This window comes from Pseudomonas sp. LAM2023 (genome assembly GCF_016620375.1).
Lineage (GTDB): Bacteria > Pseudomonadota > Gammaproteobacteria > Pseudomonadales > Pseudomonadaceae > Aquipseudomonas > Aquipseudomonas anuradhapurensis.
This window is the reverse complement of record NZ_JAENHV010000015.1, coordinates 113,528-225,979: the sequence shown is the minus strand read 5'-3', so window position 1 is coordinate 225,979 and position 112,452 is coordinate 113,528. Positions and strand designations below refer to the sequence as shown.

Sequence of the window (112,452 nt, the reverse complement as noted above, 5' to 3'; positions counted from 1 at the left end):
CGGCGGCCGGCAAGACCGACTTGGCCATCGAACTGACCAAGGTCCTGCCCTGTGAACTGATCAGCGTCGATTCGGCCCTGGTCTACCGCGGCATGGACATCGGTTCGGCCAAGCCTTCGAAGGAAATCCTCGCCGTCTACCCGCACCGGCTGATCGACATTCGCGATCCGGCCGAGAGCTACTCGGCTGCGCAGTTCCGTGCCGATGCCCTGGAGGCCATGGCTGAAATCACTGCACGCGGCAAGATCCCCTTGCTGGTGGGCGGCACCATGCTCTATTACAAGGCGTTGATCGAAGGGCTGGCCGACATGCCGGCCGCCGATGCTGCGGTACGTGCCGAGCTGGAAGCCCAGGCCGAGGCCCTGGGGCTGGCCGAGCTGCACCGCCAGCTGGCCGAAGTCGACCCGGAGTCGGCGGCGCGCATCCACCCCAACGACCCGCAACGGTTGATCCGGGCGCTGGAGGTATACCGGGTGAGTGGCGAAAGCATGACAGTCCATCGTCAGCGTCAATTCGCGGAAAGTCGCGGCGCAGACGCAGGCGCTGGCGGACATTTGCCCTATACTGTCGCGAGTTTGGCGATTGCTCCTACAGATCGTCACATTTTGCATCAGCGAATTGCGTTACGATTTTCGCAAATGTTGGAACAGGGCTTTGTCGAGGAGGTCCGATCGCTGCGAGCCAGAAGTGACTTGCACGCCGGGCTGCCGTCTATACGGGCAGTGGGGTATAGGCAGGTCTGGGACTACCTTGACGGCAAGCTGACTGAGAATGAGATGCGTGAACGCGGTATCATTGCTACCCGGCAGCTGGCCAAGCGGCAGTTCACCTGGTTGCGTGGCTGGCCGGAAGTGCATTGGCTTGACAGCCTGGCCTGCGACAATCTGTCCCGCACCTTGAAATACCTTGGGGCCATCTCCATATTGAGCTGAGTCCCTGCTGATTGCCGTCTATTCTTGCGAAGGGGCGGCCTAATTTATCGATTTTCTTGATTTTCTATTATTGATCCTTACAGGAGTGCGGCATATGTCAAAAGGGCATTCGCTACAAGACCCTTACTTGAACACCTTGAGAAAAGAAAAGGTCCCGGTATCCATCTACCTGGTCAACGGCATCAAACTGCAGGGCTCGATCGAATCCTTCGACCAGTTCGTGGTACTGCTGAAGAACACCGTCAGCCAGATGGTCTACAAGCACGCCATCTCGACCGTGGTTCCTGCACGTCCGGTTCGCCTGCCAAGCCCGTCCGATTCCGATCACGGCGACAGCGAGCCAGGCAACGCCTGATAGGAGCCTGCATTGTTCTTTGAGCGCCACGGTGGTGGTGAACGGGCGTTGCTCGTTCACTTGGAAGGTCAGAACCCTGAGGCGCGCGAAGACCCGCAGGAGTTTCAGGAGCTGGCATTGTCGGCAGGTGCCGACATCGTCTCGCTGGTCACGGTGTCAAGGCATCAGCCTTCCGCCAAATACCTGATTGGCACTGGCAAGGTCGAGGAGTTGCACGACCTGGTCCATGCCGAACAGGTAGACCTGGTGATTTTCAATCACACCCTCACGCCCAGTCAGGAGCGCAACCTCGAACGCGTTTTCGAGTGCCGTGTGCTCGATCGTACCGGGCTGATCCTCGATATCTTCGCCCAGCGGGCGCGTACCCATGAAGGCAAGCTGCAGGTCGAACTGGCCCAGCTCGAACACATGAGCACGCGGCTGGTCCGCGGTTGGACCCACCTTGAACGGCAGAAGGGTGGTATCGGCCTGCGCGGCCCGGGTGAAACCCAGCTGGAAACCGACCGCCGCCTGTTGCGGGTACGGATTCGGCAGATCAAGTCACGCCTGGAAAAGGTGCGCAGCCAGCGTGAGCAGGCGCGTCGCGGGCGCAAGCGCGCGGATATCCCGTCGGTGTCGCTGGTGGGTTATACCAACGCCGGCAAATCCACGCTGTTCAATGCCCTGACCGCATCCGAGGTGTATGCCGCGGACCAGCTGTTCGCCACCCTCGACCCGACCCTGCGCCGGCTCGAACTGAACGACCTGGGGCCGATCGTGCTGGCTGACACCGTGGGTTTCATTCGCCACCTCCCGCACAAGCTGGTCGAGGCATTTCGGGCTACGCTCGAAGAGTCGAGCAACTCCGACCTGTTGCTGCATGTGATCGACGCCCATGAGCCAGAGCGCATGGAGCAGATCGAGCAGGTGCTGGCGGTGTTGGGCGAGATTGGTGCCGAAGGGTTGCCGATCCTCGAGGTGTATAACAAACTCGACTTGCTCGAAGATGTCGAGCCGCAGATCCAGCGCAATGCCGATGGCAAGCCTGAGCGGGTCTGGGTATCGGCACGCGATGGGCGTGGCCTGGAGCTGGTCGGCCAGGCGATTGCCGAGTTGCTGGGGGATGATCTGTTTGTCGGTACCCTGTGTCTGGAGCAGCGTTTTGCCCGCTTGCGCGCGCAATTCTTTGCCCTGGGTGCCGTGCAGAGTGAAGCGCATGATGAAGAAGGGCGCAGCCTGCTGAGCGTGCGACTGCCCAGGGTGGAACTGAATCGCCTGGTCAGCCGCGAAGGCATGGAGCCGCAAGTGTTTGTCGAGCAACACACTTTGCAATAAATGCTCGTCGAGGTCGCCGGGCAGCAGTGACAGGCATTCTGTAGCATTGGACGGCGCGCCGTGGGCGCGTCTTTGCTTTATCAGATGGAGAGCGCTATGGCTTGGAACGAGCCGGGTGGCAACTCGAACAATCAGGATCCCTGGGGCGGCCGCCGTGGTGGCGGTGGCGGCGGTGGTGACAAGAAAGGTCCGCCGGATCTGGACGAGGCCTTCCGCAAATTGCAGGACAGCCTGAACGGCATGTTCGGCAGTGGCAAGAAACGTGGCGGCGGCGACCGCAATGTCGGCAAGGGCGGTGGCCTGGGCCTGCTGGGCATCGGCCTGGCGGTACTGGCGGCCATCTGGCTGTACAGCGCCGTGTATGTCGTCGACGAGCAGGAGCAGGCCGTGGTGCTGCGCTTCGGCAAGTACTATGAAACGGTCGGTCCCGGCCTGAACATTTACTTCCCGCCGATCGATCGCAAGTACATGGAAAACGTCACGCGTGAGCGTGCCTACACCAAGCAGGGCCAGATGCTGACCGAAGACGAGAACATCGTCGAGGTGCCGCTGACGGTGCAGTACAAGATCAGCAACCTGCAGGACTTCGTGCTCAACGTCGACCAGCCGGAGGTCAGCCTGCAGCACGCGACCGAAAGCGCCCTGCGCCACGTGGTGGGTTCCACCTCGATGGACCAGGTGCTGACCGAGGGCCGCGAGCAGATGGCCGTGGATATCCGCGAACGCCTGCAGCGCTTCCTCGACAACTACCGCACCGGTATCACCGTTACCCAGGTCAACGTGCAGAGCGCGGCAGCCCCGCGTGAAGTGCAGGAGGCCTTCGACGACGTGATCCGTGCCCGTGAAGACGAGCAGCGTGCGCGCAACCAGGCCGAGTCCTACGCCAACGGCGTGGTGCCGGAAGCGCGTGGCCAGGCCCAGCGCATCATCGAGGATGCCAACGGTTACCGTGACGAAGTCATTGCCCGTGCCAAGGGCGAGGCCGACCGCTTCACCAAGCTGGTTGCCGAGTACCGCAAGGCACCTGACGTGACCCGTCAGCGCCTGTACCTGGAGACCATGCAGGAGGTCTACAGCAATTCGAGCAAGGTCATGGTGGCAACCAAGGACGGGCAGAACAACCTGCTCTACCTGCCGCTGGACAAGATGGTCGAAGGCAGCCGCAACCCGTCCGCGCCAACCACCAGCGTGTCGCCATCGGTCAACGATGCGGCCGCCCGTGCGGCGCAGGACCTGCAACAGCAACAGCAGCCGCTGCGCACTAGGGAGAGCCGCTGATGAGCAACCGATCGCTGATCGCCCTGATCGCCGCCGTGGTCCTGGCCATCGTTGCCTGGAACAGCTTCTATATCGTGTCGCAGACCGAGCGTGCGGTAATGCTGCGCTTCGGTAAGGTAGTCCAGGCGGATGTCCAGCCGGGCCTGCACGTGAAGATTCCGTACGTGAACCAGGTACGCAAGTTCGACGCCCGCCTGATGACCCTCGACGCCCCGACCCAGCGGTTCCTGACCCTGGAGAAGAAAGCGGTGATGGTCGACGCCTACGCCAAGTGGCGCGTCAAGGATGCCGAGCGCTTCTATACCGCTACCTCCGGCATGAAGCAGATTGCCGACGAGCGTCTGTCGCGTCGTCTGGAAAGCGGCCTGCGTGACCAGTTCGGTAAACGTACCCTGCACGAGGTGGTTTCCGGTGAACGTGACGCGCTGATGGCTGACATCACTGCATCGCTCAACCGCATGGCCGCCAAGGAGCTGGGTATCGAGGTGGTGGACGTACGCGTCAAGGCCATCGACCTGCCGAAGGAAGTCAACCGCAGCGTGTTCGATCGCATGAGCACCGAGCGTGAGCGTGAAGCCCGCGAGCACCGCGCCAAGGGTAACGAGCTGGCTGAGGGTATCCGTGCCGATGCTGACCGTCAGCGTCGTGTACTGCTGGCCGAGGCCTATCGCGAGGCAGAGGAAACCCGCGGTGACGGCGACGCCCAGGCGGCCGCCATCTACGCCAAGGCCTACACCCAGGACGCCGATTTCTATGCGTTCTACCGTAGCCTGCAGGCGTACCGCGAGAGCTTCTCGAGCAAGAGCGACGTGCTGGTCCTGGACCCGAAGAACGAGTTCTTCCGCTTCCTGGACAAGAGCAAGCCGTGATGCTCAGGCCCTGATTCCAATGCAGCGGCCCCCGCCTGGCAGCTAAAACGCCTGGCGGGGTGCATCCTGATGGAAAAGGGGTGTATGATGAGGCAGCCGGGAAATTTCCCGGCTTTTTTGCGTCTGCAAGGTTGATTGGCAAACCGCCAGTTGACGGTTTGGTCAGGTCGCATGGCAATTCGAGGGTATCGGGTACGGTGGCTGCGCTGGGATCAGTGCTGCCCGCTGCTGTGCGCGATACCGGCTTTACTGACGGCTCGCCTGCTGGCAAGCCACCCGGACCAGAGGGGAAATGGCGTAATGGCAACGGTAGACCGCTGGCTGCTGCCAGATGGCATCGAGGAAGTACTGCCACCTGAGGCTGCGCGCATCGAAATCGCGCGCCGCCAGGTGTTGGACCTGTTCCAGAGTTGGGGCTACGAACTGGTCGTCACCCCGCATATCGAGTACCTGGAGTCGCTGCTCACCGGCGCCGGCCAGGACCTGGATCAGCGCACCTTCAAGGTGGTGGACCCGCAGTCCGGCCGCCTGATGGGCTTCCGCGCCGACTTCACCCCGCAGGTGGCACGCATCGATGCCCACACCCTGCGTCGTGAAGGCCCGAGCCGCCTGTGCTATGCCGGTAGCGTGCTGCACGCCCAGCCGCGCGCCCTGTCCACCTCGCGCAGCCCGATCCAGCTGGGTGCCGAGCTGTACGGCGATGCCAGCCCTACCAGTGATGTCGAAGTCATCAGCCTGATGCTCGCCACGCTGCAACTGGCCGACGTGCCGGATGTGCACATGGACCTCGGCCACGTCGGTATCTACCGCGGCCTGGCCCGTGCTGCCGGCCTGTCTGGTGCGGTCGAGCAGCAGCTGTTCGACGCCCTGCAGCGCAAGGCCGTCGATGAGGTCCAGGCGTTGACCGCCGACCTGCCAAATGACTTGGGCAACATGCTGCGCGCGCTGGTCGAGCTGTGCGGTGGTCGTGAGGTGCTGGCCGAGGCCCGCGTGCGCCTGGGCCGTGCCCCGGCCAGCGTGCTGGCGGCGCTGGATGACCTGCTGGCGATCGCCGATCGCCTGGCATCGCGCTTCCCCGAGCTGCCGTTGTACTTCGACCTCGGCGAACTGCGTGGTTACCACTACCACACCGGCGTGGTGTTCGCCGTGTTCGTGCCTGGCGAAGGCCAATCGATCGCCCAGGGCGGGCGCTACGATGACATCGGCGCCGACTTTGGCCGGGCGCGCCCGGCCACCGGCTTCTCCACGGATTTGAAGACCCTGGTCACACTGGGGCGAGCGGAGGTCGTATTGCCAGCTGGCGGCATCTGGATGCCGGACAGTGGCGACGCGGCCCTCTGGCAGCAAGTCTGCCAGTTGCGCAACGAGGGCCAGCGTGTGGTTCAGGCCCTGCCTGGCCAGCCGTTGAGTGCTGCCCTCGAGGCGGATTGTGATCGGCAATTGATTCAGCAAGACGGGCGCTGGCAGGTTCTGCCGCTGACCCAGTGAGTTTCTGCGTCGGCAACAGGCCGACAACCAAGTTTGCGTGAATGAGGACCAATGTAATGGGTAAGAATGTCGTCGTCCTGGGTACCCAGTGGGGTGATGAGGGCAAAGGCAAGATCGTCGATCTGCTGACCGAACATGCTGCCGCCGTAGTGCGCTACCAGGGTGGCCACAACGCGGGTCACACCCTGGTGATCAATGGTGAAAAGACCGTTCTGCACCTGATTCCCTCGGGCATCCTGCGTGAAGGCGTACAGTGCCTGATCGGCAACGGCGTGGTCGTTGCACCGGACGCGCTGATGCGTGAAATCACCAAGCTGGAAGAGAAGGGCGTACCGGTGCGTGAGCGCCTGCGCATTTCCCCGGCTGCGCCGCTGATCCTGTCGTACCACGTGGCCCTGGACCAAGCCCGCGAGAAAGCCCGTGGCGAAGCCAAGATCGGCACCACCGGCCGCGGTATCGGCCCAGCCTATGAAGACAAGGTTGCACGTCGCGGCCTGCGCGTCGGCGATCTGTTCCACCGCGAGCGTTTCGCTGCCAAACTCGGTGAGCTGCTGGATTACCACAACTTCCAGCTGGTGAACTACTACAAAGAGCCGGCCATCGACTTCCAGCAGACCCTGGACGAATGCATGGCCTACGCCGAACAGCTCAAGCCGATGATGCTCGACGTCACTGCCGAGCTGCACAACCTGCGCCGCGCCGGCAAGGACATCATGTTCGAAGGCGCCCAGGGTTCGCTGCTGGACATCGACCACGGTACCTACCCGTACGTCACCAGCTCCAACACCACCGCTGGCGGTATTTCCACTGGTTCCGGCGTTGGCCCGATGTACCTCGACTACATTCTGGGTATCACCAAGGCCTACACCACTCGCGTGGGTTCCGGTCCGTTCCCGACCGAACTGTTCGACGAGACCGGCGCTACCCTGGCCAAGCGTGGCCACGAGTTCGGTTCCACCACTGGCCGTGCGCGCCGTTGCGGCTGGTTCGATGCCGTCATCCTGCGTCGTGCCATCGACGTCAACAGCATCTCGGGCATCTGCCTGACCAAGCTGGACGTACTGGACGGCCTGGAAACCATCAACATCTGCGTGGGCTACAAGAACGAGAACGGTGCCGTCATCGACGCGCCTTCCGATGCCGACAGCTACATCGGCCTGGAGCCGGTGTACGAAGAGATGCCAGGCTGGAGCGAGTCGACCCTGGGCGTTAAAACCCTGGAAGAACTGCCAGCCAACGCTCGCGCCTACATCAAGCGCATCGAAGCGCTGATCGGTGCGCCGATCGACATCATCTCCACTGGCCCGGACCGCAACGAGACCATCGTGCTGCGTCATCCGTTCGCCTGATCTGCCTTCCAGGCTGATCTGACGCCGTGGCCCTGAAAGGGGCTGCGGCGTTTTCATTTGTGCTTTCCTGAACCGGCCTCTTCGCGGGCTTGCGCGCTCCCACAGAGCCTCCACAAATTTCAGAATGTGCGGGGTCCCTGTGGGAGCGGGCAAGCCCGCGAAGAGGCCGGTTCAGGAAAACCCATTGCTAAACCTTGGCACTTATCCCTGCTGCCCCCGGCACAACCCTTGCTGTAAGAAGCTTCTGAAGATGCCATCAAAGTAGTGGCGCCAGAATACACGAGGGTTTCACCGTGTCTGCCATTCTCTCACTGTTACGAAGCCGCCTTTTGCGGCCTGTGTTTGTTGCCCTTGGTATCGCTCTTTTGGTGCAGGTGCTGGTGGCCGTTGCGCTTACCCGCAGCACGGTCACGGCCCTGGAGGCCGAACTGGGCGAGCGCCTGGGTAACGACAGTCGCGAACTCGCCGGCGACCTCGAGCAAGCCGGGCAAGATGTCCGCTCGGGCCTCGACAGCCTGTCCAGCAGCACCCGCCAGCGCCTGAGCGCCGGCTTGTCGGCGCGCCTGCAAAGCGAACAGCAGCAACTGCGCAGTACCCTGGAAAAGAACCTCAAGGACTCCGCCAACGACATGGCCGAACTGCTGGCCTCGGTCGCCCCGCGTGCGATCTGGGATAACGATGTGCCAGTGCTCTCGGACTTTGCCCGCCGTGCCCAGCGCAACCCCAACGTGTTGTTCGTGGTCTATGACGATGCCCAAGGCCAGCACCTGACCCGCTACCTGAACCGGCAAAACCCGATCAACCAGGCGCTGATGGACAAGGGTCAGGGCGAGCGTGCGCTGGACAAGGTGATCGATGCCGCCCGGCATGACCCGGCGGTGTACTTCGTCGAAGCCTCGATCAGCCCCAATGGCGCGGAAATCGGCAAGGTGGTGATGGGGGTGTCCACCGCTGGCATCGACCAGGAACTGAAAGCCCTCGACCAGCGCTTCGCAGCCCTGATCGCCAGCGGCGAGCAGCTGGTTGGCGATAGCCTGGTCGGTGCGGCTGCCGACAGTGGCAAGACCCTGCGTGAGCGCCTGGAAAAGGCGCAGGGCAGTGCTGCTGCCATGCAGGCCAACACCGCCCAGACCGTGCGCGATGCCGCCGCCGAGCTGCGCTGGCGGATCGGCCTGGGCCTGGTGCTGGTGGGGCTGGGCGTTCTGTTGGTGGTGGCCGTGGTGCTTGGCCGTCGGGTGCTGAGCAAGTTGCGCCTGTTGATTGCTGCGCTCGATGACCTGGCGGCCGGCGAAGGCGACCTGACCAAGCGAGTGCCGCTGGACAGCCGTGACGAAATCGGCGACATGGCCTCGGCGGTAAACCGCTTCGTCGACAAGCTGCAACCCATCGTGCGCGAGGCCGGCGAGGTGGCCCAGCGTACCGGGGTCGAGATCGGCGCGATGGCCCAGCGCAATGCGGGCGCCGATGCCGCCGCTGCGTTGCAGCGCGATGAAGTGGCGGCCAGCCTGCGCGACCTGTCGAGCATGGCTGATGAGGCCCAGGCCGAAAGCCATGCGATGCAGGCGGCGCTGCAACAAGTCGTGGATATCCGCCAGGCCACCAATGAAAACAGCCGCACTTCGACCCAGCTGGCCGGCTTGATCGAGAACCTGGCCGAGCAGGTGGAGACCGGCTCGCAGGTGATCGAGCGGCTGGCCAAGCAGAGTGAACAGATTGAAGTGGTGCTGACGGTGATCCACGGTATTGCCGAACAGACCAACCTGTTGGCCCTCAACGCTGCCATCGAGGCTGCCCGGGCGGGCGAGACCGGGCGCGGGTTTGCCGTCGTGGCTGATGAAGTGCGGGCGTTGGCGAGCAAGACGCAAAGCTCCACCGGTGACATACAGGCGCATATCGCCGCCTTGCAGAAAGGTGCGAAGGAAGCCGTGGCGACCATCAGCCAGGCCGGGCTCAAGGCCAGCGAAGGGCTGCTGGTGCTGCGCGACAACGAGCGCCGCCAGCAGTCGGTGCAGGTGGCGGTCGAGCAGGTGCATGCGGCGATCGGCCTGGCGACCCGGGCCGCCGAACAGCAGGCCCATGGCGCACAGGCGGTACGCGGGCGGGTGGAGAACATCCATGCACAGGCCGAGCGCTCGGCCGAGGTGGTGATGCAGACCACGGCCAGCAGCAAGGTACTGGATGACCTGGCCGCGCAACTGCGGGCAAGCCTGGGCCAGTTCAGGGCCTGATGCGATCGCTGTAGGAGCGGCCTTGCGTCGCGATGGGCTGCTCCTACAAGGGGCTGCGTTGCTATGATGGCGGCGACAGATGGCAAAGGGAGTTGTTCATGTCTGCGCAACTGGTCGCCGCCCCGGCGGAACTGGATTTTCTTCATTGCGATGGCACCGTCGTCACTGCGCCAATGACCGCCTTCCAGGCCTACTGCGCCATGACCTCGCACGTCCCGGGCTGGCTGGCCGTGGCCTTCCGCCTGCGCGATGGCATCTCGCGGCGGTTCCATGTTGCCGCCATCCACGGTTTCTCGTCACGCAGGCCGCAGCAGGTGCCGGCAGTGGGCGAGCTTCTGGATTTCTTCACTGTCGAGGCGATCAGTGACCGGCAACTGGTGCTGACTTCGCGCGACACGCACCTGGCGGTAATGGTGAGCCTGGACCTGGCTGAAGCAGGGCTGGGGCGGCAACACTTGCGCGTTACCACCTCGGTGCAGTGCTTCAACAGGTTCGGCCGCCTCTACATGCTGCCGGTCGGCAAGGCTCACGGGCCTATCGTGCGGCGCATGCTGCGCAACATCGCCTGAAGGCTGTTTCGCGGGCAAGCCCGCGAAGCAGGTTACGCCTTGTTCAGATACATCCGCGTAGTCAGCAGGTAAACCGGCAACCCTGACACCACGATCAGCAATGCCGCGTAAGGCGCTGCTGCCGCGAACTCGACGTTGGCGGTATGGGCCCACACCTCGGTTGCCAAGGTGGTCATGCCGGTAGGGCTGAGCAGCAATGTCGCGGTCAATTCCTTCATGGCATCCAGAAACACCAGCGCAAAGGCCGCTGCCATGGCCGGGAAGATGATCGGCAAGGTCACCCGGCAGAACGCGGCAAAGCTGTTCGCGCCCAAGGTACGTGCGGCTTCCTCCAGCGTCGGCGAAGCCTTGTTCAGCGCAGTACGCACTGGCGACTGGGCCAGTGGCAGGAACAGCAGCGCGTAGGCGAGCAACAACAAGGCCGTGGTCTGGTACAGCGCCGGTACATAGTGCAGGGCGAAAAACACCAGGGTCAGGGCAATCACCAGGCCGGGCAGGGCGTGCAGCAGGTACGGCAGGCGTTCGGCCCAGATTGCCAGGCGGCCTTTGTAGCGCACCACCAGGAAGCTGATCGGCAGGGCCAGGAGCACGCAGAAGCCGGCACCACCAAGCGACACCGACAGTGAGGTGAACAGCGCCTTGGAGATGGCCGCTACCGGGAAGGCCGCTGATGAGCCCACGCTCAGCCAGTAGCCGAGCATGGCCAGCGGAATGCCGCTGCCCAGCACTGCCAGGGCGACACAGAACAGCTGCGCCAGTACGGCCCAGCCGCGTAGCCGCACCGGCTGCGCGCGGCGTGCCACGCCCTGGCCGATGCGCACGTGGCGGGCCTTGCCGCGCACGCGCAATTCCAGCCACAGCATCACCAGGCACAGCGCCAGCAGTACTGCCGAGAGCATGGCCGCATTGGCATTGCTGAACTCCAGTTCGAACTGCTGGTAGATCGCCGTGGTGAAGGTCTGCAGGCCGAGGATCGACAGCGCGCCGAACTCCACCAGCATGTGCAAGGCAATCAGCAGTGCGCCGCCGAGCATCGATGGCCACAGCAGCGGTAGCGTGACCTTGACGAATACGCCCCAGCGGCTGCAACCGAGGGTGCGTGCCGACTCCTCCAGCGAGGTATCGAGGTTGCGCAGGGTCGCCGCCACCGGCAGGAACACCAGCGGGTACTTGGACAGGGCCATGACCAGGATCGCCCCGCCCAGGCCTTCGAAGTCCGAGCTCAGCGATACCCAGGTGAAGCTGCTGACGAACGACGGTACGGCGAACGGCAGGCACAGCACCACGCCCCACAGCCTGCGCCCGACCAGGTTGCTGCGCTCCAGCAACCAGGCCAGGGCCAGGCCGACCACCATGCAGGCCAGCGTCACCCCGACCATCAGCATCAGGGTGTTGCGCATCAGCCCCCAGACAAACGGCCGCCACAGCAGGTGCAAGGCTTCGCGCCAGCCGGCTTCCCAGGCTTTGATGGCGACATAGGCCAACGGCAGCAAGCTCATGGCCACCAAGAACAGCACAGGCAGCACCACCCAGACGGAAGGGCGCTTGCGGCGCGGTACGAAGCGTACCGGTACCGGCTCGGACAGGGCGGCAGTCATCAGAGCAGGCCGACCTCGCGTTCAAGCTCGATGGCTTCCTCGGCATTGCCCAGGTCCGCCGGCGAGATCTTTGGCGGGCGCAGCTCTTCGAACGGCTTCAGGCCACGGTCGGAAACCATGCCCTTGTGCAGCGGGTACTCGGCGGTGGTCTGGGTGATCACGCGCTGGCCTTCTTCGCTGGCCATCCAGTTGAGCAGGGCCTGGGCTTCCTTCGGGTGCTTGCTGGCCTTGACCGCTGCAGCGCCGGAGATGGTTACCAGGTTGCCGGCATCGCCGTCGGCCAGGTAGTACAGCCTGGAGTCGAGCTTGCCGCGCTCGCGTTCCAGTGCATACCAGTAGTAGTTGTTCACCAGTACGGCAGCGACTTCGCCTTTTTCCACGGCCTTCAGGGCGACCATGTTGTTGGTGTAGGTCTTGCCGAAGGCTTTCAGGCCGGTGAGCCATTCTTCGGTGGCTTCGCGCCCATGCATCTTCAGGATGGCCACGGCCTGTTCCTGGAATGCGCCGCTGGTGGGTACATAGCCGACGCGGCCATCCCATTCAGGGCCGGCAAAATCCATGACGGTGGTTGGCAGGTCTTTCTCGTCGATCTTCTTCGGGTTGTACACGACGACCCGGGTACGTGCAGTGACGCCCATCCAGGTGCCGTTGGCGCCAACGTACTCCTTGGGCAGCATGTTCAGCGTGGCATCGTCGATCTTCGCCAGCAGGCCCAGCTCGCCCAGGTTGTTCAGCGGCGGCGACTCTTCGGTGTAGATGATATCGGCCGGCGAGCGGTCGCCTTCCTCGATGATCTGGCTGGCCAGCTGGTTGCTGCTGCCCTTGCGAATATTGATGTGGATACCGGTCTTGGCCTCGTAGGCCTTGGCGATGGCTTCGCCGATTTCCTTGTGCTGGCCGTTGTACATGGTCAGGGTGACCGGTGCATCTGCCATGGCGGCCGGAGCGCCGATGACCAGGCTCAGCACGGCGGCGGCCAAGGTACGCATCAGCGGTTGCGGGCGGATCGTCATGCGGGTACTTCCTCGCTTACGGCTACATATTTGGAAACAATGGTAAACGAAATCGTTTCTCAAGTGGCCGGATGAGGAGAAATTCATGGTCAGACCATGGTGCAAGAGTCTGAAGGTGTGTTGGCTGTGCTGGCCTCTTCGCGGGTAAACCCGCTCCCACAGCTGCATCACGGGTCTTGAGGGGGTGAAATACCTGTGGGAGCGGCTTTAGCCGCGAAGAGGCCAGCACAGGTTTGCACCTATGACCGAAAAGAGAAGGGATACAAAAATCGCAGGCAAGAAAAAACCCACTAGCAAGCTAGTGGGTTTTTGTATGGTGCCCAGGAGAAGACTCGAACTTCCACGACCGTTAAGTCACTGATACCTGAAACCAGCGCGTCTACCAATTCCGCCACCTGGGCAAAGCTTTGCATCATCTGGAGAAGGCGACTATCGTTCGCTTTCACACAGTAGTAACAGATCCTTGGTCATCTATTACTTGAAAATATTTGGTGCCCAGGAGAAGACTCGAACTTCCACGGCCGTTAAGCCACTGATACCTGAAACCAGCGCGTCTACCAATTCCGCCACCTGGGCACACATTCGAGATTAAAAGATGCTTTACAGCGTCGTTCATCTCTACTACAACTTCGGGGTTGTCCGTCGTTGTGGTGCGCACTATACGGACGGTCCGGGGGGCTGTAAACCCCCTGAGCGAAAAAAATTTCAAAAAATTCAACTTGTTGATTCCGCAGGCCTATTCCTGCCCGCCGGAGATGCCGGTGGGGCTGTCCAAGGCTGACATTTCCGGTTTCAATACGCCTATGCCAGAATTCCTATCTATATACCCCAAGGTGAACCCCTTCTGATGGCCGATTGGCAATCCCTCGATCCCGAGGCCGCTCGCGAAGCGGAAAAATACGACAACCCCATTCCCAGCCGTGAGCTGATCCTGCAGCGCCTTGCCGACCGTGGCGAACCGGCCGCGCGCGAGGAGCTGGCGGCCGAGTTCGGTCTTCACGACGAAGACCAGATCGAAGCCCTGCGCCGTCGCCTGCGCGCCATGGAACGTGACGGCCAGCTTATCTATACCCGGCGCGGCACTTATGCCCCGGTGGACAAGCTGGACCTGATCTGCGGCCGCGTCTCCGGCCATCGTGACGGCTTCGGTTTCCTGATCCCCGATGACGGCAGCGAAGACCTGTTCCTCAGCCCGGCGCAGATGCGCCTGGTGTTCGATGGCGACCGCGGCCTGGCCCGCGTGTCTGGCGTCGATCGCCGTGGCCGCCGCGAAGGCGTGCTGGTCGAGATCATTTCCCGTGCCCACGAAAGCGTGGTCGGCCGTTACTTCGAAGAAGGCGGCATCGGCTACGTGACCCCGGACAACCCGAAGATCCAGCAGGAAGTGCTGGTGACTGCCGGGCGCAATGGTGGCGCGAAGATCGGCCAGTTCGTCGAGATCAAGATCACCCACTGGCCAACCCCGCGCTTCCAGCCGCAAGGCGATGTGGTCGAAGTCATCGGCAACTATATGGCGCCGGGCATGGAAATCGACGTTGCCCTGCGCAGCTACGACATCCCGCACGTCTGGCCCAAGGAAGTGATCAAGGAAGCGCGCAAGTTCCGCTCCGAAGTCGAAGAGAAGGACAAGGAGAAGCGGGTCGACCTGCGCCACCTGCCGTTCGTTACCATCGACGGCGAGGACGCCCGCGACTTCGACGATGCCGTGTATTGCGAGCCGCTGGGCAAGCTGCGCCTGTTCTCCGGCGGCTGGCGCCTGTATGTGGCGATCGCCGATGTGTCCAGCTACGTGCGCCTGGGCTCGGCCCTGGACGTCGAGGCGCAGCAGCGCGGCAACTCGGTGTACTTCCCCGAGCGTGTGGTGCCGATGCTCCCCGAGGAACTGTCCAACGGCCTGTGCTCGCTGAACCCGCATGTCGATCGCCTGGCCATGGTCTGCGAAATGACCATGAACAAGGCCGGCCAGATGGTCGGCTACCAGTTCTATGAAGGTGTCATCCACTCCCACGCCCGCCTGACCTACAACAAGGTCAGCAGCATGCTCGAGCACTCCCGCACCCGTGAGGGCAAGGCGCTGCGCGAGGAGTACAAGGCAGTCGTGCCGGACCTGAAGAACCTGTACAACCTGTACAAGGTGCTGGTAGCTGCCCGCCACACCCGTGGCGCGATCGACTTCGAGACCCAGGAAACCCGCATCATCTTCGGCGACGAGCGCAAGATCGCGGAAATCCGCCCGACCGTGCGCAACGATGCCCACAAGCTGATCGAGGAATGCATGCTGGCGGCCAACGTGGCCACCGCCGAGTTCCTGCAGAAGCATGGCGTGCCTGCGTTGTACCGCGTGCACGACGGCCCGCCGCCAGAGCGCCTGGAAAAGCTGCGCGCCTTCCTCGGCGAGCTGGGCCTGACCCTGCACAAGGGCAAGGATCCGTCGCCGAAGGATTACCAGGCCTTGCTGGCGAGCATCGCCGGGCGCCCGGACTTCCACCTGATCCAGACCGTGATGCTGCGTTCGCTGAGCCAGGCGGTGTACAGCACCGAAAACAACGGCCACTTCGGCCTGAACTACGAGGCGTACACCCACTTCACCTCGCCGATTCGTCGCTATCCGGACCTGCTGGTGCACCGCGCCATCCGCAGCATCATCCGCTCCAGGGTCGATACCCCGCACGTCAAGCGTGCCGGCGCCATGAGCATTCCCAAGGCGCGTATCTACCCGTATGACGAGAACACCCTCGAGCAACTCGGCGAGCAGTGCTCGATGACCGAGCGCCGGGCCGATGAAGCCACCCGTGACGTGGTCAACTGGCTCAAGTGCGAGTTCATGAAGGACCGCGTGGGCGAGACCTTCCCGGGCGTGATCACCGCAGTGACCGGGTTCGGCCTGTTCGTCGAGCTGACCGATATCTATGTAGAAGGCCTGGTGCACGTCAGTGCGCTGCCGGGTGACTACTACCACTTCGACCCGGTGCACCACCGCCTGTCTGGCGAACGCACCGGGCGCAGCTTCCGCCTGGGCGACACGATCGAGGTCAAGGTCATGCGCGTCGATCTGGACGAGCGCAAGATCGATTTCGAAGTGTCGGAAAGCACCCTTGCCGCGCCGATCGGCCGCAAGCAGCGTGGCGCCGCACCGGCTGCCGGCCAGGCCGAGCAGGCCCCGGTCGAGGCCAAGGCCACGCCGAAGCCGCGCAGCCGCAAGAGCGAGACCGCCGAGGCGTACTTCCCGAAGGACGCCGTGCAGCGTAACGCCGAAGTGCGCAAGAGCCGCGAAATGAAGAAGGCGCTGATGAGCGAGGCGCGCAGCAGCGGCCATGCCGGCAGCAAGTCGGACAAAGGTGGCAAGGCCTCTGGCAAGCCGACCAAGCACCGTAAAGGGCCGTCGAAGTCCGGCGCGCCACGCAAGAGCAAGAACAAGTCATGAGTCAGCTGGAAAAGATCTACGGCGTGCACGCCGTGCAGGCATTGCTGCAGCACCATCCGAAGCGGGTCAAGCAGATCTGGCTGTCGGAAGGGCGCAGCGAGCCGCGCATCCAGGCGTTGCTGGCGCTGGCCGCAGAAAACCGCGTGGCGGTTGGCCAGGCCGAGCGTCGCGAGCTGGATGCCTGGGTCGAAGGCGTGCACCAGGGCGTGGTTGCCGAGGTGAGCCCAAGCCAGGTGTGGGGCGAGTTGATGCTCGAGGAGCTGCTTGAGCGTAGCGAAACGCCACCGCTGATCCTGGTGCTGGACGGCGTCACCGACCCGCATAACCTCGGTGCCTGCCTGCGTACCGCCGATGCGGCCGGTGCCACGGCGGTGATCGTGCCCAAGGACAAGTCTGCAACCCTGACCCCGGTGGTGCGCAAGGTGGCCTGCGGAGCGGCGGAAGTGATCCCGCTGGTGGCCGTGACCAACTTGGCGCGCACCCTGGAGAAGTTGCAGCAGCGTGGCCTGTGGGTGGTCGGTACCGCTGGCGAAGCCGAGCAGGAGATCTACCAGCAGGACCTGACCGGGCCGCTGGTGATGATCATGGGCGCGGAAGGCAAGGGCATGCGCCGGCTGACCCGCGAGCATTGCGATTTCCTGGTGAAGCTGCCGATGGCCGGTAGCGTCAGCAGCCTGAACGTCTCGGTGGCGACCGGGGTCTGCCTGTTCGAGGCCGTGCGCCAGCGGCAGGCCAAGCGCTGATCGATAGCCTGTACCGGCCTCTTCGCGGGCACGCCCGCTCCCACAGGTAATCTGCAATGCCAAAGGCTGCGCTGAGCCTGTAGGAGCGGGCGTGCCCGCGAATGGGGCCTTGCACATTGTGAATATGTTTCTGGCTGTTCAAATAATCGCCAATTTCCTTGCTTGTGTGTCCCGCCTTCTCTACAATTGCGCCCCTTGCCGAGCTGGCAGGTGCGCATGTGCCTCTACTCCCTGGCAAGACACACCAGTGTCATTCACTCCTTGTCTGACCAGATCCACTGGCAGACTACTAACCCGTAAGGAGCATTCATGCGTCATTACGAAATCATCTTCCTGGTTCACCCGGACCAGAGCGAGCAAGTCGGCGGCATGGTTGAGCGTTACACCAAGCTGATCGAAGAAGATGGTGGCAAGATCCACCGCCTGGAAGACTGGGGCCGTCGTCAACTGGCCTACGCAATCAACAATGTTCACAAGGCTCACTACGTGATGCTGAACGTTGAGTGCACCGGCAAGGCCCTGGCCGAGCTGGAAGACAACTTCCGCTACAACGATGCCGTTATCCGTAACCTGGTCATCCGTCGCGACGAAGCCGTTACCGGCCAGTCCGAGATGCTGAAGGCTGAAGAAAACCGCAGCGAGCGCCGTGAGCGTCGTGAGCGTCCTGAGCATGCTGAATCCGCCGACGGCGACGACAGCAATGACAGCGACTCCAGCGATAACGCTGACGAGTAATCCACGGACCTTTAGAGGAGCCTATTAAATGGCACGTTTCTTCCGTCGTCGTAAATTCTGCCGCTTCACTGCTGAAGACGTGAAAGAGATCGACTTCAAAGATCTCAACACCCTGAAAGCTTACGTATCCGAAACCGGCAAGATCGTTCCAAGCCGTATCACCGGTACCAAAGCTCGTTATCAGCGTCAGCTGGCTACCGCTATCAAGCGCGCCCGCTTCCTGGCCCTGCTGCCCTACACCGACAGCCACGGCCGCTGAGACCGGGTCGTCGACAAGCAGTAAGGGATTAGCATGCGAGCGTTAGCAAGTTTCATCATGCGCGGTCGTGTGCAGGCCACCCTGGTGGTGGTCATCAGCGCGGTATTGCCGCTGCTGTTCTGGTTGAGTGCCGCTGCCAGCAGCCTTGTGCTGCTGCGGCGTGGGTTCAAGGATGCTACTACGGTCATCGCCGGCGGCCTGCTGGCCGGGCTGGCCGTGTGGGTCATGGGCGATCCGATCACCTTCCTGGTGATCGCGGGTGCCCTGGGCCTGGCTGCGCTGCTGCGCGCCGAGCATCCCTGGAGCCGGGTGTTGGTGGTCAGTGCCGTGTTCGCCGTGGCTTTCAGCCTCGTGCTCGATCTGGCGCTGGCGCAAACCTTCGACGGGCTGGCCAAGGCGTTTGCCGAAGCCATGCCGAAAATCGAAGGGCAACCGGTGCTTTCCGGTGAGCTGATCCGCCCTGTGCTGGTCGCTTCCACAGCAGTGACGGTGCAATTGTTCAGCGTGTTGGCCCTGGTGCTGGCGCGCTACTGGCAGGCAGCGTTGTACAACCCTGGAGGCTTCGGTCGCGAGTTTCGCGCCCTGAAGTTGCCGAAACAGACCATGGCGGTCTTGGTGGCAGTGATGGTGGTGGCCCCGTTTATCGGGCCGCAGTTCATCGTCCTGGCATCGGCCTCGAGCCTGGTACTGGTGCTGGCCGGCATCGCCTTGATGCACGGGCTGGTGGCACAGGGCCGACTGGCCGGTTTCTGGCTGGTGGGGATGTACGTGACGTTGCCGCTGATCATGCAGCTGATTTATCCGTTGCTGGTGGTTTTGGCCATTGTCGACAGCCTGATTGATTTTCGCGGTCGCAAGTCCCCCAAGGGGAATGACTCCGCGAACGGTGAAGGTTAAAAGTTAAGAGGTTTTACCAAATGGAACTGATCCTGCTGGAAAAAGTCGCTAACCTGGGCAACCTGGGCGACAAAGTAAAGGTTAAGGCTGGTTACGGCCGTAACTTCCTGCTGCCATTCGGCAAGGCCACCGTTGCCAACGCCGCCAACCTGGCTGCGTTCGAAGAGCGTCGTGCCGAGCTGGAAAAAGCAGCCGCTGACAAGAAAGCTTCGGCTGAAAGCCGCGCTGCCCAACTGGCCGAGCTGGAAGTGACCATCACTGCCACCGCTGGCGACGAAGGCAAGCTGTTCGGTTCGATCGGCACCCACGACATCGCTGACGCCCTGACCGCCTCCGGCGTTGAAGTGGCCAAGGCTGAAGTTCGTCTGCCGAACGGCACCATCCGTCAGGTTGGCGAATACGACGTAGCCGTGCACCTGCACAGCGACGTTGAAGCCACCGTACGCGTGGTCGTCGTAGCTGCCTAAGCTGCGCTGACTGGCTGGCTCCTCGTGAGCCGGGCGGTTAACATCGGGCACGGTCCTGTTTTTGACAGGCCGTGCCCTTTGTCTTTTTCATCCTCAAGAATTCTTTCGTGGCCATGAACGAGATCACCACCCCCGAACAGCTTGACCTGCAAACCGCAGCCCTGAAGGTGCCGCCGCATTCCATCGAGGCCGAACAGGCCGTGCTCGGTGGCCTGATGCTGGATAACAACGCCTGGGAGCGGGTACTGGACCAGGTGTCGGACGGCGATTTCTACCGGCATGACCACCGCCTGATCTTCCGCGCCGTGCACAAGTTGGCTGATGCCAACCAGCCATTCGACGTGGTCACGCTGCATGAGCAACTGGACAAGGAAGGCCTGTCATCGCAGGTCGGTGGCCTGGCGTACCTGGCCGAACTGGCCAAGAACACCCCATCGGTCGCCAACATCAAGGCCTACGCCGCGATCATTCGCGAGCGTGCCACCCTGCGCCAGCTGATCAGCATCAGTACCGACATCGCCGATAATGCATTCAACCCGCAAGGGCGCAATGCCGAAGAAATCCTCGACGATGCCGAGCGGCAGATCTTCCAGATCGCCGAGGCGCGGCCGAAAACCGGCGGCCCGGTAGGGGTCAACGAACTGTTGACCATGGCGATCGACCGTATCGACACGCTGTTCAACTCTGACAGCGACATCACCGGTGTTTCCACCGGCTTCACCGACCTGGACGAGAAGACCAGTGGCCTGCAGCCGGCCGACCTGATCATCGTTGCCGGCCGTCCGTCGATGGGCAAGACCACCTTCGCCATGAACCTGGTGGAGAACGCCGTACTGCGTACCGACAAGGCGGTGCTGGTGTTCTCCCTCGAGATGCCAGGTGAGTCGCTGATCATGCGTATGCTGTCGTCGCTGGGCCGTATCGACCAGACCAAGGTGCGTTCCGGTCAACTGGACGACGATGACTGGCCGCGTCTGACTTCGGCTGTGAACCTGCTCAACGACCGCAAGCTGTTCATCGACGATACCGCCGGCATCAGCCCCTCGGAAATGCGCGCGCGCACCCGTCGCCTGGCCCGTGAGCACGGCGAAATCGCCATGATCATGGTCGACTACCTGCAGCTGATGCAGATCCCCGGTTCGGCCGGTGACAACCGTACCAACGAGATCTCCGAGATCTCCCGCTCGCTCAAGGCCCTGGCCAAGGAGTTCAACTGCCCGGTCATCGCCCTGTCGCAGCTGAACCGTTCCCTGGAACAGCGGCCGAACAAACGCCCGGTGAACTCCGACTTGCGTGAGTCCGGTGCGATCGAGCAGGACGCCGACGTGATCATGTTCGTCTACCGCGACGAGGTGTATCACCCCGAGACCGAGCACAAGGGCGTGGCGGAAATCATCATCGGTAAACAGCGTAACGGCCCCATCGGCTTCGTACGCCTGGCATTCATCGGCAAGTACACCCGCTTTGAAAACCTTGCGCCGGGCATGTACAACTTCGACGACGACGAATAACCGGGCCCGTGCAGGAGCGGCCTTGTGTCGCGATCGGGCGCGAAGCGGCCGTAAAACCTGCGAACCAAGTTATCGCTGGCAATTGCGGTCCCCTGGCTTGCGGCCTTGTGTCGCGCCCGATCGCGACACAGGCCGTTCCAACAGAGCGGCCTTGCTCATCGGTATCCATGAATCCGACAACCATCGTCGGATTTGGTCAAAATTTGTGCTATATTCCGCGCCCGCGATTTTCCTGCACACCAGAACCGGTCACTGACATGCAAGCAGCCAAACCACTCTACGACTATCCCAAGTACTGGGCCGAATGCTTCGGGCCAGCACCTTTCCTGCCGATGAGCAGGGAGGAGATGGATCTGCTCGGCTGGGATTCCTGCGACATCATCATCGTGACCGGCGATGCCTACGTCGACCACCCATCGTTCGGCATGGCCATCATCGGCCGCCTGTTGGAGGCCCAGGGCTTCCGTGTGGGCATCATTGCCCAGCCGAACTGGCAGTCGAAGGACGACTTCATGAAGCTCGGCGAGCCGAACCTGTTCTTCGGCGTGGCTGCGGGCAACATGGACTCGATGATCAACCGCTACACTGCGGACAAGAAGATTCGTTCCGACGACGCCTACACCCCTGGCGGCCTGGCCGGCAAGCGCCCGGACCGCGCCAGCCTGGTCTACAGCCAGCGCTGCAAGGAAGCCTACAAGCACGTGCCGATCGTGCTGGGCGGCATCGAAGCGTCGCTGCGCCGGATCGCCCACTACGACTATTGGCAGGACAAGGTGCGCCATTCGATCCTGATCGACGCCAGCGCCGACATCCTGTTGTTCGGCAACGCCGAGCGTGCAGTGGTTGAGGTAGCTCAGCGCCTGGCCAGCGGCGAGAAGATCGAAAGCATCACCGACGTGCGCGGTACGGCCTTCGTGCGCCGCGACACGCCCGAGGGCTGGTACGAGATCGATTCCACGCGCATCGACCGCCCGGGCCGCGTGGACAAGATCATCAACCCGTACGTGAACACCCAGGACACCCAGGCCTGCGCCATCGAGCAGGCCAAGGGCGAGGTGGAAGACCCGAACGAAGCCAAGGTGGTGCAGATTCTCGACAGCCCGCGCATGACCCGGGACAAATCGGTCATCCGCCTGCCGTCGTTCGAGAAGGTGCGTAACGACCCGGTGCTGTATGCCCACGCCAACCGTGTGCTGCATCTGGAAACCAACCCCGGCAACGCCCGCGCCCTGGTGCAGAAGCATGGTGAAGTGGATGTGTGGTTCAACCCACCACCTATCCCCATGACCACCGAGGAAATGGACTACGTGTTCGGCATGCCTTACGCCCGCGTGCCGCACCCGGCCTATGGCAAGGAGCGCATCCCGGCCTATGAGATGATCCGTTTCTCGGTAAACATCATGCGCGGCTGCTTCGGTGGCTGCACCTTCTGCTCGATCACCGAGCACGAAGGCCGCATCATCCAGAACCGTTCGCACGAATCGATCCTGCATGAGATCGAGGAGATGCGCGACAAGGTGCCGGGCTTTACCGGCGTGGTCTCCGACCTGGGCGGCCCGACCGCCAACATGTACCGTATCGCCTGCAAGAGCCCTGACATCGAGAAACACTGCCGCAAGCCGTCGTGCGTGTTCCCGGGCATCTGTGAAAACCTCAACACCGACCACAGCTCGCTGATCGAGCTGTACCGCAAGGCGCGTGCCCTGCCGGGGGTGAAGAAGATCCTGATTGCCTCGGGCCTGCGCTACGACCTGGCCGTGGAGTCGCCGGAGTACGTCAAGGAGCTGGTCACCCACCATGTCGGCGGTTACCTGAAGATTGCCCCGGAGCACACCGAGCGTGGCCCGCTGGACAAGATGATGAAGCCGGGCATCGGTACCTACGACCGCTTCAAGCGCATGTTCGAGAAGTTCTCGAAAGAGGCGGGCAAGGAGCAGTACCTGATCCCGTACTTCATCGCCGCGCACCCGGGCACCACCGACGAAGACATGATGAACCTGGCCCTGTGGCTGAAGGGCAACGGCTTCCGCGCCGACCAGGTGCAGGCCTTCTATCCGTCGCCGATGGCCTCGGCCACGGCCATGTACCACTCGGGCAAGAACCCGCTGCGCAAGGTGACCTACAAGAGCGAAGGCGTGGAGATCGTCAAGAGCGAGGAGCAGCGCCGCCTGCACAAGGCGTTCCTGCGCTACCACGACCCGAAGGGCTGGCCGATGCTGCGTGAAGCGCTGCAGCGCATGGGCCGCGCCGACCTGATCGGGCCGGGCAAGCACCAGCTGATTCCGCTGCACCAGCCACAGACCGACAGTTACCAGAGCGCGCGCCGCAAGAACTCGACCCCGGCGGGTAGCCACAAGGTCGGCAAGGAGCAGAAGATCCTTACCCAGCACACCGGCCTGCCGCCACGTGGCAGTGATGGCAGCAAGCCGTGGGACAAGCGCGAGAAGGCCAAGGCCGAAGCGTTTGCGCGTAACCAGCAGGCGGCCAAGGAGCGCAAGGAAGCGGGCAAGGGCGGCAAGGGCAAGAAGAAGCCGCGTCAGCCAGTTCTCCCGCGTTAACTGGCGATTTTGGGGCTGCTTTGCAGCCCATCGCGACACAAGGCCGCTCCTACACCGACCGCGAGCACCCGGAACTGTAGGGTTTGCACGCTCATTGTAGGAGCGGCCTTGTGTCGCGATGGACCGCAAAGCGGTCCCAAAATCACAGGTTCAGTCAGGTTTCCTGTCGACCCACTTCGGCGCCACCGGCGCGACGAAGTTGTCCATTCCGTCCAGCAGTTCATCAGGCTGCTGCGCCAGCAGCAGCATCGCCCGATGCTGTGGGCGCACGAAGCCTTCTGCGACGATATGGTCGAGGAACCCGCCCAGCTTCTCGTAGAAGCCATCCACATCGAGCAGGCCCAGCGGCTTGGCGTGATATCCCAGCTGCCCCCAGGTCCATGTTTCAAACAACTCTTCCAGCGTACCCAGCCCACCCGGCAGGGCAATGAACGCATCGCTCAGCTCGGCCATGCGTGCCTTGCGCGCGTGCATGCCGTCGACCACTTCCAGGCGGCTGAGGCCCTTGTGGCCGATTTCGGCATTCATCAGGCTCTCAGGGATGATCCCGACCACTTCGCCACCGGCCGCCATGGCTGCGTCGGCGACGGCGCCCATCAGGCCAACCGCGCCACCGCCATAGACCAGGGTCAGGCCGCGATGGGCAATCGCCTGGCCCAGCGCGACGGCCGCTTCACGGTAGGCAGGGTTGGCGCCGATGCTGGCGCCGCAGAACACACAAACGGAACATACGGGCATTGCTCATCTCCAGTCACTGAGGGAGACAGGGTAAGGCCCGTGCGCTACCGTTCCAAGGCAGGTTTCACTCCGGACGGGAGAATTCACAGATCGCACCCGTCGCGCCATGGGCGTAGGCCGCGAGCAGGCTGTTCATCAGGCTACCTAGGGTCATTTCGTATTGCTCCTAAATGAGAGGTTGTCCCATCGTCCAATAAAAGTGCATGATGTGCTCTTGAATTGGTTGTATACAATCGATTGAACAATTCTACTGGCTGACCGCTTGACAGCCCCTTGACCCATATCAGCAAGGGGCTGAACGGTTTCAGGCAGTCTCGCAATTGATAAAACCCTGCCAAGGAGATTCATGATGTTTGCGAAAGCTGTAGCGGTATCCCTGCTGACCCTCGCCAGCGCCTCTGTCTTCGCAGCCGAGTGCTCGGTAACTGTCGACTCGACCGACCAGATGTCCTTCAACACCAAGGAAATCGTCATCGACAAGAGCTGCAAGCAATTCACTGTGAACCTGGAGCATTCGGGCAACCTGCCGAAGAACGTCATGGGCCACAACATTGTCATCAGCAAGGCAGCTGATATGCAGCCGATCGCTACCGAAGGCCTGAGTGCTGGTATCGATAAGGCCTATCTGAAAGAGGGTGACGAGCGTGTCATCGCTCATACCAAGATCATTGGCGCGGGCGAAAAAGATTCTGTGACCTTTGATGTGTCCAAGTTGGCAGCTGGCACAGACTACGGCTTCTTCTGCTCGTTCCCAGGCCACATCTCGATGATGAAAGGCACGGTCGTCGTCAAGTAATCAAAGCTGTGTAGGCAGTTCGGGCCTATTCGCGGGCTTGCCCGCTCCCACAGGTACACCACAATGCTCAGCAACTGGTGTACCTGTGGGAGCGGGCGAGCCAGCGAAGCTTTTAAGGGGCGAACGGCAGTTCGCGCTTGTGCTGGGTCTTGCGGTAGGTGGCGACGATGATGTCGAACGCTTCCTGGTCAACCGGTAGCCCATGCAGGAAGGCATCGATCTGCTGGTAGGTCACGCCATGGGACGCTTCATCCGGCTTGCCCGGCTCGAGGTCTTCCAGGTCTGCGGTCGGCACCTTCTCCACCAGTGATTCTGGCGCACCAAAGCTGCGCGCAATCGCCCGCACCTGGTTTTTCACCAACCCGCTCAGCGGTGCCAGGTCACATGCCCCATCGCCGAACTTGGTAAAGAAGCCCATTACCGCTTCGGCAGCGTGGTCGGTGCCGATCACCAGCCCCCCGCGCGCACCGGCCAGGGTGTACTGGGCAATCATGCGGGTGCGAGCCTTGACGTTACCGACGACAAAATCCACCAAGGTCGGCGAACCGTTCTTCAGTTCCTCTACTTCGCCAGCCAGGGCTTTTACCGCCGGGGCGATATCAATGGTGTGTACTTCATCGGCCTTGATCACCTCCAGGCAGGCCTGGGCGTCGTGTTCATCATGCTGGACATGGTAAGGCAGGCGCACCGCGATGAAGGTATAGGCCTTGTCACCGGTCTCGGCACGCAGCTCGTTGATGGCACGTTGGGCGAGCAGGGCCGCGGTCAGCGAGTCGACGCCGCCGCTGATGCCCAGCACCAGGGTCTTGAGCCGGGCGTTGGCCAGGCAATCCTTGATGAACGCTACGCGCCGGGCGACTTCGGCCTCGAGCGCGGCAGCGTCGGCGAACGGCGGCTGTACCTTCAGCGCCTGGGCAATCTCTTGCTGAACCGCTTGCATGGGTTACTCCTTGCTGGGGATTTTGAATACGTGGCGCATATAGGCGACGAAGTTCTCGTCGCGGCATTGGGTCTTGGCGGCTTCGTCGGAAATCTTCGCCACCGGCGCGCCATTGCAGTCGGTCATTTTAAGCACGATGTTCATCGGTGCCACGCCTGGGATGTCACAGGTGAGGTTGGTGCCGATGCCAAAGCTCACGTTGATGCGACCACGCAGGGCGCGGAAGATTTCCAGTGAGCGGGTCAGGTTGAGACCATCGGAAAACACCAGGGTCTTGGTCATCGGGTCGATACCCAGTTTCTGGTAGTGGGCGATGGCCTTTTCTGCCCAGGCCACCGGTTCGCCGGAGTCATGCCGCAAGCCGTCGAACAGCTTGGCGAAGTACAGGTCGAAATCGCCGAGGAAGGCATCCATGGTGATGCAGTCGGTCAGGGCGATGCCGAGCAGGCCGCGGTACTCGCGCACCCAGCAGTCCAGCGCGGCGATCTGGCTGTCGATCAGCCGCGGGCCGAGTTGCTGGTGGGCCATGATCCATTCGTGGGCCATGGTGCCCAACGGCTTGATATCCAGTTTCCATGCCAGGTCGACGTTGCTGGTGCCGACGAAACGGGCCGGGAAGTCGTCGCGCAGCACGCGGACCACTTCTTCCTGCACGCGGCTGGAAAAGCGTCGACGGGTGCCGAAGTCGGCCACCTGCAGTTCGGCCAGTTCATCGGCGCTGGCATGTGCGCGTAGCCAGTCGAACTTGCGGTACAGCTGGTCGCGCGCTTCGGCCAGGCGCATGCGGGGGTGCAGGTGGCGGTTGCGCACTTCGCTGATGATCGCCAGCAGCGGCACTTCGAACAGGATCACATGCAGCCACGGGCCTTTCAGGCGCAGGAACAGCTGGTTGTCTTCTATCCCCAGGCGCACGTAACGCAGGTTGAAGCGGAACAGGCGCAGAAAGCGCAGGAAGTCGGGCTTGAGGAAGCTGATGCGTTCGAGGAAGGCCAGCTGGCCGTCGTCGAGGGTAAGGTCGCTGAGCTTTTCCAGCTGGTTGCGGATCTCGCCGAGATAGGGGCGCAGGTCCTCGCCGTTGCGGCAGCGGAATTCCCATTCGACGTCGGCGTCCGGGTAGTTGTGCAGCACGCCCTGCATCATCGTCAGTTTGTAGAAGTCGGTGTCGAGCAGGTTGTGCACGATGCGCTCGGCGAATGCGCTCTCGCTCATCAAAGGGGCTCCGGAAGCGGCGAATGGCGGACATTGTGCCAGCCTTTTGCGCCTCGTGTGGCTGTTCCGGCCTCTTCGCGGGCTTGCCCGCTCCCACAGGAACACCTCCGAGCTCAGGAACGGTGCAGTACCTGTGGGAGCGGGCGAGCCCGCGAAGAGGCCGGAACAGCCAAAACAGCGTGTTTTTCGGTGCGCGCGCAGGCCTTGTAACGGTGCCGCCTGTAGCAGTCGCGCACCAGCAGTGTGCAGTTCGGTGACGTCCGCTGTTACAGGCCGGTTGCACGTAAACACTTGCCGGGGTTGCAATGATGGCACTCGACGGTTGCTCCTTGTCTGTACGTGTGGTGGCGCCCGCCGCGCGGCAGACGGTTGCACGCTCAATAAAGAAAAGGCCGTCGGTCGCCTGCAGACGCCCTCTACGGTGTGTTTTTCCGGAAGACAAAACCGATGGCACGGCCCTTGCTCGGAGCACAGTGCTGAGAAGTTGTAGTGCCAACCAAAAAAACTCTAGGAGCACCACCTCATGTCGCAGACGTTTTACAAGAAAGGTTTCCTGGCTCTGGCCGTAGCTACGGCACTGGGTGTTTCTTCGTATGTTCAGGCCGACGTCAAGATCGGTGTAGCGGGCCCGATGACCGGGGCAAACGCAGCGTTTGGCGAGCAGTACATGAAAGGTGCGCAGGCAGCGGCCGACAAGATCAACGCCGCCGGCGGCGTGAATGGCGAGAAAATCGTCCTGGTCAAGGGCGATGACGCCTGCGAACCGAAGCAGGCCGTGGCCGTGGCCAACCGCCTGGTCGACCAGGACAAGGTGATCGGCGTGGTCGGCCACTTCTGTTCCTCCAATACCATCCCGGCTTCCGAGGTATATGACGAGGCTGGCGTGATCGCCATCACCCCGGGCTCGACCAACCCGCAGGTGACCGAGCGCGGCCTTTCCGCCATGTTCCGCATGTGCGGGCGTGACGACCAGCAGGGCATCGTCGCTGGCGACTACATCGTCGACGTGCTCAAGGGCAAGAAGGTCGCGGTGCTGCACGACAAGGACACCTACGGCCAAGGCCTGGCCGACGCGACCAAGGCGCAGCTGGAGAAACGCGGCGTCAAGCCGGTGCTGTACGAAGGCCTGACCCGTGGCGAGAAAGACTTCAGTGCCGTGGTCACCAAGATCCGCTCCACCGGTGCCGACGTGGTGTACTTCGGTGGCCTGCACCCGGAAGCCGGCCCGCTGGTGCGCCAGCTGCGCGAGCAGGGCCTGAAGGACGTCAAGTTCATGTCCGATGATGGCATCGTCACCGACGAACTGGTGTCCACCGCAGGCGGCGCGCAGTACGTCGACGGCGTGTACATGACCTTCGGTGCCGACCCGCGCCTGCTGCCGGACAGCAAGGCGGTGGTGGAGGAGTTCCGCAAGAATGGCACCGAGCCGGAAGGCTACACCCTGTACGCCTACGCTTCGCTGCAGGCCCTGGCCGCTGCCTTCAACGGCGCCAAGTCGAACAAGGGCGAAGACGCTGCCAAGTGGCTCAAGGCCAACCCGGTGCAGACCGTCATGGGCGAGAAGAAGTGGGACAGCAAGGGTGACCTGACCGTGTCCGACTACGTGGTCTACCAGTGGGATGCCCAAGGCAAGTACCACCAGCTGGAAAAACAAAAATAACAACGGCCCACGGCCCGGGTTCACGCCCGGGCCCAAGCCCCGCGGTACCTGTCTTTATCCGTAGATCTGCACAGTACTGCGCTGCGAGGGCCGCCTAGTCCCAAGGCCCGCCGTGGTCGGCGCTCGTGCAATCTCAATCAGGTGAGATTGCGTTATGGATGGTATTTTCCTGCAGCAACTGGTCAACGGCCTGACTCTCGGGTCGGTCTATGGCCTGATCGCCATCGGCTACACAATGGTCTATGGCATCATCGGCATGATCAACTTCGCGCACGGCGAGGTGTACATGATTTCCGCGTACCTCGCGGCAATCAGCCTGGCATTGCTGGCTTACTTCGGTATCGAGTCGTTCCCCCTGCTGATGCTGGGCACCCTGTTGTTCACCATCGTCGTCACCGGTGTGTACGGCTTCACCATCGAACGCATCGCCTACAAACCCCTGCGCAACTCCACCCGGCTGGCACCGCTGATCAGTGCCATCGGCATTTCGCTGATCCTGCAGAACTACGCGCAGATCAGCCAGGGCGCCCGCCAGCAAGGCGTGCCAACCCTGCTCGAAGGCGCCTGGCGCGTCGAAGTGGGCACCGGCTTCGTGCAACTGACCTACACCAAGATCTTCATCCTGGTGGCCGCATTCGTGGGCATGGGCCTGCTCACCTACGTGATCAAGTACACCAAGCTTGGCCGCATGTGCCGGGCTACCCAGCAAGACCGCAAGATGGCCTCGATCCTCGGCATCAACACCGACCGGGTGATCTCCTACGTGTTCGTCATCGGTGCGGTGATGGCCGCCCTGGCTGGCGTGCTGATCACCATGAACTACGGCACCTTCGACTTCTACGCCGGCTTCATCATCGGCATCAAGGCGTTCACCGCCGCGGTGCTCGGCGGTATCGGCTCGCTGCCTGGCGCCATGCTCGGCGGGATCATCCTGGGTATTTCCGAGTCGCTGTTCTCTGGCCTGATCAACTCCGACTACAAGGACGTGTTCAGCTTCTCGCTGCTGGTGATGATCCTTATCTTCCGCCCGCAAGGCCTGCTGGGTCGCCCGCTCGTGGCTAAGGTGTGAACATGTCCATTGCCAAAACTGCCGCTGTTCCCGAAACCAAGGGTTTCGACCTTAAACGCAGCCTGCTGGAGACCATCGTCGCCGGCTTGCTGGCACTCATCGTGTTTGGCCCGGTCGTCGGCGTGGTCCTCGATGGCTACAGCTTCAATGCCGAGCCGCGTCGCGTGGCCTGGCTGGTCGGTGGGGTGATGCTGGGGCGCTTCCTGCTCAGCCTGTACCTGCAGACCGCCGCCGGCACCCGCATGCTGCAGGGCTTCGAAAGCGGTGGCTCGGGCGTGCATGTGCGCGCGCCGGACTACGTGTCGCGGCTGCGCTACATCATCCCGGCGCTGGTGGTGATTGCCATCGTCTTCCCGATCTTCGCCAACAAGTACCTGTTGACCGTGGTCATCCTTGGCCTGATCTACGTACTGCTCGGCCTCGGCCTGAACATCGTGGTCGGCCTGGCCGGCCTGCTCGACCTCGGCTACGTGGCGTTCTATGCCATCGGCGCCTACGGCCTGGCGCTGGGCTACCAGTACCTCGGCCTGGGCTTCTGGAGCGTGCTGCCACTGGCGGCCATCGCAGCGGCGCTGGCGGGCTGTGTCCTCGGCTTCCCGGTGCTGCGGATGCACGGTGACTACCTGGCGATCGTGACCCTGGGCTTCGGTGAGATCATCCGCCTGGTACTGAACAACTGGCTGTCGTTCACCGGTGGCCCGAACGGCATGCCGGCGCCGTCGCCAACCTTCTTCGGCCTGGAATTCGGCCGCCGGGCCAAGGACGGTGGGGTACCGATCCACGAGTTCTTCGGCTTCGAATACAACGCCAACCTCAAGTTCGTGTTCATCTACGCGGTGCTGTTCATGGTCGTGCTGGCGGTGCTGTACATCAAGCACCGCCTGACCCGCATGCCGGTCGGCCGGGCCTGGGAAGCGCTGCGCGAGGACGAGATCGCCTGCCGCTCGATGGGCCTGAACCATGTGTTGGTGAAACTCTCGGCGTTTACCCTGGGCGCCTCCACTGCTGGCCTTGCGGGGGTGTTCTTCGCAACCTACCAGGGCTTCGTCAACCCGTCCTCGTTCACCTTCTTCGAGTCGGCACTGATTCTTGCCATCGTCGTGCTCGGCGGCATGGGCTCGACCGTGGGCGTGGTGATCGCGGCCTTCGTCCTGACCGTGGCGCCAGAGCTGCTGCGCAGCTTCTCGGAATACCGGGTGCTGCTGTTCGGTGTGCTCATGGTGCTGATGATGATCTGGCGACCGCGTGGGCTGATCCGCATCAGCCGTACCGGTGTGACCCCGCGTAAAGGAGTGGCGCCATGAGCGACGATATCATTCTCTCGGTCGACAACCTGATGATGCAGTTCGGTGGCATCAAGGCGCTCAGCGATGTCAGCCTGAAGGTCAAGCGCAACCAGATCTTCGCCCTGATCGGCCCCAACGGCGCCGGCAAGACCACGGTGTTCAACTGCCTCACCGGCTTCTACAAGGCCAGTGGTGGGCGCATCGAGCTGAACGTGCGCGGTAGCCACACCAATGTCATCCAGCTGCTCGGCGAGCGCTTCCAGGCTGCGGACTTCGTCTCGCCGGCGCGCTTTGCCAACCGCCTGTACTACAAGATGTTCGGCGGTACCCACTTGGTCAACCGCGCCGGCCTGGCACGGACCTTCCAGAACATTCGCCTGTTCAAGGAAATGTCGGTGGTGGAAAACCTGCTGGTGGCCCAGCACATGTGGGTAAACCGCAACCTGCTGGCCGGGGTGCTCAACACCAAGGCCTACCGCAAGGCTGAAAGCGATGCCCTGGACCATGCGTTCTACTGGCTGGAAGTGGTCGACCTGGTCGATTGCGCCAACCGCCTGGCCGGTGAATTGTCGTACGGCCAGCAGCGCCGCCTGGAAATCGCCCGGGCCATGTGCACGCGGCCGAAGATCATCTGCCTGGACGAACCGGCGGCTGGCCTGAACCCGCAGGAAACCGAGGCCCTCAGCCGCATGATCCGCGTGCTGCGCGACGAGCACGACATCACCGTGGTGCTGATCGAGCACGACATGGGCATGGTCATGAGCATCTCCGACCATATCGTGGTGCTCGACCACGGCAACGTGATTGCCGAAGGCGCGCCGCAGGATATCCGCCACAACCCGACGGTGATCGCCGCCTACCTGGGTGCCGATGAAGAGGAACTGGTATGACTGCACCCATTCTCGAACTGAAGGACCTGGACGTGTTCTACGGGCCGATCCAGGCGCTGAAAAAGGTGTCGATGCACATCAACGAGGGCGAGACGGTCAGCCTGATCGGCGCCAACGGTGCCGGCAAGTCGACCTTGCTGATGTCGATTTTCGGCCAGCCGCGGGCAGCGTCGGGGCATATCGTCTATCGCGGCACCGACATTACCCGCAAATCGTCGCACTACATCGCTTCCAACGGCATCGCCCAGTCGCCGGAAGGGCGCCGGGTGTTCCCCGACATGACCGTCGAGGAAAACCTGATGATGGGCACCATCCCCATCGGCGACAAGCATGCCGACGAAGACATGCAGCGCATGTACGAGCTGTTCCCGCGGCTGAAGGAGCGGCGCAACCAGCGGGCCATGACCATGTCCGGTGGCGAGCAGCAGATGCTGGCGATTGCCCGGGCGCTGATGAGCCGTCCGAAGTTGTTGCTGCTGGACGAGCCATCGCTGGGGCTGGCGCCGATCGTGGTCAAGCAGATCTTCTCGACCCTGCGCGAACTGGCCAAGACCGGGATGACCATCTTCCTGGTCGAGCAGAACGCCAACCATGCACTGAAGCTGTCGGACCGGGCCTATGTGATGGTCAACGGGCAGATTCGCATGACCGGCACCGGGCAGGAGCTGCTGGTCAACGAGGAAGTGCGCAACGCTTATCTGGGCGGTCATTGAGTGGTATCCGGGGCTGCAAACGCAGCCCCGTCCGCTATGTGGACAACCTGTTTCACATCCTTCCGGAATTACTCCACAAGCGCGTCGCAAGCCATTGTTTGCACAGGCTGATGTTTTCCACGGTTAATGTGGAGCCGCCTGTGGAAAACATGGTGGCACCTGGCGCGAGCCCTTGAACAGCAAGGGTTGCAGCTGCATGGTTATTTTTTGATCAGAAGCCTTCTGTGGGTGATTTTCACTGCTCTGGCGAGCCCTGCAGCCTCGGCCAACGCAGCGAACACCCTGTGGATAACTCTGTGAAAAACCCTTGGACAGACCGCTACACGCGGCATGCTTGAAAGCCTTGCGCCATCACCTTGAAGATATCCACCAACCCCGCCACGCTGAAAGGGTTCCGCCCAGCAGACAAGTTGCCCCCAATCCATGGGGAAAGTCTTGTGGATAACATGCGCATAGCTGGCGCCGCGCCCTCTGCAGCAAGGGTTTGCCGGTTATGAACAAAAAATGACCAGCGGCCTCGACGGCTTGCTGCCAGCGTCCGGCGCGGGCATGCTGCAAAGCTGCCGATGACAACCTACCGTGAGGAACAGAGCATGACGTCCACCGTATTCATCACTGGCGCGACTTCCGGTTTCGGCGAGGCGACTGCTCGCCGCTTTGCCGAGGCCGGCTGGAAACTGGTCCTCACGGGTCGTCGCAAGGAGCGCCTGGACGCCCTGTGCGCCGAGCTGTCAGCCAAGACCGAAGTGCATGGGCTGGTGCTCGACGTGCGCGATCGCAAGGCCATGGAGCAAGCCATCGCCAACCTGCCGGCAGGCTTCGACAAGTTGCGAGGGCTGGTCAACAATGCCGGCCTCGCGCTGGGCGTGGATGCGGCGCAGAACTGCAGCCTGGACGACTGGGAAACCATGGTCGATACCAACATCAAGGGGCTGATCTACACCACCCGCCTGCTGCTGCCACGCCTGATCGCCCATGGCCGCGGCGCCTCGATCCTCAACGTGGGCTCGGTGGCAGGCAACTACCCGTACCCGGGCAGCAACGTGTATGGCGGTACCAAGGCGTTCGTCGGCCAGTTCTCGCTGAGCCTGCGCTGCGACCTGCGCGGCACCGGGGTGCGCGTGAGCAACATCGAGCCGGGCCTGTGCGAGAGTGAATTCTCGCTGGTGCGCTTCGGCGGCGACCAGGCCAAGTACGATGCGACCTACGCCGGTGCCGAGCCAATCCAGCCGCAGGACATCGCCGAGACCATTTTCTGGATCCTCAACCAGCCGGCGCACATCAACATCAACAGCCTGGAGCTGATGCCGGTTAGCCAGGACTGGGCAGGGTTCTCGATCGACCGGTCAGCCAACGGTTGAGTATCCACCTGGTCGGCTAGTGCGCCCTTTGTAGGAGCGGCCTTGTGTCGCGAAAGGGCTGCGAAGCAGCCCCGGCAATTTGTGCATATACGCTGAAACCCCGGGGCTGCTCTGCAGCCCTTTCGCGACACAAGGCCGCTCCTACACGGGCAATGCGCATCTACGGGCCGCTGCAGCGTCAGCCCAGGCGTTGCAAGCCTTCCAGGCACGTCGCCAGGTGGTAGGGGGTGGTCGAAGGCATATCATGCCGGCTGACCGCTCCCTCGCCGTCCCGGCACTCATACCAGCCCGCTTGCCGCAGGAACCGCGCTTCCAGCGCCTGCAACTGCCCCGCCAGCTTCGCCTCGCCACCGACGCGCAACACCAACGCCCGCAGGTATTCGGCCTGCGCCCAGATCCGCTGGGTGGCATCCAGTACCTGGCCATCCACAGCCAGCATCGCCAACACTGCCCCATCCTTCACCCCGTACTGCTCGGCAAAGCCGAACGCCCGGTCGATGGAGGCATGCAGCGGCGTGTCACGCAGCAGCGGCGAGGTGTGCAGCAGGTAGAACCACTCGAACTGATGTCCTGGTTCGAACCAGTTATCCACAGCGTCGCGGGGTTTTTCCAGCATCAGGCCATGGGCCGGTTCGATGAAGTGCGCCTGCAGGGCATCGCACAGCTGCAGCAGCGACTGCCGGGTATGTTCGTCTTCACGTACTACCAGCACTTGCAGGAAAGCTTCGGCCAGATGCATCTGTGGGTTCTGCAGCGGGCCGCTGCCCAGGTCGGCCCAGTCTTCACCCAGGCTGGCTTCGTACAGGCCGTCGTCACGGGCGAACTGCTGGTCGATGATGCCCAGCGCGGCATTCAAGGTGGACTCCACCAGGCTTTCGCGCACCTTGCCCCAGTAGTGCGCGCAGGCGAACACGATGAAGGCATGGGTATACAGGTCCTTGCGCCGGTCCAGCGGCTTGCCTTGGGCGTCGATACTGTAGAACCAGCCACCATGTTCGGCGTCGTGGAAGTGCTTTTGCAACGAGCGGAACAGGGCGGCCGCGCGTTCGGCGGCGCCGGGCTGCCCGATGCGGCTGCTGAACAGGTACAGCTGGCGCGCGCAGGCCATGGCCCGGTAGCGCTGCACCGGCAAGGGCCGCTGCTCGGCGTCCAGGGCTTCGTAGGGCAGGGCCATGTCGGCGTTCCAGCCCGGGCCTTGCCACAACGGCACGATGCGTTCGGCGAAATGCTGGTTGAAGCGGGCCAGTTCGGGCAGGGTGTGGCGGGGGTTGGACATTTAGGCGCTCGTCGCTGTCGGGCAGGGCGCCATGGTAGCAGAACTGGGGTTTTCGGTAGCCTGTGCCGGCAAAGAGGCCAGTACCGGCAACCATCAGCCCGGGTTGCCCAACCCCTGCCAATGTCGCGCGCCGACGAAGATGAAGCGCAACTGCTGGGTGATCTTTTCCTGCGGCGTCAGCGCCTGTGGATAACCCGGCTCCGGGCTGTCGATCAGTTCCGGCAGGGTGGCGAACACGGTCTTCACCACCAGGTCGGCCATTACCGCCAGCGCCGCGCTGTCCAGGTGCTGCCAGCGTTTCATGCGTGCGAGGTCGGTGGCCAGGTCGTCGCTGATGTTCTGGCGCAGGCGGGCAATGGCCTGGCGGACTGCCTGTGAACCGCCGTACTGCTCGCGGGCCAGGAACAGGAACTGTGCGCGGTGGGCGGCGACCACGTCGAGGAAGATGCGCACCGAGGCATCGGTAATGCCGCCCAGTTCGAATTCGTTGTGGCGTACCAGGCGGATGGTTTGGCGGAACGTGGCATCGACCTCGGCCACCAGGGCCAGGCCCAGGGCGTCCATGTCGGAGAAATGCCGGTAGAAGCCGGTGGGTACGATGCCGGCGGTCTTCGCCACTTCGCGCAGGCTGATACTGCCGAAACCACGGCCACTCTCCATGAGCTGGCAGGCGGCATCAAGCAGGGCCTGGCGGGTCTGTAGCTTCTGTTCGGCGCGCGGCAGCATGGTGCGAGCTTCTGTGACGGTGAGGCTGGGCACTCTAGTGAAAAAAACAAAGCCCGGTCAATGGACCGGGCCTGGAGGGGAGGCGGTGTTGCGACAGAGATTGTTCTTTTCGGTCATGGGGTCAGCTCACACGGCTGATTTCGACCAGGCGATCAGAACCACCTTCGGCGACACGGCCAGCGCGTTCGATCAGGCGATCGGAGCCACCTTCGGCAACGCGGCCAGTGCGTTCGATCAGGCGATCGGAGCCACCTTCGGCAACACGGCCAGTGCGTTCGATCAGGCGATCGGAGCCACCTTCGGCAACACGGCCAGTGCGTTCGATCAGGCGATCGGAACCACCTTCGGCAACACGGCCAGTGCGTTCGATCAGGCGATCGGAGCCACCTTCGGCAATGCGGCCAGTACGTTCGATCAGGCGATCGGAGCCACCTTCGGCAACGCGGCCAGTACGTTCGATCAGGCGATCGGAGCCACCTTCGGCAACGCGGCCAGTACGTTCGATCAGGCGATCAGAACCACCTTCGGCAACAGTCTTCAGCGGCTGGGCGATTTCGGCAGCGCTGGAGCGCGATTCGGCGGTCAGGTGTTGCTCGTCGGCTGGCAAGGCAAAAGCGTTGGCAGCCAGAATGGACAGGGTCAGGGTCAGCAGGTGGCGTTTCATGACTTCGGTGCTCCTCTCGGGGGCTGGAAAGTGGGTACGGAGTCAATGCTACGCCGGGTAACGCCAGAGAGAAGTTCATACGGGTAATGGTAACAATCGACCATATTGATAGAGACCTCGAACGGCTCTAGCACAGCCTTTATGGCTTGAGTAATGGCTTTTTGATATTGCTGTGGGCCGGTTACACATCCAGCCTGACGCGATGAATTGCTGAACAAATGGCCAGGAAAAACTTCGCTATCATGGGCCAACCATAAAACCCCGCGGGTTTTCGTCAGTCCCAGATAGTGAATGCCCCGCTACGCCTGTTTCTGTGCCATACCGCAAGGAGAATCACGCAATGACGCGTCCCGCCAGAATCCTCGTCTGGACCTTCACCAGCCTGCTGACCTTGTTGGCGATCCTGGTGGTGATCATCGCCACCTTCGACTGGAACCGCGTCAAACCCCTGCTCAACGACAAAGTCTCAGAAGCCCTGCAGCGGCCCTTCGCGATCAATGGCAACCTTGCCGTCGAGTGGCGCACCGAAGCGCAAGAGGGCGGCTGGCGTGCCTGGGTACCCTGGCCGCATTTCATTGCCGAGGACCTGAGCCTGGGCAACCCGGCGTGGCTCAACGAGCAGAAGATGGTCGGCCTGGAACGTGTGGCGTTCCGCCTGGCGCCGTTACCGTTGCTGTTCCGGCAGATCAGCATCCCGCGCATCGACCTGACCAAACCCACTGCCAGCCTGACCCGTCTGGCCGATGGCCGCGCCAACTGGACCTTCGATTTCGGCCCCAAGGATGACAACGCCGAACCTTCGAAATGGCAGTTGGACATCGGCGCCATCGGCTTTGACCAGGGCAATGTCAGTTTCGATGACCAAACCCTGAAAACCAGCATGAAGGTGCAGATCGACCCGCTGGGCAAGCCAATACCGTTCAGTGACATCGTCGGCAAGGCCAGGGCCGAGAAGGCCGGTGCAGCGCAGGATTACGCCTTCGGCCTGAAGGTGCAGGGCCGCTACAAAGGCCAGCCGGTGGCCGGCTCCGGCAAGATAGGCGGCCTGCTGGCCCTGCAGGACGCCAGCCAACCGTTCCCGCTGCAGGCCGATGTGCGTATCGCCGACACCCATGTGGTGCTCGCCGGTACCCTGACCGACCCGCGCAACCTGGGCGCCCTCGACCTGCGCCTGCGCCTGTCCGGGGCCAGCCTGGGCAACCTCTACCCGCTGACCGGTGTGACCCTGCCGGACACCCCGGCCTATTCCACCGATGGCCACCTCAGCGCCAACCTGCACGCGGCGCAAGGGGCGACCTTCGATTACCAGGGCTTCAACGGCCAGATCGGTGACAGCGACATCCATGGTGACCTGGTCTTCGTTGCCAGCCAGCCACGGCCCAGGCTGTCGGGCAACCTGGTATCCAATCAATTGCTGTTCAAGGACCTGGCGCCACTGATCGGTGCCGACTCCAATGCCGAACAGAAAACCCGTGGTGGCGCCAGCAAGCAGCCGCAAGGCAAGGTTCTGCCAGTGGAGGAGTTCCGCACCGAGCGCTGGCGTGCCATGGATGCCGACGTCACCTTTGCCGGCAAGCGCATCGTGCACAGCGCGCAATTGCCCTTCAATGACCTGTCGGCCCACGTGATCCTGGAAGATGGCCTGCTGCGCCTGGAACCCCTGCGTTTTGGCGTGGCCGGTGGCAACCTGGCCTCGCAGATCCGCCTGGATGGCCGCAACGTGCCGCTGCAGGGGCGTGCCCGGTTGACCGCGCGGGGCTTCAAGCTCAAGCAACTGTTCCCTGGTTTTGCGCCAATGCAGACCAGCTTTGGCGAGTTGAATGGCGATGCCGACATCACAGGCCGGGGTAACTCGGTAGCTGCGCTGCTGGGTACGGCCAATGGCGACCTGCGCATGCTGGTCAACGATGGCGCTGTCAGCCGGAGCCTGATGGAGATTGCCGGGTTGAACGTGGGCAACTACGTGGTCGGCAAGCTGTTCGGCGATGAAGACGTGAAGATCAATTGCGCAGCAGCCGATGTCGGCATCAAGGATGGGTTGGCGACCACGCGCCTGTTCATCTTCGATACCGAGAACGCGATCATCTACATCAACGGCACGGCCAATTTCGCCAGCGAGCAGCTGGACCTGAAAATCACCCCGGAATCGAAAGGGCTGCGGCTGTTCTCGCTGCGCTCGCCGCTATACGTGCGCGGGCCGTTCGCCAAGCCCAGTGCCGGGGTGCAGGCGGTGCCGCTGGCATTGCGCGGGGCGGGGATGGTGGCGCTGGGCGTGGTGGCCGGGCCGGCGGCGGGCTTGCTGGCGTTGGTTGCCCCCAGCAGCGGGGATGACCCGAACCAATGCACGCCGCTGTTGCAGCAGATGAAGGCGGGCAAGGCGCCAGCTGCGGTGAAAGGCAAGCAATGAGGGGGCCGCGTTGCGGCCCATCGCCGGCGAGCCAGTTCCCACAGGTACCGCGCCGGCTTCGACTTGACGCGACACCTGTAGCAGCGGCTTCAGCCGCGAGCACCGGCACAGCCGGTGCCATCCACCGCGCCGCCTGCTTCGCGGATAAATCTGCTCCTACAGTTGACGCGGTACCGGTAGGAGGGCGCTGGGCTGCCGAGCAGCCCCTGGCAATTACAGCCCTTGCAGCAGATCGGACATATCGTCCGCGTGTTCTTCTTCCTGGGCCAGGATGTCCTCGAAGATCCGCCGCGTGGTCGGGTCCTTGTCACCGATGTACTGGATGATCTCGCGGTAGCTGTCGATGGCGATGCGCTCTGCCACCAGGTCCTCCAACACCATCTCCTTCAGCGTGGTACCCGCCACGTACTGGGCGTGCGAGTTCTTGCTGAGGTTGTCCGGGTTGAAGTCCGGTTCGCCGCCCAGCTGCACGATACGCTCGGCGAGCCTGTCGGCGTGTTCGGCTTCTTGGTTGGCATGCTCCAGGAATTCTTCGGCCGCTATGCTGGCTTTCACCCCCGAAGCCATGAAGTAGTGGCGCTTGTAGCGCAGCGTGCACACCAGTTCGGTCGCCAGGGCTTCGTTGAGCAGGCGGATGATGCGCTCACGGTCGGCGTGGTAGCCCTCGGTCACGGCGCCGTTCTCGACGTGCTGGCGGGCACGCTGGCGTAGGGTTTGCACATCGGTCAGTTCAATCGCAGTCATGTTCATCTCCGAAAGCATCAAGGTGGTCATGGCGTGTCCTGTGGGTGTCATGCGCCGTGGGCGGCGTCGCTGTCTTCCTGGCGTTGCTTGCAGGTCTTGAAGCCTTTGGCATCGACATGGCCAGTGGCGTCGAAGCGCACGTAGTAGGGCTGCTGGTGGCCGTCGCGGTTGAGGATGTAGTCATTGCAGGTACCGCCGTGAGGCAGGTCGGTCACGTTGGATGGGCTACCGCCGATAGCGATGACCTTCTGCATGGTCATGCCATTTTCCACCTGCTTGACCAGCGGTTCGTCGCGGTAGGTGACGTAATCCACGGGGTTTTCCGGGCGGCTGCCACAGGCGGCGAGGGTGGCGCTAGCCAGGAGGATTGCCAGGGTCTGCTTGTACATGGTCCCGCTCCTTGCAAAGGGTCTGTTGGCTTTGGAACCGCAGCGGGTGGCCAGAGTTCGATTGCGCTGTTCATCAGGGCCGCTGTAGTGTGGGTCGGTCGTCCACGGAAAGGGGCTGGCCATGCCACAGGAATTGACCACGCGATACCCGTTGGTGCTGGTGCCGGGCATGCTGGGGTTCGTGCGGGTGGTGCTCTACCCCTACTGGTTCGGCATTGTGCCGGCACTGCGCAAGGGCGGGGCGCAGGTGTTCCCGGTGCAGGTTTCGCCACTGCATTGCAGCGAGGTGCGCGGCGAGCAGCTGCTGGCGATCATCGAAGACATCTGCCAGCGCAGCAATGCCGAAAAGGTCAACCTCATTGGCCACAGCCAAGGTGCGCTGGACGCACGCTACGCTGCAGCCAGGCGCCCCGACCGTGTGGCGTCGGTCACGTCGGTGGCGGGGCCCAACCATGGCTCGGAGCTGGCTGACTGGCTGGAGCGCATGGCACCGGGTGATTCGCCCCAGGGGCGTTTGCTCAAGGCCTTGCTGCACGGTATTGCCGTGCTGCTGGTGTGGCTGGAAACCAGCTGGCGCCGCGACCCGCTGCCGGTGGATGTGCACGCCTCGCACCAGGCGCTGACCAGCAGCGGGGTGGCGCGCTTCAACCAGGCTTATCCACAGGGGCTGCCAGATACCTGGGGCGGGGAAGGGGCCTATCAGGTCGATGGCGTACGCTATTACTCCTGGTCCGGCACCTTGCAACCTGGCCTGACCGACCGGGGACGCAACCGTTTCGATGGCAGCAGCTACTTCTGCCGCCTGTTCGCGCGCAGTTTCAGCAAGGAAAAGGGCCAGTGCGATGGCATGGTCGGGCGCTTCAGCTCGCACCTTGGGCAAGTGATTGGCGACGATTACCCGCTCGATCACCTGGACATCGTCAACCAGTCCCTGGGGGCCATCGGCAAGGCTGCCGAGCCGGTGCGGCTATTCACCGAGCATGCCGCCCGGCTGAAGGCGGCCGGGCTCTAGCGGCGAATCGGCGTGGTCCAGCGCTCGGCCAGCAGCACGCCGGCCAGGGTCAGCACACCGCCGACCAGGTGATAGCGGGCCAGTTGCTCTCCGAGAGCCACGGCGGCGATGACTGCGGTGACCAGGGGCAGCAGATTGAAGAACAAGGTGGTGCGGCTTGGCCCCAGGCGGTGCACCGCCTGCATCCACAGCAACGGCGCAAGCATCGAGGCCAGCACGCAGGCGTACAGCACCAGCCCGATGTTGCGGCTGTTCAGGCCGGTTTTTTCCGACAGCAGGAACAACGGCAGCAGCACGACGATGGCCACCAGCACCTGCAGGTACAGCAACTGCATCGGTGGCAGGCGCAGTTGCCACTTCTTCAGCAGGAAGCTATACAGCGCGTAGGCCAGGGTGGCCACCAGCATCAGCAGGTCGCCGCTGTTCAGGCCCTGCTCCAGCAGGCTGGCGGGGTCACCGGCGCTGACCACCTCAAGCACACCGAAGAACGACACCACGGCCCCCAGCAAGGCCCCGTAGCTCAGCCGCTGGCCCAGCCCGGCGATGGACAGCGCCAGCGCCATCAACGGCATCAGCGAAAGGATGATGCCCATGTTGGTGGCACTGGTGATGCCGGCGGCGAAGTACGCCAGGCTCTGGTACAGCGCCATGCCGAGCACGCCCAGCACGGCCACCTTGGCCAGGTGCGGGCGGATGGCTGTGCGGTTGCGCCATACGGCGGGCAGCAGGAACGGGGTGAACAACAGGGCGGCCAGTAGCCAGCGGTAGAAGCCGATCTCGGCGGGGTGGATGGCGCCGGCGGACATCTTGGTGACCACCGTGTTACCGGCCCAGATGAGGATGGCGGTGAGCGGAAAGAGGTAGTTCATGGAGCGAGATACTCGTTGCGGGCAGATTGGGCTGCTTTGCCGGCCATCGCCAGACAAGGCCGCTACGATACGAGATCGCCTGTGCTGTGTAGGAGCGGCCTTGTGTCGCGATGGCCTGCGCAGCAGGCCCCGATGCCACTCATTATCAACTGTCTGTCTACAAGCCTATACTTCCAGCCAGACAACCCACCCCGCGAAACAGTCAGCATGCCGCGCAAATACCTCGACCTCCCCCAATTCACCCAACTGCCGGCGCCGGTGTATTTCCGCCACGACGAATTCGGTGCCGACACCCACAGTGCCTTGCACCGCCACACCTGGGGCCAGCTCAACTACACCGCCCACGGCGTGATGCAGCTGGAGGTTGCCGGCCAACGCTTCCTGTCGCCGCCGCAGTATGCGGTGTGGGTACCACCCGATACCGAGCATGGCTGCTACAACCCGCACGCCATCGTGTACCGTTCGATCTACCTGGACCGCAGCCTGTGTACCGCCTTGCCGCAGCAACCGTGCAGCCTGATCATCAGCGATATCCTCAAGGCCATCCTCGCCGACTTCGCCCGGCGCGACCTGCGGGTAGCCGAGGGCGAGCGCGACCAGCGCCTGGTACAGGTGCTGCTCGACCAACTGCTGCTGGCACCGACCCAGGCCTGCTACCTGCCGTTGGCCCACAGCGAAGGTCTGCGCCAGGTGCTCGATGCCCTTGCCGCCGAGCCCGGCGACAACCGCCCGCTGGCTGACTGGGCTGCGCGGGTGCATGTCAGCGAACGTACCCTGGCCCGTCAGTTCCTGCGTGAACTGGGCATCAGTTTCGGCGAATGGCGCCTGCGCCTGCGTTTCCTGCGCGCCATCGATGCGTTGGAAGCCGGCTTGCCGATCCAGGCCATCGCCTTCGACCTTGGCTACAGCAGCGCGTCAGCGTTCATCGCCATGTTCCAGCGCCAGGCCGGATGCACACCCGAGCAATACCGTCGCCAGGCGCGGGCAAAGCGCTGAGGATTCTTGGCTACACTCAGCTCGACCCCCGCGCATCGGGCGCGGAGCCAAGGAGACCACTCCATGAAAGTGCTGCAGATCCCTTTACTGGTATTGGCGGTGTTGTTCAGCGCCCAAGGCTTCGCTGCCACGACCGCGCAGCAGGAAAAGATGACAACCTGCAACGCCGACGCCACCGCCAAGGCCCTGAAGGGCGATGAGCGCAAAGCCTTCATGAGCACCTGCCTGAAGAAGGAGGTGCCACAAACCCAGCAGGAGAAGATGAAAACCTGCAACGCTGACGCCACCAGCAAAGCCCTCAAGGGGGATGAGCGCAAGGCGTTCATGAGTGACTGTCTGAAGAAGAAATGACCTGCGCCTATGCCTGCAAGCGTAACGCTGGCAGACTGCGGGTCTTTCCCGTTGTCTGCCGTTGAGGCTGTATGACCTTCACCCCCCGCCAGGTCACCCTGGCCAGCTGGATCATCGTATTTGCCGGCCTGTTGCTGGCGTTGCCCCTGAAATTGCTGCCAAGCCTGCTGGCCGGTCTGCTGGTGTTCGAGCTGGTCAACATGCTCACCCCGCGGCTGCAGCCGCTGATTGCCGGGCAACGCGCGCGCTGGCTGGCCGTTGCATTGCTTGGCACACTGGTGGTCATCACCCTGGCCTTGCTCATCGCCGGCGCCTTCAGTTTCCTGCTGCACGAGGCAGAAAACCCCGGTGCCTCGCTGGACAAGTTCATGGCCCTGGTGGAGCGTGCCCGCGGGCAGCTGCCGCCGTTCATCGAAGGCTACCTGCCGGCCAGTGCGGCGGAGTTCAAGGTGGCCATCGGTGACTGGATCAAGAGCCACCTGAGCGACCTGCAACTGGTCGGCAAGGGCATGGCGCACATGTTCGTCACCTTGCTGATCGGCATGATCCTCGGTGCCATCGTCGCCTTGCAGCGCATCCCTGACATTTCCCGGCGCAAACCCCTGGCGGCGGCGCTGTTCGAACGCCTGAGCCTGCTGGTGCAGGCGTTTCGCAACATCGTCTTCGCGCAAATCAGGATCTCGCTGCTCAACACCACCTTCACCGGCATCTTCCTGGCGGTGGTGCTGCCGATGTTCGACGTGCACCTGCCGCTGACAAAGACGCTGATCGTGCTGACCTTCCTGCTCGGCCTGCTGCCGGTGATCGGCAACTTGATGTCGAACACCCTGATCACCATCGTCGGCCTGTCGCTGTCGATCTGGGTGGCGGCGGCGGCGCTGGGTTACCTGATCGTCATCCACAAGGTCGAGTATTTCCTCAACGCGCGGATCGTGGGCGGGCAGATCAGCGCCAAGTCATGGGAATTGCTGCTGGCGATGCTGGTGTTCGAGGCGGCGTTCGGCTTGCCGGGGGTGGTGGCGGGGCCGGTCTACTATGCCTACCTGAAGAGCGAGCTGAAGCGGGCGGAGTTGGTCTGAGGTGGCTGGGGCCGCTTTGCGGCCCGTCGCGACACAAGGCCGCTCCTACAGGGACCGCGTAGCCAGGTGGAGGCATGGTCCTGTAGGAGCGGCCTTGTGTCGCGATGGGCTGCAAAGCAGCCCCCAAAGCAATCAGGCCACGCCGTAGCGCTTGCGTGCCTCGATGGCCAGCCCGCTGCCAATGCTGCCAAAGATGTTGCCTTCCACATGCCGCGCATTCGGCAGCATCGCCGCCACGCTGTTGCGCAGCGCCGGGATCCCGCTGGAACCGCCGGTGAAGAACACCGTGTCGACCTGGGTCTCGCTGACACCCGCCTTGGCCAGCAATTCGCTCACGCTGCCACGCACGCGCTCCAGCAACCCTTCGATAGCCGCCTCGAACAACGTACGGGACAGGTCCACGCCCAGCTCGCGCTCGATGCGGCCGAGGTCGACGCGCCGGCTCTGCTGCTCCGTCAGCTCGATCTTGCTGGCCTCCACTTCCATCGCCAACCAGTGCCCGGCACGCTCTTCGATCAGCTTGAACAGGCGGTCGATGCCCAGTGTGTCCTCGATGTCGTAGCGCATGCTGCCCAGGGCCAGTTGCGACTTCTGCGAGTACAGGGCGTTGATGGTGTGCCAGGTGGCCAGGTTGAGGTGGTAGCTGGTGGGCATCAGCGCGCCGCTCTTCATGCGGCTGCCGTAGCCGAACAGCGGCATCACGCCCTGCAGGCTCAGTTGCTTGTCGAAGTCGGTACCACCGATGTGCACGCCGCCGGTGGCGAGGATGTCGCTCTGCCGTTCGGCAACCAGGTGGCGCTCGGGCGACAGGCGGATCAGGGTGAAGTCCGAGGTACCACCGCCGATATCGACGATCAGCACCAGCTCTTCGCGGCTGATGCCCGACTCGTAGTCGAAGGCCGCGGCAATCGGCTCGTACTGGAACGACACGTCCTTGAAGCCGATCTTGCGCGCCACTTCGGCCAGGGTATCCTCGGCCTCCTGGTCGGCGGCCGGGTCTTCGTCGACGAAGAACACCGGGCGGCCCAGCACTACCTGTTCGAACTCACGGCCGGCAGTGGCCTCGGCGCGCTTCTTCAGCTCGCCGATGAACATGCCCAGCAGGTCCTTGAACGGCAGGGCGCTGCCCAGCACGCTGGTATCGTGCTTGATCAGCTTGGAACCCAGCAGGCTTTTCAGCGAGCGCATCAGACGCCCTTCATAGCCTTCCAGGTACTCGTGCAGCGCCAGGCGGCCATACACCGGCCGACGTTCCTCGATGTTGAAGAACACCACCGAGGGCAAGGTGATCTTGCCGTCTTCCAGGGCAATCAGCGACTCGACACCCGGGCGGTGCCAGCCAACCGTGGAGTTGGAGGTGCCAAAATCGATGCCCAGGGCGCGGGCCGGGGATACGTCAGACATGGGGAATGAGCTTCCGGAGGCAAAACGGCCGCGCAGTGTATGCCAGTTGGCCACAGAATCAAGACCGGTCATCTGCCCTGGAGCAAACCCAAAGCGGTCTTGAAAGGCTATGCTTGAGCCCTATCTTCAGTGGCAACACGCACATTCACATTGGTGATCCATAGATGGACTTCAAAGACTACTACAAGATACTTGGCGTAGAGCCCACGGCGGACGAGAAGGCGATCAAGGCCGCGTACCGCAAGCTGGCGCGCAAGTATCACCCCGATGTCAGCAAGGAGCGCGACGCCGAGGAAAAATTCAAGGAGGCCAACGAGGCCTACGAAGTGCTGGGCGACGCGCAGAAACGTGCCGAGTTCGACGAAATCCGCAAGTACGGCGGCCAGCATGGCCGGCCGTTCCAGGCGCCACCGGGCTGGGAAAGCCGTGGCGGTGGCGGCGGCTTCGAGGGCGGTGATTTTTCCGACTTCTTCAGTTCGATATTCGGTGCCCGGGGTGGCAACCCCTTTGGTGGCGCCCGGCAACAGCAACGCAGTGCCGGCAGGCGAGGGCAGGACGTGGAGCTTGAACTGGCGGTATTCCTTGAAGAGACCCTGAACAAGGAGTCCAAGCAGATCAGCTTCCAGGTGCCGCAGACCAATGCGATGGGCCAGCGCACCGGCTTCACCACCAAGACCCTGAACGTGAAGATCCCGGCCGGGGTGACCGATGGCGAGCGTATCCGCCTCAAGGGCCAGGGCGCGCCGGGCAGCGCAGGCGGGGCCAACGGCGACCTGTTCCTGACCATCCGCATGGCACCGCACCCGTTGTTCGATGTCGAAGGTCATGACTTGATCATTACCGTACCACTGGCACCGTGGGAGGCAGCACTGGGCGCCAAGGTGGCCGTACCGACCCTGGACGGCAAGATCAACCTCACCATCCGCCCCGACAGCCAGAGCGGCCAGCGTCTGCGCGTACCGGGCAAGGGCCTGGCCAACAAGAGTGGCGAGCGTGGCAACCTTTACGCGCAACTGAAAGTGGTCATGCCGCCAGCATCCGACGAGTCTGCCCGCGAACTGTGGACCAAGCTTTCCGAGAAGGCTGCGTTCAACCCGAGGACACAATGGAGTAAGTGATCATGAGCAGCACCCTGATCGTTCAACTGGACATGCGTACCTTGTGTCAGGAGGCCGACCTCACGGCTGACTGCGTGATCGAAATCGTCGAGCACGGCATTGTCGAACCCTCCGGGCGAACGCCGGAGGACTGGTTGTTCGACGATCAGGCACCGTTGCTGGCCAAACGCGCGGCCAAGCTGCACGAGGAGCTGGAGCTGGAGTGGGAAGGGGTGGCCCTGGCGCTGGAGCTGTTGCAGGAGGTGCGGCAGTTGCGTAGCGAGAACAGCATGCTGAGGCAGCGCTTGGGCAGGTTCATCCAGATGTGAGCTGGTGCAGGGACGGCTGATGATGGTCCCTGTAGGAGCGGCCTTGTGTCGCGATGGGCTGCAAAGCAGCCCCTGATCGTCGCTCTGGATCAAGATTGTCGGGGCTGCGTTGCAGCCCATCGCGACACAAGGCCGCTCCTACAGGGGGCGCACCCGTGGCGTATCAGTTGAGTTCAGCCCCCGGGTTCAGCACCCGTGGCGTATCAGTTGGGTTCAGCCCCTGGGTTCAGCACCAGTTGCATGAAGGTCAAGTCCAGCCAGCGGCCAAACTTCACCCCCACCTGCGGCATCTGCCCGGTCACCACGAAGCCCAGCCGCTCGTGCAGGCGCACCGACGCGGCATTGCCGCTCTCGATGGCCGCGACCATCACATGCTTGCCGCAATCCCGCGCGCGTTCGATCAGTGCCGCCATCAGCTGCGGCCCCAGGCCCTTGCCACGTTGGTCGCCACGGACATACACCGAATGTTCCACGGTATGGCGAAAGCCCTCGAACGGCCGCCAGTCGCCAAACGAGGCATAGCCGAGCACGCCGCTGTCATCCACCGCCACCAGGATCGGGTAGCCCTGCTGCGCCCGTGATTCGAACCAGGCCTGGCGGTTGCCCTGGTCAACCGGGGTTTCGTTCCAGATCGCCGTGGTGTTGCGCACCGCGTCGTTGTAGATGTCGAGGATGCCCGCCACGTCGGTGGGTAGGGCGTCGCGGATGTGGTGCGTCATGACAGCGTCTCGCAGGTTCGTTGTGTGCAGGTTAAATGGTTACCAGCCCGCGCACACCTTCCGCCTGCATGTTTTCGCCACGGCCACGCTGGATGATCTCGCCACGGGCCATCACCAGGTACTGGTCGGCCAGCGCCTCGGCGAAATCATAGAACTGCTCCACCAGCAGGATGGCCATGTCGCCACGTTCGGCCAGGCGGCGGATGACCGCGCCGATTTCCTTGATCACCGAGGGCTGGATGCCTTCGGTCGGCTCGTCGAGGATCAGCAGGCGCGGGCGGCTGGCCAGGGCTCGGCCGATGGCCAGCTGTTGCTGCTGGCCGCCGGACAGGTCGCCGCCACGGCGTTGCTTCATCTGCTCGAGTACCGGGAACAGCTCGTAGATGAACGCTGGCACTTCACGGGCTTCGCGGGCGGGGAAGCGCGACAGGCCCATCAGCAGGTTTTCCTCGACGCTCAGGCGCGGAAAGATCTCGCGGCCCTGGGGTACGTAGGCGATGCCGGCATGGACCCGTTGCTGGGGTTTGAGTGCGGTGATCGGCTTGCCTTCCCATTCGATGCTGCCGTCGCGCACGGGTACCAGGCCCATCAGGCAACGCAGCAAGGTGGTCTTGCCCACCCCGTTGCGCCCCAGCAGGCAGGTGATTTCACCGACCCTGGCTTCGAAGGACAGGCCGCGCAGGATGTGGCTGCCGCCGTAATACTGGTGCAGGGTGTCGATCTTGAGCATGTGTGTATTCCTGAAATTGTTGCTGTGCCTGTGCCGGCCCTTTCGCGGGCTCGCCCACAGCTACTGCACAGCTCTGGAAGCTGGTGCAAAACCTGTGGGAGCGGGCAAGCCCGCGAAGAGGCCGGCACAGGTTTCCATGGCTAGCGGCCCAGATACACCTCGACCACCCGCTCATCCGCCTGCACCTGCGCCAGCGACCCTTCCGCCAGCACACTGCCCTGGTGCAGCACGGTCACATGGTCGGCAATGCTGCCGACAAAGCCCATGTCATGCTCCACCACCATCAGCGAGTGCTTGCCGGCCAAGCCCTTGAACAGCTCGGCGGTGAACTCGGTCTCGGCATCGGTCATGCCGGCTACCGGCTCGTCCAGCAACAGCAGTTGCGGCTCCTGCACCAGCAGCATGCCGATCTCCAGGAACTGCTTCTGCCCGTGCGACAGCAGGCCCGCCTGGCGTTGGGCCAGCGGCAGCAGGCGCAAGGTGGTCAGCACCTCGTCGATGCGCTGGCGCTGTTCGCCGTTCAGGCGCGCGGCCAGGCTGGCCCACACCGACTTGTCGGTCTTCAACGCCAGCTCCAGGTTCTCGAACACGCTCAGTGCTTCGAACACCGTGGGCTTCTGGAACTTGCGCCCGATCCCGGCCTGGGCGATCTGGTATTCGCTCATGCGGGTCAGGTCGAGGGTGTCGCCGAAGAAGGCGCTGCCGGTGTCGGGCCGGGTCTTGCCGGTGATCACGTCCATCATCGTGGTCTTGCCGGCGCCGTTGGGGCCGATGATGCAGCGCAGTTCGCCGACACCGATGTACAGGTTCAGCGCGTTGAGGGCCTTGAAGCCGTCGAAGCTGACGCTGATGTCTTCAAGGCTGAGCACCGTGCCATGGCGGGTGTCCAGGCCAGCCTTGCGGCTTTGGCCCAGGCCGATCGCATCGCGGCCGCTGCCAAGGGTGTCGAACACAGGTTCGAGCATGAATTCCGGGTGGACCGGGGGCACGCCTCTCATGGCTGGCTCCTTTTCTTCAGCAGGCCCACCACACCTTTGGGCAGGTACAGGGTGACCAGGATGAACAGCGCGCCGAGGAAGAACAGCCAGAACTCCGGGAAGGCCACGGTGAACCAGCTTTTCATGCCATTGACCAGGCCGGCGCCGAGCAGCGGGCCGAGCAGCGTGCCGCGCCCGCCCAACGCCACCCACACGGCGGCTTCGATGGAATTGGTCGGCGACATTTCGCCAGGGTTGATGATGCCCACCTGCGGCACGTACAGCGCGCCGGCCAGGCCGCACAACACGGCACTGAGCACCCACACCAGCAGCTTGAAACCGCGCGGGTCGTAGCCGCAGAACATCAGGCGGTTTTCCGCGTCGCGTACGGCGGTGAGCAGGCGGCCGAACTTGCTGCGGGTCAGGCCCCAGCACAGGTACAGGCTGGCCAGCAGCAGGCCGACCGTGCACAGGAACAGCACGGCACGGGTACCCTGGGCGGCGATATCGAAACCGAGGATGGTGCGAAAGCTGGTGAAGCCGTTGTTGCCGCCAAAGCCGGTCTCGTTGCGGAAGAACAGCAGCATGCCAGCGAAGGTCAGGGCCTGGGTCATGATCGAGAAATACACGCCCTTGATGCGTGAGCGGAAGGCGAACCAGCCGAATACCAGCGCCAGCAGCCCGGGTGCCAGCACCACCAGGCACAAGGCCCAGGCGAAGTGCTGGGTGCCGGCCCAGTACCAGGGCAGTTCGCTCCACGACAGAAAGGTCATGAACCCCGGCAGGCCGTCACCGGCGGCCTGGCGCATCAGGTACATGCCCATGGCGTAGCCACCGAGGGCGAAGAACAGGCCGTGGCCCAGCGACAGCAACCCGGCATAGCCCCAGACCAGGTCCAGCGCCAGGGCCACGATGGCGTAGCAGAGGATCTTGCCGACCAGGGTGAGGGTGTAGGCCGACACCTGCAGGGCATGCTCCGCCGGTAGCAGCGACAGCAGCGGCAGGGCCACCAGCAGCAGGACGACGACGGCGCCGATGGCCAGCGACAGGCGCGGCCCGGCCTTTTGCGCAGCAGTGACAAGCAGTGGCTGGTTCATCAGTCGATTACCCGTCCCTTGAGGGCGAACAGGCCTTGCGGGCGCTTCTGGATGAACAGAATGATCAACGCAAGGATGAGGATCTTGCCCAGTACCGCACCGATCTGCGGTTCCAGCAGCTTGTTGGCTATCCCTAGGCCGAAGGCTGCCCACAGGCTGCCGGCCAGCTGGCCGACACCGCCGAGCACCACCACCAGGAACGAGTCGATGATGTAGCTCTGGCCGAGGTCGGGGCCGACGTTGCCGACTTGGCTCAGGGCCACGCCGCCCAGCCCGGCGATGCCCGAGCCGAGGCCGAAGGCGAGCATGTCGACGCGCCCGGTGGAAACGCCGCAGCAGGCTGCCATGTTGCGGTTCTGGGTAACCGCACGCACGTTCAGGCCCAACCGCGTGCGGTTGAGCAGCAGCCAGGTGAGCAGCACCACGGCCAGGGCGAAGCCGATGATCACCAGGCGGTTGTACGGCAGCACCAGGTTGGGCAGCAGCTGGATGCCACCGGACAGCCAGGCCGGGTTGCTGACTTCGACGTTCTGCGCGCCGAACAGCAGGCGGATGGCCTGGATCAGGATCAGGCTGATGCCCCAGGTCGCCAGCAGGGTTTCCAGGGGGCGGCCATAGAGATGGCGGATCACCGTGCGCTCCAGGGCCATGCCGACCCCGGCGCTGACGGCGAAGGCCACCGGCAGGGCGAGCAGCGGGTAGAACTCGATGGCGCCGGGGGCGTAGCGCTGCAGCAGCACCTGGACCATGTAGGTGCTGTAGGCACCGAGCATGAGCATTTCGCCGTGGGCCATGTTGATCACGCCGAGCAGGCCGAAGGTGATCGCCAGGCCCAGGGCCGCCAGCAGCAGGATCGAACCCAGCGACAGGCCGCTGAATGCCTGGCCGAGCAGTTCGCCGACCAACAGCTTGCGCTGCACCTGGGCCAGGCTGGTTTCGGCTGCGGTGCGTACGCCCGGGTCGGCTTCCGCGCCCGGTTGCAGCAGTGCTTCGAGGCGGGTGCGCGCCAATGGGTCACCGGTTTCGCCGAGCAGGCGCACGGCAGCCAGGCGTACGGCCGGTTCGCTGGCGCCCAGTTGCAGGTTGGCCAGGGCCAGGCCGAGGGCGGCGTGCACGGCGGGGTCCACCTCGAGGGAGAAGCGCCGGTCGAGGAAGGCCATCTGCGCGGGCTGGGCGCTCTTTTGCAGTTGCTGGGCGGCGGCCAGGCGCGTGGCGCTGTCGTTGTCGAGCAATTGGTGGCTGGCCAAGGCATTGTCGATCAGGCCGCGCAGGCGATTGTTCAGGCGCACCTTGCGGGTGTCATCGGCGGCGATGTGGCCTTGGCGCAGGTTGTCCAGCAGCGGCAGGCGTGCGGCATCGGGTTGTGCCGCCCAGCTTTCGAGCAGTTGGGCTTGCTCGGCGGGCTTGGCGGTGAGGAAGAATTCGCCCTCGCTGGCCTGGGTTGCCAGGGGCAAGAGCAGCAGGAGGGTGAGCAGGAGTCTGAGCATTCGGGCAGTCCTGGAATACAGTGGTGGATGCTTCGCGGGCAAGCCCGCTCCCACAGGTGCGGTGAAAGGTTTGAAACTGTGGGAGCGGGCTTGCCCGCGAATGGGCCGCAAAGCGGCCCCAATGCACTCAGTTACCTTTCACTGCGTTATCAGGGCGCTTGTCGTTCCCGGGAATGAACGGGCTCCACGGTTGCGCCCGCAGCGGCTGCTCGGTTTCCCACACGACGCTGAACTGCCCGTCATCCTGGATCTCGCCGATCATCACCGGCTTGTGCAGGTGGTGGTTGGTCTTGTCCATGGTCAGGGTGAAGCCCGACGGTGCCTTGAAGGTCTGCCCGGCCAGCGCCTCGCGGACCTTGTCAACGTCGGTGGACTTGGCCTTCTCGGCGGCCTGGGCCCACATGTGGATACCCACATACGTGGCTTCCATAGGGTCGTTGGTCACCGCCTTGTCGGCACCCGGCAAGCCCTTGGCCTTGGCGTAGGCCTTCCAGTCGGCGACGAACTTCTGGTTGACCGGGTTATCCACCGACTCGAAGTAGTTCCACGCCGCCAGGTGGCCGACCAGCGGCTTGGTGTCGATGCCGCGCAGCTCTTCTTCGCCGACCGAGAACGCCACCACCGGCACGTCGGTGGCCTTCAGGCCCTGGTTGGCCAGTTCCTTGTAGAACGGCACGTTGGAGTCGCCGTTGACGGTGGATATGACCGCAGTCTTGCCGCCGGCGGAGAACTTCTTGATGTTGGCGACGATGGTCTGGTAATCGGCATGGCCGAACGGGGTGTAGACCTCTTCGATGTCCTTGTCGGCCACGCCCTTGCTGTGCAGGAAGGCGCGCAGGATCTTGTTCGTGGTACGCGGGTAGACGTAGTCGGTGCCCAGCAGGAAGAAGCGCTTGGCGCTGCCGCCGTCTTCGCTCATCAGGTACTCGACGGCCGGGATGGCCTGCTGGTTGGGCGCGGCGCCGGTGTAGAACACGTTCGGCGACATCTCTTCGCCTTCGTACTGCACCGGGTAGAACAGCAGGCCGTTGAGCTCCTCGAACACCGGCAGCACGGATTTGCGCGACACCGAAGTCCAGCAGCCGAACACCACCGCGACCTTGTCCTGGGTCAGCAGCTGGCGGCTCTTTTCGGCGAACAGCGGCCAGTTGGAGGCTGGGTCGACCACGACCGGTTCGAGCATCTTGCCGTTTACACCGCCCTTGGCATTGATCTCGTCGATGGTCATCAGCGCCATGTCCTTGAGCGAGGTCTCGGAAATCGCCATGGTCCCGGACAGCGAATGCAGGATGCCGACCTTGATGGTCTCGGCGGCCTGGATACTCCAGCTCAGGCCCATCGCCGCGATCGATGCGCTAAGGGTAAAGGCCTTGATCAGACTGCGACGCTTCATGTGCTCTCTCCGCTGAGTTTTTTTTAGGGTGTTGGGCAAGCGGAGAGGAGGTTGCAAGGGGTGTGCCTGGTGGCTCAAGGCCCGTATTAGAGGGGTTATGCGAGGTGTTGGGGCGTGGGTTGGATCCAGGTTGGTGCCTGGGGGATTTGTGTGCACAGGATTGGGGCCGCTGTGCGGCCCATCGCGACACAAGGCCGCTCCTACAGGGAAACGCGCACCTCAGGGAAACGCGTACACCTGTAGGAGCGGCCTTGTGTCGCGATGGGCTGCAAAGCAGCCCCCGAGTCCTTCAGCCGTTACGCATCGCCGTGCGCGGATGGCGCTTGCTGCGCACGAACTGGTAGGTCACCGCCAGCAGCACGAACCAGAGCGGCGTCACCAGCAACGCCGAGCGCGTGTCCGCCTCCAGGCTCAGCAACACCAGGATGAAGGCAAAGAACGCCAGGCACACGTAGCACATGAAGCGCCCGCCGGGCATCCTGAATTTCGACGCCTGGTGCAGCGCCGCGCGGTGCTTGCGGTACTGCAGGTACGACAGCAGGATCAGCGTCCAGACGAACATGAACAACACCGCCGAAACGGTGGTGATCAGGGTAAAGGCCTCGACCACGTTGGGCACCAGGTAGATCATCACTGCACCCAGCAGCAGGCAGGTGCAGGAGAAGTACAGGCCATTGGCAGGTACCGAGTGGCCCGACAGCTTCCCGAACGCCTTGGGTGCGTCACCTTCCTGCGACAGGCCATACAGCATTCGGCTGGTGGAAAACACGCCACCGTTGGCCGACGAGGCCGCCGAGGTCAGCACCACGAAGTTGATGACACTCGCCGCCGCCGGCAGGCCGGCCAGTACGAACAGTTCGATGAACGGGCTCTTGCCCGGTACCACGTCGCGCCAGGGTGTGACGGCCATGATTGCGATCAGTGCCAGCACGTAGAACATGATGATACGCAGCGGGATCGAGTTGATCGCTCGTGGCAGGGTGCGCTCCGGGTTCTTCGCTTCGGCGGCGGTGGTACCCACCAGTTCGATGCCGACGAAGGCGAACACGGCGATCTGGAAGCCGGCGAAGAAGCCCATCAGGCCATTGGGGAACATGCCCCCGTCGTTCCACAGGTTGGCCAACTGCGCGGTGCGCCCGCTGGGTGAGGTGAAGCCGCTGATGACCATGTACAGGCCGGTAGCGACCAGGCCGAGAATGGCGACGATCTTGACCAGGGCGAACCAGAACTCCAGTTCACCGAACATCTTCACGGTCACCAGGTTCAGTGACAGCAGCAGCGCCACGAAGGCCAGCGCCGGTATCCACTGCGGCAGGTCGGGGAACCAGAATTGGGTGTAGGCTGCGATGGCGACCACGTCGGCGATGCCGGTGACCACCCAGCAGACCCAGTAGGTCCAGCCGGTGAAATAGCCCGCCCAGGGGCCGAGCAGGTCGGCCGAGAAATCGATGAACGATTTGTAGTTGAGATTCGACAGCAGCAATTCGCCCATGGCACGCATGACGAAGAACAGCATGAAGCCGATGATCATGTAGACGAAGATGATCGACGGCCCGGCCAGGTTGATGGTCTTGCCCGAACCCATGAACAGGCCGGTACCGATGGCGCCACCGATGGCGATCAGTTGGATGTGACGGTTGGTCAGGTTGCGTTGCAGATGTGGCTCATCTGGCGGGGTTGGTGAAGTTTGCGTCATGGGCTGCATTCCATTGGACATTCGGTCGTCTTGGCGAAGGTAGCCGGCTAGGCTAACACGCACGTTCCAGTTCGGGGCGCGACAGATCGACTCGACTTTTGGGGAGCAGTTTTGTGCCTGTGCCGGCCTCTTCGCGGGTGAACCCGCTCCCACAGGGACCGCGCTGCCCTCAGGCTTGACGCAGAAACTGTGGGAGCGGGTTTACCCGCGAAAGGGCCGGCACAGACGAAGCAAGGCTCAAGCGCTGGCCAGCACCCGGCCGCGCCTGACCACCAGGCTATCTACCAGCCACATCACCACCATCGACACCCCCACCAGCGGAAACACCACCCCCAGCACCAGCATCACCGCCACTGCCGTCTTCCAGCGCGGCAGGTCATGGCGCAGCGGCGGCACACCCAGCCCGCCGGCCGGCCGGCGCTGCCACCACATCAGCAGCCCGCTCACCGAGCCCAGCAGGATCATCAGGCACACCAGCAGGATGATGATCTGGTTCAGCGCCCCGAACAACTTGCCTTCATGCAGCATCACCCCAAGCTCGGTGGCCCGCGCCACCGGGCTGTAGTCCTGCCAGCGCACGTCGGCCAGGACCTTGCCGGTGTACTGGTCGACATGCAGGGTGGCGTCGTTGCGTGGGTCGTCGGCGAACACCGCGATGGTGAATACACCGTCAGCCGTGGTCGGCAGGGTGATGCTGTAGCCCGCTTCGACCTGGCGCGCGCTGGCGATGTCCTCGACCTGTTGCACGCTCACCTGCGGTGCGGCGGGCAGGTCCGACATCATGTGATGCCCGGCGTGTTCGGCGTGCGCACCGGACTGCGGCATTGGCGTGTTCTCCACCGCCCAGGGCACTGTCTGGCGGTGCGCAGTGTTCAGTTCCCCCGCCTGCTGGTCCGACCTGGGCACGTCGTTCCACATGGCCGCCGGAAAACGGTTCCACAGATCGGCATATTGCTTGCCCCACAGGCCCGTCCAGGTCATGCCGCTGAGCAGCATCAGCAACAGCAGGGCCGAGCCCCAGAAGCCCGTCACTGCATGCAGGTCGCGCCACAACAGACGGCCGCGCGCCGATAGCCTTGGCCACAGTACGCCGGCGCCCTTGCGCCCGCGTGGCCACCACAGATACAGGCCTGACACCACCAGTACGATGCCCCAGCCCGCAGCCAGCTCCACCAGGCGGTCGCCGAGCGTGCCGACCATCAATTCACCATGCAGGGCGCGGGCAATGGCCTGCAGGTTCTGCTTGCCGTCCTGCTCGCCGAGAATCCTGCCGCTGTAAGGGTCGACGAACACGTTCAGTTCACGCCCACCGTCATGCACCACGAACTGCGCGCTGCGCTCGGCGTTCAGCGGCGGCAGGTACTGGCCGACGTGGCCCTTGGGATAGGCCTGGCGCACTTCGGCCAGCAGCGAGTCGGCGCCCTGTCGATGATGGCCGGCTTCGACCACCATCAGGTCGCGGTACAGCAGCGGGTCGAGTTGCGGCTTGAACAGGTAGATGATCCCGGTAACCGCCAGCAGGATCATGAACGGGGCCACGAACAGCCCGGCATAGAAGTGCCAACGCCAGGCCAGGTTGTAGAAATTGATGCGTGTTCCTCTCATGGGAACCTCCAGTTTTACCAAAGGGCGCAACACCAGGTTGCGCCCGCGGTTGTTGTCAGAAGCTGAAATCGACCTTGGTCCAGAACGTCCGGCCTGGCTCGTTCACCGGTTGTGGGTCGGTGGCCGGGTAGCCGAACCCGGCGTTGCCGGCCAGGTTCAGGTGCTCGGCGTAGGTCTTGTCGAACAGGTTGTCGACCCCGGCGCTGAGCTTGAGGTGGTTGCTGACCTTGTAGGCGCCATTGAGCGAGAACACGCCGAAGCCGGCGCTGTTGTCGTAGTCCTTGCCGACCACGTTGCCCTGGTTCTCGGCGATGCGGTTCTGCGCCGCCACCAGCCGCCACAGTGCCCCAACGCTCCACACATCGCGGCTGTAGGTCAGGCCCAGGCGGCTTTCGAGGGGCGGCATCTGCGGCAGTGCCGTGCCGTCACTGCTGTTCTTGCCCCAGGCGTAGGCCAGGGTGGCGTCGGCCTTCCAGTGGTCGGTCAGCTGATAGGCCGCTCCCAGTTCACCACCCATGATGCGGGCGTCGATGTTCCGTGCCTGCGAAGTGCTCATGCCCATCATGCCGCTGCGGTAGTCGAACAGGATGTAGTCGCGGATCTGCCCGACATAGCCCGAAGCCCAGGCCTCAAGGCGCTCGGTGCGGTACTGGATACCGAAGTCGAGCTGGGTGGTCTTCTCTGGCTTGATACCGTCGAAGGCGTTGGCCGCACCGGGTGGTGCCAGCTTGGGCGAGAACAGCTCCCAGTAGTCGGGGAAACGTTGGGCATGGCCAAGGCCGACGTACGTGGTGGCCGGGATGGCTGCCAGGTCGTGCTCGTAGCGGACAAAACCGCTGGGCAGGGTGTCGGCGCGGGTGTCGCCATTGGTCGCGCTGTTTGCGCGGAAGTCGCGGGCCGAGGCGCGGTCCAGGCGGGCACCGGTAATCAGGCGGTCTTCACCGCTGACGTACCAGGTCAGTTCGCCAAAGGCGCCGTAGTTGTGGAAGTCGGCGTCCTTGGTCCAGGCCTGGCCCTTGTGGGCATCCATGCCCATGCCGCCGCGTTTGCGGTGTTCGTTGGTCTGCGCGTCGATGCCACCGATCAGCTGCACATCGGCCCAGCGCCAGGTGGCCTTGATGCGTGCGCCCAGGGTGCGGCGGTCGACGTTGCTGACCATTGGCATGCCCATCATGCCGCTGCCCGACGGTGTGCGCAGGCTGTAGTTGTCCATCACATGGTCGGCGTAGTTGTAGTAGACCTGCGTCTCGACCTTGTCGAGCACCTCGCCGAGGTTGGACTTTTCAAAACGCAGCCCTAGGCTTTCGCGCTTGAACTGCGAGCCGTCCATGCCGCGCCCGGCATAGCGAGCCTCACCGTCGCCCTTGCCGGCGGTGAGCTCCAGCAAGGTGTCCTGGTCGGGCGTCCAGCCGAGGGCGACATCGCCGTTCCACTTGTCCCAGCGGGATGGCACGGTGTTGTCGCTGCCGTCGTGGTAGTCATCCGAGCGCGACTGGTTGCCGACAAAGCGGGCGTAGGCCTGGCGGTTGCCGGCGGCGGCGTCCAGTACCTTGTCGAAGCGGCCGTTGGAGCCAGCCAGCAGGCTGGCATTGACCCGGCTGCCGAGGCGGCCGAACTTCTCCGGTTCGCGCTCGAAGAGGATGGTGCCTGCCGATCCGCCTGGGCCCCAGATTACGCTTTGCGGGCCTTTGATCACGGTCAGGCGGTCGTAGGTTTCCGGTGAAATGTACGAGGTGGGGGCGTCCATGCGGTTCGGGCAGGCGCCGAGCATCAGCCCGCCATTGGTGAGGATGTTCAGGCGCGAGCCGAACATGCCGCGCAATACCGGGTCGCCGTTGGTACCGCCGGCGCGGATGGCGGAAAACCCCGGGATGGTTTTCAGATAGTCGGCGCCGTCGCTGGCCGGCACTGGCTGGCGCGGGTCTTTCGGGTTGGTGACCACGGTCAGTGGCGAACTCGGGGCTACCGCGGTGATTACCGTCGGGCTCAGCTCAGGTGCGTCGTGGGCATGGCCTTCATGGCCGGGTTCGGCGGCCAGTGCTACGGGCGCGAGCAGCGAGCCGCACACGGCGGCGAGGGTCCCACGCAGGGACCAGGCAAAAACAGGGGTGCAGCCGGACATAATGATTCCAGTCGATCAGTCATGAGTCAGCACGAAGCCTCCTGGCTCCGTGCAAAATGATGTGCGGTCAGACGTTGATCGAGAAGGGCGGCGCGCGGCTGCGCGCGCCGGGGAATACAGCCTGCCGGGCATGACCCTGGCGCGTGGGGGCGAGCAGGTGGGTGGTGGCAACGACGCTGTCGGCGCAGAGCGGGCTGAGCGCCTGCGGCAGGGCCGGGCAGTTGAACAACAGGCTGCAATAACCGCACTTTTCCCACATCACATGCAGCTGGCCATCGCCAGCCTGACCGTGATGGGTGTCGCCGGCATGCTGATGGCCGGCCGCCATCGGCATGTCCATCGGCATGCTCATGCCGGCAGGGTGGTCCATCGGCATCGACTGGGAAATCAGCGGGCCGATGAAGATCATCCACATGGCGAACAGGCTCAGCCATACGCCACCGGCGCGCCTGCGGTCAGGGCGGGTGGTACGGCTGTGGCTGTGGCGCGGCAAGCTCACGGCGAGTGCCTGGCAGCAGGTGTCAGTGCGCGTGTTCGTGGGCTTGCGGCGGGTCCGCTGGCGCCTGCTTCTGCACCGCCACTTCGACGGTGAGTTTGCCGGCCTTCTCGAAGTGCAGGGTCAGCGGGAAGCGCTTGCCATCGCTGAGCAGGCTGCGGTCCTTGGGCTGCATCAGCATCACATGGTAGGCGCTGGGGGCGAAGGTCAGGTCCTTGCCGGCGGGCACCACGACGCTGGGTACCTGTTGCATCTTCATGGCGCCGCTGGCGCTCATGGCATGTTCGTGCAGTTGCGCATCGTCAGTGATCGGGCTGTCGACACCGAGCAGGCGGTCGTCGGCCTGGCCATTGTTGTGAACCACGAAGTACGCCGCGACGTTGGGCGCGTTGGGAGGCAGCTGCAGCGACCAGGGGTGGGCGATATGCAGGTCGCCCACACTGTATTCGTGGGCATTGGCAAAGGCGCCGGGCAGCAGCAGGGCGGCCACGACGAGGGCGTGCTTGAGCATGGTGAATCTCCGTTTCTGTTCAGGTTCAGGCAGACAGGGCGATGAACTCAGGCCAGCGGAGAGGCACGAGGGTTGAGCGCTGGCCAGAGTTGGCGCGGCGTGGCGTGATAGTCGGCGGGTGGCGGCAGCAGCCCGGCCAGCAGTATCGGCGGGTTGTGCAGCTGCGGCGGGTAGCCGGGCAAGGCCAGCAGTGGCGCGGCACCGGAGCAGCACCAGCAATTCATCATGCTGGCGCTATCGTCGCTTTGGGGGCCGAGGTCGATCTTGGCCAGTGCCTGGACGTCGACCTTGGCCTTGTTGGCCATGCTGGAACAGAAAGCCCCCCACAGCAGCTGTTCGGCCGGGCCCTTGGGCGCAGCAGAGGACAGCGGCATGGCCAGCAGGTTGAACAGCACTGCGAGGCAGGCTATCCAGGCGATGTGCCGACGTGGGGGCATGGAGAGATCCGGTCAGGAATCGTGGTGGCTATTGTACGGCCGAGTATAGGTAAAAATGTCGGGGTGCGGTGAAGTGACGCAGGCCGGGCCCGTCGGGAGGGCTGCTTTGCAGCCCAATCGCCGGCAAAGGTACCCTCAAGCCTTGTTACGACCCATCAACCCGCGCACGGTCTCCTGCAGGTCCGCCGGCAGCACCACCACCTTGGCATTGCTGCTGCCCGCCAGGTTCTCCATCGCCCCCACATAGCGCTCGCCCAGCAGGTACATCGCCGGCACGGTCTCGTTGCCCACCGCGTCCTTGACCAGGGTGATCGCCCGTGCCGAGGCCTCGGCCAGGCTGACCTGCGCCTCGGCATCCAGCCTGGCCGCCTGCAGGCGTGCTTCGGCCTCGAGGATCGCCGCCTGCTTGGCCCCTTCGGCGCGGGTTACATCGGCCTTGCGCTCACGCTCGGCGGCCGCCTGGCGCTCCATGGCCAGTTGCATGTTCTCGGAAGGCTTGATGTCCTGGATTTCCACCGAGCGCACGGTCACGCCCCAATCCTCGGTCTGCTCGGACATGGCTTCACGCAGGCGCGCCTTGATCTGCTCGCGGCTGGACAGCGCTTCGTCCAGGTCCATGGCACCGACGATGGCGCGCAGCGAGGTCATGGTCAGGCTGGTGACGGCGAACGAGAAGTTCTGCACGCCATAGGAGGCCTTCTGCGGATCGACCACCTTGGCGAAACACAGGGCGTTGGCGACGATCACCGCGTTGTCCCGGGTGATGATCTCCTGCTCTTGCACATCGAGGATGATGTCCTTGGTCGGCAGGCGGTAGGCAACCACGTCCATGTACGGGATGACGATGTTCAGGCCAGGCTTGAGCGTGCTGTGGTAACGGCCAAGGCGCTCGACGATCCATTCCTCGCCTTGGGGCACGATCCGCACCCCCTTGAACACGGTGATCAGGACGAACAGGGCGATGGCGGCGACGACGATGAGGCTGGTCATGGTGCGCAATTCCTTTTGATACAGGTTCAGGCCCGGATGACCCGGGCGGTATTCCCTTCGATGGCGGTAAGGCGTACCCGCTCGCCAGCGGCGATCTCGCTGTCGGCGATGCAGGTCCATTCTTCGTTGCCGAGCACTGGCTTCTGGAAGCGTACCCGGCCTTTGTGGAACTCTGAGACGGCAGCGGTCAGCAGCCCGACTTCACCGATCACGCTGTCGGCGGTCCAGCGTACATCCGGTTTGCGCCGGAACAGCTTGAACCACAGTGCCGTGGTGATTGACGAGAGCACCACCCACAGCAGCACCTGCATGTCCAGATGCAGGCTGGGAGCGGCCAGCGAGATAAGCGAAACCAGCACGGCACCGATGCCGAACCAGAGGATGAAGAACGTCGGCAGAACCAGTTCGAGCAGCATCAGCGCGATGCCGAAGACCAGCCAGATCCACCATTGCATGTCCATATGGGTAGCGCCTTCCAGAGGGAGGAGGCGAGTTTAAGGCAGCAGGGCGGCAGAGGGCCACCTGAAGGCTGAATGAAAAGCCCGAAATGGCTGTAGGACTATCTTCTGAGAAGTGACGCGATCTCGTGTAGGAGCGGCCTTGTGTCGCGATCGGGCTGCGTAGCAGCCCCAACAATTCGCGTGTCAGTGCTGAACTCCTGGGGCTGCTGCGCAGCCCGATCGCGACACAAGGCCGCTCCTACAGGTCGAGTGCTGCAGCCAGGTCATGCAGCGATTCGAATACCCGGTCCACAGCTGGCAGCACCGGACGCTTCAGCACCAGCACCGGCACGCCCAGCTCCCGCGCCACCTCCAGCTTCGGTTCGGTCGCCACGCTGCCGCTGTTCTTGCTGATCAGCACATCGATGCCACGACGCTCGAACAAGGCCCGCTCATCGTCGATATGGAACGGCCCACGCGCGCCAATCACTTCACAGCGCTCGTTGCCAGGGCACGCTTCCAGCGCGCGCAAGGTCCAGAACTGCTCGGGCGGAATTTCAGCCAGGTGCTGCAGCGGCTCACGCCCCAGGGTGAACAAAGGCCGGCGGAACGGCTTGAGGGCGTCGATCAACCCGGCCCAGTCGTCGACCTCGCGCCAGTCGTCCCCCGGCCGTGCCTGCCACGCCGGGCGGCGCAATGCCCAGCAGGCGATACCGGCACTACGCGCCGCGATGGCGGCATTGCGGCTGATCTGCGCGGCGTAGGGGTGGGTGGCATCGATCAGCAAGCTGATGCCCGCCTCGCGCAGGTAGCCGGCCAGGCCCTCGGCACCGCCAAAGCCGCCTACCCGCACCTGGCATTGCAGGTCCTGCGGCACGCTGCCGATGCCGGCCAGGCTGTAGACGTGCTGCGGGCCAAGGCGGCGAGCGATGGCCAGGGCTTCGGTGATGCCGCCCAACAGCAGGATGCGCCCGTTCATGGCACGCCCGCCCGGCCAACGATGCCGCCCTGGCGGTCGATGGCGAATACCTCCACGTGCACCTCGGCCGGCACGATGCTGCGGGCGAAGGCTAGGGCATGGGCGCAAACCGCATCACCCAGCGTAATGCCGGCGGCATGCGCCAGGGCCAGAGCCTGCTGGCTGGTGTTGGCTGCCCGGATCGCCGCCTGCAGCGCTTCGTCAGCGCCGATGTCCGCAGCCCAGCCGGCCAGTTGCGGCAAGTCGATGCTGGAATGACGGCTGTGCAGGTCCATGTGCCCGGCCGCCAGCTTGCTGATCTTGCCGAAGCCGCCACACAGGGTCAGGCGTGGTACTGGCACCTTGCGCAGGTGCTTGAGCACCGCGCCGACGAAGTCACCCATTTCGATCAGGGCGATTTCCGGCAGGCCATAGACGCGGCGCATGGTGTCCTCGCTGGCGTTGCCGGTGCATGCAGCAATGTGCGTGTAGCCATTGGTGTGGGCCACGTCGATGCCCTGGTGGATCGAGGCGATGTAGGCCGCACAGGAAAACGGCCGCACGATGCCGCTGGTACCGAGGATCGACAGCCCGCCAAGAATGCCCAGGCGCGGGTTCATGGTTTTCAGCGCCAGCTGCTCGCCGCCCTGCACATTGACGGTGACTTCGAAGCCACCGGCATAACCGCATTCGTCCGCCAGGCTTTGCAAGTGCTCGCTGATCATGCGCCGCGGCACCGGGTTGATGGCCGGCTCACCCACTGCCAGCACCAGCCCCGGGCGGGTCACGGTGCCGACACCGGTGCCGGCGACAAAGCGGATGCCTGGTTCGGCCAGCAGGCGCACCTGGCTGTAGAGCAGGGCGCCGTGGGTCACGTCCGGGTCGTCGCCGGCATCCTTGAGCGTGCCCGCCTCGGCACTTTCGCCGTTCAGGCGGCAGAACTCCAGGCGCATCTGCACCACCTTGCCCTTGGGCAGGGTGATACTCACGGCATCGCTGCTCGTCCCGCTCAGCAGCAGGCGAGCGGCCGCCAGGCTGGTTGCGGTGGCGCAACTGCCGGTGGTCAGGCCGCTGCGCAGGGGCGCGGGCTGTTCACGGGTTTCTTCACGCATCGGCGGGTTTCACGATGTCCAGCAGGGTGATCGGTAGCGCCTGGCGCCAGGTGTCGAAGGTGCCCAGTGGCTGGGCATGCGCGACGTGGATGCGGGTCAGCTCGCCGCCGTGGCGTTCGCGGAACTGCGTCAGGGCCAGTTCGCTTTGCAGGGTCACTGCGTTGGCTACCAGGCGGCCGCCGGGGCGCAGGCTTGCCCAGCACAGGTCGAGCACGCCGTCGCGGGTGACGCCGCCGCCGATGAAGATGGCATCGGGCTGTTCCAGGCCGTGCAGTGCTGCCGGGGCCTTGCCGCGTACCAGTTGCAGGCCGGGTACCCCCAGCGCATCGCGGTTGTGTTCGATAAAGCCCTGGCGACCCTCGTCGGCCTCGATGGCCAGGGTCCGGCAGGCGGGGTGGGCGCGCATCCATTCGATACCGACCGAGCCGCAGCCCGCGCCGACGTCCCACAATAGTTGGCCGGGCTGTGGCGCCAGGCGGGCGAGGGTGATGGCACGGACATCGCGCTTGGTCAGCTGGCCGTCGTGGCGGAAGGCGCTGTCCGGCAGCCCGGCGAGACGGTGCAGGTGAGCGGCGTGTGGCGCAGCCCGGCATTCGATGGCCACCAGGTTGAGCGCAGCGACCTGGGCATGTGGCCAATCCTCGGCGGAGCCGGACAATTCACGTTCCGCTGCCCCGCCCAGATGCTCGAACACCCGCAGCCGGCTTGGCCCGAAACCACGCTCGCGCAACAGCGCAGCAATCGCCGCCGGGCTGTCGCCGTCGTTGCTCAGCACCAGCAGGCGCGCGCCACTGTGCAGCTGGGCATTCAGTGCAGACAGCGGGCGGGCGACCAGTGACAGCACCTGCACGTCCTGCAGTGGCCAACCCAGGCGGGCGGCGGCCAGGGCGCAGGACGAGGGCATCGGCAGCACGTGCATTTCTGTTTCAGGCACCTGGCGTGCCAGGCTGGCACCGACGCCGTAGAACATCGGATCGCCGCTGGCCAGCACGCACACCGGTTCGCCGCGCAGGGCCAGCACCGGGGCGAGGGAGAACGGGCTCGGCCAGCCCAGCCGCTCGCCGGCCACGCAGCGCGGCAGCAGAGCCAGCTGGCGCGGGCTGCCGAAGATCCGCGCCGCGCCCAGCAGCGCGCGCCGGGCCTGCTTGCCCAGGCCACTGAAGCCGTCTTCGCCGATGCCTACTACTGTCAGCCAGGGTGCCATGTATTTCATTCCGCCATGATTGGGGCCGCTGCGCGCCCCTGAATTTCTGCTCAATCGCTGATGATGCTCGACCACCGGCTTTTCATGCCGCCGGACAAAGCAGGCATAATACCGCGCCTTCTACACTCAAGCGCATTTTCACAGACTGCCGGATACCCCATTGACGCAGGCCCATACCCCCCAAGTTGCGCCCCGCCCCTCGGCCTGTCCGGGGTTGTGGCGTATCGTCAGCGCCCGTGATGGCGGTATCTGCCGCATCAAGCTGGCGGGTGGCCTGCTGCTCGCCGACCAGGCCGACGCGGTGGCGACGGCGGCTGAGCGTTTTGCCAGCGGCGTGATCGAGGCCACCAACCGCGGCAACCTGCAGATCCGCGGCATCGGCAGCGATCACCAGGGCCTGGTCGAGGCCCTGCTCGCTGCCGGCCTGGGCCCGCGTGATGCCGCTGGCGACGATGTGCGCAACCTGATGCTCAGTCCGCTGGCTGGCCACGATCCGGCCATGCTGCTGGACGCTCGACCGTTGGCCGGGCAGATCCTCGACCTGCTGGAAGATACCCCGCGCTTCCACCAGTTGTCGGCCAAGTTCGCCGTGCAGCTGGATGCCGGTGAGCGTCTGGCCATGCTCGAACATCCCCATGACCTGTGGTTGTCGGCTTTGCATCTGGAGCAGCAGGCCTGGCTGGCGTTCGGCCTGGCGGGCTGCCCGGCTGACGGCCAGGTGCTCGGGGCGGTGCCAGTGGAGCAGGGCTTGATGTTGGTGCGTGCCGTGCTGGAGCGCTTCCTCGACCTGGCCACCCCGGCCCAATCGCGCATGCGCCAATTACTTGCAGTGTGTTCGCCAAGCGATTTCATCGACGGCCTTGGCCTGGCGATCCGCCGCGATGCCGCCGTGCTCGGCTGGCGACGTGAAGCGTACGATGCCCCGTGGCTGGGTGTACTGCCCCAGGCGCAGGGGCTGGCCGTGGGCGTTGCCCCGCCGCAGGGCCGGCTGACCCCGAGCATGCTGCGGGGGGCCGCACATGTCGCTCGTGAACTGGGCGATGGCAGCCTGCGTCTGAGCCCCTGGCAGAGCCTGGTGATGACCAATATCCAGGGGCAAGCCGTCGCCCAGGCCCAAGCCGCCCTGGGCGCCCTGGGCCTGCTGTGCCACGCGCATGAGCCACTGGCCCGGATCAGTGCCTGCACCGGCAGCGGTGGTTGTGCCAAGGCCCTCGGCGAAACCAAGGCCGACGCCGTCACCCTGGCCGCGTTGCTCGGCCCGGGCGCGCCCGGCAGCGTGCATTTGTCCGGTTGCACCCGATCCTGCGCCGTGGCCCATGTTGCCCCGGCCACCCTGCTGGCCCGATCGCCGGGCCGTTATGACCTGTACCAGCGTGACCCAAGCCAGCCGGGCTTCGGCGCCCTGCGCGCCACCGACCTTACCTTGAATGAAGCAGGCGCCATGCTCGACCTGCCGACGGAGCACCTTGATGATTGACTACATCCGCGATGGCCAGGAGATCTATCGCAATTCCTTCCGGATCATCCGTGAGGAAGCCCGACTCGAGCGGATCCCCGCAGACCTCGAAAAGCTCGCCGTGCGGGTGATCCACGCCTGCGGCATGGTCGAGGCCATCGATGGCCTGCAGTTCTCCGAAGGTGCCGGCCGCGCCGGGCGTGAAGCGCTGCAGAAGGGGGCGCCGATCCTGTGCGATGCGCACATGGTGGCCGAAGGCATCACCCGCGCGCGCCTGCCAGCCGACAACCAAGTGATCTGCACCCTGCGCGACCCGAGCGTGCCGGGCCTGGCGAAAGAAGCCGGCAATACCCGTTCCGCCGTTGCCCTGGAGCTCTGGCGGCCGTACCTGGAAGGCAGCGTGGTGGTGATCGGCAATGCCCCTACTGCACTGTTCTACCTGCTGGAAATGCTCGATGCCGGCGCCCCCAAGCCGGCATTGATCCTCGGCTTCCCGGTCGGTTTCGTCGGTGCCGCCGAGTCCAAGGCGATGCTCGCCGCCGACAGCCGTGGCGTGCCGTTCGTGATCATGCAGGGCCGCCTGGGCGGTAGCGCGATGGCCGCCGCTGCGGTCAACGCCCTGGCCACGGAGGTGGAATGATGGCGCCGCATGGACGTCTGCTTGGCCTGGGCGTAGGCCCTGGCGACCCTGAATTGATTACCCTGAAAGCCCTGCGCCTGCTGCGTGAAGCGCCGGTGGTCGGCTATTTCGTGGCCAAGGGCAAGCGCGGCAATGCCTTCGGCATCATCGAGGCGCACCTGCAGCCCGAGCAGACCTTGCTGCCGCTGGTCTACCCGGTCACTACCGAAGCCCTGCCGGCACCGCTGTCCTATGAACAGGTGATCAGCGACTTCTATGACGAGGCCAGCGTACAGGTGGCCGAGCATCTGGATGCCGGCCGCGACGTGGCGGTGATCTGCGAAGGCGACCCGTTCTTCTACGGTTCCTACATGTACCTGCACGACCGCCTGGCGCAGCGTTACGAGGCCGAAGTGGTTCCCGGCGTCTGTTCGATGCTCGGCGGTGCCTCGGTACTGGGCGCGCCGCTGGTGTATCGCAACCAGAGCCTGTCGGTGCTGTCTGGCGTGTTGCCCGCCGAAGAGCTTCGTCGTCGCCTGGCCGACGCCGATGCGGCGGTGATCATGAAGCTTGGCCGCAACTTCCCCAAGGTGCGCGAGGTGCTGGCTGAACTGGGCCTGGACGGCCGCGCGCTGTATGTAGAGCGGGCGACCATGGCCAACCAGAAGATCGTGCCGCTGGATCAGGTCGACCCACAGTCGTCGCCGTACTTCTCGCTGATCATCGTGCCGGGTGAAAAATGGCAGGGCTGAACATGCACAAGGCTCCGGCGATTGTCATTCTGGGCCAGGGCAGCCTGGCCACGGCGCAGCGTATCCGGCAATGTTATCCACAGGCGTCGATCCATGGCCTGCAAGGCCGGGTCGAAGGGGCCGACCTTTCCTACAGCGCGTTCGGCGATACCTTGCGGGCGCTGTACCTGCAGGACACGCCGATCATTGCCCTCTGTGCTGCAGGGATCGTGATTCGCAGCCTGGCCAGCCTGCTCAGCGAGAAGGGCGTGGAACCACCGGTGCTGGCGGTGGCTGAAGACGGCAGCGCCGTGGTACCGCTGCTCGGCGGCCTGGCGGGCGTGAACCTGATGGCGCGCGAAATCGGCGAAGCGTTGGGCGTTGCTGCGGCGATTACCACCAGTGGCGAACTGCGTTTCGGGACCTGCCTGCTGAGCCCGCCGCAGGGCTATGCGCTGGCAGATATCGAGCAAGGCAAGCGCTTTGTTTCCGACCTGCTGGCGGGTGAAGCAGTGCGCATCGAAGGGGATGCGCCGTGGTTGCAGCAGGCACAGCTGCCTGCCAGTGACGAGGCCCGGCGCACCATCCATGTGGGGCATCAGGCGCGTCCAGCCGACCGCAACGAACTGCTGATTCACCCGCGCTCGGTGGTAGTGGGTGTTGCCGGTGGCAATCTGCACGGCATTCGCGCCGCCTTGCAACAGGCCGGTATCGCCGAGCCTTCGCTGGCATGTGTGCTGGCGGACGAACAAGCCATGGCCGATAGCGCACTGCACGAAGCCGCCCAGGCACTGGGCGTTGCCTTGCGTTTTGCCGCCAAGCCGCAGGATGTCGCCGGCATGCTGGCCGAAGCATTGCCAGACGCGCAACTGATCGAGGTGGCCGACATGGTCATCGCGGTGGCACCTGCACCGGTCGAGGTGGCGCGGGTTGGCCGCCGTCGTGGGCGCCTGGCGGTGATCGGCCTCGGCCCGGGCGCTGCCGAGCTGATGGTACCGGCGGTCAAGGCCGAGCTGGCGCGGGCCGAAGATGTGCTGGGTTACGAAACCTACGTACGCATGGCCGGCCCGTTTCGGGACGATCAGGTACTGCACTGCACCGACAACCGCGAAGAGATGCAGCGCGCCCGGCATGCCTTCGAACTGGCGGCCCAGGGCCGTTCGGTGGTGGTGGTGTCATCGGGCGACCCGGGCGTGTTCGCCATGGCGGCTGCGGTACTTGAAGCGCTGCATGAATCCAGCGACCCTGCCTGGCATCGCGTTGACCTGGAGATCCTGCCGGGGGTGTCGGCCTCGCTGGCGACGGCCGCGCAGGCTGGAGCGCCACTGGGGCATGACTTCTGCGTGATGTCGCTGTCGGACAACCTCAAGCCCTGGTCGATCATTGAAAAGCGCCTGGACCTGACGGCGCAGGCCGACCTGGTGCTGGCGTTCTACAACCCGATTTCCAAAGCCAGGCCGCATCAGCTCGGCGTGGCGCTGGAGGTGGTGCGTCGGCATCGTGACGGCAATACACCGGTAGTCCTTGGCCGCGACATCGGTAGGCCGGGGCAGACGCTGAAGGTAGTCACATTGGCCGAGTTGGTGCCCGAAATGGTCGACATGCGCACCATGGTGCTGGTCGGTTCGTCCCATACCTGCACTTTCGGCCGTGCCAATGGCGGCTCATGGGTGTATACGCCGCGCTGGTACGGCAACCAGCCCTGAGGGGGCACGCCGGGCAGCTTAGGAAGGGTTTCGCGGCAAGGTTTGCGGCTGGAGCCATGCGGCTCCAACCCTTTCCTTGAGCCTTTTCGGAGCGCAACGGGCAGCGGGTGATTCACGACCTGCAGCTCTAGGGTGCCAGGTAGCCTTTGATACCGGTGAAGATGATCTGGGCAGCCAGGGCACAGACGAACAGCCCCATCAGCCGGCTGACGATCTGCAGGCCCTGGTCGCCCAGGATGCGCTCGATGCGGTGTGAGAGGTACAGCACCAGGCCGACGGTGAAGCTGGCCAGTGCAATGCTGACAATGGCCAGCACCTTGTCGTCCCAGTGTGGGTGGCCCACCCCCATCACCAACAACGCACCGATGGTACCGGGGCCCACGGTCAGCGGGATGGTCAGTGGTACGATGGTGACGTCCTGCTGCACGTTGTCTGCCTGAACCGCCGACTTGCCTTGGGCCATGCCCAGTGCCGAGATGAACAGCACGCTGCCGGCGCCGATGCGGAAGGCGTCGGCGGTGATGCCGAAGATACCGAAGATCGCTCGCCCGAACAGGTACAGCAGGACACTGGCGACGAGCGCGGCAATCGCTACCTTCCAGGCCAGTTGCTTGCGCTCCTTGCTGGAGTAGCCGCGGGTCAGGCTGATGAAGCACGACAGCACGAAGAACGGGCTGTAGAGCACGAGCATTTTCAGGTAGACGCTGAACAACTCATGGAGCATGGGGTAGCCCCTGGCAGGAAAGGTGTGGGCAAGTGTATCAGCAGCATCAGGGTTGCCTGTACAGACAATACCGATCAGGAGGTAGGCGCCGGGTCCACCTTGGTTTCCCGCTGATTGGCCCAATACTGGATCAGCTCGCGCAACTGCGACAATTCCACCGGTTTGGCCATGTGCCCGTCCATCCCGGCCAGGCGCGCGCGTTCCTTGTGTTCGGCAAGAATGTGCGCGGTCAGCGCCACCACCGGGGTGCGCTGGCGCTGGTTGGCGGCTTCCCAGGCACGTAGTTGTTGGGTGGCCGAGAAGCCATCCAGTATCGGCATTTCGCAGTCCATCAGCACCAGGTCATAACGCTGCGCCTTCATCGCCTGCAAGGCTTCTTCGCCATTGCTGGCGGTGTCGGGCTCGAGGTTGAGCTTGCCCAGCATGCCACGGATCACCTTGGTCGAAATGCTGTTGTCCTCGGCGACCAGTACGCGGAAGTCGCCAGGCAGCTCCAGCGCCTGTGCGGTACCGGGCGGGCTGGCAGGGATGGCCTGCTCGCGACCGCGCTGGGCCAGTTCTTCGGCGAGGGTGGTCTTCAGGGTGTAGCCGGCCACCGGCTTGGCGAGGATCCGCTTGACCCCGGCGTTGCGCGCAATGATCTTGCTCGGTGCGTTGCTGATACCGGTGAGCATCACCACCAGGATGTCGTGGTTCAGGCTCGGGTCTTCCTTGATCTTGGCGGCCAGTTGCATGCCGGTCATGCCCGGCATGTTCTGGTCCAGCAGCACGGCGTCGAAGTAGTCGCGCAGATGGGCCTTGGTGCGCAGCAGGGCCAGGGCTTCCTTGCCCGACGGCACCGCGCTGACGTTCATGCCCCAGGCGCTGCACTGTTGTACCAGCACCTTGCGGCAGGTGTCGTTGTCGTCCACCACCAGCACGCGGGCGTCACGCAGCGGGCCGTCGAGGTCGGCCGGCGGCTGCTCCAGGCGCGAAGGGTCGAGTGGTAGCGCCAGCCACAGGGTATTGCCCATGCCGCTGCTGCTCTTGATGCCGAACTCGCCTTGCATCAGGCCGATCAACTGCTTGGCAATGACCAGCCCGAGGTGGCCGCCCAGCTTGTTGCTGGACAGGAAGTGGTGGCTGTGCAGTTCGGCTTGCAGCAAGGCTTCGCGATCGGCAGCGGGCATCGGCTCGCCGCTGTCCTGCACGGCAATGCGCAGGCGCGGTACCTCGCCCCGCTGGTCCAGCGCCACTACCAGCAGGATTTCGCCCTGATCGGTGTTCTTCAAGGCGTTTTCCAGCAGGCTCGACAAGGCCTGGCGCAGGCGTGTGGGATCGCCGCTGATCACCCTTGGAACTTGTGGTTGGGTAAAGCTGATCAGCTCGACGTTCTGCTGCTCGGCCTTGGCGCGGAAGATGTTCAGGCAATCCTCGATCAGCGCATTGAGGTCGAACTGCACGTCATCCAGTTCGATCTGCCGGGACTCCAGCTTGGAGATGTCGAGAATCTCGTTGATCAGCGTGAGCAGTTCGTTGCCGGCGCTGTGGATGGTCTGCACATAATCGCGCTGCTTGACCGACAACGGGGTGCCCAGCAGCAATTCGGTCATGCCCAGCACCCCGTTCATCGGCGTACGGATTTCGTGGCTGATCTTGGCCAGGAATTCGGCCTTGGCGTTGATTTCGGCATTGCTGGCGGCCAGGGCGCGGCTGGCGCTGAAGCGCTCCTCGCTCATTCGCCGCAGACGTTCGCTGACCGCCAGGTTGAGCAGCAGGCCGCTGGCCACGGTCAAGCCCAGGAGGATGCACAGCAGCCAGGGTGTCGGTGTGCGGGTGAGGCCGAGCAGCGCCGGCAACAGCACCAGGCCGCCGAGGTTGAACACCACCATCGCCAGGCTGAACACCCGCGCCGGGGCATAACCCTTGTACCAGTGATAACTGCTGACCAGCAGCATGCTGACGCTACCCAGGGCCATCAGGGCGTAGGTCATCAGGTTCAGCGGCAGGGTGTCGACGAACAGCAGTACCAGCCCGCTGACACCGACCACCAGCATGTCGCCCTGCAGCAGGCGATTCAGCCGCGGTGAGTTGCACGGTGCGAAGAAGTGTTGGGTGAAATACAGCCCCGCCAGGCCGGCCAGGACCAGCGTGAGGTAGGCGGCGGGCGTCTGTGCGCTGTGCCAGACGTGCCACCAGGGGCCGCTGAGGTTCAGCAGGATCAGGCCGCTGAGCAGCATCAGGCCATGGTAGAGGGCCAGGATCAGGGCGGTGCTGGAGCGGCTGTAGAAGAAGCGGATCAGGTTATGCAGGATCAGCATCACCAGGCCGCCGAACAGCATGCCGAACAGCAGCGGCTGGCGTTGGTCGGAGGCGGCCACGGCCGCAGGCTCCAGGCTGATGGCCGGGCGCAGCTGGTGTTCAGAGACCAGGCGCAGGTAGATGTCCACCGGTTGCTTGCTGTTGGGCAGGGGTAATACATGGTCGCTGCCACGCAGGGTCGGGCTGGCATTGCCAGCCTGGCGGCCGTGGTGCAGCTGACGCAGAAGCTTGTCGCCTTCGAGGGCGTAGAGGTCCAGGCCAGACAGGTCTGGGGCGAACACCCGCAGCAGTTGTTCCTGCTCGCTGGGGTCCAAACGGTAGTGCAGCCACATGGCCTGTTCCGCCGGAGCGGCATCCAGGTCGGCGAGGGCCAGCGGGCTGAACTGGTTGCGGTAACGCTCGGAGCGCACGTCGCTCAGTTGCAGGTTGGCCTGTTCGTCGAGCAGCACGGCCCAGCCTCCGTCATGTTCGGCGGCAGCCGGGAACAGGCAGAGCAGGGTCAGCAAGCTGACGATCAGAACTGAGGCAATCCGAAGCCGACGCACTACGAAATCCCTTCTTAGCCTAGGTGCCAGGTAGTAACTATGCGCGGCGCGCCAAGTCGAAGGCAAGGCCCGCGCGGGGCCCTGTCGACGAGCCGGGGGCCGTGCGCCTGGGTTCTTCCAACCCTGGGCGTCACGGCGCTCCGGTAAAGCTTACTGCTGGTGCTCACCGCGCTCGCGGGCAATGGCCCGGTAGCCGATGTCGCTACGGTAGAAACTGCCGTTCCAGCTGACTTCCTTGGCCAGGCGATAGGCCTGCTGCTGGGCGTCGGCAACGCTGGCACCCATGGCGGTGGCGCAGAGCACGCGGCCACCGTTGGTGACCACCTGGCCGTCTTTCAGCGAAGTACCGGCATGGAATACCTTGCCTTCGATCTTGGCCGCTGCTTCCAGGCCGTTGATCACATCACCCTTGGCATAGTCGCCCGGGTAACCGCCGGCGGCCAGCACCACGCCCAGGCTCGGGCGCGGGTCCCACTGGGCTTCGACCTTGTCCAGCGCCTTGGCGAATGCAGCCTCGACCAGCAGCACCAGGCTCGACTCCAGACGCAGCATGACCGGCTGGGTTTCCGGGTCGCCGAAGCGGCAGTTGAACTCGATGACCTTGGGGTTGCCCGCCTTGTCGATCATCAGGCCGGCGTAGAGGAAGCCGGTGTAGACGTTGCCTTCTTCGGCCATGCCACGCACGGTCGGCCAGATTACCTGGTCCATCACGCGCTGGTGCACTTCGGCGGTGACCACCGGGGCAGGGGAGTAGGCACCCATGCCGCCGGTGTTCGGGCCGGTGTCCTGGTCGCCGACGCGCTTGTGGTCCTGGCTGGTGGCCATGGGCAACACGTTCTGGCCATCGACCATGACGATGAAGCTGGCTTCCTCGCCGTCGAGAAACTCTTCGATGACCACGCGCGAACCGGCGTCACCGAAGGCATTGCCGGCCAGCATGTCGCGCACGGCGGCTTCGGCCTCCTCGAGGGTCATGGCGACGATCACGCCCTTGCCGGCGGCCAGGCCATCGGCCTTGATCACGATCGGCGCGCCTTTTTCCTGCAGGTAGGCCAGGGCGGGCTCGATTTCGGTGAAGTTCTGGTAGTCGGCGGTTGGAATCTTGTGCCGGGCCAGGAAGTCCTTGGTGAAGGCCTTGGAGCCTTCCAGCTGGGCCGCGCCCTTGGTCGGGCCGAAGCAATCCAGGCCACGGCTGCGGAACAGGTCGACGACACCAGCGACCAGCGGCGCTTCCGGGCCGACGATGGTCATTTGTACGTTCTGCTCGGCGAAATCGGCCAGTTGCTCCAGCGCGTTGACGTCGATAGCGACGTTTTCGCACTTGGCTTCGGTGGCGGTGCCGGCGTTGCCCGGGGCAACGAAGACTTTCTCGACACGTGGGTCCTGGGCGACTTTCCAGGCCAGGGCGTGTTCACGACCGCCGCTGCCGATGATCAAAACTTTCATGTCAAAACCTCGAGTTCTTTCGGGCGAGAGGCAAAACCTCACGCTGTACGAGGTCGCAATGAAGCAGGTAGATGCAAGGCGGGGCCGGTTGCGATGAGCGGAGTTGCCTTCTGGCAATGAGCATCAGCGAAACCGGCCCCAACGCAGCAGATGCCTGCTTCAGTGCGGCCGATTGCCGTAAATCAGTGGCGGAAGTGGCGCATGCCGGTGAAGACCATGGCGATGCCAGCTTCGTCAGCGGCAGCAATCACCTCGGCATCGCGCATCGAGCCACCTGGCTGGATCACGGCGCTGATACCCACTTTAGCTGCGTTGTCGATGCCGTCACGGAACGGGAAGAACGCATCCGATGCCATGACAGCACCCTGCACCTGCAAGCCGGCGTGTTCAGCCTTGATGGCCGCGATGCGGGCGGAGTTGACGCGGCTCATCTGGCCGGCACCGACGCCGATGGTCTGGCGCTGCTTGGCGTAGACGATGGCGTTGGACTTGACGAACTTGGCCACTTTCCAGGCGAATACCAGGTCGTGGATCTCTTGCTCGGTCGGTGCACGCTTGGTCACGATCTTCAGGTCATCGGCGCTGATCATGCCGATATCGCGGCTCTGCACCAGCAGGCCACCGTTGACGCGCTTGAAGTCCCAACCGGCAGCGCGCTCGGCTGGCCACTCGCCGCATTCCAGCAGGCGTACGTTCTGCTTGGCGGCAACCACGTCGCGGGCGGCCTGGGAGATTTTCGGTGCGATGATCACTTCGACGAACTGGCGGTCGACGATGGCCTTGGCGGTTTCGCCATCCAGCTCGCGGTTGAAGGCGATGATGCCACCGAACGCCGATTCGGTGTCGGTCGCGTAGGCCAGGTCGTAGGCCTTGCGGATACCGCCTTCTTCTTCAGGTACTACGGCCACGCCGCACGGGTTGGCGTGCTTGACGATGACGCAGGCTGGCTTGACGAAGCTCTTCACGCATTCCAGCGCGGCATCGGTGTCGGCCACGTTGTTGAACGACAGCTCCTTGCCCTGCAGCTGGATGGCGGTGGAAACGCTGGCTTCACCCTTTTTCGCCTCGACGTAGAACGCCGCGCTCTGGTGCGGGTTCTCGCCGTAGCGCATTTCCTGGGCCTTGACGAACTGGCTGTTGAAGGTGCGCGGGAATTCGCTACGGCCTTCGGTGCTCAGGGTCTCCTTGGCCTGGTCGATGGTGCCCATGTAGTTGGCGATCATGCCGTCATAGGCAGCGGTGTGCTCGAACGCCTTGAGCATCAGGTCGAAACGCTGGGCGTAGGTCAGGCCACCGGCCTTGAGGCCTTCGACGATGCCGGCGTAGTCGCTGGCGTTGACCACGATGGCCACGTCCTTGTGGTTCTTGGCAGCCGAACGGACCATGGTCGGGCCGCCGATGTCGATGTTCTCGATGGCGGTCGGCAGATCACAGCCAGGCTTGGAAATGGTGGCTTCGAACGGGTACAGGTTGACTGCTACCAGGTCGATCGGCTTGATGCCGTGCTCGTTCATGATGGCGTCGTCGATACCGCGACGGCCGAGGATGCCGCCGTGGATTTTCGGGTGCAGGGTCTTGACCCGGCCATCCATCATTTCGGCGAAGCCGGTGTAGTCGGCCACTTCCACCGCGTTGACGCCGTTGTCCTTGAGCAGCTTGTAGGTGCCACCGGTGGACAGGATCTCGACACCGAGCTGCTGCAGCTCACGGGCGAATTCGAGGATACCGGTCTTGTCGGAGACGCTGATCAGGGCGCGGCGGACTGGCAGGCGGGTAGTCTGGTCGGTCATTTCGGGTTCCAATAACGCGGTGGAGTCAGCAAAAAAGGCGCCTCTGTTCAGGGAGCCGCCTTTTCTGGTTGGGATTCTGGCTTACAGCAAGTCGTACTGCTTGAGCTTCTTGCGCAGGGTGCCTCGGTTCAGCCCGAGCATCTCGCTGGCCTTGGTCTGGTTGCCCTTGACGTAGTTCATCACGCTTTCGAGCAGGGGCGCCTCGACTTCGGACAGCACCAGGTTGTACACGTCCGTCACGGTCGCGCCTTCCAGGTGGGCGAAGTAGTTGTGCAGCGCCTTCTCGACGCTGTCGCGAAGGGTCTGGCCTTCTTCGCTCGGCGTGTTCAGGTGCTGTTTCAGGTTGGCGTTGTCGCTCACGGGCGTTGTTCCACTCACAAATGTCTCGGTCATCATCGTCATGCGGCCACCCCTTGTCCGTCCTCTGTCTCAAGGCTCTGTCGACGTTCGCTGAAAAACGCACGAACGTTGGCGCACTGCGCTTGTGTGTCTTCCAAAGCGTTGAACCGGGAGCGAAACTCCTTGCCGCCGGGTCGTGTTGCCAGGTACCAGCCAACGTGCTTGCGGGCGATACGTACGCCCATCACATCGCCATAGAAGGCATGCAGCGCTGCCAGGTGCTCCAGCAGGATGCGTTCCACTTCATCCAGTTGCGGCGCTGGCAGATGTTCGCCAGTGCGCAGGTAATGCTCGATCTCGCGAAAGATCCATGGCCGCCCCTGGGCAGCCCGGCCAATCAGCAGGCCATCGACACCGGTGGCGTCCAGCACCGCCCGGGCCTTTTCTGGCGATGTGATATCGCCGTTGGCAAAAACCGGGATCGACACCGCCTGCTTGATGGCAGCGATGGTGTCGTATTCGGCTTCGCCGGTATACAGGTCGGCGCGTGTGCGGCCATGTACCGCCAGCGCCTGGATGCCGGCCTGTTCGGCGATCTTCGCCACGTTCAGGCCGTTCTTGTTCGCCCGGTCCCAGCCGGTGCGAATCTTCAGCGTCACCGGGACGTCCACGGCGCCAACCACGGCGTGGAGAATCTCGCTGACCAAGGCTTCATCTCTCAATAAAGCAGAGCCTGCGGCTTTGTTGCAGACTTTTTTTGCCGGGCAGCCCATGTTGATATCGATGATCTGGGCACCTGCCTCGACATTGGCTTGCGCCGCCGCTGCCATCATCTGCGCATCACCACCGGCGATCTGCACCGAGCGTGGCTCGGGATCACCTTCATGGATGCGGCGCAGGCTCGACTTGCGGCTGTTCCACAGGCTCATGTCGCTGGAGACCATTTCCGACACCACCATGCCGGCGCCCAGGCGCTGGCAAAGGGTACGGAAAGGCTGGTCCGTAACGCCGGCCATGGGCGCGAGGATCAGGTTGTTACGTAGTGTGTATTGGCCGATGCGTACCGCCGACATAGGTGATCCCTGTTGTGGGGCCGAATCTTGGAGTCTGAAAAAGGGTTGGCATGATACCCGCTCTCGGTGACCGGATAAAGATGGGTTTGGATAAAATCTGAACAGTTGTCGGCTTATGCCATTTGGTATGGAGAAGGGCCTGGGGCTGCTTTGCAGCCCTTTCGCGACACGCGGCCGCTGCTACAGGCGAACGCGATCTCCTGTAGCAGCGGCCTTGTGTCGCGAAGGGGCGCAAGGCGCCCCCGCCGGCATGATGTTCATTCCGGCGAACGGAAGCTGAGGCTGTAGTTGACTGCCTTCGGCCCGGGGTCAAGGATGTCCAGGGCGATATGGATCGGGGTCTGGCTGGGCATCTCGCCACGCCCGGCCAGTTCCCCCGAGAGGTACTCGCTGGGCTTGAAGCGTCGGCTGGCGATCAGTTGGCCATTGAGGTCGGCGAAGCGCAGCTCCAGCAGCGGGAAGGGCTGGGCGAACGGTGCGCGGTTGTAGATGATCGCATCGACGATCAACGCACCCTTGAAGTCCGGGTGGCTGCGCACCACCAGGTTGCTGCTTTTGATCCGGGCAATATCGACGCGGGTCGGGACTTCGCACCCGACCAACGGGCAGACTTGCTGGAAGAGCGGCCGGTACTGGTCCTGACGGGCCATTTCGTCGAAGTGGAACCACACGTACTGGAACGCCAGCATGCCCGCGGCGAGCAAGGTCAGGAAGCCCCACAGCAGGCGTTTGCCCCAGTTCGGTGCGGGCTTCTCCCAGCCCAGCTGCAATGGGTCGTCGACCACGTCGACCAGCGGCTCCTTGCGTGCCGGGCGCTCTGGCTTGGCGGCAAAGCCTGGTTCCAGGCGTTCGCCGGGCAGCGGCTCGACAGGGTGGTCATCGTGCGCCGACAGGCTCAGCGCCAGCGGTTCCTCGTCGCGCGCGTTCAGGCCTTTTTCCGCAGTTTCGTCATCGCTGGCACGCAGCGGTTCGTCGAAGGCGGGGTGGTCATCGTCGACGGCATGGCGCACCGGCGGCTCATCGTCGAAGTCCAGCTCCAGGCTACCGCCCAGGGTTGGCTCGGTGCGCTCGCCCGGGGCAGGTTCGAGATCCAGCTCCAGCGGCTGCAGCACCGGGGCCGGCTCATCTGCCTGTGGTGGTTCGAAAGGTTCATCGGCGGCCGTGCCGAACAGGTCGTCAGCGTGTTCGTCCGGCTGCAAGTCGTCGCGCCGGGCCTGCAACCCGTCATCCTGCTCGGCCGGGCGTGCCGGTACGGGTTGGCCGCGACGCTCCAGGCGTTCCAGCTCCTTGTCGAGATCGAGGGCGTCCAGTGCCTGGGCGGTGAGTGCCCAGTTTTCGTCGGCAGCGCTGCTGTGCTGGTCGACAGCCGGCTCGTGCGCCACCGTTGGCTCGGCCACCGGCGCGTCAGGCACCGCCGGCTCTGGCGCCGGCACCACAGGTTGACTGGCCGTACTGGTGCGGTTCTGCTCCAGCAACTGCCTGGCAGCATTGAATACCTGCAGGCAGTGGCCGCAGCGCACCACGCCGCGGGCCACGCTCAGTTGGTGGTGAGTGACGCGAAAGCTAGTCTGGCAATGCGGGCACTGGGTGACGAAACTGTCGGTCATGCGGCGATCCGGGAGCTATGCAGAAACGTATTCTAGGCCGGCTTAACGGCGGCGACCACTGATGCGGACCCAGCCGTCGCGCACGACGATCGGGTCCAGCTCGAAGTCGGCGGCATAGGCCGCAGCCACTTCTTCACCCTGTTCGGCGAGGATGCCCGATAGCGCCAGCAGGCCACCGGGGCGCACCAGGCCGGACAGCTGCGGCGCCAGCGACACCAGCGGGCCGGCAAGGATGTTGGCAACCAGCACGTCGGCCTGCATCGCCGGCATGTGCTCGGGCAGGTACAGCGCCAGCTTTTCATCGGCGATGCCATTGCGCTGGGCGTTGTCGCGCGAAGCCTCGATGGCCTGCACGTCGATGTCGGTACCCACCGCCTCGCGGGCGCCCAGCAGCAGCGCGGCGATGGCCAGGATGCCCGAGCCGCAACCGAAGTCCAGCACCTGGGTGCCTTCGAGCTGCTGGCCGTCGAGCCATTCCAGGCACAGGGCGGTGGTCGGGTGGGTGCCGGTGCCGAACGCCAGGCCCGGGTCGAGCAGCAGGTTCACCGCGTCCTTTTCCGGTGCTTCGTGCCAGCTGGGCACGATCCACAGGCGGCGGCCGAAGCGCATCGGCTGGAAGTTGTCCATCCAGCTGCGTTCCCAGTCCTGGTCCTCGATCACCTCGGCCTGGTGCTCGGGCAGCTCGGCACCGGTCAGCAGGCGCAGGTGGGAGAACACCTGCTCGGGCTCGGCATCGGCCTCGAACAGGGCCAGCAGGTGGGTGTGCGACCACAGCGGGGTGGTGTTGAGGTCTGGCTCGAAGATCGGTTGATCCTCGGCATCCATGAACGTGACCGAGACAGCGCCCACTTCGAGCAGGGCGTCTTCGTAGGTTTCGGCTTGTTCCGGGCTGATGGCCAGGCGTACTTGCAGCCAGGGCATGGCGGGCACCTTTGGTAAATCGACAGGGGCAGCCCCAGGCTGCGCGAAGGCTGGCAGTTTACGCGAGTGCGGGGGATTTGTGGATCGGCTTGGCAAGGGGGCGTGCAGCGCCCCCGAAATCCATCAGACAAAACACAGGGAGAGCGACTCGGCTATGTAGGCCGGCTTGTCCTCGCCCTCGATCTCCAGGGTGGCGATCGCCTTGAGCAGCCACTGCCCCGGCTTCTTCTCCGCCACCTCTGCCAGCTCTACCTTCAGCCGCACCTGGCTATCGACCTTGACCGGCTGGATGAAGCGCACGCTGTCCAGCCCATAGTTCACCACCATTTTCAGCCCTTGCGGCAGGACCAGGATGTCCTCGATCAACTTGGGGATCAGCGACAACGTCAGGAAGCCGTGGGCAATGGTGCAGCCGAACGGAGTCTGCGCCGCCTTGACCGGGTCCACATGGATGAACTGGAAATCACCCGTGGCTTCGGCGAACAGGTTGATGCGCTGCTGGTCGATCTTCAGCCAGGCCGAACGGCCCAGTTCCTTACCAACGTACTGCGAAAGCTCTGTAACCGGTACATAGGGCATCGCGGGCTCTCCAAGTTGTCAGTTGGTACGAATGTGCAAGATCAGCACGGCGAACCGTTTCAGTCAAGTTGCAGGTATTTCGGCGAATATCGGTATATGACGGCCACATGCTTATAATGGCAGCCGTGCACGAGGGAGATGCTTATGCTGTTGCGTGGTCTGACCTGGCTGGTGCTGTTCCAGTTGCTGGGTACGGCGATCAACCACTTGTTGGTGCCGTTTCTGCCGGGGCCGATCATCGGCCTGTTGCTGCTGCTGTGTTTTCTCATGGCCCGTGGCGAGGTTGGCAAGCCGCTGAACGAGGCGGCCAGCAGCCTGCTGCGCTACCTGCCGCTGTTGCTGGTGCCGCCGGCAGTAGGGGTGATGGTGTATGCCAGGGACATTGCTGCCGACTTCTGGGCCATCGTCGGGGCGTTGCTGATTTCCTGCCTGGTGACCCTGGCGTTTGTCGGCGTGCTGATGCAAAAGCTCATCCAGCGCCAGGGCCGACGCGAGGAGCAGCCATGATGCTTGACTGGCAAGGCGCGCTGGACGCGGTGGTGCATCATCCCTTGTTCGGTATCGGCATTACCCTCGGCGCCTACCAGGTGGTGCTGGCCGCCTACGAGAAGACCCGCTGGATCTTCTTGCAGCCGGTGCTGGTGTCGATGCTGCTGGTGATCGGCGTGCTGCTGCTGTTCGGCATCGACTACCGCGAATACCGCAAGAGCACGGAGATCATGAACATCCTGCTGGGGCCTGCCACCGTGGCCCTGGCGGTGCCGCTTTACCTGAACCTGCGGCGTATCCGCCAGCTGTTCTGGCCCATCTTTACTACGCTGGTAATCGGAGGCCTGTTTGCCACGCTGTTCTGCCTGATGCTGGGCTGGTGGTTCGGTGCGGAACACATGATCCTGATGACCATGGCGCCAAAATCGGTGACCTCGCCAATTGCCATGCTGGTGGCCGAGCAGATTGGCGGGGTGGCGGCCCTGGCGGCGGTGTTTGTGTTGATTACCGGCGTGATCGGGGCGATCTTCGGCCCGGCGCTGCTGAGCCGCTTTGGCGTGCACAGCCCCGAGGCGCGCGGCATGGCGTTGGGGGTGACCGCGCACGCGGTGGGTACTTCGGTGGCCCTGCAGGAAAGTGACGAATGCGGCGCCTTTGCCGCGCTGGCAATGAGCCTGATGGGCGTGGCCACGGCGGTGTTCCTGCCGCTGGCGGTCAGCCTGGTGGCTTGAGGATTTGTAATGACGTTACCGCTGTTTCCGCTCAATACCGTGCTGTTTCCTGGCTGCTTTCTCGATCTGCAGATTTTCGAGGCGCGCTACCTGGACATGATCGGGCGCTGCATGAAGCAGGGCGAAGGTTTTGGCGTGGTGTGCATCCTCGAAGGCGAACAGGTCGGCAAGGCGCCGCCGGTAGTGGCCTCGATCGGCTGTGAGGCGGTGATCCGCGACTTCGTGCAGCAGGATAACGGTTTGTTGGGCATTCGCGTCGAAGGTGTGCGGCGTTTCAACCTGGCAAGCACCGAGGTGCAGAAGGACCAGTTGATGATGGGGCAGGTGCAATGGTTGCCGGAGCAGGCGGACAGCCCGTTGCTCGAGGCCGACGATGACCTGCTGGCGTTGCTGGTGGCGCTGGGCGAGCACCCGATGGTCGAAGCCCTGGACATGCCGCGCCCGGTGGACGGGCGGCAGGCGCTGGCCAACCAGTTGGCGTACCTTTTGCCGTTCATGGAAGAGGACAAGCTGGACCTGCTGGCCCTCGACTCACCGCAGCAGCGCCTGGGCGAGATCCAGAAGCTGCTGGAGCGGATTCAGGGCGAGCTGTTTGCCTGACTGCCTGGCCCTGCTGCTGGCCCTGGCCTTGTGTCGCGAAAGGGCTGCGAAGCAGCCCCAGAACTTCAGCGCAGCCATAAATTGCCGGGGCTGCTTCGCAGCCCTTTCGCGACACAAGGCCGCTCCTACAGGGCGCAATCAGTACTGATAGCGCAACAACGCCTGCGGCAACGCATGCATGGCAAAGAACGCCAGCAACGCGATGCAGGCCGGTACTATCAGCCACCACACCCGCAGTGGCAAGGCCGGCAAGGTCTGCCGCCGCTGTACCAATGCCAGGCTCAGCGCACATACACAGCACGCCAACAGGGCCCCGGCGAGGATGTCGGTCGGCCAGTGAGCCCCCAGGTAAACCCGCGACAGGGCTATCGCCAGCGCCGGAATGCAGCCCAGCATGACCCAGGTCAGGCGCATCCGCGGCGGCTGCCCGCGCCCGGCCAGCACGGCCATGACCAGAAAGAACGCGAACGACGCCGAACTGTGCCCGCTGGGCATGCTGTAGCTGGTCAAGGGGTCGCTGAGTACCTCTGGCCGGGCCCGGGCGAACAGCCATTTCAGGGTGCCATTGGCAAGTGCCGTGCCCATCAGTACGCCAGCGGCGAACAGGGCATGACGCCATTGCCGGGCAAGCAGCAGCAGGCCAGTCAACAGGCCGCCCAAGACCAGTTGAGTGCGGAAATCGCCTAGCCGGGTCACCAGCACCACGGCGCCATCGATGGCCTGGCTACGGTGCTCCTGCACCAGTGTCATCACGCCTTGGTCGAATTCGTGCAGGTAGGGCCAGCCCAGGAACACCCCGGCCAGTGCCGCCAGGCTCATGCCGGCGATCAGCCGGGTGCCGTGGCGTTGATCGCGGATGCTGGTATTCAGGCTCAGCCCGATGATGACTGCCAGGGTGCCGGCGATGATGCCGGCATCCAGCCAGAAGCCTTCCGGCAACGGCAGGCGCATGGCTGCACCCGTGGCCCAGCCGGGCAGCAGATAGGCCACCGACCAGCCCACGCCGGCCACCAGACTGACGGCGATGAAGCGCGGCAGCGGCATGTCGAACATGCCGGCGACCATCGGCAGCATGGGCCGCAGCGGCCCGATGAAGCGCCCTACCAGCAGGCTGGCGATGCCGTAGCGCTGGAAATAGGCCTCGGCGCTGCCGATCCATTCCGGGTGGTGACGCAGTAGCGGCAGGCGGCGGATGTTCTGATGGAAGTACTTGCCCACGGCATAGGACACGGCGTCACCCAGCAGGCCACCGAGAAAGCCCAGCAGCAGCGTTTCGCCCAGGCTGAAGGTACCGCTGCCGGCCAGCACCGCGACCGCGAACAGCAGCACGGTGCCCGGTACGATGATGCCGGCAATGGCCAGGCATTCGATGCAGGCCACCAGGAAAATTGCCAGGCCAAGCCACTGTGGGTTGGCGCTGAGCCAGCCGGTCAGGCTGTCGAGCCATTGGCCCATGGTTCAGCTTCCTTGTTCGAGAATGAAGAAGTCGCGGCCTTCGACTTGGCCTCGACGCAACGGGTTCCGCGTGCAGAAACGGGCGTATTCGGCATCGACGAAGCGGTAGGGCAGGTGCTCGTCGCGGCCGTACGGGATGCCCAGGCGGGCCGTCTGGATGATCCGCGGCACGGCGTTGCGGCAATCCTCGACGTACAGGCGCTCGGGGTCGAAGCGCTGGGCGTCCCAGTGTGGCACCTTCAGGCCGAGGGCGCGGCACAGCAGCGTCTGCCCGGCGCACAGGCGCTCGGCCGGGCGCAGGTTGCCGCTGGCGTCGGGGTTGTTCAGTTGCATCTGCGCCAGGCTGTTCGGCCCCGAGATGGCGTCCTGCCAAGGGTAGGCGGACTTGATCAGCACCGCGTTGCCCGGCCCGTGGGCGCTGAAGTTAAGCGAGTCGCCGCCGCGCGCGTAGTACATGTAGATGTGCCCGCCATCGAGGAACAGCGCCTTGCGCTTTTCGGTGTAGCCGAGCGAGGCGTGGCTGCCTTTGTCGCTGAGGTAGTAGGCCTCGGTCTCGATGATCCGTGCGGCCAGCCACAGGTCGCCGTGGCGGTGACGGATGACCTTGCCCAGCAGGGCCTTGGCCAGGGTCTGGGCGTCGCGGTCGAAGAAGCTGTCGGGCAGTGCTGGCATGCGGGGCAGTTCGCGGTTGGGAAGGCGGGGATGATAGCAATGAATGACTTAATCGAGGCTGAACCGGTGGGGTGATTGATTGGTATCTGCATGTTTCGGTGTTGGTTGAGCCTAAGGGGTTCGCCTTGGGGCGGGCGGCGCGCGATCTCACAGGCGCCACAAGAAGCGGGTCGAGCCCAGCCATTTTCGACCATCCGCCACCCACCGCTGGGCGTACACCTGCGCGGCAGTTATAATCAGCCGATTTCCCCTTCGCCAAGACACCGAACCCATGACTGAGTCCGTTCTTGACTATATGACCCGCCTGGGTCGCGCTGCCCGTGAGGCTTCCCGGGTGATCGGCCGTGCCAGCACCGCGCAGAAGAACCGCGCCCTGCAAGCTGCCGCCGACGCGCTGGATGCCGCCCGGGCCGAGCTGACCGCCGCCAACGAGCGAGACCTCGCCGCCGGCCGCGCCAACGGCCTGGAGCCGGCCTTGCTCGATCGTCTGGCGCTGACCCCGGCGCGTATCGACGGCATGATCACCGGGCTGCGCCAGGTGGCCAGCCTGCCGGACCCGGTCGGTGCCATCCGCGACATGAGCTACCGCCCATCGGGTATCCAGGTGGGCAAGATGCGCACGCCGCTGGGGGTGATCGGGATCATCTACGAGTCGCGTCCGAACGTGACCATCGATGCTGCCAGCCTGTGCCTGAAGTCGGGTAACGCGACCATCCTGCGTGGCGGCTCCGAAGCCATTCATTCCAACCGTGCGATTGCCACCTGCATCCAGCGTGGCCTGGCCGCAGCCGGCCTGCCGGCGGCCGTGGTGCAGGTGGTGGAAACCACCGACCGCGAGGCCGTGGGGGCACTGATCAGCATGCCGGAATTCGTCGACGTCATCGTGCCGCGCGGTGGTCGTGGCCTGATCGAGCGCATCAGCCGCGATGCCCGTGTGCCGGTAATCAAGCACCTGGACGGTATCTGCCACATTTATGTCAGTCGGCACGCCGACCTGGACAAGGCCTGGCGCGTGGCATTCAACGCCAAGACCTATCGCTACGGTATCTGTGGCGCCATGGAGACGTTGCTGGTCGATCAGCAGGTGGCCGAGCGCTTCCTGCCAGAGATGGCCCGTCGCTTTCAGGAGAAGGGCGTAGAGCTGCGTGGCTGCGAGCGCACCCGGGCCATCATCGAGGCCAAGCCGGCCACCGAGGCCGACTGGCACACCGAGTACCTGGATGCGATCCTGTCGATCCGTGTGCTCGACGGCCTGGACCAGGCCATCGAGCACATCAACCACTATGGCTCGCACCACACCGATTCGATCATCAGCGAACACCAGGGTGAAGCGCGTCAGTTCATGGCCGAGGTCGATTCGGCGTCGGTCATGCTCAATACCCCGACCTGCTTCGCCGACGGCTTCGAGTACGGCCTGGGTGCCGAGATCGGCATCTCCACCGACAAGCTGCATGCCCGCGGCCCGGTCGGCCTGGAAGGCCTGACCTGCGAGAAGTACGTGGTGATCGGCGATGGCCAGCTGCGCGGCCAGGAGTCCTGCTGAGTTGAGCAAGGCCCAGGCAGTCCGGCGCATCGGCATTCTAGGCGGCACCTTCGACCCCGTGCACATCGGCCACCTGCGCAGCGCGCTGGAAGTGGCCGAGTTCATGGGGCTGGACGAGCTGCGCCTGTTGCCCAATGCCCGGCCGCCGCACCGCGGCACCCCGCAGGTGGCCGCCAAGGACCGCCTGGCCATGGTGCAGAGCGCCGTGCAGGGTGTGCCCTGCCTGAGCGTGGATGCTCGTGAGCTGGCACGCGACAAGCCGTCGTACACCATCGATACGCTGGAGTCGATCCGCGCCGAACTGGCGGCCAACGACCAGCTGTTCCTGGTGCTGGGCTGGGATGCCTTCTGTGGGCTGCCCGGCTGGCACCGCTGGGAAGAATTGCTGCAACACTGTCACATCCTGGTGCTGCAACGCCCGGATGCCGACGTAGAACCCCCTGACGAGCTGCGCAACCTGCTGGCTGCGCGCTCGGAGAGCGATCCCACCGCCTTGTCCGGCCCGGCGGGAAACATTTCGTTCGTCTGGCAGACGCCGCTTGCGGTGTCGGCTACACAGATCCGACAGCTGCTGGCCAGCGGCAAATCGGTGAGGTTCCTGGTGCCGGACGCCGTACTGGCCTACATCGAGGCGCACGAACTGTATCGTGCACCTAACTGACGGTGCCTCTGGCGCCTCATCCAACGAGTTGAACGAGTTTTATATGACCAAGCAGAAAATCCACGGCGAAGAACTGGTCGCCCTGACCAAGGCAGCGCTGGAAGACGTCAAGGCCCAGGACATCCAGGTCATCGACGTGCGCGAAAAGCACAGCCTGACCGACTACATGATCATTGCCACCGGTACCTCCAACCGCCAGATCAACGCGATGCTGGAAAAGGTCCGCGAAGCGGTCAAGGCCAAGGGCGCCCAGCCACTGGGTGAAGAAGGCAAGGGCGACAGCGACTGGGTACTGCTGGACCTGAACGACGTCATCGTGCACATGATGACCGCCGCTGCCCGCCAGTTCTACGACCTGGAGCGCCTGTGGCAGGGTGCCGAGCAGAGCCGTGCCGCCGATGGCAAGCACCACAGCCCGGACCAGGCCCACGAGTATTCCGAAAAGCTCAAGGACCGGGAATAAGGAAAGCGCTGTGCGTCTGCGCCTGATCGCGGTCGGCTCGCGCATGCCGAAGTGGGTCGAGGAAGGCTGGCATGAATATGCCAAGCGCCTGCCCGCCGAGCTGTCGCTGGAGCTGGTGGAAATCCCGCTGAATACCCGTGGCAAGAATGCCGATGTCGCCCGCCTGATTCGTCAGGAGGGCGAGGCCATGCTGAGTAAGGTTCAGCCCGGGGAGCGCATCGTCACCCTCGAGGTCCATGGCAAGCCCTGGAGTACCGAGCAACTGGCGACCGAGCTGGACCGCTGGCGCCTAGATGCGCGCACGGTGAATTTGATGGTGGGCGGCCCGGAAGGCCTGGCGCCGGAGGTCTGTGCGCGTGCCGAACAACGCTGGTCGCTGTCGCCGTTGACCCTGCCGCACCCGTTGGTAAGGATACTCATCGGCGAGCAGATCTACCGCGCCTGGACCGTGCTGTCCGGGCATCCTTACCACAAATGAGCCTGTAAGCAGCCCGATGTCGCAGCCGATCCGTCTCAAGGACCATGAGAAAGACGCCCGCCTGGTGCGCAACCGCGTCGTGGTGGGCGCAGTGGCGGTCGTGCTGCTGGTCTGCGTGCTGATCGCGCGGCTGTACTACCTGCAGATCATCCAGTACGACTACCACTCGACGCTGTCGGAGAACAACCGGGTGCATGTGCAGCCGATTCCGCCGACCCGCGGGCTGATCTTCGACCGTAACGGGGTGATCGTTGCCGACAACCGGCCCAGCTTCAGCCTGTCGATGACCCGTGAACGTGCGGGCAACTGGCAGGAAGTGCTGGATACCATCGTCGAAGTGCTGGAATTGACGCCCGATGATCGCGCCCTGTTCGAGAAGCGCATGCGCCAGGGCCGCCGGCCGTTCGAGCCAGTGCCGATCCTGTTCGAGCTCAACGAAGAGCAGATTGCTCGCGTGGCAGTGAACCAGTTCCGCCTGCCGGGTGTGGAAGTGGTGGCCCAGCTGGTGCGCCATTACCCGCAGGGTGCGCATTTCGCGCATTCGGTGGGGTATGTGGGGCGGATCAACGAGAAGGAGCTGAAAACGCTCGATCCGGTGAACTACAGCGGCACCCACCACATTGGCAAGACCGGCATCGAACGGTTCTACGAAGACGCCCTGCACGGCCAGGTGGGCTACGAGGAAGTCGAGACCAACGCTCGCGGCCGGGTGCTGCGCGTGCTCAAGCGTACCGACCCGAAACCGGGCAAGGACATCGTGCTGAGCCTGGACATCAAGTTGCAGGAAGCCGCCGAGGCCGCCCTGGGTGGTCGGCGCGGCGCCGTGGTGGCACTCGACCCGCGTACCGGCGAGGTGCTGGCAATGGTCAGCCAGCCCAGCTTCGACCCCAACCTGTTCGTCACCGGCATCGGTTTCAAGGCCTATGCCGAACTGCGCGACTCGATCGACCGGCCCTTGTTCAACCGCGTGCTGCGCGGCCTGTACCCGCCGGGTTCGACCATCAAGCCGGCCGTGGCCATCGCCGGCCTGGACAGTGGTGTGGTCAATGCCGGCAGCCGGGTGTTCGACCCGGGTTACTACCAACTGCCCAACTACGACCACAAGTACCGCAACTGGAACCGCACCGGCGATGGCTGGGTCGACCTGGACACCGCGATCATGCGTTCCAACGACACCTACTTCTACGACCTGGCGCACAAGATGGGCATCGACCGGCTGTCCAGCTACATGAACAAGTTCGGTATCGGCCAGCGGGTTTCCCTGGACATGTTCGAAGAGTCCGCCGGGCTGATGCCGTCGCGGGAATGGAAACGTGCTACCCGTCGCCAGGCGTGGTTCCCCGGCGAAACCCTGATCCTCGGTATCGGCCAGGGCTACATGCAGGCCACGCCGCTGCAGCTGGCCCAGGCCACCGCGCTGATCGCCAACAAGGGCGTATGGAACCGCCCGCACCTGGCCAAGACCATCGAGGGCCAGCCGCCGGTGGACGACAACCCCATGGACAACATCGTGCTGCGTGACAAGTCCGACTGGGCCAAGGTCACCCATGGCATGGAGCAGGTGATGCACAACGCCCGCGGTACCGCACGCAAGGCGGCCATCGGCGCGCAGTACCGCATCGCCGGCAAGAGCGGTACCGCCCAGGTGGTGGCGATCAAGCAGGGCGAGAAGTATGACCGCAACAAACTCCAGGAGCGCCACCGCGACCACGCCCTGTTCGTCGCCTTCGCCCCGGCCGACGACCCGAAGATCGTGGTATCGGTGATGGTCGAGAACGGTGAGTCGGGCTCGGGTGTTGCCGCGCCGGTGGTACGCCAGGTGATGGACGCCTGGCTGCTCGACGAAAACGGCCGGCTCAAGCCCGAGTTCGCGCCCGCCACCGTTACCCAGGAATCAGCCCTGTGATGAACAATTTCGATCGCATGCTCTCCAGCGAGGATGTGATGCGTCGGCGCGCCAGTTTTCTGCAGCGCATCCACGTCGACGGCCCTTTGCTGGTCATTCTGCTGACCCTCGCGGCTGGCAGCCTGTTCGTGCTGTACTCGGCCAGTGGCAAGAACTGGGACCTGTTGCTCAAGCAGGCCACCTCGTTCGGCATCGGCCTTGCGTCGATGTTCATCATCGCCCAGCTGGAGCCCCGCTTCATGGCGCGCTGGGTGCCGTTGGCCTACCTGGTCGGGGTGATGCTGCTGGTGGTGGTCGACGTGATGGGCCACAACGCCATGGGCGCCACGCGCTGGATCAACATTCCCGGGGTGATTCGCTTCCAGCCCTCGGAGTTCATGAAGATCATCATGCCGGCGACCATCGCCTGGTACCTGTCCAAGCGCACCTTGCCGCCACATCTCAAGCACGTGGCGATCAGCCTGGTGCTGATTGGCGTGCCGTTCATCCTGATCGTGCGCCAGCCCGACCTGGGGACTGCGCTGCTGATCCTTGCCTCCGGTGCCTTCGTGCTGTTCATGGGCGGCCTGCGCTGGCGCTGGATCCTCAGCGTGCTGGCGGCGGCAGTGCCGGTGGCGGTGGCGATGTGGTTCTTCGTCATGCATGACTACCAGAAACAGCGGGTACTGACCTTCCTCGACCCGGAAAGCGACCCGTTGGGCACCGGCTGGAACATCATCCAGTCCAAGGCGGCGATCGGCTCGGGCGGTGTATTCGGCAAGGGCTGGCTGCTCGGGACGCAGTCGCACCTGGACTTCCTGCCGGAAAGCCACACCGATTTCATCATTGCCGTGCTCGGCGAGGAATTCGGCCTGGTCGGCATTTGCCTGTTGCTGATCGTCTATCTGCTGCTGATCGGCCGTGGCCTGGTGATTACCGCCCAGGCGCAGACCTTGTTCGGCAAGCTGCTGGCCGGCAGCCTGACCATGACCTTCTTTGTCTATGTATTCGTCAATATCGGGATGGTCAGCGGCCTTTTGCCCGTGGTGGGCGTGCCGCTGCCCTTCATCAGCTATGGCGGAACTTCGTTGGTGACGCTGCTGTCAGCGTTTGGCGTTCTGATGTCGATCCATACGCACCGCAAATGGATCGCGCAGGTTTGAATAAGGTGAACAATTTCATGCAAGCAGTGCGTAACTGGGCTGCCCGTTGTGCGCCGTGGGTCGGCGCGGTGGGCCTGTTCGGCGCTGTACAGCTGGCCCATGCCGGCGACTACCGGGACTCGCCGCAGGTGGCCCAGTTCGTTGGCGAAATGAGCCGCGACTACGGTTTTGCCCCTGAACAGCTGATGGGCGTGTTCGCCGAGGTGCAACGCAAGCAGTCGATCCTCGACGCCATTTCGCGCCCGGCCGAACGGGTAAAACCGTGGAAGGACTACCGGCCGATGTTCATCACCGACGCGCGCATCGCCCGCGGTGTGGATTTCTGGCGCCAGCACGAGGCGGCGCTGGCCCGGGCCGAGCAGGAATATGGCGTACCGGCACAGTACATCGTCGCCATCATTGGCGTGGAAACCTTCTTTGGCCGCAACACCGGCAACTACCGGGTGATAGACGCGCTGTCGACGCTGAGCTTCGACTATCCGCCGCGGGCCGACTTCTTCCGCAAGGAGCTGCGCGAGTTCCTGCTGCTGTCTCGCGAAGAGCAGCTCGACCCATTGACCCTCAAGGGCTCCTACGCCGGCGCGATGGGCTTGCCGCAGTTCATGCCGAGCAGCTTCCGCAACTTTGCGGTGGACTTCGATGGCGACGGCCACATCAATATCTGGAACAACCCGGACGATGCCATCGGCAGTGTCGCCAGCTACTTCAAGCGCCACGGGTGGGTGGCCGGTGAAGGTGTGGTCAGCCGCGCCTGGGTGGATGGCGAGCGGGCCGACGAGGGCCTGACCACCGGCATCGAGCCGGTAAAGACGGTAGGGGAGTTGCGCGCGCTTGGCTGGTCGGTTCATGATTCCCTGCGCGATGATCTGCCGGTTACCGCCTTCCGTCTTGAGGGCGACAATGGCCCCGAATACTGGATGGGCCTGAAGAACTTCTACGCGATCACTCGCTACAACCGCAGCGTGATGTATGCCATGGCGGTGCATCAGCTTTCGGAACAGCTGGTTCAAGCACGGGGCGTCAACTAATGCGCGCAATCATCTCTGCCAATACTTTCAAGCTGCTGACCTGCCTCGCCGTTGGCGTGCTGCTGGCCAGCTGCTCTTCCAGCCGCCCAACCCAGCAAGGTAGCGGCAACGTGGTGCGCACCCAGCCGGGCCTGGATATCAACCGGGCGCACAAGGACGGCGCGCCGTGGTGGGACGTGGATGTGAGCAAGATCCCCGATGCCACGCCGACCGTGCACACCGGCAACTACAAGGCCAACCCGTACACGGTACTGGGCAAGACCTACTACCCGATGCAGGATGCGCGCAACTACCGCGCCGAGGGGACTGCGTCGTGGTATGGCACCAAGTTCCACGGGCAGAACACCGCCAACGGCGAGCTGTACGACCTGTACGGCATGAGTGCGGCGCACAAGACCTTGCCGCTGCCAGCCTATGTGCGGGTGACCAACCTGGCCAACGGCCGCAGCGTGATCCTGCGGGTCAACGACCGTGGGCCGTTCTACTCCGATCGCATCATCGACCTGTCCTATGCCGCGGCGAAGAAGCTCGGTTACGCTGAAATCGGTACCGCGCATGTGCGCGTCGAGGGCATCGACCCGCAGCAATGGTGGGCCCAGCGTGGCCAGACGCCGCCGATGGTGCTGAAGGAGCCGCAAGTGGCCCAGACCCAGGCGATCCCGGCCAGTACCGGGCGCGTCGAGCAATGGACGCCACCGCCGCAACAGCACGCAGCGCCTGTGGTGCCGGTGCAGGTTGGCGGCAACAACGTGCCGGCCAGCAACAGTGGCGGCAGCTTCCTGCAGGTGGGCGCCTTCGCCAACCCGGACGCCGCCGAACTGCTGCGTTCCAAGCTCAGCAGCATGGTCAGCGCGCCGGTATTCATCAGCTCGATCGTGCGTAACCAGCAAACCTTGCACCGCGTGCGCCTGGGGCCGATCAGCAGCCAGGGCGAGATCCAGCAGGCGCAGGACAGCATCCGCCTGGCGAACCTGGGGCAGGCCAAGCTGGTCACAGCTGACTGACCGCGTTGCCTTTTTCGCGGGCACGCCCGCTCCCACAGGGGCATGCGAAACCCTGTGGGAGCGGGCGTGCCCGCGAAGAAGGCAACACCAAACTGTCGGTTTTGTCATGAATTGCCGGGCGCAGGCATGTACAATGTCGGCTTTTGCCCGCAGCGACATAACGCCGCATTTTGCCGGGCCAGGCCTATGGCCACAAAACTAGACTGACTGGCGCTGGGCACATGATCTTGCCCAGGGAAATTCAGACCATTAGCGATTTTCGAGAGACGGATGAACATCACCAACCTTGCCAAACGACTTTGCCTGCCCGTACTGCTGATGATCACGCCGGCCGCCTTCGCGGCTGAGCAGATGACGCCGGCGCCACCGCAACTGGCAGCCAAGTCCTACGTACTCATGGACGCGTCCAGCGGCAACGTGCTGGTCGAGAACAACGGTGACGAGCGCCTGCCGCCAGCCAGCCTGACCAAGCTGATGACCGCCTACATCGCCACCCTCGACATCCGCCGCGGCCAGATCGGTGAAAACGACCCGGTAACCGTCAGCGAGAACGCCTGGCGTACCGGCGGTTCGCGCATGTTCATCAAGGTGGGCAGCCAGGTGACCGTCAGCGACCTGCTGCACGGCATCATCATCCAGTCCGGCAACGACGCCTCGGTCGCCCTGGCCGAGCACATCGCCGGCAGCGAAGATGCCTTCGCCGACATGATGAACAAGACTGCCGCCGACCTGGGCATGAGCAACAGCCACTTCATGAACCCGACCGGTCTGCCGCATCCGGACCACTACTCGTCGGCCCATGACATGGCGACCCTGGCCCGCGCGATCATCAATGTCGACCCGGCCCACTACGCCATCTATTCGCAGAAGGAATTCTTCTGGAACAACATCAAGCAGCCGAACCGCAACCTGCTGCTGTGGCGTGACAAGACCGTCGACGGCCTGAAGACCGGCCACACCGACGAAGCCGGCTACTGCATGGTGGCTTCCGCCGTTCGCGACGGCCAGCGCCTGATCGCCGTGGTGTTCGGCACCAACAGCGAGCAGTCGCGCGCAGCCGAGACCCAGAAGCTGCTGACCTATGGCTTCCGCTTCTTCGAAACCCAGACTTTCTACCAGAAGGGTACCGAGCTGACCAAGGCACCGGTCTGGAAAGGAGCCACTGGCGAAGTGAAAGCCGGCCTGGCCGAAGACCTGACCATGACCATGCCTAAAGGCCAATTGAAACGCCTTCAGGCTTCGATGACCATGAACCCGCAACTCACTGCACCGATTGCCAAAGGTGACGTGATCGGCAAAGTGGAAGTCAAACTGGACGAGAAAGTGGTTCACAGCGCCGACCTGATCGCCCTTGACGGCGTCGAGGAAGGTGGTTTCTTCCGCCGTATGTGGGATAGCATCCGTCTATTCTTCTACGGGTTGTTCAACTGATACGTGACCTGCATGCCCCCGCGTATCCTGCGGGGGCGTTGTTGTTGCCACGGCTTACGAGGCCGTTTCCGCCATGAGCGAACCAGACGTCAAGTCGCACAAGATCGAATTCCCCTGCGACGATTACCCGATCAAGGTCATCGGCGATACCGTGGTCGGTTTCCGCGATACGGTGATCGAGATTCTCAGCAAGCACGCCAAGGTCGACCTTGCCACGCTGGCCGAGCGCCAGAGCAAGGAAGGCAAGTACACCACCGTGCAGTTGCACATCGTTGCCGAAAGCGAGAACCAGCTGCACGATATCAATAGCGCCCTGCGCGCTACCGGCATCGTGAAAATGGTGCTCTGATGTCCGCCTGCCTCGGTTTTCGCGAGCTTGGCCTGCAGCCCTATGAACCGGTGCTGGAGGCCATGCGACGCTTCACCGAGCAACGCAGCCCGGACAGCCAGGATGAAGTCTGGCTGGTCGAGCACCCCGCTGTCTTCACCCAGGGCCAGGCCGGCAAGGCCGAGCACCTGTTGGTACCGGGTGACATCCCGGTGGTACAGACCGACCGCGGTGGCCAGGTAACCTACCATGGCCCCGGGCAACTGGTGGCCTACCTGCTGCTGGATGTGCGTCGGCTAGGGTTTGGCGTGCGTGAGCTGGTCAGCCGTATCGAGCAGACCCTCATCGACCTGCTCGCCAGTTATGATGTCCAGGCTGCGGCCAAGCCCGATGCCCCGGGCGTCTATGTCGATGGAGCGAAAATCGCCTCCCTCGGCCTGCGAATCCGCAATGGCCGTTCGTTCCACGGCCTTGCCCTGAACGTGGACATGGACCTTGCGCCATTCCGCCGAATCAACCCCTGCGGCTATGCGGGGCTGGCGATGACCCAGCTGCGCGACCTGGCAGGTCCTATCGAACTCGACGAGGTCAGGACAAGGCTGCGCGGACAGCTGGTCAAGCACCTCGACTACGCTGAGCAGACGACCCTTACGGGCGGAATCGACTGATATGACAACTGTGCAAGAAGCCGTGCCGAACCTGATACCTACCCAGGATGCCACCCAGCGCCCAGCGCCGAAGAAAGTGGAAGCCGGGGTCAAGTTGCGTGGTGCCGAGAAGGTGGCGCGCATCCCGGTGAAGATCATCCCCACCGACGAGCTGCCGAAGAAGCCCGACTGGATCCGCGTGCGTATCCCGGTTTCGCCCGAGGTAGACCGCATCAAGCAACTGCTGCGCAAGCACAAGCTGCACAGCGTGTGCGAAGAGGCGTCATGCCCGAACCTGGGCGAGTGCTTCTCCGGTGGTACCGCGACCTTCATGATCATGGGTGACATCTGCACCCGCCGCTGCCCGTTCTGCGACGTGGGTCATGGCCGGCCGAAGCCGCTGGACCTGGATGAACCGAAGAACCTGGCGATCGCCATCGCCGACCTGCGCCTGAAGTACGTGGTGATCACCTCGGTCGACCGCGACGACCTGCGCGACGGCGGGGCCCAGCACTTCGCTGACTGCATCCGTGAAATTCGTGCGCTGTCGCCAGGCGTGCAACTGGAAACCCTGGTGCCGGACTACCGTGGCCGCATGGACATTGCGCTGGAAATTACCGCGCAAGAGCCGCCGGATGTGTTCAACCACAACCTCGAGACCGTACCGCGCCTGTACAAGGCCGCGCGTCCGGGGTCGGACTACGACTGGTCGCTGGACCTGCTGCAGAAGTTCAAGCAGCTGGTGCCGCACGTTCCGACCAAGTCGGGCCTGATGCTGGGTCTGGGCGAGACCGACGACGAAGTGATCGAGGTGATGCAGCGCATGCGCGAGCATGACATCGACATGCTCACCCTCGGCCAGTACCTGCAGCCATCGCGCAGCCACCTGCCGGTGCAGCGTTTCGTCCACCCGGACACCTTCGCCTGGTTCGCCGAGGAAGGTTACAAGATGGGCTTCAAGAACGTCGCTTCCGGGCCGCTGGTGCGTTCTTCCTACCACGCTGACCAACAGGCCCACGAGGCCAAGATCAAGCTCTGATCAAAGGTTGGGCCACACATGCCGATGCGCGCCGAAAGGCGCCATCGGCATTTTTGTTGATGGGGTTTCCTGCTGGTCGAGGTCGCTCCGCAGCGGCAGAATCGGGCCCCCAGGACCTGCAAGGAGTTGCATGTGAATTGCCTTGAGCGTACCGAACCTTGCCTGCCGATGGCGTTGGCGCACGACGCCTGCTTTGCCATCGTCGCGCCCGCCGGCCCGGCCCGGCTGGATACCCAGAAGGCCACCCGGTGGTTTGCCGAGCGTGGCTACCGTTGCCGGATCTACCCGGGAGCTCTGCAGGCGCAAGGATACCTGGCAGGCGCAGACCAGCAGCGCTTGCAAGACCTGCATGATGCTTTCGCCGACCCGGCGATCGACGCCATCCTGTGCATGCGTGGGGGGTATGGCAGCATGCGCCTGCTCGACCGGCTCGATTTCGAGCTGATCCGGCACAACCCCAAGCCGCTGATCGGCTACAGCGACATCACCGCGCTGCACACGGCCATTTACCGCAGGACCGGGCTGGTCACCTTCCATGGCGGAATGCTCAATGCAGACCTGTTGGGTGCCAAGCAGCAACCGACCGAGGCTTCGCTGCTGGCGCAGCTGGGTGGGCAGGTGCGCAGCGGCGAGCCAATCGCGCACCCGGCCGGCTACGCTTTGACCTGTGTACAGCCGGGTGTGGCCAGCGGGCCGCTACTAGGTGGCAACCTGTCGATGCTGGGGGCGACCTTGGGGACGATTGCCGAGTTGGATACCAAGGGTTGCATCCTGTTCATCGAGGACGTCAACGAGCCGCTGTACCGGGTAGACCGCCTGCTGACCCAGCTGCGCCTGGCGGGCAAGCTGGAGGGGATCGCGGGCGTGCTGGTGGGGGATTTTGCCGGGATTACCACGGTGGCGCTGACGCCGTTGCTGCAGGACATCTTCGGGCCGCTGGGCGTGCCGGTGCTGGCCGGTTGGCGAAGTGGCCATTGTGATCCGAATGTGTGCTTGCCGCTGGGGGCCAGGGTGCGGCTGGATAGTGTTGAGCAAACATTGGTGCTGGAGCAGGATCTGTTCAGGGCTTGAGATCGCCGGGGCTGCTTTGCAGCCCAGCGCGACACCAGGCCGCTCCTACAAACGATCGACAATCATCGGGATTATGCGGTCCCTGTTGCAGCGGCCTGTGTCGCGAAAGGGCCGCATGGCGGCCCCAGGACCCTCACTGCTGGCGCAGGCTCTCAAGCAGCTTGTGGGTCGGGTAGCCATCGGCCGGCCAGCCCAGCCCCTGCTGGGCATTACGGATCGCCTTGCGGGTGTTGGCGCCAATGATGCCGTCAGGGTTCCCCGCCTCATGCCCATTGCTGTTCAGCAGGTTCTGCAGCTCCATGCGCTCGCTGCGGCTGAGCGGCAGGTCTTCCTTCGGCCAGCTGCCGGCGATGAAACCCCAGCCAGTGAAGCGGTCCCCCAGCAGGCTTACCGCCAGTGCATAGGACGACGAGTTGTTGTACTTGAGGATGGCGCGGAAGTTGTCCAGCACCAGGAACGCCGGGCCACGCGCGCCCGCTGGCAGTAGCAGGGCGGCAGACAGCTGGTTGCTGCCCACCGGCAGCTGAGTGCCCGCAGGCAGTTTCACGCCCTGCGCCAACCACTCGCTCACCGGCTTGCGCAGTGCGCCATCGGCTTGCCAGTAATCGAAGCCTGCTGGCACCTGTACCTCGAAGCCCCAAGGCTGGCCACGCTTCCAGCCCGAGCTCTGCAGGTAATGCGCGGTCGAAGCCAGGGCATCCGGGGTGCTGTTCCAGATGTCACGGCGGCCGTCACCGTCGAAGTCCACCGCATGGGTGTTATAGGTGGTCGGGATGAACTGGGTCTGGCCCATGGCCCCGGCCCACGAGCCACGCATTGCCTCAGGCTGGATGTCGCCATGCTGGATGATCTGCAGCGCGGCGATCAGCTGGTCCTGGGCAAATTGCGGACGACGGCCTTCATAGGCCAGGGTAGCCAGCGAGCGGATGACCGACTTGTTGCCCTGGAACTGGCCGAAGTTGCTTTCCATGCCCCACACGGCAACCAGCACCTGGCGGTCGACGCCATAGCGCTGCTCGATGAGCGTAAGCAAGTCTGCATGCTGTTCCAGCAGCTTCTTGCCATTGCGCACACGCAACGGTGACAGGGCGCCTTCGAGGTATTCCCACACCGGGCGGGTGAATTCCGGCTGGCTACGGTCGGCCTTGATCACGTCCATGTCAGGGGTGATACCGAGGAATGCGCGGTCGAAGGTATCCGGCGAAATACCGGCTTGCAGGGCTTGCTGGCGGAAACCGGCCTGCCATTGCGCGAAGGTTTGCAGAGGCTGGATTTCAGTGCTGACGTCGGGCGTGGTGCCGGGCAGGGTTACCACCGGGGCTGGCTGGGCGGGAGCCAGCGGCAGGGCATCGGCGGCGGTGGGCTTTTCTGCGCAGGCCACGAGCAGGATGAAACTGGAGGCCGCGAGCAACTGACGGGTTTTCCAGCGGGGGAGAAGACTGAGAAGCATGCACAGATCCAGAATTGCAGGTCAGGTGACGACCATATCATGCCTGCGCTTTCGATGCTTTCATGCGGCCAAAAAGTACGAAGCCTCCCAATCTCTCGATTGGAAGGCTTCGCGGCGGTAGCTGCCTTTGCCCTTGTTGGGTCGTTCCTGCCGGCAGCGGAACAGGGGCTGGGCGACGATGGACTTGGCCTTGTTGGGGCCGTGCTTTTTCGGCTGTTTGCTCATGGCGGGGTTCCCCGGTTTGGTGGTTTTCGCGGCGCACTGTAGGGCCCTGGGCAGCTGGGGGCCAATTGATTGTGTATATCGTCGAGATGCAGGGGGCTACCTTGCAGCCCTGTGGGAGCGGGCGTGCCCGCGAACACCGGCGAAGCCGGTGCCATCCACCGCATCGCCTGATTCGCGGGCACGCCCGCTCTCACAGCGGCACCAGTTACTCGGGCGGGAGTGCCAGCCGCTGACCAGCCATCAGCAGCGACAAGCGCGCCAGGCCGGTCCACGGCGAGCCTTCAGCCTGCCCCTTGATCTGCGCATCAATACGCTGGGCATCCTGCAGCAACTGCGCCCAGCGTTGTGCCGACAAGCGCTGCAAGGCCTTGCTGACCAGTGGCCGGCGTTTGTCCCAGATCGGTGGACGGGCCTGGCTGAAAGCCTTGTCCAGCGGTACGCCCTGGCTGAATTGCTGGGCCAGCCCGGCCAGCTGACGCAGCTCACGTGCCAGGGCCCAGAGAATCACCGGGGGCTCCACGCCTTCACCGCGCAAGCCCTCGAGCATGCGCAGGGCATGCGCGGCTTCGCCATTGAGAATGGCATCGACCAGGCCGAAGACATCGAAGCGGGCGCTGTCGGCGACGGCGGCCTGCACGGTCTCTACGGTGATCTGGTTGCCTTCGGCCAGCAACTTGAGCTTTTCGATCTCTTGCGCAGCTGCCAACAGGTTGCCTTCGACACGTGCGGCGATCAGGTCGACGGCGTCCCGCTGTGCCGACAGGCCGGCCTGCTGCAGGCGCTGGTTGATCCACTGTGGCAGCTGGTGTACGTCCACCGGCCAGATCTGGATGAACTGGCAATGGGGACCTTCTATCAGCGCCCTGCCCCACTTGGTCTTCTGTGCGCTGCCGTCGAGCTTGGGCAGGCTGACCAGCAGCAGGGTGTCCTCGGCGGGCTTGGCGCAGTATTCCATCAGCGCGGCAGCGCCCTTGTCACCGGGCTTGCCGGAGGGCAGCCGCAGTTCCAGCAGGCGCCGCTGGGCGAACAGCGACAGGCTGGCACCAGCCTGGAGCAGGGTGCCCCAGTCGAAGTTGGCGTCGGCGCTGAACACCTGGCGCTCGTCGAACCCCTGCTGGCGCGCGGCGCTGCGGATGGCGTCGGCGGCTTCCTGGCACAGCAGCGGATCGTCACCGCTAACCACGTAGACCGGAGCCAGCGCACCTTGCAGGTGTTTGTTGAGTTGGGCGGGGGCGAGCTTCATGGTGAGCAGGCGGGGCACCCGAGGGTACCCCGCTCGGGCTTAGTTGCCCGGTACTTCCAGTGGCGATTGCTGAGGCGTTTCGGCCTGCTGGCGGCGGGCGGCCTCCAGCGCGGCGGCTTCGGCCTTGGCGCGTTCGTCGGCTTGACGCTGCAGCTCGTCCAGCTGCGACGGGGTCAGCATCTGCAAGCGAACCATCATCGCATTGACCAGGTCACGGCGCATTTCTTCACGGGCGCGGTTGGCTTCCTCTTCGGAGCCGGTGATGTTCGAGCCGTCGCGCACGTAGATCTTGCGCACTTCCAGCTTGTCGCTCATCAGCTCCAGGTTGTTCAGGCCCTGGATGCTGTAGTTCAGCACGGTGGTCAGCTCGTACTCGGCGGTACGGTTGCCGCTGTTGTAGGTCGCCGAGCGCTCGCGCTCCTGCTCGTTGGTCAGCACCAGGCGATACGGTGCGCCGGCGTGCACGTTGACGCCGCTGCGCTCCAGCGTTTCACGCAGCTGGACCACGGTCGGGCCGTAGGCGTTGCGCGCGCTGACGTCCATTTCCTTCACGCTCAGTTCGGTGGAACCGGTGCCGCGCAGCTGGAAACCGCAGGCGCTGAGCATGACCGCCAGGCCAATTACCAGCAAATTGCGTTTGATCATGTTGTTGCTCCCTTGTGGGCCTGTTCCGCCCGCCCGCAGTGGCTGCGGGCGGGCGTTGCCATCAGTTGGCGACGATGTTGACCAGCTTGCCCGGTACCACGATGACCTTGCGGATGGTCAGGCCATCGATGAAGCGCAGGACGTTCTCGTTGCTGCGCGCAGCCGCTTCGATTTCTTCACGGCTGGCGGCGGCCGGCATTTCCACCTGGCCACGCAGCTTGCCGTTGACCTGCACCACCAGGGTGACGGTGTCCTGTACCAGGGCCGCTTCGTCGACGGCTGGCCAGCTGGCGTCGATGACGGCCTGCTGGTGACCCAGCTGTTGCCACAGCTCGTGGGAGATGTGCGGGGTGATCGGGGCCAGCAGCAGGGTGACGGCTTCGAGGCCTTCGTGCAGCAGGGCGCGGTCCTGTTCGGTGGCCTGCGGGGCCTTTTCCAGTACGTTCATCACGGTCATCACTTGGGCGATGGCGGTGTTGAACTTGTGGTACTGGCCGACATCGGTGCTGGCCTGCTTGATGGCAGCGTGGATGGCGCGGCGGATGACCTTCTGCGCGTCGTCCAGGGCGGCGACGTCCAGCTTGCCCGGCAGGCCCTGGGCGACGTGGGCCTGGGCCAGGCGCCAGACGCGACGCAGGAAGCGGCTGGCACCCTCGACGCCGGAGTCGGACCATTCCAGGCTCATGTCGGGTGGCGAGGCGAACATCATGAACAGGCGGCAGGTGTCGGCGCCGTACTGGTCGATCATCGATTGCGGGTCGACGCCGTTGTTCTTCGACTTCGACATTTTTTCGGTACCGCCGATTTCCACCGGTAGGCCGTCGGTTTTCAGGCGGGCGCCAATGATCTTGGCCTTGGCATCGCGCTCGACCTCGACATCGGCCGGGTTGAACCAGTCCTTGCCGCCGTTGCTGGCCACGCGGTAGTAGGTTTCGGCGACCACCATGCCCTGGGTCAGCAGGTTCTTGAACGGCTCGTTCGAGGTGACCAGGCCTTCGTCACGCATCAGCTTGTGGAAGAAGCGTGCGTACAGCAGGTGCAGGATGGCGTGCTCGATACCACCGATGTACTGGTCGACCGGCAGCCAGTGGTTTGCCGCTTTCGGGTCGACCATGCCACCTTCGTAGTTCGGCGAGGCGTAGCGGGCGAAGTACCAGGACGACTCGACGAAGGTGTCCATGGTGTCGGTTTCGCGCTTGGCTGCGGCGCCACATTTCGGGCAGCTGCATTCGTAGAATTCCGGCATGCGTGCCAGTGGCGAACCGGCGCCATCCGGTACTACGTTCTCCGGCAGGGTGACCGGCAGCTGGTCTTCCGGCACCGGTACGTCGCCGCACGACGGGCAATGGATGATCGGGATCGGGCAGCCCCAGTAGCGCTGGCGGCTGATACCCCAGTCGCGCAGGCGGAACTGGGTCCGCGACTTGCCCAGTTCCTTGCGGATCAGGGCCGCTTCGATGGCGTCGAAGGCACCGGCGAAGTCCAGGCCGTCGAACTCGCCGGAGTTGATCAGTTGGCCATGCTCGCCATAGGCGGCCAGCCATTCGCTGCCGACTTCCTCACCCGCGCTGGTGCGCACCACCGCCTTGACCGGCAGGTTGTACTTGTGGGCGAACTCGAAGTCGCGCTCGTCGTGGGCCGGCACGGCCATTACAGCGCCATCACCGTAGTGCATCAGCACGTAGTTGGCGACCCACACCGGCAGCTTCTCGCCGGTCAGCGGGTGTTCGACCAGCAGGGAAGTGGCCATGCCCTTCTTCTCCTGGGTGGCCATGTCGGCTTCGGCAACGCTGCCGCTCTTGCATTCGTCGATGAACGCCTGCAGCGCCGGGTTGCCCTGGGCCGCCTGGGTAGCCAGCGGGTGCTCGGCGGCGACCGCGACGTAGGTGGCGCCCATCAGCGTGTCGGGGCGGGTGGTGAAGACCTTGAGGGTACCTGCGTGGCCAATGCTGGCCTGGTCGTACGGGAACTGCACTTCCATGCCGCGCGACTTGCCGATCCAGTTGCGCTGCATGGTCTTGACCTGCTCGGGCCAGCCCGGCAGCTCGTCGAGGCTTTCCAGCAGCTCGTCGGCGTAGTCGGTGATGCGGAAATAGTACATCGGGATTTCGCGCTTTTCGATCAGCGCGCCCGAACGCCAGCCACGGCCATCGATGACCTGCTCGTTGGCCAGTACGGTCTGGTCCGCCGGGTCCCAGTTCACGGTGCCGTTCTTGCGGTAGATGATGCCTTTTTCGAACAGGCGGGTGAACAGCCACTGCTCCCAACGGTAGTAGTCAGGTTTGCAGGTGGTCACTTCGCGTGCCCAGTCGATGGCCAGGCCCAGGCTCTTGAGCTGGGTCTTCATGTAGTCGATGTTTTCGTACGTCCACTTGGCCGGGGCGACGTTGTTCTTCATCGCCGCGTTTTCCGCGGGCATGCCGAAAGCGTCCCAGCCCATCGGCTGCAGCACGTTCTTGCCCAGCATGCGCTGGTAGCGGGCAATCACGTCACCGATGGTGTAGTTGCGCACGTGGCCCATGTGTAGCTTGCCGCTCGGGTACGGGAACATCGACAGGCAGTAGTAGGTGTCCTTGCCTGGCTGTTCGGTAACAGCGAACGATTGTTGCTCGTCCCAGAACTTCTGGGCGGCGGCTTCGATATCACGGGGCGTGTATTGTTCGTGCATGGCTACTTTTTGCTGAGAGGAAAGAGACCTTGTTCCAGGCAGCGGAACCTCGCTGCGTCCGGCACTCCGGCTTCATTTAGAGTGAACGCCGTAGCATACAGCAGCGCCGCGCATCGTGGGAAACCTTCGTTGCTTATGCCCGCTGGTCGCGGCACGCGGCTGCTTTTCGCAACAACGCTAAGCTCAGGTGTGGGGGGAGATATTCTTATCTTCAATGAGGTGAACGGATGGGAGAGACGCAGCTACCCGCAATCAAACCGGAGCTATACGAACGCCTGATCGACCGGCTTGGCCTGGCACTGGAAGTGGCCAGGACTTCGGTGCGATTGCGCGACGAGATGCCAGCTGAACTGGAGTTGCGTGGCCTGAGCCATGCGGAGTTCGAACTGATCAAGGCCTACCTGGATTCCCTCCCGGAGCGCCACAATGCCTGTGTCGGCAGTTACCCACAAGCGGAGCCGACATCGGCCAAGATCATCTGGCTCAAGGACAAGAAACGCCCCGCCAGTTCGGCGAGATCCAGGACGCTGCCGCATCGCTAGCCGTTCAGGACGCCAGGCGCAGGCTATAGCGCGCCGGTTCTCAAAAACTTGCACATCTCATGATCGGCGCCGGCTGCAATCTTGTTGGCCGGCGTCGATCCTTCTAGGCTGCACGCCTGACCAGGAGGTGTGGCCGATGGCTTTGCGATTCTTCATCAAGCAATGGTTGATGCCGCCGGGCATCCTGTTCCTGCTGCTGTTGGCGGCATGGTGGCTGCGCGCGCGGCGGCCGCGGCTGGCCGCGCTGTGCTTTGCCGTGGGCCTGGCAGGCCTGTGGTTGATGAGCTTGCCGCTGGTGATGCAGCAAACGGCACGTGTTCTGGAAACGGAGCCGCCGCTGGCCGTGACCGACTGGGCGGGCCTGGCAAGCCGGGCAGATGCCATCGTGGTACTGGGAGCAGGGCGTGAACGCGGTGACCCGGCCTGGGGCGGCAGCGACCAGCCCACGGCCACCGCCCTGGAGCGCATGCGCTTTGCCGCACGGCTGGCCAAGGCCTCGGGCCTGCCGGTGCTGACCAGTGGTGGCTTGCACTATGGCTCGCCACCGAGCGAGGCGCAGTTGATGGCGGACTGCCTGCGTGAAGATTTCGGCGTCGAGGTGAAATGGCGGGAGGAGGCCAGTCGTACCACCTGGGAGAACGCCCAGCTGTCTGCCAAGGTGCTGCAGCCGTTGGGGATTCGCCGGGTGGTCGTGGTCACCCAGGCGTGGCACATGCAGCGCTCGCGCTGGAGTTTCGAGCAGGCGGGGTTCGAGGTGGTGCCGGCGCCGGTCGGGTTCCTCGGGCGTGATCATGCGCGGCCGTTTGCCGGGTTGCTGCCGGAAAGCCGGGCGCTGTGGCAGAGCGGGCAGTTGCTCAATGAAGGGGTGGGGCTGGTGGGGTATCGGCTGTTCTACTGAGCCTTGTGTTGCCTGTGCCGGCCTCTTCGCGGGTGAACCCGCTCCCACAGGTACACCGCAGGCCATGGGCTTGTGCGGTCCCTGTGGGAGCGGGTTCACCCGCGAAGAGGCCAGTACAGGAAAACTCAAACGGTCTTGGCAATGCGCCCCGCCAGCAACGCCCAACCCAGCAGCAATGCGCAGACGATCGCCAGCGGCCACGAGCGCCATTGCAGGTACGGCGTCAGTTGCTGCATCGGCACTACCTCGCCATACAGCACCGCCTGCTGGAACTGTGGAATCTGCGTGGTAATGCGGCCAAACGGGTCGATCAGCGCGGTCACACCATTGTTGGTGGCGCGGATCATCCAGCGCCCGGCCTCCAGCGCCCGCATCTGTGCCATCTGCAGGTGTTGCAACGGGCCGATCGAGGTGCCGAACCAGGTGTCGTTGCTGATCGTCAGCAGCAGGTCGCTGCGAGCAGCCAGGCTGGCGGCGAACTCGGGATAGACCACCTCATAGCAGATGTAAGGCGCAATGTGATAGCCCTTTGCCTGCAGCAGCGGCTGGTCTTCCGGGCCGCGGGCGAAGTCCGACATCGGCAGGTTGAAGAACTCGATCAGGCCTCGCAGCATGTCCTGCAGCGGCACGTATTCGCCAAACGGCACCAGCTTCTGCTTGAGGTAGGTGCCGTCGCCCTCACCGGTGACAGTGATGCCGTTGTAGTAGCGTCGTTGGTGGTGCACCACTTCGCGCACCGGCACACCGGTGATCAGCGCCGAATTTCGCCCGGCGGCGAAGCGCCCCATCACGTCGATATAACCCTGGGCCTGGTCCTTGAGCACCGGTACGGCGGTTTCCGGCCACACCAACAGGTCCACCGGCCGGGAGCTGAAGCTCAGGTCACGGTACAGCGCCAGTTGCGCGTCGATGTGTGCCGGGTCCCATTTCAGTTCCTGCTCGACGTTGCCCTGAATGGCCGCAACCTTCAACGGGTCGCCTGCCGGTTTGGTCCAGGCATGGCCCTTGAGCGCCAGGCCCAGTAGCCATGGCGCGAGCAACAGCAGGCAGGCGACCCCCAGGAAGGCGGGGCGCGCGCGCAGGCGGTGCAGGTTGCACAGCAGGGCGGCACTCAGGGCCAGGGTGAAGGAGATCAGCCAGACGCCGCCCAGCGGGGCCAGGCCGGCCAGCGGGCCGTCCAGCTGGCTGTAGCCAGCGTAGAGCCAGGGGAAACCGGTCAGGAACCAGCCGCGGAAGGCCTCTTGCAGCAGCCACAGGGCGGCGAAGCACAGGGCGTCGGCCAGCGGCGCTTCGTTGCGCCGCAACCAGCGTGCCCACAGCCAGGTGGGCAGGGCGAAGAACCAGGCCAGGGCGGCGAAGAACGCCAGCAGCAGCAGGATCGCCAGCAACGGCGAGGCGCCGCCGTAGGTGTTCATGCTGACGTAGATCCACCAGGTGCCAGCGCCATACAGGCCGAAGCCGAACCACCAGCCACGCCACATGGCCTGACGCGGGCTGAGCTCGCGCAGGCCAAGGTAGAGCACGGCGATGGACAACAAGGCCAGCGGCCAGATGTTGAATGGCGCCAGGGCCAGGAGGGTGGAAGCGCCAGCCGCCAGGGCCAGCAGGTTACCGGGCCAGCCGGGGCGGGTGATCCAACGCATGTTCGTCCTTAACGGGTGATCGGTGTCAGGCGCAGCAAGTGTATCCGCCGGCTGTCGGCGTTGAGAATACGGAACTTGTAGGGGCCGATCTCGGTGGTTTCGTTGCGCTTGGGCAGGTGGCCGAAGGCGCTCATCACCAGGCCGCCCACCGTGTCGAATTCGTCATCGGAGAACTCGCTGTCGAAGAATTCGTTGAAGTTCTCGATCGGGGTCAGTGCCTTGATCAGGAAGTCACCGCTTGGCAGCGGCTTGATGTAGCTGTCTTCCTCGACGTCGTGCTCGTCCTCGATGTCACCGACGATCTGTTCCAGCACGTCTTCGATGGTGACCAGGCCGGCCACGCCGCCGTACTCGTCGATGACGATGGCCATGTGGTTGTGGTTGGCGCGGAATTCGCGCAGCAGCACGTTCAGGCGCTTGGACTCGGGCACGAAGGTGGCCGGGCGCAGCAGGTCCTTGATGTTGAAGCTGTCGCCGTTTTCCTTGAGGATCAGCGGCAGCAGGTCCTTGGCGAGCAGGATCCCCAGCACATCGTCGTGGCTTTCGCCGATCACCGGGTAGCGCGAGTGCGCGGCGTCGATCACCGCCGGCAGGAACTCGCGTGGCGACTGGCTGGCCTTGATGCTGATCATCTGCGAGCGCGGCACCATGATGTCGCGCACCTGCAGGTCGGCGACCTGGATGGCGCCTTCGACGATGGTCAGTGCTTCGCTGTCCAGCAGTTTGTTCTGGTGCGCTTCGCGCAGCAGCTCGAGGAGCTCCTGGCGGTTTTTCGGCTCATGGGCAAAAGCCTGGGTCAGTTTACCCAGCCAGGACTTCTGCCCGTTGCTCGATCGATCTTCGCTCATGGCGGTTCTCGTGATCCTTCGTGTATCAGTGTGTGATTGAGTCGGTTTCATCATCGGCGTAAGGGTCGGGGTGACCCAGTTCTGCCAGCAATTCCCGTTCCAGGCCTTCCATTTCCTCGGCTTCCTCATCCTCGATGTGGTCGTAGCCGAGCAGGTGCAGGCAGCCATGGATAACCAGGTGCGCCCAGTGCGCTTCGAGCGCCTTGCCCTGTTCGGCCGCTTCGCGCTCGACCACCGGTACGCAGATCACCAGGTCGCCCAGCAGGGGGATATCGAGCAGGTCATCGGGCACGTCGGCCGGGAACGACAGCACGTTGGTCGCGTAGTCCTTGTGCCGGTAGGTGTGGTTCAGCTCACGCCCCTCGGCTTCATCGACCAGGCGAATGGTCATTTCCGAATCGGCGCTACGCTGGCGCAGGGCCAGTTCGCACCACCGGCGGAAGGCGGTGTCATCCGGGGCGGCGGCATCCGTGGCCCGTTGAATGTCGAGTTCAAGCATCTTTGCCAGGTGCCTCGGGCTTGGCCTGGCGGGCATCGAAGCGGTCGTAGGCTTCGACAATGCGCTGCACCAGTGGGTGACGAACCACATCCTTGGGCTGGAAGTGGGTGAAGCTGATCCCGGGAACGTCCTTCAGCACTTCGATGACGTGCGCCAGGCCCGACTTGGTGCCACGTGGCAGGTCGACCTGGGTGATGTCGCCGGTGATGACCGCCGTGGAGCCGAAGCCGATACGGGTCAGGAACATCTTCATCTGCTCAAGGGTGGTGTTCTGGCTTTCGTCGAGGATGATGAAGCTGTTGTTCAGGGTGCGGCCACGCATGTAGGCCAGCGGGGCGATCTCGATCACCTGGCGCTCGATCAGCTTGGCCACGTGTTCGAAGCCGAGCATTTCATACAGGGCGTCGTACAGCGGGCGCAGGTACGGGTCGATCTTCTGCGCCAGGTCGCCGGGCAGGAAGCCGAGCTTTTCGCCTGCCTCGACCGCCGGGCGTACCAGCAGGATCCGGCGCACCTGTTCGCGTTCCAGCGCGTCCACGGCGCAGGCCACGGCCAGGTAGGTCTTGCCGGTACCGGCCGGGCCGATGCCGAAGTTGATGTCGTTGGCCAGGATTTCCTTGACGTAGCGCTGCTGGTTGACACCGCGCGGGCGGATATTGCCCTTGCGCGTACGCAGCGACACGCTGACCTCGTTGACCGCCGGGTTGTCGATGTTCTCGACAGTCGACTCCTGCAGGTACAGGTGCACGGTTTCCGGCGACAGGTCGGTGGCCTTGGTCTCGCGATAGAGACGGCGCAGCAGTTGCTCGGCGGCAGAGGTGGTCTTGGGTTCGCCGATCAGTTCGAACTGATTGCCGCGGTTGCGGATTTCGATGGCCAGGCGCTGTTCGATCAGGCGCAAGTGCTCGTCGAACTGGCCGCACAGGTTGGCGAAACGGTGGGCCTCGAAAGGTTCGAGGATGAAACGATGGGGTTGTATGGGTGCGTTCAAGGTCGTTTTTAGCCGCTCGACGGCAATGAAGGTGAACTCAAGAATAACCCTTGAATGGCAGTGGCGAAAGCACTGAAACGTCCAACGGTATGTACGGCCTGTTCCGGCCTCTTCGCGGGCCCGCCCGCTCCCACAGGTACCGCACCGCTTCGAAGGTGGGTGCAATACCTGTGGGAGCGGGCTTGCCCGCGAAGGGGCCGGTACAGGTATGATGCCCGCCTTTTCTTACGCATGTGTTATCCCGACGAACATGAGCAAGCGCGAACCCGCCATCTATAAAGTGATCTTCCTCAACCAGGGGCAGGTCTTCGAGATGTATGCCAAGCAGATCTACCAGAGCGACCTGTGGGGCTTCCTGGAAATCGAGGAGTTCGTGTTCGGCGAGCGCTCGCAGCTGGTGGTGGACCCGAGCGAAGAAAAGCTCAAGAGCCAGTTCGACGGGGTGATCCGCAGTTTCGTGCCGCTGCATTCGATCGTGCGCATCGACGAGGTGGAGCGCCTGGGCACCGCCAAGATCAGCGAAGCCAAGGGTGGTGGCAACGTGATGCCGTTCCCCATGCCGATGCCGGAGAAGTAACCCTCAGGGGAGTGGCGAGAACGGCGTGCGCCCCTCGGCGTTCTGCAGTTCCAGCAGGTACTTGCGGAAGATCTGGCCGAGCACCTGGGTGGCATGCTCCAGCTCGTCGCGGGGCATTTTCTCGGTCACTTCGTCAGCCATGTCCAGCGCATCCTCGGCGCCGTTGACCGCAGCCATCTTCAGCAGGATGTAGGCCTGCACATTGTTGGCCTTGACCCCTTCGCCACGGTAGAACATGGCACCCAGGCGGTACTGGGCTTCGGCATGCCCTTGCAGCGAGGCCTTCTGCAACCAGTCCAGGGCTTTGTCGAGGTTTTTCGGGGTTTGCGAGTAGTAGTAGTCGCCAAGTTCGAATTGCGCCTGGGCATCCCCCGCCCTCGCCGTCTGTTCGCAGGCCTTCAGGGCGTTTGCCAGGTCTTCAGGCTGCACATTCAGGGTGCAGCGGCCCGTCGCCGGAATCAGCAACGAGTTACCGCCCTCTGCCAGGGCCAGCAGGGGCTGAAGAAGCAACAGGCAGCCCAGGGTCAGGGCGCGGCCGGTGCGGTTCATGGGGATCGACTTACCTCTGCAAAGCTGCGGCCAATGTCTCTGGTGGCACATTATGGGATAAGCAGCGCCAACCTTACAAAGTTTTACTCGAATTTCTGTTTGGTTGGGGAGTCGGCTGATTGTGCAGGGTTATTTATTTGCTGTATCGGCCTTTGCAGGTAGGCCCGCGGCCACAGGTATACGCATAACCTGTGGCAGCGGGTTTGCCCGCGAAGGGGCCGGCCTGGCTGGCAGTTACTTCAGCGCAGCAAAGGCCTTTTCTGCTGCATCCAGGGTGATCTGCAGCTCCTTGTCGCCATGGGCAATGGAGGTGAAGCCCGCCTCGAATGCGCTCGGCGCCAGGTACACGCCACCGTCGAGCATCAGGTGGAAGAAGCGCTTGAAGCGCTCGGCATCGCTGGCCATCACGTCGTCGAAGGTGACGATGTCGTCGGCGCCGCTGAAGTACAGGCCGAACATGCCACCGGCCTGGGTGGTGACGAACGGCACGCCAGCAGCATCGGCGCGCTGTTGCAGGCCGTCGAGCATGCGGCTGGTGTAGTCGGTGAGCTCGGCGTGGAAGCCCGGGCGGCTGATCAGCTTGAGGGTGGTCAGGCCAGCGGCCATGGCCAATGGGTTACCCGACAGGGTACCGGCCTGGTACACCGGGCCGAGCGGGGCGATGCAACCCATGATTTCGCGCTTGCCGCCAAAGCAGCCGACCGGCATGCCGCCGCCGACGATCTTGCCGAAGGTCGACAGGTCCGGAGTGATGCCGTAGTGGCCCTGGGCACCGCCCAGGGCAACACGGAAGCCGGTCATCACTTCGTCGAAGATCAGTACCACGCCGTGCTTGTCGCACTGCTCGCGCAGGCCTTCGAGGAAGCCGGGCGCCGGTGGCACGCAGTTCATGTTGCCGGCCACCGGCTCGACGATGATGCAGGCCACGGTCTGGCCAACTTCGGCCAGGGTCTTCTCGACGGCGGCGATGTCGTTGAACGGCAGGGTCAGGGTGTGCTTGGCGAAGTCCGCCGGCACGCCAGCCGAGCTTGGCACGCCCTGGGTCAGCAGGCCGGAGCCGGCCTTTACCAGCAGGCTGTCGGAGTGGCCGTGATAGCAGCCCTCGAACTTGATGATGGCGTCACGGCCGGTGTAGCCACGGGCCAGGCGGATGGCGCTCATGGTGGCTTCGGTGCCCGAGCTGACCATGCGCACCATTTCCATGGACGGCACCAGCGAGCAGACCAGGTCGGCCATTTCGGTTTCCATGGCGGTCGGCGCGCCGTAGGACAGGCCGTGCTGCAGCTGCTGGCGTACCGACTCCAGCACCTCTGGATGGCCGTGGCCGAGAATCATCGGGCCCCAGGAGCCAACGTAGTCGACGTAGCGCTTGTCGTCCTCGTCAACGACGTAGGCGCCTTCGGCATGCTTGAAGAACAGCGGCGTGCCGCCAACGCTCCGGAAAGCGCGGACCGGCGAGTTGACGCCACCGGGAATGTGCTTCTGGGCTTGGGCGAACAGGGCTTCGGAACGGGACATGGAAGGTTCTCTCGAATCAGGATGCGAACAAGGCATTGAAGGCGCGGGCGCGGCGGGTGACTTCC

General features: G+C 63.9%; 106 protein-coding genes, 2 tRNA genes and 1 pseudogene (2 of these 109 only partly in view). 55 read left to right on the top strand and 54 right to left on the bottom strand.

From position 1 onward, the window contains the following. From miaA to JKP78_RS06670, 10 genes and pseudogenes are all read left to right on the top strand, one after another. Positions 1-932: the 3' portion of a tRNA (adenosine(37)-N6)-dimethylallyltransferase MiaA gene (miaA, locus tag JKP78_RS06710; protein WP_200626320.1), read on the top strand. 40 nt of this gene lie to the left of the window's left edge; only the last 932 of its 972 coding nucleotides appear in the window; the start codon falls outside the window, past its left edge; it ends in the stop codon at positions 930-932. A gap of 94 nt (positions 933-1,026) precedes the next feature. Next, positions 1,027-1,287 (top strand): RNA chaperone Hfq, encoded by a 261-nt coding sequence (hfq, locus tag JKP78_RS06705; protein ID WP_015272006.1) that lies wholly within the window; start codon positions 1,027-1,029, stop codon positions 1,285-1,287. Positions 1,288-1,299: 12 nt separating this feature from the next. After that, positions 1,300-2,601 carry a ribosome rescue GTPase HflX gene (gene hflX / locus JKP78_RS06700; protein ID WP_170033016.1) on the top strand — a complete coding sequence of 434 codons (1,302 nt, stop codon included), beginning with the start codon at positions 1,300-1,302 and terminating at the stop codon, positions 2,599-2,601. 96 nt (positions 2,602-2,697) lie between these two features. Next, complete coding sequence (gene hflK, locus JKP78_RS06695; RefSeq protein WP_170033015.1) at positions 2,698-3,879, top strand: FtsH protease activity modulator HflK; 1,182 nt, start codon at positions 2,698-2,700, stop codon at positions 3,877-3,879. Continuing rightward, positions 3,879-4,748: a protease modulator HflC gene (hflC, locus tag JKP78_RS06690; protein WP_170033014.1), complete on the top strand. Its 870-nt coding sequence runs from the start codon at positions 3,879-3,881 to the stop codon at positions 4,746-4,748. Before hflK ends, hflC begins: the two co-directional genes overlap by 1 nt. 300 nt (positions 4,749-5,048) lie before the next feature. Further along, positions 5,049-6,236: an ATP phosphoribosyltransferase regulatory subunit gene (locus JKP78_RS06685; RefSeq protein ID WP_200626317.1), complete on the top strand. Its 1,188-nt coding sequence runs from the start codon at positions 5,049-5,051 to the stop codon at positions 6,234-6,236. A 56-nt stretch (positions 6,237-6,292) separates the two neighbouring features. Beyond that, positions 6,293-7,585: an adenylosuccinate synthase gene (locus JKP78_RS06680; RefSeq protein WP_063911922.1), complete on the top strand. Its 1,293-nt coding sequence runs from the start codon at positions 6,293-6,295 to the stop codon at positions 7,583-7,585. A 629-nt stretch (positions 7,586-8,214) separates the two neighbouring features. Continuing rightward, positions 8,215-8,907: pseudogene (locus JKP78_RS25390) on the top strand (methyl-accepting chemotaxis protein); the annotation flags it as partial. A gap of 21 nt (positions 8,908-8,928) precedes the next feature. Beyond that, the gene (locus JKP78_RS25385; RefSeq protein ID WP_372241585.1) at positions 8,929-9,813 is read left to right on the top strand and encodes a methyl-accepting chemotaxis protein; all 885 of its coding nucleotides are present in this window, start codon (positions 8,929-8,931) and stop codon (positions 9,811-9,813) included. 98 nt (positions 9,814-9,911) lie between these two features. Then, positions 9,912-10,382, top strand: coding sequence for a DUF2867 domain-containing protein (locus JKP78_RS06670; RefSeq protein ID WP_200626315.1), 471 nt, complete (start codon positions 9,912-9,914; stop codon positions 10,380-10,382). 32 nt (positions 10,383-10,414) lie between these two features. On the opposite strand, the gene JKP78_RS06665 is transcribed toward JKP78_RS06670, so the two are convergent. The 4 genes from JKP78_RS06665 to JKP78_RS06650 all read right to left on the bottom strand — a co-directional run bounded on the left by JKP78_RS06665 (position 10,415) and on the right by JKP78_RS06650 (position 13,569). Next, the gene (locus JKP78_RS06665) at positions 10,415-11,980 is read right to left on the bottom strand and encodes an ABC transporter permease (RefSeq protein WP_170033009.1); all 1,566 of its coding nucleotides are present in this window, start codon (positions 11,978-11,980) and stop codon (positions 10,415-10,417) included. Then, positions 11,980-12,993: an extracellular solute-binding protein gene (locus JKP78_RS06660; protein ID WP_170033008.1), complete on the bottom strand. Its 1,014-nt coding sequence runs from the start codon at positions 12,991-12,993 to the stop codon at positions 11,980-11,982. The genes JKP78_RS06665 and JKP78_RS06660 overlap by 1 nt, the downstream gene beginning before the upstream one ends. A gap of 314 nt (positions 12,994-13,307) precedes the next feature. After that, a tRNA-Leu gene (locus JKP78_RS06655) sits at positions 13,308-13,394 on the bottom strand. 88 nt (positions 13,395-13,482) lie between these two features. Beyond that, positions 13,483-13,569 (bottom strand) — tRNA-Leu (locus JKP78_RS06650). 271 nt (positions 13,570-13,840) lie between these two features. Between JKP78_RS06650 and rnr the strand changes: the two genes are divergently transcribed. The 8 genes from rnr (at position 13,841) to JKP78_RS06610 (ending at position 23,587) form a co-directional block, all read left to right on the top strand. After that, positions 13,841-16,417, top strand: coding sequence for a ribonuclease R (gene rnr / locus JKP78_RS06645; RefSeq protein ID WP_200626314.1), 2,577 nt, complete (start codon positions 13,841-13,843; stop codon positions 16,415-16,417). Next, positions 16,414-17,160: a 23S rRNA (guanosine(2251)-2'-O)-methyltransferase RlmB gene (gene rlmB / locus JKP78_RS06640; RefSeq protein WP_170033004.1), complete on the top strand. Its 747-nt coding sequence runs from the start codon at positions 16,414-16,416 to the stop codon at positions 17,158-17,160. The genes rnr and rlmB overlap by 4 nt, the downstream gene beginning before the upstream one ends. A 309-nt stretch (positions 17,161-17,469) precedes the next feature. Then, positions 17,470-17,895, top strand: coding sequence for a 30S ribosomal protein S6 (rpsF, locus tag JKP78_RS06635; RefSeq protein ID WP_013974420.1), 426 nt, complete (start codon positions 17,470-17,472; stop codon positions 17,893-17,895). Between the two features lie 28 nt (positions 17,896-17,923). Then, a complete protein-coding gene (rpsR, locus tag JKP78_RS06630) occupies positions 17,924-18,154 on the top strand; it encodes a 30S ribosomal protein S18 (RefSeq protein ID WP_003249563.1) in 231 nt (76 codons plus the stop codon). A 33-nt stretch (positions 18,155-18,187) separates the two neighbouring features. Then, on the top strand, positions 18,188-19,051 hold the full coding sequence (locus JKP78_RS06625; protein ID WP_186686466.1) for a hypothetical protein: 864 nt from the start codon (positions 18,188-18,190) through the stop codon (positions 19,049-19,051). Positions 19,052-19,071: 20 nt separating this feature from the next. Continuing rightward, entirely contained in the window at positions 19,072-19,518 is a 447-nt protein-coding gene (rplI, locus tag JKP78_RS06620; protein ID WP_003249568.1) for a 50S ribosomal protein L9, read from the top strand. Positions 19,519-19,631: 113 nt separating this feature from the next. Next, on the top strand, positions 19,632-21,029 hold the full coding sequence (dnaB, locus tag JKP78_RS06615) for a replicative DNA helicase (protein WP_170033000.1): 1,398 nt from the start codon (positions 19,632-19,634) through the stop codon (positions 21,027-21,029). Between the two features lie 257 nt (positions 21,030-21,286). Then, complete coding sequence (locus JKP78_RS06610; protein ID WP_186686469.1) at positions 21,287-23,587, top strand: YgiQ family radical SAM protein; 2,301 nt, start codon at positions 21,287-21,289, stop codon at positions 23,585-23,587. A 150-nt stretch (positions 23,588-23,737) separates the two neighbouring features. On the opposite strand, the gene JKP78_RS06605 is transcribed toward JKP78_RS06610, so the two are convergent. Beyond that, positions 23,738-24,325 carry a TIGR00730 family Rossman fold protein gene (locus JKP78_RS06605; RefSeq protein ID WP_200626312.1) on the bottom strand — a complete coding sequence of 196 codons (588 nt, stop codon included), beginning with the start codon at positions 24,323-24,325 and terminating at the stop codon, positions 23,738-23,740. Between the two features lie 349 nt (positions 24,326-24,674). On the opposite strand from JKP78_RS06605, the gene azu reads away from it, so the two are divergent. Beyond that, positions 24,675-25,121: an azurin gene (gene azu / locus JKP78_RS06600; RefSeq protein ID WP_186686756.1), complete on the top strand. Its 447-nt coding sequence runs from the start codon at positions 24,675-24,677 to the stop codon at positions 25,119-25,121. Between the two features lie 112 nt (positions 25,122-25,233). Here the strand turns inward: azu and nadE are convergent, their stop codons facing one another. Continuing rightward, positions 25,234-26,061: an ammonia-dependent NAD(+) synthetase gene (gene nadE, locus JKP78_RS06595; RefSeq protein ID WP_170032993.1), complete on the bottom strand. Its 828-nt coding sequence runs from the start codon at positions 26,059-26,061 to the stop codon at positions 25,234-25,236. Positions 26,062-26,064: 3 nt separating this feature from the next. Continuing rightward, positions 26,065-27,270, bottom strand: a complete 1,206-nt coding sequence (pncB, locus tag JKP78_RS06590) for a nicotinate phosphoribosyltransferase (protein WP_200626310.1) — start codon at positions 27,268-27,270, stop codon at positions 26,065-26,067. Between the two features lie 523 nt (positions 27,271-27,793). On the opposite strand from pncB, the gene JKP78_RS06585 reads away from it, so the two are divergent. The 6 genes from JKP78_RS06585 to JKP78_RS06560 all read left to right on the top strand — a co-directional run bounded on the left by JKP78_RS06585 (position 27,794) and on the right by JKP78_RS06560 (position 34,249). Continuing rightward, positions 27,794-28,930 (top strand): branched-chain amino acid ABC transporter substrate-binding protein, encoded by a 1,137-nt coding sequence (locus tag JKP78_RS06585; protein ID WP_186686481.1) that lies wholly within the window; start codon positions 27,794-27,796, stop codon positions 28,928-28,930. A gap of 154 nt (positions 28,931-29,084) precedes the next feature. Then, the gene (locus tag JKP78_RS06580; RefSeq protein WP_013974411.1) at positions 29,085-29,999 is read left to right on the top strand and encodes an ABC transporter permease subunit; all 915 of its coding nucleotides are present in this window, start codon (positions 29,085-29,087) and stop codon (positions 29,997-29,999) included. Between the two features lie 2 nt (positions 30,000-30,001). Continuing rightward, positions 30,002-31,303 carry a high-affinity branched-chain amino acid ABC transporter permease LivM gene (gene livM / locus JKP78_RS06575; RefSeq protein WP_186686482.1) on the top strand — a complete coding sequence of 434 codons (1,302 nt, stop codon included), beginning with the start codon at positions 30,002-30,004 and terminating at the stop codon, positions 31,301-31,303. Next, positions 31,300-32,175, top strand: a complete 876-nt coding sequence (locus JKP78_RS06570; protein ID WP_019098909.1) for an ATP-binding cassette domain-containing protein — start codon at positions 31,300-31,302, stop codon at positions 32,173-32,175. Before livM ends, JKP78_RS06570 begins: the two co-directional genes overlap by 4 nt. After that, complete coding sequence (locus JKP78_RS06565) at positions 32,172-32,888, top strand: ABC transporter ATP-binding protein (RefSeq protein ID WP_170032985.1); 717 nt, start codon at positions 32,172-32,174, stop codon at positions 32,886-32,888. Before JKP78_RS06570 ends, JKP78_RS06565 begins: the two co-directional genes overlap by 4 nt. A 593-nt stretch (positions 32,889-33,481) precedes the next feature. Then, a complete protein-coding gene (locus tag JKP78_RS06560; RefSeq protein ID WP_186686483.1) occupies positions 33,482-34,249 on the top strand; it encodes an SDR family oxidoreductase in 768 nt (255 codons plus the stop codon). Positions 34,250-34,427: 178 nt separating this feature from the next. Here the strand turns inward: JKP78_RS06560 and JKP78_RS06555 are convergent, their stop codons facing one another. The 3 genes from JKP78_RS06555 to JKP78_RS06545 form a co-directional block, all read right to left on the bottom strand. Further along, positions 34,428-35,525 (bottom strand): AGE family epimerase/isomerase, encoded by a 1,098-nt coding sequence (locus JKP78_RS06555; protein WP_200626308.1) that lies wholly within the window; start codon positions 35,523-35,525, stop codon positions 34,428-34,430. A 93-nt stretch (positions 35,526-35,618) separates the two neighbouring features. After that, positions 35,619-36,251: a TetR family transcriptional regulator gene (locus tag JKP78_RS06550; RefSeq protein ID WP_186686485.1), complete on the bottom strand. Its 633-nt coding sequence runs from the start codon at positions 36,249-36,251 to the stop codon at positions 35,619-35,621. A 121-nt stretch (positions 36,252-36,372) separates the two neighbouring features. Next, positions 36,373-36,915 carry a phage infection protein gene (locus JKP78_RS06545; protein ID WP_200626306.1) on the bottom strand — a complete coding sequence of 181 codons (543 nt, stop codon included), beginning with the start codon at positions 36,913-36,915 and terminating at the stop codon, positions 36,373-36,375. A 340-nt stretch (positions 36,916-37,255) separates the two neighbouring features. Here JKP78_RS06545 and JKP78_RS06540 point away from each other — a divergent pair, with 340 nt between their 5' ends. Beyond that, a complete protein-coding gene (locus JKP78_RS06540) occupies positions 37,256-39,322 on the top strand; it encodes an AsmA family protein (protein ID WP_200626304.1) in 2,067 nt (688 codons plus the stop codon). Positions 39,323-39,535: 213 nt separating this feature from the next. Here the strand turns inward: JKP78_RS06540 and JKP78_RS06535 are convergent, their stop codons facing one another. Both JKP78_RS06535 and osmE read right to left on the bottom strand, forming a co-directional pair. Next, positions 39,536-40,066, bottom strand: coding sequence for a ferritin-like domain-containing protein (locus tag JKP78_RS06535; RefSeq protein ID WP_170034307.1), 531 nt, complete (start codon positions 40,064-40,066; stop codon positions 39,536-39,538). A 47-nt stretch (positions 40,067-40,113) separates the two neighbouring features. Further along, entirely contained in the window at positions 40,114-40,455 is a 342-nt protein-coding gene (gene osmE, locus JKP78_RS06530) for an osmotically-inducible lipoprotein OsmE (protein ID WP_170032974.1), read from the bottom strand. A 121-nt stretch (positions 40,456-40,576) separates the two neighbouring features. On the opposite strand from osmE, the gene JKP78_RS06525 reads away from it, so the two are divergent. Beyond that, positions 40,577-41,467, top strand: a complete 891-nt coding sequence (locus tag JKP78_RS06525; RefSeq protein ID WP_186686488.1) for an esterase/lipase family protein — start codon at positions 40,577-40,579, stop codon at positions 41,465-41,467. Here JKP78_RS06525 and JKP78_RS06520 read toward each other — a convergent pair. Beyond that, on the bottom strand, positions 41,464-42,336 hold the full coding sequence (locus tag JKP78_RS06520; protein WP_186686490.1) for a DMT family transporter: 873 nt from the start codon (positions 42,334-42,336) through the stop codon (positions 41,464-41,466). The two genes, JKP78_RS06525 and JKP78_RS06520, sit on opposite strands and share 4 nt — an antisense overlap. Before the next feature lie 207 nt (positions 42,337-42,543). Between JKP78_RS06520 and JKP78_RS06515 the strand changes: the two genes are divergently transcribed. From JKP78_RS06515 to JKP78_RS06505, 3 genes are all read left to right on the top strand, one after another. Then, complete coding sequence (locus tag JKP78_RS06515; RefSeq protein WP_186686492.1) at positions 42,544-43,332, top strand: AraC family transcriptional regulator; 789 nt, start codon at positions 42,544-42,546, stop codon at positions 43,330-43,332. 63 nt (positions 43,333-43,395) lie between these two features. Continuing rightward, on the top strand, positions 43,396-43,683 hold the full coding sequence (locus tag JKP78_RS06510; RefSeq protein ID WP_186686495.1) for a PsiF family protein: 288 nt from the start codon (positions 43,396-43,398) through the stop codon (positions 43,681-43,683). A gap of 71 nt (positions 43,684-43,754) precedes the next feature. Then, on the top strand, positions 43,755-44,762 hold the full coding sequence (locus JKP78_RS06505; protein ID WP_186686498.1) for an AI-2E family transporter: 1,008 nt from the start codon (positions 43,755-43,757) through the stop codon (positions 44,760-44,762). 132 nt (positions 44,763-44,894) lie between these two features. On the opposite strand, the gene JKP78_RS06500 is transcribed toward JKP78_RS06505, so the two are convergent. Next, entirely contained in the window at positions 44,895-46,166 is a 1,272-nt protein-coding gene (locus tag JKP78_RS06500) for an Hsp70 family protein (protein ID WP_186672614.1), read from the bottom strand. Positions 46,167-46,330: 164 nt separating this feature from the next. Between JKP78_RS06500 and cbpA the strand changes: the two genes are divergently transcribed. Continuing rightward, a complete protein-coding gene (gene cbpA / locus JKP78_RS06495; RefSeq protein WP_186686501.1) occupies positions 46,331-47,284 on the top strand; it encodes a curved DNA-binding protein in 954 nt (317 codons plus the stop codon). A 2-nt stretch (positions 47,285-47,286) separates the two neighbouring features. After that, positions 47,287-47,592 (top strand): chaperone modulator CbpM, encoded by a 306-nt coding sequence (locus tag JKP78_RS06490; RefSeq protein WP_170032959.1) that lies wholly within the window; start codon positions 47,287-47,289, stop codon positions 47,590-47,592. Between the two features lie 203 nt (positions 47,593-47,795). Here JKP78_RS06490 and JKP78_RS06485 read toward each other — a convergent pair whose 3' ends face one another. The 17 genes from JKP78_RS06485 to cbiE form a co-directional block, all read right to left on the bottom strand. Continuing rightward, complete coding sequence (locus JKP78_RS06485) at positions 47,796-48,311, bottom strand: GNAT family N-acetyltransferase (protein WP_200626302.1); 516 nt, start codon at positions 48,309-48,311, stop codon at positions 47,796-47,798. A gap of 31 nt (positions 48,312-48,342) precedes the next feature. Continuing rightward, complete coding sequence (gene urtE, locus JKP78_RS06480; RefSeq protein ID WP_170032955.1) at positions 48,343-49,041, bottom strand: urea ABC transporter ATP-binding subunit UrtE; 699 nt, start codon at positions 49,039-49,041, stop codon at positions 48,343-48,345. Between the two features lie 140 nt (positions 49,042-49,181). Further along, complete coding sequence (urtD, locus tag JKP78_RS06475) at positions 49,182-50,039, bottom strand: urea ABC transporter ATP-binding protein UrtD (RefSeq protein ID WP_170032953.1); 858 nt, start codon at positions 50,037-50,039, stop codon at positions 49,182-49,184. Beyond that, a complete protein-coding gene (gene urtC / locus JKP78_RS06470; protein ID WP_186686509.1) occupies positions 50,036-51,115 on the bottom strand; it encodes an urea ABC transporter permease subunit UrtC in 1,080 nt (359 codons plus the stop codon). The genes urtD and urtC overlap by 4 nt, the downstream gene beginning before the upstream one ends. Next, positions 51,115-52,602, bottom strand: a complete 1,488-nt coding sequence (gene urtB, locus JKP78_RS06465; RefSeq protein ID WP_186686511.1) for an urea ABC transporter permease subunit UrtB — start codon at positions 52,600-52,602, stop codon at positions 51,115-51,117. Before urtB ends, urtC begins: the two co-directional genes overlap by 1 nt. A gap of 127 nt (positions 52,603-52,729) precedes the next feature. Beyond that, positions 52,730-53,995, bottom strand: coding sequence for an urea ABC transporter substrate-binding protein (urtA, locus tag JKP78_RS06460; RefSeq protein WP_200626300.1), 1,266 nt, complete (start codon positions 53,993-53,995; stop codon positions 52,730-52,732). Between the two features lie 289 nt (positions 53,996-54,284). Continuing rightward, a complete protein-coding gene (gene cycA, locus JKP78_RS06455) occupies positions 54,285-55,691 on the bottom strand; it encodes a D-serine/D-alanine/glycine transporter (protein ID WP_200626293.1) in 1,407 nt (468 codons plus the stop codon). 237 nt (positions 55,692-55,928) lie between these two features. Beyond that, the gene (locus JKP78_RS06450) at positions 55,929-57,296 is read right to left on the bottom strand and encodes a PepSY-associated TM helix domain-containing protein (RefSeq protein WP_200626291.1); all 1,368 of its coding nucleotides are present in this window, start codon (positions 57,294-57,296) and stop codon (positions 55,929-55,931) included. Positions 57,297-57,351: 55 nt separating this feature from the next. Then, complete coding sequence (locus tag JKP78_RS06445; RefSeq protein WP_200626289.1) at positions 57,352-59,418, bottom strand: TonB-dependent copper receptor; 2,067 nt, start codon at positions 59,416-59,418, stop codon at positions 57,352-57,354. A 67-nt stretch (positions 59,419-59,485) separates the two neighbouring features. Beyond that, positions 59,486-59,917 (bottom strand): DUF2946 domain-containing protein, encoded by a 432-nt coding sequence (locus JKP78_RS06440; protein WP_200626282.1) that lies wholly within the window; start codon positions 59,915-59,917, stop codon positions 59,486-59,488. 22 nt (positions 59,918-59,939) lie between these two features. After that, the gene (locus JKP78_RS06435; RefSeq protein ID WP_200626280.1) at positions 59,940-60,425 is read right to left on the bottom strand and encodes a copper chaperone PCu(A)C; all 486 of its coding nucleotides are present in this window, start codon (positions 60,423-60,425) and stop codon (positions 59,940-59,942) included. A 47-nt stretch (positions 60,426-60,472) separates the two neighbouring features. Beyond that, positions 60,473-60,862 carry a DUF2946 domain-containing protein gene (locus JKP78_RS06430; RefSeq protein WP_024087799.1) on the bottom strand — a complete coding sequence of 130 codons (390 nt, stop codon included), beginning with the start codon at positions 60,860-60,862 and terminating at the stop codon, positions 60,473-60,475. Between the two features lie 135 nt (positions 60,863-60,997). Further along, positions 60,998-61,852: an SPFH domain-containing protein gene (locus JKP78_RS06425; protein WP_186686530.1), complete on the bottom strand. Its 855-nt coding sequence runs from the start codon at positions 61,850-61,852 to the stop codon at positions 60,998-61,000. A gap of 26 nt (positions 61,853-61,878) precedes the next feature. Beyond that, on the bottom strand, positions 61,879-62,313 hold the full coding sequence (locus tag JKP78_RS06420; RefSeq protein ID WP_186686531.1) for an NfeD family protein: 435 nt from the start codon (positions 62,311-62,313) through the stop codon (positions 61,879-61,881). A 238-nt stretch (positions 62,314-62,551) separates the two neighbouring features. Then, positions 62,552-63,271, bottom strand: coding sequence for a cobalt-precorrin-6A reductase (locus JKP78_RS06415; protein ID WP_200626278.1), 720 nt, complete (start codon positions 63,269-63,271; stop codon positions 62,552-62,554). Beyond that, positions 63,268-64,362, bottom strand: a complete 1,095-nt coding sequence (locus JKP78_RS06410; RefSeq protein ID WP_186686533.1) for a cobalt-precorrin-5B (C(1))-methyltransferase — start codon at positions 64,360-64,362, stop codon at positions 63,268-63,270. The genes JKP78_RS06415 and JKP78_RS06410 overlap by 4 nt, the downstream gene beginning before the upstream one ends. Then, positions 64,355-65,566, bottom strand: coding sequence for a precorrin-6y C5,15-methyltransferase (decarboxylating) subunit CbiE (gene cbiE / locus JKP78_RS06405; RefSeq protein ID WP_200626276.1), 1,212 nt, complete (start codon positions 65,564-65,566; stop codon positions 64,355-64,357). Before cbiE ends, JKP78_RS06410 begins: the two co-directional genes overlap by 8 nt. A 145-nt stretch (positions 65,567-65,711) precedes the next feature. On the opposite strand from cbiE, the gene cobG reads away from it, so the two are divergent. Genes cobG through cobJ form a run of 4 tightly spaced genes read left to right on the top strand, consistent with a single transcriptional unit; the run spans position 65,712 to position 70,078 of the window. Continuing rightward, positions 65,712-67,043 (top strand): precorrin-3B synthase, encoded by a 1,332-nt coding sequence (gene cobG, locus JKP78_RS06400; protein WP_200626607.1) that lies wholly within the window; start codon positions 65,712-65,714, stop codon positions 67,041-67,043. Beyond that, positions 67,036-67,662, top strand: coding sequence for a precorrin-8X methylmutase (locus JKP78_RS06395; protein ID WP_186686536.1), 627 nt, complete (start codon positions 67,036-67,038; stop codon positions 67,660-67,662). The genes cobG and JKP78_RS06395 overlap by 8 nt, the downstream gene beginning before the upstream one ends. Beyond that, entirely contained in the window at positions 67,659-68,393 is a 735-nt protein-coding gene (locus JKP78_RS06390) for a precorrin-2 C(20)-methyltransferase (protein WP_200626274.1), read from the top strand. The genes JKP78_RS06395 and JKP78_RS06390 overlap by 4 nt, the downstream gene beginning before the upstream one ends. After that, a complete protein-coding gene (cobJ, locus tag JKP78_RS06385) occupies positions 68,381-70,078 on the top strand; it encodes a precorrin-3B C(17)-methyltransferase (RefSeq protein ID WP_186686538.1) in 1,698 nt (565 codons plus the stop codon). The genes JKP78_RS06390 and cobJ overlap by 13 nt, the downstream gene beginning before the upstream one ends. Positions 70,079-70,205: 127 nt before the next feature. Here the strand turns inward: cobJ and JKP78_RS06380 are convergent, their stop codons facing one another. The 9 genes from JKP78_RS06380 to JKP78_RS06340 all read right to left on the bottom strand — a co-directional run bounded on the left by JKP78_RS06380 (position 70,206) and on the right by JKP78_RS06340 (position 81,403). Further along, positions 70,206-70,802, bottom strand: coding sequence for a MarC family protein (locus JKP78_RS06380; protein WP_186686541.1), 597 nt, complete (start codon positions 70,800-70,802; stop codon positions 70,206-70,208). 74 nt (positions 70,803-70,876) lie between these two features. Then, positions 70,877-73,648 carry a hybrid sensor histidine kinase/response regulator gene (locus JKP78_RS06375; protein ID WP_186686544.1) on the bottom strand — a complete coding sequence of 924 codons (2,772 nt, stop codon included), beginning with the start codon at positions 73,646-73,648 and terminating at the stop codon, positions 70,877-70,879. A gap of 150 nt (positions 73,649-73,798) precedes the next feature. After that, on the bottom strand, positions 73,799-75,094 hold the full coding sequence (purD, locus tag JKP78_RS06370; protein ID WP_200626272.1) for a phosphoribosylamine--glycine ligase: 1,296 nt from the start codon (positions 75,092-75,094) through the stop codon (positions 73,799-73,801). A 182-nt stretch (positions 75,095-75,276) separates the two neighbouring features. After that, positions 75,277-76,884, bottom strand: a complete 1,608-nt coding sequence (purH, locus tag JKP78_RS06365; protein ID WP_186686550.1) for a bifunctional phosphoribosylaminoimidazolecarboxamide formyltransferase/IMP cyclohydrolase — start codon at positions 76,882-76,884, stop codon at positions 75,277-75,279. Positions 76,885-76,965: 81 nt separating this feature from the next. After that, on the bottom strand, positions 76,966-77,286 hold the full coding sequence (gene fis / locus JKP78_RS06360) for a DNA-binding transcriptional regulator Fis (protein ID WP_012274390.1): 321 nt from the start codon (positions 77,284-77,286) through the stop codon (positions 76,966-76,968). Further along, positions 77,283-78,296: a tRNA dihydrouridine synthase DusB gene (gene dusB, locus JKP78_RS06355; protein ID WP_170032907.1), complete on the bottom strand. Its 1,014-nt coding sequence runs from the start codon at positions 78,294-78,296 to the stop codon at positions 77,283-77,285. Before dusB ends, fis begins: the two co-directional genes overlap by 4 nt. Before the next feature lie 257 nt (positions 78,297-78,553). Continuing rightward, the gene (locus JKP78_RS06350; RefSeq protein ID WP_200626270.1) at positions 78,554-79,903 is read right to left on the bottom strand and encodes a DUF3426 domain-containing protein; all 1,350 of its coding nucleotides are present in this window, start codon (positions 79,901-79,903) and stop codon (positions 78,554-78,556) included. 42 nt (positions 79,904-79,945) lie between these two features. Next, the gene (gene prmA / locus JKP78_RS06345; RefSeq protein WP_186686556.1) at positions 79,946-80,824 is read right to left on the bottom strand and encodes a 50S ribosomal protein L11 methyltransferase; all 879 of its coding nucleotides are present in this window, start codon (positions 80,822-80,824) and stop codon (positions 79,946-79,948) included. A gap of 123 nt (positions 80,825-80,947) precedes the next feature. Then, positions 80,948-81,403, bottom strand: a complete 456-nt coding sequence (locus JKP78_RS06340; RefSeq protein WP_186686559.1) for a MaoC family dehydratase — start codon at positions 81,401-81,403, stop codon at positions 80,948-80,950. 144 nt (positions 81,404-81,547) lie between these two features. Between JKP78_RS06340 and JKP78_RS06335 the strand changes: the two genes are divergently transcribed. The 3 genes from JKP78_RS06335 to JKP78_RS06325 are packed head-to-tail and all read left to right on the top strand — an operon-like array spanning position 81,548 to position 83,223. Then, complete coding sequence (locus tag JKP78_RS06335; protein WP_170032900.1) at positions 81,548-81,910, top strand: CidA/LrgA family protein; 363 nt, start codon at positions 81,548-81,550, stop codon at positions 81,908-81,910. Continuing rightward, complete coding sequence (locus tag JKP78_RS06330) at positions 81,907-82,623, top strand: LrgB family protein (protein WP_186686562.1); 717 nt, start codon at positions 81,907-81,909, stop codon at positions 82,621-82,623. Before JKP78_RS06335 ends, JKP78_RS06330 begins: the two co-directional genes overlap by 4 nt. A gap of 9 nt (positions 82,624-82,632) precedes the next feature. Further along, complete coding sequence (locus JKP78_RS06325; protein ID WP_200626268.1) at positions 82,633-83,223, top strand: LON peptidase substrate-binding domain-containing protein; 591 nt, start codon at positions 82,633-82,635, stop codon at positions 83,221-83,223. 138 nt (positions 83,224-83,361) lie between these two features. Here the strand turns inward: JKP78_RS06325 and JKP78_RS06320 are convergent, their stop codons facing one another. Beyond that, complete coding sequence (locus tag JKP78_RS06320; RefSeq protein ID WP_200626262.1) at positions 83,362-84,678, bottom strand: bifunctional DedA family/phosphatase PAP2 family protein; 1,317 nt, start codon at positions 84,676-84,678, stop codon at positions 83,362-83,364. Between the two features lie 3 nt (positions 84,679-84,681). Then, entirely contained in the window at positions 84,682-85,350 is a 669-nt protein-coding gene (locus tag JKP78_RS06315; RefSeq protein WP_186686575.1) for a DNA-3-methyladenine glycosylase, read from the bottom strand. 271 nt (positions 85,351-85,621) lie between these two features. On the opposite strand from JKP78_RS06315, the gene JKP78_RS06310 reads away from it, so the two are divergent. From JKP78_RS06310 to JKP78_RS06250, 13 genes are all read left to right on the top strand, one after another. Further along, positions 85,622-86,893, top strand: coding sequence for a glutamate-5-semialdehyde dehydrogenase (locus JKP78_RS06310; RefSeq protein ID WP_186686576.1), 1,272 nt, complete (start codon positions 85,622-85,624; stop codon positions 86,891-86,893). Further along, on the top strand, positions 86,862-87,554 hold the full coding sequence (gene nadD, locus JKP78_RS06305) for a nicotinate-nucleotide adenylyltransferase (protein WP_186686578.1): 693 nt from the start codon (positions 86,862-86,864) through the stop codon (positions 87,552-87,554). Before JKP78_RS06310 ends, nadD begins: the two co-directional genes overlap by 32 nt. Before the next feature lie 43 nt (positions 87,555-87,597). Next, the gene (rsfS, locus tag JKP78_RS06300; protein WP_087499514.1) at positions 87,598-88,017 is read left to right on the top strand and encodes a ribosome silencing factor; all 420 of its coding nucleotides are present in this window, start codon (positions 87,598-87,600) and stop codon (positions 88,015-88,017) included. Positions 88,018-88,027: 10 nt separating this feature from the next. Continuing rightward, a complete protein-coding gene (rlmH, locus tag JKP78_RS06295; protein ID WP_003249722.1) occupies positions 88,028-88,495 on the top strand; it encodes a 23S rRNA (pseudouridine(1915)-N(3))-methyltransferase RlmH in 468 nt (155 codons plus the stop codon). 16 nt (positions 88,496-88,511) lie between these two features. Beyond that, positions 88,512-90,401, top strand: a complete 1,890-nt coding sequence (gene mrdA / locus JKP78_RS06290; RefSeq protein ID WP_170032884.1) for a penicillin-binding protein 2 — start codon at positions 88,512-88,514, stop codon at positions 90,399-90,401. A 38-nt stretch (positions 90,402-90,439) separates the two neighbouring features. Then, on the top strand, positions 90,440-91,543 hold the full coding sequence (gene rodA / locus JKP78_RS06285) for a rod shape-determining protein RodA (protein ID WP_170034301.1): 1,104 nt from the start codon (positions 90,440-90,442) through the stop codon (positions 91,541-91,543). A gap of 17 nt (positions 91,544-91,560) precedes the next feature. Continuing rightward, a complete protein-coding gene (gene mltB, locus JKP78_RS06280; RefSeq protein ID WP_170032882.1) occupies positions 91,561-92,571 on the top strand; it encodes a lytic murein transglycosylase B in 1,011 nt (336 codons plus the stop codon). Then, positions 92,571-93,575: a septal ring lytic transglycosylase RlpA family protein gene (locus tag JKP78_RS06275; protein ID WP_186686582.1), complete on the top strand. Its 1,005-nt coding sequence runs from the start codon at positions 92,571-92,573 to the stop codon at positions 93,573-93,575. Before mltB ends, JKP78_RS06275 begins: the two co-directional genes overlap by 1 nt. Before the next feature lie 270 nt (positions 93,576-93,845). Next, positions 93,846-95,006 carry a D-alanyl-D-alanine carboxypeptidase family protein gene (locus JKP78_RS06270; protein WP_186672699.1) on the top strand — a complete coding sequence of 387 codons (1,161 nt, stop codon included), beginning with the start codon at positions 93,846-93,848 and terminating at the stop codon, positions 95,004-95,006. A 73-nt stretch (positions 95,007-95,079) separates the two neighbouring features. Then, positions 95,080-95,355 carry a DUF493 domain-containing protein gene (locus JKP78_RS06265; RefSeq protein WP_186686585.1) on the top strand — a complete coding sequence of 92 codons (276 nt, stop codon included), beginning with the start codon at positions 95,080-95,082 and terminating at the stop codon, positions 95,353-95,355. After that, positions 95,355-96,002 carry a lipoyl(octanoyl) transferase LipB gene (gene lipB / locus JKP78_RS06260; protein WP_013974352.1) on the top strand — a complete coding sequence of 216 codons (648 nt, stop codon included), beginning with the start codon at positions 95,355-95,357 and terminating at the stop codon, positions 96,000-96,002. Before JKP78_RS06265 ends, lipB begins: the two co-directional genes overlap by 1 nt. Before the next feature lies 1 nt (position 96,003). Then, positions 96,004-97,020 carry a lipoyl synthase gene (gene lipA, locus JKP78_RS06255; RefSeq protein ID WP_225931904.1) on the top strand — a complete coding sequence of 339 codons (1,017 nt, stop codon included), beginning with the start codon at positions 96,004-96,006 and terminating at the stop codon, positions 97,018-97,020. A 168-nt stretch (positions 97,021-97,188) separates the two neighbouring features. Continuing rightward, a complete protein-coding gene (locus JKP78_RS06250; protein ID WP_200626606.1) occupies positions 97,189-98,091 on the top strand; it encodes an LD-carboxypeptidase in 903 nt (300 codons plus the stop codon). Positions 98,092-98,224: 133 nt separating this feature from the next. Here the strand turns inward: JKP78_RS06250 and JKP78_RS06245 are convergent, their stop codons facing one another. From JKP78_RS06245 to leuS, 5 genes are all read right to left on the bottom strand, one after another. Then, positions 98,225-99,541, bottom strand: a complete 1,317-nt coding sequence (locus tag JKP78_RS06245; protein WP_186686587.1) for a lytic murein transglycosylase — start codon at positions 99,539-99,541, stop codon at positions 98,225-98,227. A 60-nt stretch (positions 99,542-99,601) separates the two neighbouring features. After that, the gene (arfA, locus tag JKP78_RS06240; RefSeq protein WP_170032870.1) at positions 99,602-99,766 is read right to left on the bottom strand and encodes an alternative ribosome rescue factor ArfA; all 165 of its coding nucleotides are present in this window, start codon (positions 99,764-99,766) and stop codon (positions 99,602-99,604) included. Between the two features lie 205 nt (positions 99,767-99,971). Continuing rightward, positions 99,972-101,009 (bottom strand): DNA polymerase III subunit delta, encoded by a 1,038-nt coding sequence (gene holA / locus JKP78_RS06235; protein WP_200626605.1) that lies wholly within the window; start codon positions 101,007-101,009, stop codon positions 99,972-99,974. Between the two features lie 39 nt (positions 101,010-101,048). Further along, positions 101,049-101,654, bottom strand: coding sequence for an LPS-assembly lipoprotein LptE (locus tag JKP78_RS06230; protein ID WP_170032868.1), 606 nt, complete (start codon positions 101,652-101,654; stop codon positions 101,049-101,051). A 61-nt stretch (positions 101,655-101,715) separates the two neighbouring features. Next, on the bottom strand, positions 101,716-104,322 hold the full coding sequence (gene leuS / locus JKP78_RS06225) for a leucine--tRNA ligase (RefSeq protein WP_186686589.1): 2,607 nt from the start codon (positions 104,320-104,322) through the stop codon (positions 101,716-101,718). 227 nt (positions 104,323-104,549) lie between these two features. Between leuS and JKP78_RS06220 the strand changes: the two genes are divergently transcribed. Both JKP78_RS06220 and JKP78_RS06215 read left to right on the top strand, forming a co-directional pair. After that, a complete protein-coding gene (locus JKP78_RS06220) occupies positions 104,550-104,864 on the top strand; it encodes a hypothetical protein (protein WP_170032865.1) in 315 nt (104 codons plus the stop codon). A gap of 136 nt (positions 104,865-105,000) precedes the next feature. Further along, a complete protein-coding gene (locus JKP78_RS06215) occupies positions 105,001-105,762 on the top strand; it encodes a YdcF family protein (protein ID WP_170032863.1) in 762 nt (253 codons plus the stop codon). A 125-nt stretch (positions 105,763-105,887) separates the two neighbouring features. Here the strand turns inward: JKP78_RS06215 and lnt are convergent, their stop codons facing one another. The 4 genes from lnt to JKP78_RS06195 are packed head-to-tail and all read right to left on the bottom strand — an operon-like array spanning position 105,888 to position 109,743. Further along, entirely contained in the window at positions 105,888-107,405 is a 1,518-nt protein-coding gene (lnt, locus tag JKP78_RS06210) for an apolipoprotein N-acyltransferase (RefSeq protein ID WP_186686594.1), read from the bottom strand. 8 nt (positions 107,406-107,413) lie between these two features. Further along, complete coding sequence (locus JKP78_RS06205; RefSeq protein WP_186686596.1) at positions 107,414-108,253, bottom strand: HlyC/CorC family transporter; 840 nt, start codon at positions 108,251-108,253, stop codon at positions 107,414-107,416. Positions 108,254-108,278: 25 nt separating this feature from the next. Further along, the gene (gene ybeY, locus JKP78_RS06200; protein WP_170032859.1) at positions 108,279-108,752 is read right to left on the bottom strand and encodes an rRNA maturation RNase YbeY; all 474 of its coding nucleotides are present in this window, start codon (positions 108,750-108,752) and stop codon (positions 108,279-108,281) included. Then, positions 108,745-109,743, bottom strand: coding sequence for a PhoH family protein (locus tag JKP78_RS06195; RefSeq protein ID WP_170032858.1), 999 nt, complete (start codon positions 109,741-109,743; stop codon positions 108,745-108,747). The genes ybeY and JKP78_RS06195 overlap by 8 nt, the downstream gene beginning before the upstream one ends. Positions 109,744-109,993: 250 nt before the next feature. Here JKP78_RS06195 and JKP78_RS06190 point away from each other — a divergent pair, with 250 nt between their 5' ends. Next, positions 109,994-110,320, top strand: coding sequence for a DUF1820 family protein (locus JKP78_RS06190; RefSeq protein WP_170032856.1), 327 nt, complete (start codon positions 109,994-109,996; stop codon positions 110,318-110,320). Positions 110,321-110,323: 3 nt separating this feature from the next. Here JKP78_RS06190 and JKP78_RS06185 read toward each other — a convergent pair whose 3' ends face one another. From JKP78_RS06185 to thiE, 3 genes are all read right to left on the bottom strand, one after another. After that, entirely contained in the window at positions 110,324-110,869 is a 546-nt protein-coding gene (locus JKP78_RS06185; protein ID WP_200626260.1) for a tetratricopeptide repeat protein, read from the bottom strand. 234 nt (positions 110,870-111,103) lie between these two features. Then, on the bottom strand, positions 111,104-112,387 hold the full coding sequence (gene hemL / locus JKP78_RS06180; protein WP_170032852.1) for a glutamate-1-semialdehyde 2,1-aminomutase: 1,284 nt from the start codon (positions 112,385-112,387) through the stop codon (positions 111,104-111,106). A 16-nt stretch (positions 112,388-112,403) separates the two neighbouring features. Further along, positions 112,404-112,452, bottom strand: the 3' end of a protein-coding gene (thiE, locus tag JKP78_RS06175; protein WP_170032850.1) for a thiamine phosphate synthase. Its footprint extends 575 nt past the window's final position; 49 of the gene's 624 nt are visible here — the last part of the coding sequence; its start codon lies off the right edge, out of view — the gene reads right to left on this strand; its stop codon occupies positions 112,404-112,406.

What these genes read in the sequence shown, in the direction of transcription:
- hfq (WP_015272006.1), top strand. Translation starts at nt 1,027, where the DNA reads ATGTCAAAAGGGCATTCGCTACAAGACCCTTACTTGAACACCTTGAGA.
- hflK (WP_170033015.1), top strand. Translation starts at nt 2,698, where the DNA reads ATGGCTTGGAACGAGCCGGGTGGCAACTCGAACAATCAGGATCCCTGG.
- hflC (WP_170033014.1), top strand. Translation starts at nt 3,879, where the DNA reads ATGAGCAACCGATCGCTGATCGCCCTGATCGCCGCCGTGGTCCTGGCC.
- JKP78_RS06685 (WP_200626317.1), top strand. Translation starts at nt 5,049, where the DNA reads ATGGCAACGGTAGACCGCTGGCTGCTGCCAGATGGCATCGAGGAAGTA.
- JKP78_RS06680 (WP_063911922.1), top strand. Translation starts at nt 6,293, where the DNA reads ATGGGTAAGAATGTCGTCGTCCTGGGTACCCAGTGGGGTGATGAGGGC.
- JKP78_RS25385 (WP_372241585.1), top strand. Translation starts at nt 8,929, where the DNA reads ATGGCCTCGGCGGTAAACCGCTTCGTCGACAAGCTGCAACCCATCGTG.
- JKP78_RS06670 (WP_200626315.1), top strand. Translation starts at nt 9,912, where the DNA reads ATGTCTGCGCAACTGGTCGCCGCCCCGGCGGAACTGGATTTTCTTCAT.
- JKP78_RS06665 (WP_170033009.1), bottom strand. Translation starts at nt 11,980, where the DNA reads ATGACTGCCGCCCTGTCCGAGCCGGTACCGGTACGCTTCGTACCGCGC.
- JKP78_RS06660 (WP_170033008.1), bottom strand. Translation starts at nt 12,993, where the DNA reads ATGACGATCCGCCCGCAACCGCTGATGCGTACCTTGGCCGCCGCCGTG.
- rnr (WP_200626314.1), top strand. Translation starts at nt 13,841, where the DNA reads ATGGCCGATTGGCAATCCCTCGATCCCGAGGCCGCTCGCGAAGCGGAA.
- rlmB (WP_170033004.1), top strand. Translation starts at nt 16,414, where the DNA reads ATGAGTCAGCTGGAAAAGATCTACGGCGTGCACGCCGTGCAGGCATTG.
- rpsF (WP_013974420.1), top strand. Translation starts at nt 17,470, where the DNA reads ATGCGTCATTACGAAATCATCTTCCTGGTTCACCCGGACCAGAGCGAG.
- rpsR (WP_003249563.1), top strand. Translation starts at nt 17,924, where the DNA reads ATGGCACGTTTCTTCCGTCGTCGTAAATTCTGCCGCTTCACTGCTGAA.
- JKP78_RS06625 (WP_186686466.1), top strand. Translation starts at nt 18,188, where the DNA reads ATGCGAGCGTTAGCAAGTTTCATCATGCGCGGTCGTGTGCAGGCCACC.
- rplI (WP_003249568.1), top strand. Translation starts at nt 19,072, where the DNA reads ATGGAACTGATCCTGCTGGAAAAAGTCGCTAACCTGGGCAACCTGGGC.
- dnaB (WP_170033000.1), top strand. Translation starts at nt 19,632, where the DNA reads ATGAACGAGATCACCACCCCCGAACAGCTTGACCTGCAAACCGCAGCC.
- JKP78_RS06610 (WP_186686469.1), top strand. Translation starts at nt 21,287, where the DNA reads ATGCAAGCAGCCAAACCACTCTACGACTATCCCAAGTACTGGGCCGAA.
- JKP78_RS06605 (WP_200626312.1), bottom strand. Translation starts at nt 24,325, where the DNA reads ATGCCCGTATGTTCCGTTTGTGTGTTCTGCGGCGCCAGCATCGGCGCC.
- azu (WP_186686756.1), top strand. Translation starts at nt 24,675, where the DNA reads ATGTTTGCGAAAGCTGTAGCGGTATCCCTGCTGACCCTCGCCAGCGCC.
- nadE (WP_170032993.1), bottom strand. Translation starts at nt 26,061, where the DNA reads ATGCAAGCGGTTCAGCAAGAGATTGCCCAGGCGCTGAAGGTACAGCCG.
- pncB (WP_200626310.1), bottom strand. Translation starts at nt 27,270, where the DNA reads ATGAGCGAGAGCGCATTCGCCGAGCGCATCGTGCACAACCTGCTCGAC.
- JKP78_RS06585 (WP_186686481.1), top strand. Translation starts at nt 27,794, where the DNA reads ATGTCGCAGACGTTTTACAAGAAAGGTTTCCTGGCTCTGGCCGTAGCT.
- JKP78_RS06580 (WP_013974411.1), top strand. Translation starts at nt 29,085, where the DNA reads ATGGATGGTATTTTCCTGCAGCAACTGGTCAACGGCCTGACTCTCGGG.
- livM (WP_186686482.1), top strand. Translation starts at nt 30,002, where the DNA reads ATGTCCATTGCCAAAACTGCCGCTGTTCCCGAAACCAAGGGTTTCGAC.
- JKP78_RS06570 (WP_019098909.1), top strand. Translation starts at nt 31,300, where the DNA reads ATGAGCGACGATATCATTCTCTCGGTCGACAACCTGATGATGCAGTTC.
- JKP78_RS06565 (WP_170032985.1), top strand. Translation starts at nt 32,172, where the DNA reads ATGACTGCACCCATTCTCGAACTGAAGGACCTGGACGTGTTCTACGGG.
- JKP78_RS06560 (WP_186686483.1), top strand. Translation starts at nt 33,482, where the DNA reads ATGACGTCCACCGTATTCATCACTGGCGCGACTTCCGGTTTCGGCGAG.
- JKP78_RS06555 (WP_200626308.1), bottom strand. Translation starts at nt 35,525, where the DNA reads ATGTCCAACCCCCGCCACACCCTGCCCGAACTGGCCCGCTTCAACCAG.
- JKP78_RS06550 (WP_186686485.1), bottom strand. Translation starts at nt 36,251, where the DNA reads ATGCTGCCGCGCGCCGAACAGAAGCTACAGACCCGCCAGGCCCTGCTT.
- JKP78_RS06545 (WP_200626306.1), bottom strand. Translation starts at nt 36,915, where the DNA reads ATGAAACGCCACCTGCTGACCCTGACCCTGTCCATTCTGGCTGCCAAC.
- JKP78_RS06540 (WP_200626304.1), top strand. Translation starts at nt 37,256, where the DNA reads ATGACGCGTCCCGCCAGAATCCTCGTCTGGACCTTCACCAGCCTGCTG.
- JKP78_RS06535 (WP_170034307.1), bottom strand. Translation starts at nt 40,066, where the DNA reads ATGACTGCGATTGAACTGACCGATGTGCAAACCCTACGCCAGCGTGCC.
- osmE (WP_170032974.1), bottom strand. Translation starts at nt 40,455, where the DNA reads ATGTACAAGCAGACCCTGGCAATCCTCCTGGCTAGCGCCACCCTCGCC.
- JKP78_RS06525 (WP_186686488.1), top strand. Translation starts at nt 40,577, where the DNA reads ATGCCACAGGAATTGACCACGCGATACCCGTTGGTGCTGGTGCCGGGC.
- JKP78_RS06520 (WP_186686490.1), bottom strand. Translation starts at nt 42,336, where the DNA reads ATGAACTACCTCTTTCCGCTCACCGCCATCCTCATCTGGGCCGGTAAC.
- JKP78_RS06515 (WP_186686492.1), top strand. Translation starts at nt 42,544, where the DNA reads ATGCCGCGCAAATACCTCGACCTCCCCCAATTCACCCAACTGCCGGCG.
- JKP78_RS06510 (WP_186686495.1), top strand. Translation starts at nt 43,396, where the DNA reads ATGAAAGTGCTGCAGATCCCTTTACTGGTATTGGCGGTGTTGTTCAGC.
- JKP78_RS06505 (WP_186686498.1), top strand. Translation starts at nt 43,755, where the DNA reads ATGACCTTCACCCCCCGCCAGGTCACCCTGGCCAGCTGGATCATCGTA.
- JKP78_RS06500 (WP_186672614.1), bottom strand. Translation starts at nt 46,166, where the DNA reads ATGTCTGACGTATCCCCGGCCCGCGCCCTGGGCATCGATTTTGGCACC.
- cbpA (WP_186686501.1), top strand. Translation starts at nt 46,331, where the DNA reads ATGGACTTCAAAGACTACTACAAGATACTTGGCGTAGAGCCCACGGCG.
- JKP78_RS06490 (WP_170032959.1), top strand. Translation starts at nt 47,287, where the DNA reads ATGAGCAGCACCCTGATCGTTCAACTGGACATGCGTACCTTGTGTCAG.
- JKP78_RS06485 (WP_200626302.1), bottom strand. Translation starts at nt 48,311, where the DNA reads ATGACGCACCACATCCGCGACGCCCTACCCACCGACGTGGCGGGCATC.
- urtE (WP_170032955.1), bottom strand. Translation starts at nt 49,041, where the DNA reads ATGCTCAAGATCGACACCCTGCACCAGTATTACGGCGGCAGCCACATC.
- urtD (WP_170032953.1), bottom strand. Translation starts at nt 50,039, where the DNA reads ATGAGAGGCGTGCCCCCGGTCCACCCGGAATTCATGCTCGAACCTGTG.
- urtC (WP_186686509.1), bottom strand. Translation starts at nt 51,115, where the DNA reads ATGAACCAGCCACTGCTTGTCACTGCTGCGCAAAAGGCCGGGCCGCGC.
- urtB (WP_186686511.1), bottom strand. Translation starts at nt 52,602, where the DNA reads ATGCTCAGACTCCTGCTCACCCTCCTGCTGCTCTTGCCCCTGGCAACC.
- urtA (WP_200626300.1), bottom strand. Translation starts at nt 53,995, where the DNA reads ATGAAGCGTCGCAGTCTGATCAAGGCCTTTACCCTTAGCGCATCGATC.
- cycA (WP_200626293.1), bottom strand. Translation starts at nt 55,691, where the DNA reads ATGACGCAAACTTCACCAACCCCGCCAGATGAGCCACATCTGCAACGC.
- JKP78_RS06450 (WP_200626291.1), bottom strand. Translation starts at nt 57,296, where the DNA reads ATGAGAGGAACACGCATCAATTTCTACAACCTGGCCTGGCGTTGGCAC.
- JKP78_RS06445 (WP_200626289.1), bottom strand. Translation starts at nt 59,418, where the DNA reads ATGTCCGGCTGCACCCCTGTTTTTGCCTGGTCCCTGCGTGGGACCCTC.
- JKP78_RS06435 (WP_200626280.1), bottom strand. Translation starts at nt 60,425, where the DNA reads ATGCTCAAGCACGCCCTCGTCGTGGCCGCCCTGCTGCTGCCCGGCGCC.
- JKP78_RS06430 (WP_024087799.1), bottom strand. Translation starts at nt 60,862, where the DNA reads ATGCCCCCACGTCGGCACATCGCCTGGATAGCCTGCCTCGCAGTGCTG.
- JKP78_RS06425 (WP_186686530.1), bottom strand. Translation starts at nt 61,852, where the DNA reads ATGACCAGCCTCATCGTCGTCGCCGCCATCGCCCTGTTCGTCCTGATC.
- JKP78_RS06420 (WP_186686531.1), bottom strand. Translation starts at nt 62,313, where the DNA reads ATGGACATGCAATGGTGGATCTGGCTGGTCTTCGGCATCGCGCTGATG.
- JKP78_RS06415 (WP_200626278.1), bottom strand. Translation starts at nt 63,271, where the DNA reads ATGAACGGGCGCATCCTGCTGTTGGGCGGCATCACCGAAGCCCTGGCC.
- JKP78_RS06410 (WP_186686533.1), bottom strand. Translation starts at nt 64,362, where the DNA reads ATGCGTGAAGAAACCCGTGAACAGCCCGCGCCCCTGCGCAGCGGCCTG.
- cbiE (WP_200626276.1), bottom strand. Translation starts at nt 65,566, where the DNA reads ATGGCACCCTGGCTGACAGTAGTAGGCATCGGCGAAGACGGCTTCAGT.
- JKP78_RS06395 (WP_186686536.1), top strand. Translation starts at nt 67,036, where the DNA reads ATGATTGACTACATCCGCGATGGCCAGGAGATCTATCGCAATTCCTTC.
- JKP78_RS06390 (WP_200626274.1), top strand. Translation starts at nt 67,659, where the DNA reads ATGATGGCGCCGCATGGACGTCTGCTTGGCCTGGGCGTAGGCCCTGGC.
- cobJ (WP_186686538.1), top strand. Translation starts at nt 68,381, where the DNA reads ATGGCAGGGCTGAACATGCACAAGGCTCCGGCGATTGTCATTCTGGGC.
- JKP78_RS06380 (WP_186686541.1), bottom strand. Translation starts at nt 70,802, where the DNA reads ATGCTCCATGAGTTGTTCAGCGTCTACCTGAAAATGCTCGTGCTCTAC.
- purD (WP_200626272.1), bottom strand. Translation starts at nt 75,094, where the DNA reads ATGAAAGTTTTGATCATCGGCAGCGGCGGTCGTGAACACGCCCTGGCC.
- purH (WP_186686550.1), bottom strand. Translation starts at nt 76,884, where the DNA reads ATGACCGACCAGACTACCCGCCTGCCAGTCCGCCGCGCCCTGATCAGC.
- fis (WP_012274390.1), bottom strand. Translation starts at nt 77,286, where the DNA reads ATGACGATGATGACCGAGACATTTGTGAGTGGAACAACGCCCGTGAGC.
- dusB (WP_170032907.1), bottom strand. Translation starts at nt 78,296, where the DNA reads ATGTCGGCGGTACGCATCGGCCAATACACACTACGTAACAACCTGATC.
- JKP78_RS06350 (WP_200626270.1), bottom strand. Translation starts at nt 79,903, where the DNA reads ATGACCGACAGTTTCGTCACCCAGTGCCCGCATTGCCAGACTAGCTTT.
- prmA (WP_186686556.1), bottom strand. Translation starts at nt 80,824, where the DNA reads ATGCCCTGGCTGCAAGTACGCCTGGCCATCAGCCCGGAACAAGCCGAA.
- JKP78_RS06340 (WP_186686559.1), bottom strand. Translation starts at nt 81,403, where the DNA reads ATGCCCTATGTACCGGTTACAGAGCTTTCGCAGTACGTTGGTAAGGAA.
- JKP78_RS06335 (WP_170032900.1), top strand. Translation starts at nt 81,548, where the DNA reads ATGCTGTTGCGTGGTCTGACCTGGCTGGTGCTGTTCCAGTTGCTGGGT.
- JKP78_RS06330 (WP_186686562.1), top strand. Translation starts at nt 81,907, where the DNA reads ATGATGCTTGACTGGCAAGGCGCGCTGGACGCGGTGGTGCATCATCCC.
- JKP78_RS06325 (WP_200626268.1), top strand. Translation starts at nt 82,633, where the DNA reads ATGACGTTACCGCTGTTTCCGCTCAATACCGTGCTGTTTCCTGGCTGC.
- JKP78_RS06320 (WP_200626262.1), bottom strand. Translation starts at nt 84,678, where the DNA reads ATGGGCCAATGGCTCGACAGCCTGACCGGCTGGCTCAGCGCCAACCCA.
- JKP78_RS06315 (WP_186686575.1), bottom strand. Translation starts at nt 85,350, where the DNA reads ATGCCAGCACTGCCCGACAGCTTCTTCGACCGCGACGCCCAGACCCTG.
- JKP78_RS06310 (WP_186686576.1), top strand. Translation starts at nt 85,622, where the DNA reads ATGACTGAGTCCGTTCTTGACTATATGACCCGCCTGGGTCGCGCTGCC.
- nadD (WP_186686578.1), top strand. Translation starts at nt 86,862, where the DNA reads ATGGCCAGCTGCGCGGCCAGGAGTCCTGCTGAGTTGAGCAAGGCCCAG.
- rsfS (WP_087499514.1), top strand. Translation starts at nt 87,598, where the DNA reads ATGACCAAGCAGAAAATCCACGGCGAAGAACTGGTCGCCCTGACCAAG.
- mrdA (WP_170032884.1), top strand. Translation starts at nt 88,512, where the DNA reads ATGTCGCAGCCGATCCGTCTCAAGGACCATGAGAAAGACGCCCGCCTG.
- rodA (WP_170034301.1), top strand. Translation starts at nt 90,440, where the DNA reads ATGCGTCGGCGCGCCAGTTTTCTGCAGCGCATCCACGTCGACGGCCCT.
- mltB (WP_170032882.1), top strand. Translation starts at nt 91,561, where the DNA reads ATGCAAGCAGTGCGTAACTGGGCTGCCCGTTGTGCGCCGTGGGTCGGC.
- JKP78_RS06275 (WP_186686582.1), top strand. Translation starts at nt 92,571, where the DNA reads ATGCGCGCAATCATCTCTGCCAATACTTTCAAGCTGCTGACCTGCCTC.
- JKP78_RS06270 (WP_186672699.1), top strand. Translation starts at nt 93,846, where the DNA reads ATGAACATCACCAACCTTGCCAAACGACTTTGCCTGCCCGTACTGCTG.
- JKP78_RS06265 (WP_186686585.1), top strand. Translation starts at nt 95,080, where the DNA reads ATGAGCGAACCAGACGTCAAGTCGCACAAGATCGAATTCCCCTGCGAC.
- lipB (WP_013974352.1), top strand. Translation starts at nt 95,355, where the DNA reads ATGTCCGCCTGCCTCGGTTTTCGCGAGCTTGGCCTGCAGCCCTATGAA.
- lipA (WP_225931904.1), top strand. Translation starts at nt 96,004, where the DNA reads ATGACAACTGTGCAAGAAGCCGTGCCGAACCTGATACCTACCCAGGAT.
- JKP78_RS06250 (WP_200626606.1), top strand. Translation starts at nt 97,189, where the DNA reads ATGGCGTTGGCGCACGACGCCTGCTTTGCCATCGTCGCGCCCGCCGGC.
- JKP78_RS06245 (WP_186686587.1), bottom strand. Translation starts at nt 99,541, where the DNA reads ATGCTTCTCAGTCTTCTCCCCCGCTGGAAAACCCGTCAGTTGCTCGCG.
- arfA (WP_170032870.1), bottom strand. Translation starts at nt 99,766, where the DNA reads ATGAGCAAACAGCCGAAAAAGCACGGCCCCAACAAGGCCAAGTCCATC.
- holA (WP_200626605.1), bottom strand. Translation starts at nt 101,009, where the DNA reads ATGAAGCTCGCCCCCGCCCAACTCAACAAACACCTGCAAGGTGCGCTG.
- JKP78_RS06230 (WP_170032868.1), bottom strand. Translation starts at nt 101,654, where the DNA reads ATGATCAAACGCAATTTGCTGGTAATTGGCCTGGCGGTCATGCTCAGC.
- leuS (WP_186686589.1), bottom strand. Translation starts at nt 104,322, where the DNA reads ATGCACGAACAATACACGCCCCGTGATATCGAAGCCGCCGCCCAGAAG.
- JKP78_RS06220 (WP_170032865.1), top strand. Translation starts at nt 104,550, where the DNA reads ATGGGAGAGACGCAGCTACCCGCAATCAAACCGGAGCTATACGAACGC.
- JKP78_RS06215 (WP_170032863.1), top strand. Translation starts at nt 105,001, where the DNA reads ATGGCTTTGCGATTCTTCATCAAGCAATGGTTGATGCCGCCGGGCATC.
- lnt (WP_186686594.1), bottom strand. Translation starts at nt 107,405, where the DNA reads ATGCGTTGGATCACCCGCCCCGGCTGGCCCGGTAACCTGCTGGCCCTG.
- JKP78_RS06205 (WP_186686596.1), bottom strand. Translation starts at nt 108,253, where the DNA reads ATGAGCGAAGATCGATCGAGCAACGGGCAGAAGTCCTGGCTGGGTAAA.
- ybeY (WP_170032859.1), bottom strand. Translation starts at nt 108,752, where the DNA reads ATGCTTGAACTCGACATTCAACGGGCCACGGATGCCGCCGCCCCGGAT.
- JKP78_RS06190 (WP_170032856.1), top strand. Translation starts at nt 109,994, where the DNA reads ATGAGCAAGCGCGAACCCGCCATCTATAAAGTGATCTTCCTCAACCAG.
- JKP78_RS06185 (WP_200626260.1), bottom strand. Translation starts at nt 110,869, where the DNA reads ATGAACCGCACCGGCCGCGCCCTGACCCTGGGCTGCCTGTTGCTTCTT.
- hemL (WP_170032852.1), bottom strand. Translation starts at nt 112,387, where the DNA reads ATGTCCCGTTCCGAAGCCCTGTTCGCCCAAGCCCAGAAGCACATTCCC.